Annotated in this window: 100 protein-coding genes, 2 tRNA genes and 5 pseudogenes (1 of these 107 cut by a window edge); 59 read left to right on the forward strand and 48 right to left on the reverse strand. The window is 73.8% G+C overall.

All coding sequences use genetic code 11. The features are described from left to right. Nucleotides 1–164: 164 nt before the first annotated feature. Nucleotides 165–1,544 (reverse strand): ABC transporter substrate-binding protein, encoded by a 1,380-nt coding sequence (locus tag IE225_RS24770; protein ID WP_190059818.1) that lies wholly within the window; start codon nt 1,542–1,544, stop codon nt 165–167. A gap of 117 nt (nt 1,545–1,661) precedes the next feature. Here IE225_RS24770 and IE225_RS24775 point away from each other — a divergent pair, with 117 nt between their 5' ends. Next, nucleotides 1,662–2,162, forward strand: coding sequence for an SCO4402 family protein (locus tag IE225_RS24775; protein ID WP_190059819.1), 501 nt, complete (start codon nt 1,662–1,664; stop codon nt 2,160–2,162). 175 nt (nt 2,163–2,337) lie between these two features. After that, entirely contained in the window at nt 2,338–3,219 is an 882-nt protein-coding gene (purU, locus tag IE225_RS24780) for a formyltetrahydrofolate deformylase (RefSeq protein ID WP_190059820.1), read from the forward strand. Between the two features lie 91 nt (nt 3,220–3,310). Here purU and IE225_RS24785 read toward each other — a convergent pair whose 3' ends face one another. Together IE225_RS24785 and IE225_RS24790 are read right to left on the reverse strand one after the other, a co-directional pair. After that, the gene (locus IE225_RS24785; protein WP_190059821.1) at nt 3,311–4,549 is read right to left on the reverse strand and encodes a zf-HC2 domain-containing protein; all 1,239 of its coding nucleotides are present in this window, start codon (nt 4,547–4,549) and stop codon (nt 3,311–3,313) included. Continuing rightward, a complete protein-coding gene (locus IE225_RS24790; protein WP_190059822.1) occupies nt 4,546–5,127 on the reverse strand; it encodes a sigma-70 family RNA polymerase sigma factor in 582 nt (193 codons plus the stop codon). The genes IE225_RS24785 and IE225_RS24790 overlap by 4 nt, the downstream gene beginning before the upstream one ends. Nucleotides 5,128–5,522: 395 nt before the next feature. Here IE225_RS24790 and IE225_RS24795 point away from each other — a divergent pair, with 395 nt between their 5' ends. The 4 genes and pseudogenes from IE225_RS24795 to IE225_RS33455 form a co-directional block, all read left to right on the forward strand. After that, a complete protein-coding gene (locus IE225_RS24795) occupies nt 5,523–5,897 on the forward strand; it encodes an STAS domain-containing protein (RefSeq protein ID WP_190059823.1) in 375 nt (124 codons plus the stop codon). A 186-nt stretch (nt 5,898–6,083) separates the two neighbouring features. Beyond that, a complete protein-coding gene (locus IE225_RS24800) occupies nt 6,084–6,596 on the forward strand; it encodes an EF-hand domain-containing protein (RefSeq protein WP_190059824.1) in 513 nt (170 codons plus the stop codon). A gap of 779 nt (nt 6,597–7,375) precedes the next feature. Beyond that, nucleotides 7,376–7,840: an ATP-binding protein gene (locus IE225_RS24805; RefSeq protein ID WP_190059904.1), complete on the forward strand. Its 465-nt coding sequence runs from the start codon at nt 7,376–7,378 to the stop codon at nt 7,838–7,840. A 452-nt stretch (nt 7,841–8,292) separates the two neighbouring features. Continuing rightward, nucleotides 8,293–9,450 (forward strand): annotated as a pseudogene (locus IE225_RS33455) (MFS transporter); the annotation flags it as partial. Nucleotides 9,451–9,513: 63 nt separating this feature from the next. Here the strand turns inward: IE225_RS33455 and IE225_RS24810 are convergent. Further along, nucleotides 9,514–10,554, reverse strand: a complete 1,041-nt coding sequence (locus IE225_RS24810) for a GlxA family transcriptional regulator (RefSeq protein ID WP_190059825.1) — start codon at nt 10,552–10,554, stop codon at nt 9,514–9,516. Nucleotides 10,555–10,625: 71 nt separating this feature from the next. On the opposite strand from IE225_RS24810, the gene IE225_RS24815 reads away from it, so the two are divergent. Continuing rightward, a complete protein-coding gene (locus tag IE225_RS24815; RefSeq protein ID WP_373303270.1) occupies nt 10,626–11,996 on the forward strand; it encodes an MFS transporter in 1,371 nt (456 codons plus the stop codon). A gap of 24 nt (nt 11,997–12,020) precedes the next feature. On the opposite strand, the gene IE225_RS24820 is transcribed toward IE225_RS24815, so the two are convergent. Then, nucleotides 12,021–13,271, reverse strand: a complete 1,251-nt coding sequence (locus IE225_RS24820) for a flavin-containing monooxygenase (RefSeq protein WP_190059826.1) — start codon at nt 13,269–13,271, stop codon at nt 12,021–12,023. Between the two features lie 784 nt (nt 13,272–14,055). Here IE225_RS24820 and IE225_RS24825 point away from each other — a divergent pair. Both IE225_RS24825 and IE225_RS24830 read left to right on the forward strand, forming a co-directional pair. Further along, on the forward strand, nt 14,056–14,664 hold the full coding sequence (locus IE225_RS24825; protein WP_190059827.1) for a GNAT family N-acetyltransferase: 609 nt from the start codon (nt 14,056–14,058) through the stop codon (nt 14,662–14,664). Further along, nucleotides 14,661–15,650, forward strand: coding sequence for a GNAT family N-acetyltransferase (locus IE225_RS24830; RefSeq protein WP_229880005.1), 990 nt, complete (start codon nt 14,661–14,663; stop codon nt 15,648–15,650). The genes IE225_RS24825 and IE225_RS24830 overlap by 4 nt, the downstream gene beginning before the upstream one ends. An 88-nt stretch (nt 15,651–15,738) precedes the next feature. On the opposite strand, the gene IE225_RS24835 is transcribed toward IE225_RS24830, so the two are convergent. Next, the gene (locus tag IE225_RS24835) at nt 15,739–16,413 is read right to left on the reverse strand and encodes a pyridoxine/pyridoxamine 5'-phosphate oxidase (RefSeq protein ID WP_190059828.1); all 675 of its coding nucleotides are present in this window, start codon (nt 16,411–16,413) and stop codon (nt 15,739–15,741) included. A 255-nt stretch (nt 16,414–16,668) separates the two neighbouring features. Continuing rightward, entirely contained in the window at nt 16,669–17,304 is a 636-nt protein-coding gene (locus tag IE225_RS24840; RefSeq protein WP_190059907.1) for a TetR family transcriptional regulator, read from the reverse strand. A gap of 144 nt (nt 17,305–17,448) precedes the next feature. Here IE225_RS24840 and kbpA point away from each other — a divergent pair, with 144 nt between their 5' ends. The 3 genes from kbpA (at nt 17,449) to IE225_RS24855 (ending at nt 21,820) form a co-directional block, all read left to right on the forward strand. Beyond that, nucleotides 17,449–18,342 (forward strand): AfsK-binding protein KbpA, encoded by an 894-nt coding sequence (kbpA, locus tag IE225_RS24845; RefSeq protein WP_190059829.1) that lies wholly within the window; start codon nt 17,449–17,451, stop codon nt 18,340–18,342. Nucleotides 18,343–18,554: 212 nt separating this feature from the next. After that, nucleotides 18,555–21,011, forward strand: a complete 2,457-nt coding sequence (afsK, locus tag IE225_RS24850) for a protein serine/threonine kinase AfsK (protein WP_190059830.1) — start codon at nt 18,555–18,557, stop codon at nt 21,009–21,011. 212 nt (nt 21,012–21,223) lie between these two features. Continuing rightward, nucleotides 21,224–21,820, forward strand: coding sequence for a hypothetical protein (locus IE225_RS24855; RefSeq protein WP_190059831.1), 597 nt, complete (start codon nt 21,224–21,226; stop codon nt 21,818–21,820). A gap of 170 nt (nt 21,821–21,990) precedes the next feature. Here IE225_RS24855 and IE225_RS24860 read toward each other — a convergent pair whose 3' ends face one another. From IE225_RS24860 to IE225_RS24870, 3 genes are all read right to left on the reverse strand, one after another. Next, nucleotides 21,991–22,263, reverse strand: coding sequence for a hypothetical protein (locus IE225_RS24860; RefSeq protein ID WP_190059832.1), 273 nt, complete (start codon nt 22,261–22,263; stop codon nt 21,991–21,993). Between the two features lie 239 nt (nt 22,264–22,502). Beyond that, complete coding sequence (afsR, locus tag IE225_RS24865; protein WP_190059833.1) at nt 22,503–25,496, reverse strand: SARP-family global regulator AfsR; 2,994 nt, start codon at nt 25,494–25,496, stop codon at nt 22,503–22,505. 368 nt (nt 25,497–25,864) lie between these two features. Next, nucleotides 25,865–27,391: a CehA/McbA family metallohydrolase gene (locus tag IE225_RS24870; RefSeq protein ID WP_190059834.1), complete on the reverse strand. Its 1,527-nt coding sequence runs from the start codon at nt 27,389–27,391 to the stop codon at nt 25,865–25,867. A 321-nt stretch (nt 27,392–27,712) separates the two neighbouring features. Here IE225_RS24870 and IE225_RS24875 point away from each other — a divergent pair, with 321 nt between their 5' ends. Continuing rightward, nucleotides 27,713–30,301, forward strand: a complete 2,589-nt coding sequence (locus tag IE225_RS24875) for a bifunctional FO biosynthesis protein CofGH (protein ID WP_190059835.1) — start codon at nt 27,713–27,715, stop codon at nt 30,299–30,301. A gap of 108 nt (nt 30,302–30,409) precedes the next feature. After that, entirely contained in the window at nt 30,410–30,979 is a 570-nt protein-coding gene (locus tag IE225_RS24880) for a hypothetical protein (RefSeq protein WP_190059836.1), read from the forward strand. On the opposite strand, the gene IE225_RS24885 is transcribed toward IE225_RS24880, so the two are convergent. From IE225_RS24885 to IE225_RS24900, 4 genes are all read right to left on the reverse strand, one after another. After that, nucleotides 30,972–31,514: a DUF2165 domain-containing protein gene (locus IE225_RS24885; RefSeq protein ID WP_190059837.1), complete on the reverse strand. Its 543-nt coding sequence runs from the start codon at nt 31,512–31,514 to the stop codon at nt 30,972–30,974. The two genes, IE225_RS24880 and IE225_RS24885, sit on opposite strands and share 8 nt — an antisense overlap. 108 nt (nt 31,515–31,622) lie before the next feature. Continuing rightward, nucleotides 31,623–32,096: a carboxymuconolactone decarboxylase family protein gene (locus tag IE225_RS24890; RefSeq protein ID WP_190059838.1), complete on the reverse strand. Its 474-nt coding sequence runs from the start codon at nt 32,094–32,096 to the stop codon at nt 31,623–31,625. Between the two features lie 195 nt (nt 32,097–32,291). Continuing rightward, a complete protein-coding gene (locus IE225_RS24895; RefSeq protein ID WP_373303271.1) occupies nt 32,292–32,489 on the reverse strand; it encodes a DUF397 domain-containing protein in 198 nt (65 codons plus the stop codon). Continuing rightward, nucleotides 32,477–33,289: a helix-turn-helix domain-containing protein gene (locus IE225_RS24900; protein WP_190059839.1), complete on the reverse strand. Its 813-nt coding sequence runs from the start codon at nt 33,287–33,289 to the stop codon at nt 32,477–32,479. The genes IE225_RS24895 and IE225_RS24900 overlap by 13 nt, the downstream gene beginning before the upstream one ends. Before the next feature lie 450 nt (nt 33,290–33,739). On the opposite strand from IE225_RS24900, the gene IE225_RS24905 reads away from it, so the two are divergent. Then, nucleotides 33,740–34,870 carry an ADP-ribosylglycohydrolase family protein gene (locus IE225_RS24905; RefSeq protein WP_190059840.1) on the forward strand — a complete coding sequence of 377 codons (1,131 nt, stop codon included), beginning with the start codon at nt 33,740–33,742 and terminating at the stop codon, nt 34,868–34,870. 521 nt (nt 34,871–35,391) lie between these two features. Here IE225_RS24905 and IE225_RS24910 read toward each other — a convergent pair. The 3 genes from IE225_RS24910 to IE225_RS24920 all read right to left on the reverse strand — a co-directional run bounded on the left by IE225_RS24910 (nt 35,392) and on the right by IE225_RS24920 (nt 37,889). After that, a complete protein-coding gene (locus tag IE225_RS24910; protein WP_190059841.1) occupies nt 35,392–35,580 on the reverse strand; it encodes a DUF397 domain-containing protein in 189 nt (62 codons plus the stop codon). A gap of 227 nt (nt 35,581–35,807) precedes the next feature. Continuing rightward, nucleotides 35,808–36,677, reverse strand: coding sequence for a helix-turn-helix domain-containing protein (locus IE225_RS24915; RefSeq protein WP_190059842.1), 870 nt, complete (start codon nt 36,675–36,677; stop codon nt 35,808–35,810). Between the two features lie 450 nt (nt 36,678–37,127). Further along, nucleotides 37,128–37,889 carry a GOLPH3/VPS74 family protein gene (locus IE225_RS24920; RefSeq protein ID WP_190059843.1) on the reverse strand — a complete coding sequence of 254 codons (762 nt, stop codon included), beginning with the start codon at nt 37,887–37,889 and terminating at the stop codon, nt 37,128–37,130. A gap of 263 nt (nt 37,890–38,152) precedes the next feature. Here IE225_RS24920 and IE225_RS24925 point away from each other — a divergent pair, with 263 nt between their 5' ends. Then, nucleotides 38,153–40,924, forward strand: a complete 2,772-nt coding sequence (locus tag IE225_RS24925; protein ID WP_229880007.1) for a D-alanyl-D-alanine carboxypeptidase — start codon at nt 38,153–38,155, stop codon at nt 40,922–40,924. A gap of 312 nt (nt 40,925–41,236) precedes the next feature. Continuing rightward, on the forward strand, nt 41,237–43,282 hold the full coding sequence (locus tag IE225_RS24930; protein WP_190059845.1) for a DUF8823 domain-containing protein: 2,046 nt from the start codon (nt 41,237–41,239) through the stop codon (nt 43,280–43,282). Between the two features lie 242 nt (nt 43,283–43,524). On the opposite strand, the gene IE225_RS24935 is transcribed toward IE225_RS24930, so the two are convergent. Continuing rightward, nucleotides 43,525–44,034, reverse strand: a complete 510-nt coding sequence (locus IE225_RS24935) for a glutathione peroxidase (protein ID WP_229880009.1) — start codon at nt 44,032–44,034, stop codon at nt 43,525–43,527. After that, nucleotides 44,031–45,230, reverse strand: a complete 1,200-nt coding sequence (locus IE225_RS24940; protein WP_190059846.1) for an ArsR/SmtB family transcription factor — start codon at nt 45,228–45,230, stop codon at nt 44,031–44,033. The genes IE225_RS24935 and IE225_RS24940 overlap by 4 nt, the downstream gene beginning before the upstream one ends. A gap of 122 nt (nt 45,231–45,352) precedes the next feature. Here IE225_RS24940 and IE225_RS24945 point away from each other — a divergent pair, with 122 nt between their 5' ends. The 3 genes from IE225_RS24945 (at nt 45,353) to IE225_RS24955 (ending at nt 48,333) form a co-directional block, all read left to right on the forward strand. Further along, entirely contained in the window at nt 45,353–46,597 is a 1,245-nt protein-coding gene (locus IE225_RS24945) for an MFS transporter (protein WP_190059847.1), read from the forward strand. Nucleotides 46,598–46,774: 177 nt separating this feature from the next. Continuing rightward, nucleotides 46,775–47,581: an NshR/TsnR family 23S rRNA methyltransferase gene (nshR, locus tag IE225_RS24950; RefSeq protein WP_190059848.1), complete on the forward strand. Its 807-nt coding sequence runs from the start codon at nt 46,775–46,777 to the stop codon at nt 47,579–47,581. A 347-nt stretch (nt 47,582–47,928) separates the two neighbouring features. Next, nucleotides 47,929–48,333 (forward strand): VOC family protein, encoded by a 405-nt coding sequence (locus IE225_RS24955; protein ID WP_190059849.1) that lies wholly within the window; start codon nt 47,929–47,931, stop codon nt 48,331–48,333. A gap of 101 nt (nt 48,334–48,434) precedes the next feature. Here IE225_RS24955 and IE225_RS24960 read toward each other — a convergent pair whose 3' ends face one another. Beyond that, on the reverse strand, nt 48,435–48,698 hold the full coding sequence (locus tag IE225_RS24960; RefSeq protein WP_190059850.1) for a hypothetical protein: 264 nt from the start codon (nt 48,696–48,698) through the stop codon (nt 48,435–48,437). A 255-nt stretch (nt 48,699–48,953) separates the two neighbouring features. Between IE225_RS24960 and IE225_RS24965 the strand changes: the two genes are divergently transcribed. The 6 genes from IE225_RS24965 (at nt 48,954) to IE225_RS24990 (ending at nt 52,779) form a co-directional block, all read left to right on the forward strand. Further along, entirely contained in the window at nt 48,954–49,199 is a 246-nt protein-coding gene (locus IE225_RS24965; protein ID WP_190059851.1) for a hypothetical protein, read from the forward strand. A gap of 247 nt (nt 49,200–49,446) precedes the next feature. After that, nucleotides 49,447–49,632 (forward strand): PIN domain-containing protein, encoded by a 186-nt coding sequence (locus IE225_RS33460; protein WP_229880010.1) that lies wholly within the window; start codon nt 49,447–49,449, stop codon nt 49,630–49,632. A 499-nt stretch (nt 49,633–50,131) separates the two neighbouring features. Beyond that, nucleotides 50,132–51,361: a helix-turn-helix domain-containing protein gene (locus tag IE225_RS24975; RefSeq protein ID WP_190059852.1), complete on the forward strand. Its 1,230-nt coding sequence runs from the start codon at nt 50,132–50,134 to the stop codon at nt 51,359–51,361. Between the two features lie 100 nt (nt 51,362–51,461). Then, the gene (locus IE225_RS24980; RefSeq protein WP_190059853.1) at nt 51,462–51,692 is read left to right on the forward strand and encodes a hypothetical protein; all 231 of its coding nucleotides are present in this window, start codon (nt 51,462–51,464) and stop codon (nt 51,690–51,692) included. Continuing rightward, entirely contained in the window at nt 51,689–52,024 is a 336-nt protein-coding gene (locus tag IE225_RS24985; RefSeq protein ID WP_229880011.1) for a DUF6415 family natural product biosynthesis protein, read from the forward strand. The genes IE225_RS24980 and IE225_RS24985 overlap by 4 nt, the downstream gene beginning before the upstream one ends. Further along, nucleotides 52,021–52,779: a hypothetical protein gene (locus IE225_RS24990; protein ID WP_190059854.1), complete on the forward strand. Its 759-nt coding sequence runs from the start codon at nt 52,021–52,023 to the stop codon at nt 52,777–52,779. Before IE225_RS24985 ends, IE225_RS24990 begins: the two co-directional genes overlap by 4 nt. Nucleotides 52,780–53,321: 542 nt before the next feature. Here IE225_RS24990 and IE225_RS24995 read toward each other — a convergent pair. From IE225_RS24995 to IE225_RS33470, 4 genes and pseudogenes are all read right to left on the reverse strand, one after another. Beyond that, a tRNA-Arg gene (locus IE225_RS24995) sits at nt 53,322–53,394 on the reverse strand. A 197-nt stretch (nt 53,395–53,591) separates the two neighbouring features. Further along, a pseudogene (locus IE225_RS34140) lies at nt 53,592–53,792 on the reverse strand (hypothetical protein); the annotation flags it as partial. Between the two features lie 284 nt (nt 53,793–54,076). Beyond that, nucleotides 54,077–55,462, reverse strand: a complete 1,386-nt coding sequence (locus tag IE225_RS25000) for a M6 family metalloprotease domain-containing protein (RefSeq protein ID WP_229880012.1) — start codon at nt 55,460–55,462, stop codon at nt 54,077–54,079. Then, on the reverse strand, nt 55,459–55,617 hold the full coding sequence (locus IE225_RS33470) for a hypothetical protein (RefSeq protein ID WP_229880023.1): 159 nt from the start codon (nt 55,615–55,617) through the stop codon (nt 55,459–55,461). The genes IE225_RS25000 and IE225_RS33470 overlap by 4 nt, the downstream gene beginning before the upstream one ends. Nucleotides 55,618–56,075: 458 nt before the next feature. Here IE225_RS33470 and IE225_RS25005 point away from each other — a divergent pair, with 458 nt between their 5' ends. Further along, entirely contained in the window at nt 56,076–56,729 is a 654-nt protein-coding gene (locus IE225_RS25005) for a TetR/AcrR family transcriptional regulator (RefSeq protein ID WP_190059856.1), read from the forward strand. Nucleotides 56,730–56,990: 261 nt separating this feature from the next. Continuing rightward, nucleotides 56,991–58,520 (forward strand): MFS transporter, encoded by a 1,530-nt coding sequence (locus IE225_RS25010; RefSeq protein ID WP_190059857.1) that lies wholly within the window; start codon nt 56,991–56,993, stop codon nt 58,518–58,520. 136 nt (nt 58,521–58,656) lie between these two features. Here the strand turns inward: IE225_RS25010 and IE225_RS25015 are convergent, their stop codons facing one another. Continuing rightward, nucleotides 58,657–59,160 carry a MarR family winged helix-turn-helix transcriptional regulator gene (locus IE225_RS25015; RefSeq protein ID WP_190059858.1) on the reverse strand — a complete coding sequence of 168 codons (504 nt, stop codon included), beginning with the start codon at nt 59,158–59,160 and terminating at the stop codon, nt 58,657–58,659. A gap of 111 nt (nt 59,161–59,271) precedes the next feature. Here IE225_RS25015 and IE225_RS25020 point away from each other — a divergent pair, with 111 nt between their 5' ends. Continuing rightward, nucleotides 59,272–60,081, forward strand: coding sequence for a dioxygenase family protein (locus IE225_RS25020; RefSeq protein ID WP_190059859.1), 810 nt, complete (start codon nt 59,272–59,274; stop codon nt 60,079–60,081). Nucleotides 60,082–60,582: 501 nt separating this feature from the next. Further along, nucleotides 60,583–61,581: a sigma-70 family RNA polymerase sigma factor gene (locus IE225_RS25025; protein WP_190059860.1), complete on the forward strand. Its 999-nt coding sequence runs from the start codon at nt 60,583–60,585 to the stop codon at nt 61,579–61,581. 787 nt (nt 61,582–62,368) lie between these two features. Here IE225_RS25025 and IE225_RS25030 read toward each other — a convergent pair. After that, nucleotides 62,369–63,349 carry a helix-turn-helix transcriptional regulator gene (locus tag IE225_RS25030; RefSeq protein ID WP_190059861.1) on the reverse strand — a complete coding sequence of 327 codons (981 nt, stop codon included), beginning with the start codon at nt 63,347–63,349 and terminating at the stop codon, nt 62,369–62,371. Nucleotides 63,350–63,411: 62 nt separating this feature from the next. Here IE225_RS25030 and IE225_RS25035 point away from each other — a divergent pair, with 62 nt between their 5' ends. From IE225_RS25035 to IE225_RS34145, 4 genes and pseudogenes are all read left to right on the forward strand, one after another. Continuing rightward, a complete protein-coding gene (locus IE225_RS25035; RefSeq protein WP_229880013.1) occupies nt 63,412–65,079 on the forward strand; it encodes an MFS transporter in 1,668 nt (555 codons plus the stop codon). A 414-nt stretch (nt 65,080–65,493) separates the two neighbouring features. Then, nucleotides 65,494–66,255, forward strand: coding sequence for a DeoR/GlpR family DNA-binding transcription regulator (locus IE225_RS25040; RefSeq protein WP_190059862.1), 762 nt, complete (start codon nt 65,494–65,496; stop codon nt 66,253–66,255). Then, on the forward strand, nt 66,252–67,199 hold the full coding sequence (pfkB, locus tag IE225_RS25045) for a 1-phosphofructokinase (RefSeq protein ID WP_190059863.1): 948 nt from the start codon (nt 66,252–66,254) through the stop codon (nt 67,197–67,199). The genes IE225_RS25040 and pfkB overlap by 4 nt, the downstream gene beginning before the upstream one ends. A 313-nt stretch (nt 67,200–67,512) precedes the next feature. Then, nucleotides 67,513–67,872, forward strand: a pseudogene (locus IE225_RS34145) (PTS sugar transporter subunit IIA); the annotation flags it as partial. A gap of 195 nt (nt 67,873–68,067) precedes the next feature. Here the strand turns inward: IE225_RS34145 and IE225_RS34150 are convergent. Beyond that, nucleotides 68,068–68,277: pseudogene (locus tag IE225_RS34150) on the reverse strand (pentapeptide repeat-containing protein); the annotation flags it as partial. An 18-nt stretch (nt 68,278–68,295) separates the two neighbouring features. Between IE225_RS34150 and IE225_RS34155 the strand changes: the two are divergent. After that, a pseudogene (locus IE225_RS34155) lies at nt 68,296–69,732 on the forward strand (PTS fructose transporter subunit IIC); the annotation flags it as partial. Nucleotides 69,733–69,966: 234 nt separating this feature from the next. Here IE225_RS34155 and IE225_RS25055 read toward each other — a convergent pair. The 3 genes from IE225_RS25055 to IE225_RS25065 form a co-directional block, all read right to left on the reverse strand. Continuing rightward, nucleotides 69,967–70,713: a DUF6227 family protein gene (locus IE225_RS25055; RefSeq protein WP_190059865.1), complete on the reverse strand. Its 747-nt coding sequence runs from the start codon at nt 70,711–70,713 to the stop codon at nt 69,967–69,969. A gap of 157 nt (nt 70,714–70,870) precedes the next feature. Next, nucleotides 70,871–72,091: a L,D-transpeptidase gene (locus IE225_RS25060; RefSeq protein ID WP_190059866.1), complete on the reverse strand. Its 1,221-nt coding sequence runs from the start codon at nt 72,089–72,091 to the stop codon at nt 70,871–70,873. Between the two features lie 215 nt (nt 72,092–72,306). After that, the gene (locus IE225_RS25065) at nt 72,307–73,335 is read right to left on the reverse strand and encodes a P1 family peptidase (protein WP_190059867.1); all 1,029 of its coding nucleotides are present in this window, start codon (nt 73,333–73,335) and stop codon (nt 72,307–72,309) included. A 70-nt stretch (nt 73,336–73,405) separates the two neighbouring features. On the opposite strand from IE225_RS25065, the gene IE225_RS25070 reads away from it, so the two are divergent. Beyond that, nucleotides 73,406–73,594 (forward strand): hypothetical protein, encoded by a 189-nt coding sequence (locus tag IE225_RS25070; protein WP_190059868.1) that lies wholly within the window; start codon nt 73,406–73,408, stop codon nt 73,592–73,594. A 19-nt stretch (nt 73,595–73,613) separates the two neighbouring features. Here IE225_RS25070 and mscL read toward each other — a convergent pair whose 3' ends face one another. The 6 genes from mscL to IE225_RS25100 all read right to left on the reverse strand — a co-directional run bounded on the left by mscL (nt 73,614) and on the right by IE225_RS25100 (nt 79,735). Beyond that, nucleotides 73,614–74,072, reverse strand: a complete 459-nt coding sequence (gene mscL / locus IE225_RS25075; RefSeq protein ID WP_190059869.1) for a large conductance mechanosensitive channel protein MscL — start codon at nt 74,070–74,072, stop codon at nt 73,614–73,616. A 164-nt stretch (nt 74,073–74,236) separates the two neighbouring features. Next, complete coding sequence (locus IE225_RS25080) at nt 74,237–74,779, reverse strand: hypothetical protein (RefSeq protein WP_190059870.1); 543 nt, start codon at nt 74,777–74,779, stop codon at nt 74,237–74,239. Between the two features lie 460 nt (nt 74,780–75,239). Continuing rightward, nucleotides 75,240–76,091 carry an S-methyl-5'-thioadenosine phosphorylase gene (locus IE225_RS25085; RefSeq protein ID WP_190059871.1) on the reverse strand — a complete coding sequence of 284 codons (852 nt, stop codon included), beginning with the start codon at nt 76,089–76,091 and terminating at the stop codon, nt 75,240–75,242. Nucleotides 76,092–76,168: 77 nt separating this feature from the next. Beyond that, nucleotides 76,169–76,450 (reverse strand): FmdB family zinc ribbon protein, encoded by a 282-nt coding sequence (locus IE225_RS25090; RefSeq protein WP_190059872.1) that lies wholly within the window; start codon nt 76,448–76,450, stop codon nt 76,169–76,171. Between the two features lie 90 nt (nt 76,451–76,540). After that, entirely contained in the window at nt 76,541–77,809 is a 1,269-nt protein-coding gene (locus IE225_RS25095; protein ID WP_190059912.1) for an MFS transporter, read from the reverse strand. Nucleotides 77,810–78,229: 420 nt separating this feature from the next. Next, the gene (locus tag IE225_RS25100; RefSeq protein ID WP_190059913.1) at nt 78,230–79,735 is read right to left on the reverse strand and encodes a potassium/proton antiporter; all 1,506 of its coding nucleotides are present in this window, start codon (nt 79,733–79,735) and stop codon (nt 78,230–78,232) included. Nucleotides 79,736–80,261: 526 nt separating this feature from the next. On the opposite strand from IE225_RS25100, the gene IE225_RS25105 reads away from it, so the two are divergent. After that, on the forward strand, nt 80,262–83,144 hold the full coding sequence (locus IE225_RS25105) for a penicillin acylase family protein (protein ID WP_190059873.1): 2,883 nt from the start codon (nt 80,262–80,264) through the stop codon (nt 83,142–83,144). Nucleotides 83,145–83,393: 249 nt separating this feature from the next. Here the strand turns inward: IE225_RS25105 and IE225_RS25110 are convergent, their stop codons facing one another. After that, on the reverse strand, nt 83,394–84,017 hold the full coding sequence (locus tag IE225_RS25110; RefSeq protein ID WP_229880014.1) for a 5-formyltetrahydrofolate cyclo-ligase: 624 nt from the start codon (nt 84,015–84,017) through the stop codon (nt 83,394–83,396). A 114-nt stretch (nt 84,018–84,131) separates the two neighbouring features. Here IE225_RS25110 and galU point away from each other — a divergent pair, with 114 nt between their 5' ends. From galU to IE225_RS25145, 7 genes are all read left to right on the forward strand, one after another. Further along, nucleotides 84,132–85,043 carry a UTP--glucose-1-phosphate uridylyltransferase GalU gene (gene galU, locus IE225_RS25115; RefSeq protein WP_190059875.1) on the forward strand — a complete coding sequence of 304 codons (912 nt, stop codon included), beginning with the start codon at nt 84,132–84,134 and terminating at the stop codon, nt 85,041–85,043. Beyond that, on the forward strand, nt 85,040–86,362 hold the full coding sequence (gene glp / locus IE225_RS25120) for a molybdotransferase-like divisome protein Glp (protein WP_190059876.1): 1,323 nt from the start codon (nt 85,040–85,042) through the stop codon (nt 86,360–86,362). Before galU ends, glp begins: the two co-directional genes overlap by 4 nt. 109 nt (nt 86,363–86,471) lie before the next feature. Next, nucleotides 86,472–87,011, forward strand: coding sequence for a cyclic pyranopterin monophosphate synthase MoaC (moaC, locus tag IE225_RS25125; RefSeq protein WP_190059877.1), 540 nt, complete (start codon nt 86,472–86,474; stop codon nt 87,009–87,011). After that, a complete protein-coding gene (locus tag IE225_RS25130; protein WP_229880016.1) occupies nt 87,008–87,526 on the forward strand; it encodes a MogA/MoaB family molybdenum cofactor biosynthesis protein in 519 nt (172 codons plus the stop codon). Before moaC ends, IE225_RS25130 begins: the two co-directional genes overlap by 4 nt. Before the next feature lie 26 nt (nt 87,527–87,552). Further along, complete coding sequence (locus IE225_RS25135) at nt 87,553–88,230, forward strand: GNAT family N-acetyltransferase (RefSeq protein WP_229880017.1); 678 nt, start codon at nt 87,553–87,555, stop codon at nt 88,228–88,230. A 170-nt stretch (nt 88,231–88,400) separates the two neighbouring features. Beyond that, nucleotides 88,401–89,660 carry a divisome protein SepX/GlpR gene (gene sepX / locus IE225_RS25140; protein WP_190059878.1) on the forward strand — a complete coding sequence of 420 codons (1,260 nt, stop codon included), beginning with the start codon at nt 88,401–88,403 and terminating at the stop codon, nt 89,658–89,660. A gap of 95 nt (nt 89,661–89,755) precedes the next feature. Beyond that, a tRNA-Ala gene (locus IE225_RS25145) sits at nt 89,756–89,829 on the forward strand. A 449-nt stretch (nt 89,830–90,278) separates the two neighbouring features. Here the strand turns inward: IE225_RS25145 and IE225_RS25150 are convergent. Continuing rightward, nucleotides 90,279–90,755 (reverse strand): GNAT family N-acetyltransferase, encoded by a 477-nt coding sequence (locus IE225_RS25150; protein WP_190059879.1) that lies wholly within the window; start codon nt 90,753–90,755, stop codon nt 90,279–90,281. 66 nt (nt 90,756–90,821) lie between these two features. Between IE225_RS25150 and IE225_RS25155 the strand changes: the two genes are divergently transcribed. Beyond that, complete coding sequence (locus IE225_RS25155; protein WP_190059880.1) at nt 90,822–91,625, forward strand: exodeoxyribonuclease III; 804 nt, start codon at nt 90,822–90,824, stop codon at nt 91,623–91,625. Nucleotides 91,626–91,734: 109 nt separating this feature from the next. Here IE225_RS25155 and IE225_RS25160 read toward each other — a convergent pair whose 3' ends face one another. Continuing rightward, complete coding sequence (locus IE225_RS25160; RefSeq protein WP_190059915.1) at nt 91,735–92,385, reverse strand: MerR family transcriptional regulator; 651 nt, start codon at nt 92,383–92,385, stop codon at nt 91,735–91,737. A gap of 203 nt (nt 92,386–92,588) precedes the next feature. On the opposite strand from IE225_RS25160, the gene IE225_RS25165 reads away from it, so the two are divergent. The 4 genes from IE225_RS25165 to IE225_RS25180 all read left to right on the forward strand — a co-directional run bounded on the left by IE225_RS25165 (nt 92,589) and on the right by IE225_RS25180 (nt 96,222). Next, nucleotides 92,589–94,115 carry a flavin-containing monooxygenase gene (locus tag IE225_RS25165; protein ID WP_190059881.1) on the forward strand — a complete coding sequence of 509 codons (1,527 nt, stop codon included), beginning with the start codon at nt 92,589–92,591 and terminating at the stop codon, nt 94,113–94,115. Continuing rightward, a complete protein-coding gene (locus tag IE225_RS25170; protein ID WP_190059882.1) occupies nt 94,112–95,062 on the forward strand; it encodes an alpha/beta fold hydrolase in 951 nt (316 codons plus the stop codon). The genes IE225_RS25165 and IE225_RS25170 overlap by 4 nt, the downstream gene beginning before the upstream one ends. A 17-nt stretch (nt 95,063–95,079) precedes the next feature. After that, nucleotides 95,080–95,964 (forward strand): SDR family oxidoreductase, encoded by an 885-nt coding sequence (locus IE225_RS25175; RefSeq protein WP_190059916.1) that lies wholly within the window; start codon nt 95,080–95,082, stop codon nt 95,962–95,964. Nucleotides 95,965–96,048: 84 nt separating this feature from the next. After that, nucleotides 96,049–96,222, forward strand: coding sequence for a hypothetical protein (locus tag IE225_RS25180; protein ID WP_190059883.1), 174 nt, complete (start codon nt 96,049–96,051; stop codon nt 96,220–96,222). A 54-nt stretch (nt 96,223–96,276) separates the two neighbouring features. On the opposite strand, the gene IE225_RS25185 is transcribed toward IE225_RS25180, so the two are convergent. Further along, nucleotides 96,277–99,537, reverse strand: coding sequence for a S41 family peptidase (locus tag IE225_RS25185; protein ID WP_190059884.1), 3,261 nt, complete (start codon nt 99,535–99,537; stop codon nt 96,277–96,279). A gap of 182 nt (nt 99,538–99,719) precedes the next feature. Between IE225_RS25185 and IE225_RS25190 the strand changes: the two genes are divergently transcribed. Beyond that, entirely contained in the window at nt 99,720–100,319 is a 600-nt protein-coding gene (locus IE225_RS25190; RefSeq protein WP_190059885.1) for a TetR/AcrR family transcriptional regulator, read from the forward strand. 139 nt (nt 100,320–100,458) lie between these two features. After that, nucleotides 100,459–102,666, forward strand: coding sequence for an MMPL family transporter (locus IE225_RS25195; RefSeq protein WP_190059886.1), 2,208 nt, complete (start codon nt 100,459–100,461; stop codon nt 102,664–102,666). Between the two features lie 144 nt (nt 102,667–102,810). On the opposite strand, the gene IE225_RS25200 is transcribed toward IE225_RS25195, so the two are convergent. Next, nucleotides 102,811–103,233, reverse strand: a complete 423-nt coding sequence (locus tag IE225_RS25200) for an ATP-binding protein (protein ID WP_190059887.1) — start codon at nt 103,231–103,233, stop codon at nt 102,811–102,813. Nucleotides 103,234–103,383: 150 nt separating this feature from the next. Between IE225_RS25200 and IE225_RS25205 the strand changes: the two genes are divergently transcribed. The 6 genes from IE225_RS25205 (at nt 103,384) to IE225_RS25230 (ending at nt 106,554) form a co-directional block, all read left to right on the forward strand. Then, a complete protein-coding gene (locus IE225_RS25205; RefSeq protein ID WP_190059888.1) occupies nt 103,384–104,241 on the forward strand; it encodes a helix-turn-helix domain-containing protein in 858 nt (285 codons plus the stop codon). After that, nucleotides 104,238–104,420, forward strand: coding sequence for a DUF397 domain-containing protein (locus IE225_RS25210; protein ID WP_190059889.1), 183 nt, complete (start codon nt 104,238–104,240; stop codon nt 104,418–104,420). The genes IE225_RS25205 and IE225_RS25210 overlap by 4 nt, the downstream gene beginning before the upstream one ends. Before the next feature lie 92 nt (nt 104,421–104,512). Beyond that, on the forward strand, nt 104,513–104,695 hold the full coding sequence (locus tag IE225_RS25215; protein ID WP_190059890.1) for a DUF397 domain-containing protein: 183 nt from the start codon (nt 104,513–104,515) through the stop codon (nt 104,693–104,695). Nucleotides 104,696–104,740: 45 nt separating this feature from the next. Continuing rightward, nucleotides 104,741–105,313, forward strand: a complete 573-nt coding sequence (locus tag IE225_RS25220; RefSeq protein WP_190059891.1) for a YbaK/EbsC family protein — start codon at nt 104,741–104,743, stop codon at nt 105,311–105,313. Continuing rightward, on the forward strand, nt 105,310–106,155 hold the full coding sequence (locus tag IE225_RS25225; RefSeq protein ID WP_190059892.1) for an EamA family transporter: 846 nt from the start codon (nt 105,310–105,312) through the stop codon (nt 106,153–106,155). The genes IE225_RS25220 and IE225_RS25225 overlap by 4 nt, the downstream gene beginning before the upstream one ends. 111 nt (nt 106,156–106,266) lie before the next feature. After that, the gene (locus IE225_RS25230) at nt 106,267–106,554 is read left to right on the forward strand and encodes a hypothetical protein (RefSeq protein ID WP_190059893.1); all 288 of its coding nucleotides are present in this window, start codon (nt 106,267–106,269) and stop codon (nt 106,552–106,554) included. Nucleotides 106,555–106,574: 20 nt separating this feature from the next. Here IE225_RS25230 and IE225_RS25235 read toward each other — a convergent pair whose 3' ends face one another. Together IE225_RS25235 and IE225_RS25240 are read right to left on the reverse strand one after the other, a co-directional pair. Continuing rightward, nucleotides 106,575–107,633, reverse strand: coding sequence for a CU044_5270 family protein (locus tag IE225_RS25235; RefSeq protein ID WP_229880018.1), 1,059 nt, complete (start codon nt 107,631–107,633; stop codon nt 106,575–106,577). Continuing rightward, nucleotides 107,630–108,247, reverse strand: a complete 618-nt coding sequence (locus IE225_RS25240) for an RNA polymerase sigma factor (RefSeq protein WP_190059918.1) — start codon at nt 108,245–108,247, stop codon at nt 107,630–107,632. Before IE225_RS25240 ends, IE225_RS25235 begins: the two co-directional genes overlap by 4 nt. 175 nt (nt 108,248–108,422) lie before the next feature. Between IE225_RS25240 and IE225_RS25245 the strand changes: the two genes are divergently transcribed. Further along, the gene (locus tag IE225_RS25245; RefSeq protein WP_190059894.1) at nt 108,423–108,698 is read left to right on the forward strand and encodes a DUF1876 domain-containing protein; all 276 of its coding nucleotides are present in this window, start codon (nt 108,423–108,425) and stop codon (nt 108,696–108,698) included. A gap of 272 nt (nt 108,699–108,970) precedes the next feature. Here IE225_RS25245 and IE225_RS25250 read toward each other — a convergent pair whose 3' ends face one another. From IE225_RS25250 to IE225_RS25265, 4 genes are all read right to left on the reverse strand, one after another. Next, nucleotides 108,971–110,134 (reverse strand): serine hydrolase domain-containing protein, encoded by a 1,164-nt coding sequence (locus tag IE225_RS25250; protein ID WP_190059895.1) that lies wholly within the window; start codon nt 110,132–110,134, stop codon nt 108,971–108,973. A 128-nt stretch (nt 110,135–110,262) separates the two neighbouring features. Then, a complete protein-coding gene (locus IE225_RS25255) occupies nt 110,263–111,126 on the reverse strand; it encodes an energy-coupling factor ABC transporter ATP-binding protein (RefSeq protein WP_373303272.1) in 864 nt (287 codons plus the stop codon). Further along, a complete protein-coding gene (gene cbiQ / locus IE225_RS25260; protein ID WP_190059896.1) occupies nt 111,114–111,875 on the reverse strand; it encodes a cobalt ECF transporter T component CbiQ in 762 nt (253 codons plus the stop codon). The genes IE225_RS25255 and cbiQ overlap by 13 nt, the downstream gene beginning before the upstream one ends. 1 nt (nt 111,876) lies before the next feature. Beyond that, the gene (locus tag IE225_RS25265) at nt 111,877–112,953 is read right to left on the reverse strand and encodes an energy-coupling factor ABC transporter permease (RefSeq protein WP_190059897.1); all 1,077 of its coding nucleotides are present in this window, start codon (nt 112,951–112,953) and stop codon (nt 111,877–111,879) included. Between the two features lie 202 nt (nt 112,954–113,155). Between IE225_RS25265 and IE225_RS25270 the strand changes: the two genes are divergently transcribed. Then, nucleotides 113,156–113,527: an SsgA family sporulation/cell division regulator gene (locus IE225_RS25270; protein ID WP_190059898.1), complete on the forward strand. Its 372-nt coding sequence runs from the start codon at nt 113,156–113,158 to the stop codon at nt 113,525–113,527. 267 nt (nt 113,528–113,794) lie between these two features. Here IE225_RS25270 and IE225_RS25275 read toward each other — a convergent pair whose 3' ends face one another. Then, nucleotides 113,795–114,613: the final stretch of a penicillin-binding transpeptidase domain-containing protein gene (locus tag IE225_RS25275; RefSeq protein WP_190059899.1), read on the reverse strand. Its footprint extends 861 nt past the window's final position; 819 of the gene's 1,680 nt are visible here — the last part of the coding sequence; the start codon falls outside the window, past its right edge; its stop codon occupies nt 113,795–113,797.

Raw genomic sequence — 114,613 nt, forward strand, 5'->3', positions numbered from 1 at the left:
TGTGACCGCGGTCCGTGCGGCCCGGTTGTGACCGCGACCCGGTTGTGACCGCGGTCCGTGCGGCCCAGCTGTGACTGCGGCCCGGTTGTGACCGCGGTCCGTGCGCCGCGCCCGGGACGGTTCCCGGCGCGGCGCACGGCGGCGCACGGGGGCGGCGCGGGCGGTCACGGCAGGTCGGCGTCCTGCAGCGTCTGCGTCACGTCGACGAAGCCCCGGCGGGCCGCCACGAGCTGCCCGCCCCGCACCACCTGGAGGGTGACGTCGGTGTTGACCAGGCGGGGGAAGCCGGCGGCCGACAGCGCGTCCTCGAAGCGCCACTGGAGGGTGGGGGTGAGGCCGCCGGTGGTGACCTTCAGGCCGTCGTCGAGGGTGCGCCGGACGGTGTCCGCGCTCACCTCGCCGTCGCCGATCCTCTCCAGGACGGTCCTGAGGACGGTGTAGGCGATCCATGTGGTCTGCACGCCGGCGTCCGCCGGGTCGATGCGGTTGTCACTGAACGCCTCCTCGCTGATCACCTTCTTCAGGGTGTCCCAGCGCGGGTCGCTCGACGCCGGGTACCAGCCGGTGATGTAGGCGCCCTCGTAGGGGCCCGACGCGCCGCCGGAGGCGTTGATCACCGTCTGGTCGACGCTGCCGAGGTCGGTGGCGGTGCGCACCGCCGGGTAGTCCTCGCGGACGCGCCGGAAGGAGTCCATGAAGGTGTCGGTGCGGTCGCCCAGCGCGGGGATCACGCAGCCCTTCTTCCCCGGGTTCGCGGTGGCCTGCCGCAGCGCCTGCTCGGCCTGCGCGGAGTACTCGGTGGCGTCGTCGGCCGCGAGCAGGTCCTGCGCAAAGGGGTGCCCGCCGGCCTCCAGGCCCGAGTCGAGCAGCCCCGGAAGCTGGTCGCCGGCGATGCTGTCGGGCCGTACCAGCGACACCGGCCCGCAGGATCCCGCCAGTTCCTTGCCGAGGCCGGCCAGCAGCACCGGCTGGCCGCCGTTGACCGGGTAGGACAGCACGCTGGTGAACTCGTCCTCGGTGGCGCCGTAGCCGCCGATGTAGGGGATGCCGGCGCCCTCCAGCGGCGGGAAGAAGGAGTCGCCGAACTGGCTGTAGGAGCCGACGACGGCGACGACGTTCTCCTTCACCGCGCGCCGGGCGCACTTGGCGGCGGCGACGCTGTCGTTGTGCTCGTTGCAGGTGAGCACCCGCAGCCGGCGGCCGTGGATGCCGCCGTGGCGGTTGATCCAGCGGACGTAGGCCCGTGCGAGGGCCGGCATGCCGGGCTTGTTGGTCGACCTGGTGTTCTCCGGGGCCCAGGTCATGACGGTGATCGGGTCATCCCCGGAACCCCCCGTGGTACCGGGGACGACCCCGCACCCGGCGAGGAGCGACGCACACGCCGCCACCACCGAGGCGGACCGGGCGGCGGCTCTGACGGCCCTGACGGCCCTGACGGCCCTGACGGCCCTGACGGCCCTGACGGCCCTGACGGCCCTGGCGGGCCTGGTGGGCCGGAGAAAGGCGCGGAGGACGGTGGTGGGGGTGCGTCGCCTGCCAGTCATGTACACGCACGATTCCGTCACATCCCTAACCTCCGCGTGACCCAAGGTCAACCGCCGGTGACGCAGAGGTGAATTGCGGGGGGCGGTGGGGCGCGGGAAGGACGGATCGTACGATCGGTGACCGTGCAAGCTCCGGAGAACTCTTCCCGTCGCGGCCGCCGCTCCTCCACCATGGGCGGCATGCCACTCAACGACATGCCGTGGTGGCGCTGGCGCAGCCATGTGCGCTCCGCGCTGCACATGCTCTCCGACCCGGTCTTCCAGCGCGACGTGTGGCTCGCGGGCGTGGAGGGGTACGGCGACGTCACCGACGCCGTGTACCGGCTGGTGGAGGACACCTGGCTGGACCACTGGTCCGCGGAGAAGTACGTCGGCACGATCTTCCGCGACTCGCAGGAGGCCGCGCTCGTCGACACCGCCGTGCTGCGGGTGCTGCGCATCATGCACCAGGTCGGGCCGGACGCCCCGGTCGCCGCCTACCTGGACCACCCGGGGTGGCCGGAGGCGGTGCGGGCGGCGCGCGACGCGCACGTGCGGATGGCGGTGAGCGACGGCGAGGACCCGGACACCCCGCCGAAGTCGCTGGAGGTGCTGCGGATCCTCACCCGGTCCGCGTGACGGACGGGTGGCCCGCGTGACGGACGGGTGGCCCACGTGACGGACGGGCGGTCCGGGCGGCGCGGCGGGGGCGCGGGGGACGGACGGTCCGCATGACGGATGGTCCGCGTGACGGGCGGTCCGCGTGACGGACAGGCCGCCGACCGGTTGCGCGGGATGTGCGACCCTGTCGTGCATGAACGAGCAGTCCACCCGAGCCGCGGCCGAGGCCGACCAGTACGTCCTCACCCTCTCCTGCCCCGACAAGCAGGGCATCGTGCACGCCGTGTCCAGCTATCTGTTCATGACCGGCTGCAACATCGAGGACAGCCAGCAGTTCGGCGACCACGACACGGGACTGTTCTTCATGCGGGTCCACTTCTCGGCCGAGGCGCCGGTGGCCCTGGAGAAGCTGCGCGCCAGCTTCGCCGCGATCGGCGACTCCTTCCACATGGACTGGCAGATCCACCGCGCCGACGAGAAGATGCGCGTCCTGATCATGGTGAGCAGGTTCGGGCACTGCCTGAACGACCTGCTCTTCCGGGCCCGTATCGGCGCGCTGCCGGTGGAGATCGCCGCCGTGGTGTCCAACCACACCGACTTCGCCGAGCTCGTGGCCTCCTACAACATCCCCTTCCACCACATCCCGGTGACGAAGGACACCAAGCCCGAGGCCGAGGCGCGGCTGCTGGAGATCGTGCGCGAGGAGGAGGTCGAACTCGTCGTCCTCGCCCGCTACATGCAGGTCCTCTCCGACGACCTGTGCAAGCAGCTCGCCGGGCGGATCATCAACATCCACCACTCCTTCCTGCCGAGCTTCAAGGGCGCCAAGCCCTACCACCAGGCCCACGCGCGCGGCGTCAAGCTCATCGGTGCCACCGCGCACTACGTCACCGCCGACCTCGACGAGGGCCCGATCATCGAGCAGGAGGTCGAGCGCGTCGGGCACGACGTCACCCCCGAGGGGCTGGTCGCCGTCGGGCGCGACGTGGAGTGCCAGGCGTTGGCGCGGGCGGTGAAGTGGCACGCGGAACGCCGCATCCTGCTGAACGGGCGGCGGACGGTGGTGTTCGCCTGAGGCCCGTCCCGCCCCGCTCGCCCGGGCGGGGCTGCCGCCTGCCACTGCCGGCCGGTCCGACCGGCCCGACCGGGCCGGTGGTGCCGGTGCCTCACATCCGGCTCAGCGACGCCGTCGCGTACAGCACGTCGCGGATCGCCTCGCGGTCGCCGAGCTGACCCGCGGCCGCCTCCTCCGGCGGCACGTGGCCGGCCGCCAGCCGGCAGAACTCCACCCCGTCCAGCGCCACATGGGCGACCTCGTGCTCGGCGGAGCCCACCGCGCCGGGCGAGTCCAGCGGGATCAGCCACTCGCCGCCGCCGGAGCCCTCGATCTCCAGCCGCAGGCTGCGCCCGGGCCCGCCCGCGGCCACCAGGTGCCGCGCGGTGGCCGGCGGCGCGGCGAGCCCGGCCCGGCGGCGCGCCGCGAGCACGCGGGGCAGCATCCGCGCGGCCAGGTCGATCAGGTGGTGCAGGTGGCGCCCGGCGGGCGGGTCGTAGGGGTAGTCCACGGCGTCCGCGATGTCCTCGGCGTGCACCCAGCACTCGAAGGCGCGGTCCAGCAGCGCGTCGCGCAGCGGGAGTTCGACGCCGCCGTAGGACACGGGCAGGGCGTCCGAGGAGCCGCCGGTGAAGGACACCGTGCGCACGACGGCGTGGCTCTGCTCCCGCCAGGGCCCGCGCACGGCCCGGGTGGGCGGCCGGCGCGCCGCCCGCCAGTACGCCTCGGTCCGCTCCGCCGGCGGCGCCACGCCCGGTGCCGCGTCGCCGAGAACCTGGGCGAGCGGGTCGCCGAGCCCGAGGGCGATACCGACCAGCCCGTCGACCGCGAGCAGGTGGGCGATGACGCCGGCGACGGTGGTGCGCAGGCCGGCGGTGGTGCCGGCGTCGAACCAGCGCAGCCGCACCGGCGCATGCCACTCGGCGTCGCCGAAGTCCTGCAGCAGCGCGTCCAGGCGCGCGGTCTCGGTGTCGTACGGCGCCGCCCACTCCGGGACCGGGACGCGCGCCGGCCGCCGCTGCAGGGCGCTCTCCAGGACGCGGGTGCGCAGGCCCGGGTCGAGGTCCAGGCTCTCCGGGGGATGCAGCAGGCCGACGGCGTCGCGCAGCCGCAGCGCCTCCTGGGCGCACGGCCCGCAGCCGCCGAGGTGCTCCTCGACGGCCGCCGTCTCCTGCGGGGAACAGGCGGCCAGCGCCCAGGCGCCCAGCAGGGAGCGCAGCACGTCGTGCTCAAGGGCGGGCGGCGCCGGTGCGAGCGCCGGCGGCGGATGCCCGCCCTCCTGCGGGGACGTGCCCGGCGCAGGAGTGCCGCCGTCCCCGTCCCGCCCGTCGAGGCGGTCCGCCGGAGTCATGCCGCACCCCCGTTCCCGGGCGGCGCCCCGGGGGTGCCGGTGTCGTGGGCGGTGGCCAGGAGCTGCAGGCCCAGGCGGAGCCGGCGGCGGGCCTCGTCCTCGGTGACGCCGAGGTCGGCGGCGGTCCGGCGGTAGTCGCGGCGCTGGAAGTAGGCCCGTTCCAGGGCGGCGCGCAGCGGGGCGGGCATGGAGTGGACGATGTAGTCGGCGCGGGCGGCGACGGAGGCGCGCCGCACCCTGCGTTCCAGCTCCTCGGTGCCGCCGCTGCCGGTGACGGCCAGCGCGGCGGTCTCGGTGGCGCGCAGCCGCTGCACGGCGATCCGGTGGGTCAGGCCGGCGATCCAGGAGCGCAGCGGCTGCTGTTCGGGGTCGTAGGTCTCAGGGTGTTCCCAGACGTGCACGAAGACGTCCCGGGTGACGCGGTCGGCGGCGTCCTCGTCGCCGAGGACGCGGTGGGCCAGGCCGTGCACGAGGGACGCGAACCGGTCGTAGAGCTCGCCGAGGGCTGCGGCCTCGCCGCGGGCGAGCCGTTGCTGCATCCTGTGGTCCCAGCGGGGCGGTGCGTCCCTGGTCGGCATACGGCCCCTCACCCCCTGTCGCCCCGTGCGTCGCTCCCGGTCCCTGTCCGGCGTCCAGCGTGTGTCCACCGCGCCCTCGAATGTAGTCGGCACGTCCGGCGGCGCACGCCCCCTTGTGCCGATGTGCGCCCCCGGTGACGCCGCAGGTGGTAGGGGGGCGCACGGTCACTGCCCGCACTCGCGCCCCGGCCATCCTCCCGCGTAACGACCGTACTTGATCGAAAAGGATTGAATATGACTGAAACAATTCTCTGGTCGATCGGCGGCGGTTTGGTGAATCCCGTTTCAGGGAACGGCCGGTGGGCAGCAGCCGCCCAGAGAAACGTAGGAACTGCTTCCGTTTCCCGGCGGTTCAGGTGGTTCCGGAGCATCCGGCGAACGGGAGGGGCGGACCCGTGGCGTTCCAAGTGACCGAGGGCGAACAGGGCGGCTGGGCCGTTCTCCGGGTGGCGGGCGAGCTCGATCTCGTGACCTCGCCGGTCTTGCGCCAGCGCATCCACGACGTGGTGGCCGAGGGGCGCCACCGGCTCGTCCTGGACCTGTCCGGGGTCTTCTTCTGCGACTCCAGCGGCGTCGGCGTGCTCGTCGCCGCCCGCCGCCTGATCCGCTCCTGCCGGGGCCGGCTGCGGATCGTGCTGCCCGCCGGGGGAGTCGTCGACGGCTCGCACGTCAACCGGGTGCTGGGCGCGCTCGGCGTGCGGCGCCTGTTCGACGTGTACGCGGACCTGCCGTCGGCCGTGGCGGACGACGCGGAGCCGATGACGGCGTAGGGCCGCCCTCGTCCACCCCGGCGCACTGCAACGCCGGTGTACCGGAATGCCCGCGGTCGCGGCACAACCGGCGCCTTCCCGCTGCCTCGCGGCCGCCGCCGACGTACGCTCCCTGCCGGAACCACCCCCGAACCACCCCCGAACCACCCCGAACCACCCCCGACACGAGGTAAGGCGGCCAGAGAGATGGTCAGCAGCGAGTACGAGCGCGGGATCGCCGCCCGGTTCGCCTCCTTCGACCAGGACGGCAACGGCTGGATCGACCGGGAGGACTTCAGCGCGGCGGCCAAGTCCCTGCTCGCGGAGTTCGGCACGGCGGCCCGCTCCGACAAGGGCCAGGCGCTGTACGCCGGCGCGGAGGCGTTCTGGCAGGGCATGGCGGGGATGGCGGACCGGGACGGCGACCAGCGCGTCACCCGCGAGGAGTTCGTGGGCGGCGCGGTCAAGCGGCTGCGCGACAACCCCGACCGGTTCGCCGAGATCGCCCGCCCCTTCGTGCACGCCGCCCTGGCCGTCGCGGACCCCGACGGGGACGGCCGCATCGCCGTCGCCGACCTCGCGCGCGCCCTGCGCGTGCTCGGCGTGCCCGAGGACACGGCCCGCGCCGCGGCGGCCGCGCTCGACGCCGACGGGGACGGCGAGGTCGGCGAGGCGGAGGTCCTGCCGGCGTTCGCCCGCTACTTCACGGTGCCCGAGTGACCCGTGTCCCCGGCACCCGCGCGCCCGTGTCACTGTGACACGTTTCCAGGCCACGGCCCGGCACCCGCGTGCGCTCGTGCCGGGGACGTGCCCGCGGCCGGACGGGCGCCGTCCGCGGTCGGCCGGGCGTGCGCGGGTGCCGGGGCGTGCCCGTGCCGGGGCGCGCCGCCGGGCGGGCGTTCCCGTCGCCGCCGGGCGCGGCGTGGCCGAACCGGCACCGACAGTAAGGGACTTCTCGCGCGCCGGTCGCCGGCATCGGCGCCCCGATGGGCCGCGGGCCTGCGGCGTCGTCCGGCACGCGCGCCCGAATGTCGCGGAACGTGGCATTCCGTGGTTACGGAGCGTCGCGATACCGGGTTGTGTCCTTGTGGCGACCCGTCACAGCACGGAGTCGGCGGTTCACTCCGGTACCTTGGGGGCGATGCGAGTGGTTCCGAGCATGAGCCGTCCCAGCGCCGCGCCCGCCGCGACGTCGGAACCGGCGGTGCGCGCCGCTGCTCGCGGGGTCGGACGGCCGACGGGGGCCGTCCTGTTCGACTCCCTGCCACGAGCGTCGCACAGTATGCCGCACAGGTACTCCTTCGCGCGGGAATATGCCCGAAGCGCTTGTTGTGGTGACGGTGCGTCAACCATGCTGTGCCGCAAGGGATTCACGTTCCGTGACCCGTGCGTTGGCCGTTGTTCCGGCCAGGCAGGAAATGGCTACGATCGTGGCCCTCGTGTGGCGCGAGGCTGTGTGTCCGCCGGTTCGGATGGTGTGAGCGGTGCAGGTGCTTCAAGTGCAGCTGGAGATCCGGCCCGACCCCGCAGAGGTGGGGCGAGCCCGGAGGTGGGCCCGCACGCGGCTCGCCGGATCGGGGATAGGAGCCGATGAGCCGCTGGCCGAGACGCTGATCCTGCTCGTCTCCGAACTCGTCACCAACGCCGTCGTGCACACCGGCCACCCGGCCGTGCTGCGGCTGTCGCTGCCGCTCGCGACGACCGGCGAGGCCACCGTGCGCATCGAGGTGGCCGACGCCAGCAGCCGCGCCCCGGTGCCCCGCTGCGTGGACGGCGACGCCACCGGCGGGCGGGGCCTGGCCCTCGTCGACGGGCTCGCCGACCGGTGGGGCTGGAGCCGCGAGGACACCGGCAAGAGCATCTGGTGCGAACTGGACCGCTGCACCTCCTCCCCGAACGCCGCCTCGACGGCCTGCGGGGGCGGCGTGGCCGCCTTCCAGGGCTTCGCGTACGAGGCGGTCTAACGGCCCGGCGGTCTGGCGGCCGTTCGCGCGGTCCGGCGTTGTCCGCGCGGTCCGGTCGGCCGTCCGTGAGATCCGATGGCCGTCCGCGACGTCCGATGGCCGGCCGTGCGCCGGGGTGTGCCCCTGCATGCACCCGCCTGGAAGGGGGTGTAAGTAACAAAAGTCCGATCCGGTGTTGACGCCCCGTGTCCGTTTGATCACTCTTGTGGGCAGCGATTCGCCGCGAGGGGACGGCGAGGGCCCGCTGACGGGGAGCCCTCGGCGAGTGTGAGTCGTGACGCGCCGCCGGCCGGGGGTCCCGACGCCGCCACCCGGGAACCCGGCCGGCGGCGCGCGCAACGGCCGCTTCCTCCACAGGCTGTGGACAATGTGCGGGAGGAACCGCCCCGGGTTTTCCACAGGTTCGGGACATCCGTCGCCGCGATGTCGGCGCCGGCCTCTACGGTCGACGCATGACCTACCGCGATGTCGCCACCAAGCAGGTGCTGACCTGGTGCTTCGTGGCCGTCGGCGCCCGTGCGCCGGTGGCCGCGGCCCCGCTGGCCCTGGTGTTCCTGGTCCGGGAGCGCCCCGGTGGTTACTCCCTGGCCGCGGTCCTCGCCGCCGCCTACGTGATCGGTGAGATCGCCGGCGCCCCGGTGCTGGGCGTGCGGCTGCGCCCGGACCGGGCCCGTCCCCGGATGGCCGCGGGCCTCGCGGCCGGAGCCGCCGGTTTCACGGGCCTGGGCGCGCTGCCCGGCGCCCACCCGGTGGTCCTGGCCGCGTGCGCCTTCCTCGCCGGGGCGGCCCCCTCCGCCGTACCCGGCGGGTTGCGCGCCCTGCTGACCAGCCTGGTCCCGCGGCGTGCCACGGCGCAGGCCCTGTCCACCGAGTCGGTGCTCACCTCCGCGATATGGGCCGTCGCGCCGGCCGCCGTCACTGGCCTGGCACTCGGTCTCGCTCCCGGCGCGCCCCTGCTGCTGGCGGCCGCGCTGATGGCGGCGTCGGCCGCCGGTCTGTGGCTGCTGCCCGCCGGCTGGGACCGGCCGGACGGCGACCGCGGCGGCACCTCGGTGCCGCGCCTGCTGGCCGGCGCCTGGCCGGTGTACGTGACGGGGGCGGCGAGCCTGTCCCTGCTGGCCCTGGCCGAGCTGGTGCTGCCCGCCCTGCTGGAGTGGCGCGGCACCGGTGTCGGCTGGTCCGGCCCCCTGCTGGCCGGGATGTCGGCCGGATCGGGGGTGGGCGCGTTCCTGTGCGGGCTGCGCACCTGGCCGGGGCGGCTGCACACCCGTGGTGCGGTACTCATGGCCGCCATGTCGGCCTGCGTGACGCTGGTCGCCCTGGTGCCGGCCGCGGCGGGCGTCGCGGCGGCGCTCGTGGCCGCGGGCATGCTGCAGGGCGCCGTGATGCTCACCCGCAACCTCGCCCTGCGGGAGGCCCTGCCGCCGGGTGACCTGGCCGCCGGCTACTCGGTGATGTACGCCGCCGTCGGCGTCGGCTACGCCGCCACCGGCTCCCTCGCCGGCGCCCTGCTGGAGGTCGCCACCCCGTCGGTGGCGATCCTGGCCGGTGTGGCCCTCACGCTGGCCCTGACCGTCCTCGGCTGGTGGGGCGAGGCAGGGCGCACCCGCCGCGCGGCGGTCGCAGCACCGGCCGAGGCGAACCAGATTGGCGACCTATCAAGTGATGGATCGTCAACTACCTTGCCAGAAACCGGTGGTGGCTTGGTCGCCGGACCGGACGTCGCCTCCTGTGCGGCGGAAGGTGCGCCGATACGCGGTGGGGGTGACGCCGAGGACGTTCTGCAGGTGCTGCCGCATCGACTGGGCCGTGCCGAAACCCGCGTCGCGTGCGATCCGGTCGACGGACAGGTCGGTGGACTCCAGCAGGTGCCGTGCCCGCTCCACCCGCTGCTGGGTGAGCCACTGGCCGGGGCTCATGCCGACCTCCTCGCGGAAGCGCCGGGTGAAGGTGCGCACCGACATCGACTCCTGCGCGGCCATGTCGCGCAGCCGGATCGGCTCGTGCAGCCGGCCCAGCGCCCAGGCGCGGGCGGTGCGCGTGGTGGCGAGCTGCGGGTCGGGCACGGGACGGTCGATGTACTGCGCCTGCCCGCCGTCGCGGTGGGGCGGCACGACGGTACGGCGGGCCACCTCGTTGGCGACCGCGGCCCCGTGGTCGCGGCGGACCATGTGCAGGCACAGGTCGATGCCGGCCGCCACGCCCGCGGAGGTCAGCACGTCCCCGTCGTCGACGAACAGGACGTTGGCGTCGACCTTGACCCGCGGGAACATGCGCTGCAGGCGCTCGGCCTCGGCCCAGTGCGTGGTGGCGGGCCGGCCGTCCAGGAGACCGGCGGCGGCCAGCACGAACACGCCGGTGCAGATGGAGGCGAGCCGGGTGCCGGGGCGGATGCGGGCCAGCGCGGCGGCCAGCTCGTCGGTCAGCACGCCCGTGCGGTGCACGGGACCGAGGTCGTGCGACGCCGGGACGACCACCGTGTCGGCGGTGGCCAGGACCTCGGGGCCGTGGTCGACGAGCACGGCGAAGTCGGCGTCGGTGCGCACCGGGCCGGGTGGGCGCACGGAGCACGTGACGACCTCGTACAGGGGCCGCCCCCGCGCGTCCCGGGCGCGGCCGAAGATGCGGTGGGGGATGCCGAGTTCAAAGGGGAGCAGGCCGTCCAGGGTGAGGACGACGACGCGGTGCGGCCGGGCGGCGGGCTGACGGGCCATGGCCCGATCCTAGCGAACGCTGTCCTTCGGGCCACTCGAAGAAAGCACGCCGGTGCCGCAGGCTCGGGGACGTGACGCAGACGACCGACACCGCAGCAACAGCAGGAGCGCGGGCAGGAGCAGCCCGAGACCTCCGGCCCGCCCGCCGTCCCCGCGTGCACTGGGCGTGGTTCGCCGCCGCCGTCACGTTCGTGACGATCACCGGCGCGGCCGCGTTCCGGTCGCTGCCGGGCCTCCTGATCGACCCGCTGCACCAGGAGTTCGGCTGGTCGCGCGGCACGATCGGCGCGGCGGTCTCCGTCAACCTGGCGCTGTACGGGCTGACGGCGCCGTTCGCGGCGGCGCTGATGGACCGGTTCGGCATCCGCCGCGTGGTGGCGGCCGCGCTGACCGTGATCGCGCTGGGCTCGGGCCTGACGGTGTGGATGACGCGGGCCTGGCAGCTGTGGCTGTGCTGGGGCCTGCTGGTGGGCCTGGGCACCGGCTCGATGGCGCTGGCGTTCGCCGCGACGGTCACCAACCGCTGGTTCGTCCGGCGCCGTGGCCTGGTCAGCGGCATCCTCACCGCCGCCTCCGCCTCCGGCCAGCTGATCTTCCTGCCGGTCCTGTCCTGGACGGTCGAGCACCACGGCTGGCGCCCGGCCGCCGTCACGGTGGCCCTCGCCGCCCTCGCGGTCGTCCCGCTGGTCTGGCTGCTGCTGCGCGACCACCCGGCCGACGTGGGCCTGAAGCCGTACGGCGCCGAGGAGTTCGTCCCGAAGCCGCAGCCGGTCCCGGGCGCCGCCCGCCGCAGCCTGGCCGTGCTGGCCTCCGCCGCGCTCCCCCGCTCCCGGTCTCGCGCGGGCGGGGGGACCTCCGCCGGCCCGTTCTGGTTGCTGGCCGGCACGTTCGCGATCTGCGGCGCCTCCACCAACGGCCTGATCCAGACCCACTTCGTGCCCGCCGCCCACGACCACGGCATGCCCGTCACCGCCGCCGCCTCCCTGCTCGCGGTGATCGGGGTGTTCGACGTGGCCGGGACGGTGGCCTCCGGCTGGTTCACCGACCGCTTCGAACCGCGCCGCCTGCTCGCCGTCTACTACGCCCTGCGCGGCGTCTCGCTGCTCTTCCTGCCCCTGCTGCTGGCGTCGGCCGTCCACCCGCCGATGATCTTCTTCATCGTCTTCTACGGCCTCGACTGGGTCGCCACCGTCCCGCCCACCCTCGCCCTGTGCCGCGAGCACTACGGCGAGGACAGCGCCATCGTCTTCGGCTGGGTGCTCGCCTCCCACCAGGTCGGCGCCGCCCTCGTCGCCTACCTCGGCGGTCTGGCCCGCGACGTCTTCGGCAGCTACGACACCGTCTGGTACGCCTCCGGCGCCCTGTGTGCGGCGGCGGCCCTGATGGCCCTGGTGATCCGGCGGCGGCCGGCGGCGCTCACGGAGGGGGCCGCCGCCGCGTGACGCCGGGCGCGGGCGCGGCCCGGCTCACACCACGAGCCGCGACACGTTCAGCTCCCGGCTGTCCGCCACCGCCCGGGCGATCCGCCGGGCGTCGCGCGCCAGTTCCCGCAGCATGCCGCTGATGGGGTTGGTGAAGCCGGTGAAGTACAGCCCGGGCGCGTTGTGGGGGCTGCGGCCGCCGTGGACGACGGGGCGGCCGCGGGGGTCGAGGACGCCGAGGTGGCCGACGAGGGGTTCCAGGCCGGGGGCGTAGCCGGTGGCGGCGATGACGGCGTCCGGTTCCAGGCGGGTGCCGTCGGCGAGGACGACCTTGCGGTCCTCGAAGCGTTCCACCGCGGCCACGATCTCGACGCGGCCGCCGCGCACGGCGTCGATCAGGCCGACGTCCTGGACGGGGATCGCCCCCTGCCGGACCCGGGAGTACAGGCCGGTGTCCGGGCGGGGCAGGCCGTGCGCCGAGAGGTCGGGCACGGAGAGCCGGGCCAGCGGCCGGGCCAGCCGGTCCACCAGGGGCACCGGCAGGCGCCGTACCAGGACGCCCGTGTACTGGGCGGCCCAGCCGGCGGTGGAGCGGCGCACGATGTGCGGGACGGTGCGCACCGCGAGCCGCACCCGCGAGGCCCCGCCCTCCACGAGGTCGACGGCGATCTCGGCGCCGGTGTTGCCGATGCCGACGACGAGGACGTCGCGGCCGGCGTAGGGGCGGGCGTTGCGGTAGGCGGAGGCGTGCAGCAGCTCGCCGGGGTAGGTGTCGCGGCCGGGCCAGTCGGGCAGGCGGGGGGTGTGGTTGTGGCCGGTGGCGACGACGACCGCGCCGCCGGTCAGCCGCCGGCCGCCGGTGGCGTGCAGCAGCCAGCCGGTGCCGTCCGGGGCCGGATCGATGCGGGAGACCTCGACGCCGGTGACGATCTCCAGGGCGTGGTGCTCGGCGTACTTCTCCAGGTAGCGCACCAGGTCGTCGCGGGCGACCCAGCGGCCGAAGCGGCGCGGGATGGGCAGCCCGGGCAGGTGGGACAGGCGCCGGGTGGTGTGCAGGTGCAGCCGGTCGTAGTGGCCGCGCCAGGACGCGCCGATCCGGTCGGACCGCTCCAGGACGACGGCGCGGACGCCCCGCGCGCGCAGCGCGTACGCGGCGGCCAGACCGCCCGGGCCGCCGCCGACGACGTACACGGGGCGGTCCGCGGAGGCGGCGGGCGCGGTGGGTGTGGTGGGTGCGGCGGGCGTGGCGGGTGCGGCGGGGTGTGCGGAGACGGGGGACCCTTGGGAGTCGGCCATGAGCGCGAGCGTAACCACGTCACCGCTTGATGGGTCTCGGTCAAGACGGAAATCGATTGCGGATCGGTCACGGAACGGGACGGCGACCGGAGCGGGGCCGCGAGGCGCGGGGCCGCGTCCGGCACAGGACGGCGACCGGAGCCGGCCGGGACTGCCGTGGAAGCCGGGGCCGCTCGGGACCGGGGCCGCTCGGGACCGGGGCCGCTCGGGACCGGGGCCGCTCGGGACCGGGGCCGCTCGGGACCGGGGCCGCCCGGAGCCGGGACCACCGCGGATGGCCGCGACGCAGGACCCGGTGTGAGACCCGGCGTCGCAGAGCAGGCGGGAGCGGACGGGGCGGATGGGGACGGGCGAAGGCGGCGGGTGTGACGGCCGGTCACCTCGGCGATCCGGGCGACGAGGCCGCCGGGACCGGTGCGGGCGCCGTGGCCCGCGCCCGGTGGTGGAGGCGCTCCGCGCGGGCGCACGGGAACGGGGCGGCAGGACACGAGGGCGGGGCGGCAGGGCACGAGGGCGGCGGGACGGCGTTCCGCCCTGTGGTGCGGGGGAGCAAGGTGGGGGAATCCGCAGGCCGGGAGCGGTGGCTCCGCCCGGCCGGGTACGCAACCCGCCTCACCTGGAGGCTTCGTGGGCGCCCGCCTCGAAGGAGGTCGCCACGGCCCTCGTACCGGAACGCGCAGGGCTTGATCCCCTGCCCCACGCCGTGGGACACGACCGCGGGTGGGAGGAGACGGGCCGAAACGGGTGGGGCCACCGTGCCGCACGGCGGTGTTTGAATGACGGAATGACCACCGACCTGTCCACGCGCGAGCCTCTCTCTCTGGCCTGCATACGCGGCGACGGCCTGTGCCTGCTGCCCTGGGACCCGGAGTCGGACGCCGACGCCGAGGCGTGGCTGCGGGGCCACGGCGACCCGGAGTTCCGCCGCTGGAACACGCCGGTGCTGAGGGTGAGCGACCTCGACACCGCCCGCGCCTCGCTGCGCGCCCGGACGGAGCAGGCGGCGCAGGGCACGGCCGCCGCGTTCCGGATCACCGACGCCGAGAGCGGGGCCGTCCTCGGGCACATCGGCGTCAACGACATCGACCCCTTCCTGAAGGTCGCCCGCGTCGGCTACTGGGTGCTCCCGGAGGCCCGGGGCCGCCGGGTCGCCACCCGCGCCCTCGGCGCCGTGGCCCGCTGGTCCTTCACCGAGCTCGGCCTGCACCGCCTGGAGCTCGGGCACGCCGTCGGCCACGAGGCCTCCTGCCGGGTCGCCGAGCGCTGCGGCTTCCGCTACGAGGGCACGATGCGCGGGGCGATGTTCGAGGCCGGCCGCCACGACGCCTTCCGCGACGCCCACCTGCACGCGCGGATCGCCACCGACGCCGAGCCCGGGGACGGGGCCCGGTGACCGCCCCGACGGGACACGGCTGGCGGTTCAGCCGGGACGTGCGCGCCCTGCCGCCCGCGGCCGACGCCTTCCTGCGGTCGCGGCCGGCCCGGCACACCGTGCAGCTCGCGGCGCTGGAGGAGGGACGCGGCCGCACGGACCCGGACGCCGGGGCCTACGTCGCCTGGTACGCCGGGGACGACGGCGCCGTGCACGCCACCGCCCTGCGCACCTCCCCCTGGCCGCTCGACCTCACCGCGGTCGGCCCCGAGGCGGCCGACGCGCTCGCCGGGCTGCTCGCCGACGAGGGCGCGGCCGTCCCCGGCGTCGGCGCGCCGGCGGCCACCGCCGCGGCCTTCGCCGCCGCCTGGCAGCGCCGCACCGGGGCGGCCGCCCGGCTCACCGTGCGGCAGCGGCTGTACCGGCTGGAGGCCCTGCGCCCGCCCCGCCCCGCGCCGCCCGGACGGGCCCGGCCCGCGCAGGCCGGCGACGCGGAACTGGTGGCGCGGTGGGGCGCGGAGTTCGCCGCGGAGACGAGCGCGGAGAGCGCCACGAAGAGCGCCACGGAGACCGGCACGGAGACCGGCACGGAGACCGGCACGGAGACCGCAGTGGAAACCGGCACAGAGACCGATACAGAGGCCGCTGTGGAAACCGCCGAGGAGACCGCCGAGGCCGCGCAGGAGCGGGTGCGCCGGGCCCGGCGGCAGATCGAGCGCGGCCACGTCACCCTCTGGCAGACCCCGGACGGCACCCCGGCCGCCATGGCCTCCCTGTCCGCGAAGGCCGCCGGCCAGGTCCGGGTGCGGGGCGTGTACACCCCGCCGCCCCTGCGCCGCCGTGGTTACGCCGGCGCCGTCACCGCCGCGGTGAGCCGCGCCGCGCTGGAGGCGGGGGCCGAGGAGGTCGTCCTCTTCGCCGACCTCGCCAACCCGACCACCAACGCGCTGTACCAGCGGATCGGCTACCGGCCCGTGGACGACTTCGCGGTGTACGAGTTCCGGTGACCTCGGGGTGCGGGTCGCCGCGCCGCCCGGAGTGCGGGGACCCGCGCCGCCCGAGAGCCGCACCGCCCGGTGTCCGCGCGCCGGCGCGTCACGGCCACAGCAGTCCCTTCTCCCACTCCCGGCCCGCCTCCCCGGTCCGCCGGTACACCAGCCGCACGTGCCGCCGCTGCGGCTCCCCCTGGAAGAACTCCACCTCCTCGGGCCGCAGGTGGTACAGGGTCCAGGTCGGGACGGGCGCGTCCGGGTCGCGGCGGGCCTGCTCCCAGGCCCGCTCGGAGGCCCGGACGAGGTCGTCGAGACGGGCGAGGTCCTCGCTCTGACGGCCGGTGAGGGCGGCGGCGAGGGCGCCGGTGGAACGGGCGTGCAGGTCGGCCTGGGACTCCTGTGACGGGGCCTGGACGACCGGGCCGCGCAGCCGGACCTGGCGGCCCAGCACCGGCCAGTAGAAGGCGAGGGCGGCGTACGGGCGGGCGGCGAGGTGGCGGCCCTTGCGGCTGGTGCGGTGCGTGGCGAAGGACCAGCCGTGCGCGTCGGCGCCGTGCAGCATCACGATCCGCACGTCCGGCAGGCCGTCCGCGTCGGCGGTGGCCAGGGACACGGTGTGCGGCTCCGGCTGCCCGGCCGCCACGGCCGCGGCGAACCACTCCGCGAACAGGGGCAGCGGTTCGGCGGGCGCGGTGGCCGGGTCGAAGGGTGCGAGGCGGGTGACCTCGGGGTCCCACACCCGCAGGGAGCGCAGCAGTTCGTGCAGATCCGTCGGCATGGCTCGATTGTCGGTCGTCGTTCGCTGGTGGTCGTTCGCCGGGGCATCCGTGGCCGTGGCCGTAAAGGCGGCAGGCGGTGGTCCACGCGGGTGGACCACCGCCTGCGAGACAGGACGTGGGTCGGGAAAGACCCGGAGTGACGGGACGGAGGGGAGGGACAGGACAAGAGAGGAAAAGGTCTCCGGGAAGGGGCCGGAGAACCGCGAGGACCGCGAGGACCGCGAGGACCGCGAGGACCGCGAGGACCGCGAGGACTACTTCGTAGGCTTCCGGCCGGTGACGCCCAGGTGCACCAACAGGGCGATGTTCGGCTTGAGTTGGTCCTTCTTGACGCCCCAGGCCGTGAACGCCTTCTGGTGTGAGGCGACCGAGGTGAGCATGGTGACGAGTGCGCCGGCGATCGCCGCCGGGTTGACGTCCTTGTCCACGCGTCCCTTGGCCTGAAGCTGGGAGATCGCCTCCGTCAGGGAGCCGGTCACCGCGTTCAGGATCTTTATGCGGATCTTGTTGAAGCGCTTGTCGCCCTCGGCGGCCCCCAGGTCGACCACGCGCAGGATCGCGTCGTGCCTGCGCCAGAAGTCCAGGAAGCCGTCGACCAGGTCCTGCGCCGTCTGCCAGCCGGAGCGCCCCGCCCAGCTGCGGCCCTCCAGCAGCTCGGCCAACTCGGCGCCCTCGGCGGCCATGTGCTCGGCGATCTCCAGGACGGCCCCTTCGACGTCCGGGAAGTACTGGTAGAACGTCGCGGGCGACGTTCCGGCCTTCCGGGCGACATCGATGACCTTGACGTCCCGGTAGGGGGAGGAGCTGAGCATCTCGCTGAGGCAGTCGAGCAGCTTCTGCCGGGTCGCCTGCCCACGTCGGCCGGCCACTCGGCCGTCGACGGTACGCACTTGTCCTGTCATGCCGTCAGCTTACCGAGGGGTGATCGGATCGCGATTCGGCCGACTGCAAATGGGGTGGTGGCCGGAAAGAGAGGGTCGGTGGCGCGCCGCCGCTGGTCTGCGGGTTGCGTGAGACCTGGTTACTTTGACGACATGGCCGAAAACAGGGCATCCGCGGATACGGAGGGCGCCTACCCGGAGGGCGTCCCGTGCTGGGTGGACGCGCAGCTCCCCGACGTGGCGGCGGGCAGGCGGTTCTATGCAGGACTCTTCGGGTGGTCCTTCTTGGACCGGCCCGGGAAGGGACCCGGGGAAGGACCTGGGGAGAGACCCGCGGGGAGCCCCGGGGACGAAGGGCGGACACCTGGGGAGACGCCGGGGCAGCCCCCCGGGGAGACGCCCGGGCAGACGCCCGGGGAGACGCCGGCGCTCGGAACGGGCGGCCCGGTCCTGGCGTACCTGGACGGCGCCCCCGTGGCCGCCCTCACGCACAAGGCGGACGGCCGCCTGCCCACCGTCTGGACGGTGTACTTCGCCACCCCGGACGCCGAGGCGCTGCTGGGCCGCATCCGGGCGGCCGGCGGGCAGACCGTCGCCCCCGCGACGCCGGTCGGCGCCCCCGGCGCCGCCGCCCTCGGTACCGCCGCCCTCGCCGCCGACCCCGAGGGTGCCGTCTTCGGCCTGTGGCAGCCCGGCACCCACCCCGGCTTCGGCCGCCGCCACCGGCCGGGCACGTTCGGCTGGGCCGAGCTGTACGCGCGGGACACCGAGGCCGCCAACGCCTTCTACGCCGGCCTGTTCCACGACGCCCTGTTCGGCCCGGGTGCCGAACCCGACTTCGGCCGGGCCGCGCTCACCGAGGTCTTCCCCGCCGAGATGCCGCCGCACTTCCTCGTCCACTTCCGGGTCGCCGACGTGGCGGCGGCCCTCGCCGGCGTCACCCGGCTCGGTGGCCGGGTGCGCGTCGCGCCGTTCGAGGCGTCGTACGGCACCGTGGCCGTCGTCTCCGACGACCAGGGGGCGTGGTTCGGGCTGCTGCAACGCTGATTCCGGCCGCCCGCAGGCCGCCCGCGGGGCCGCCCACCGGCGGTTTCGGCGGGGTTTACAGCGAGACATCCCATTCGTCGCCTGGTTCGCAACCAGTGCCCGGGCCAGGAAGAATCGGGGTGCGTGCCGCCACGGTGATGCCGTGGTGAGACGCTGCACGGGGTCGCTTACACATGTGGGTGACGCGGCTCGTACGGGGAGGTGGCAGGCAAGTGGTGGATCAGCTGACGCAGCACGATCCGCGGCGGATCGGGCCGTTCGAGGTCCTGGGGCGGCTCGGGGCCGGCGGCATGGGGCTGGTCTATCTGGCACGTTCGGCGTCCGGCCGGCGCGTGGCGATCAAGACCGTGCGCGCGGAGCTCGCCGAGGACCAGCTGTTCCGGGTCCGCTTCACGCGGGAGGTGGAGGCGGCCCGCGCCGTCTCCGGCTTCTACACCGCGGCGGTCGTGGACGCCGACCCGCGGGCCGCCGTGCCGTGGCTGGCCACCGCCTACGTGCCCGCGCCCTCCCTCGAGGAGATAGTGAACGAGTGCGGGCCCCTGCCGGTGCAGGCGGTGCGCTGGCTCGCGGCCGGCGTCGCCGAGGCCCTGCAGTCCATCCACGGGGCCGGCCTCGTCCACCGGGACCTGAAGCCGTCCAACGTCCTCGTCGTCGAGGACGGGCCCCGGGTGATCGACTTCGGCATCGCCTCCGGGGTGTCGAACACCCGGCTGACGATGACGAACGTCGCCGTCGGTACGCCCGCCTACATGTCGCCCGAGCAGGCCAAGGACTCCCGCAGCGTGACCGGCGCCAGCGACGTGTTCTCGCTCGGCTCCACCCTGGTCTTCGCCGCCACCGGCCACCCGCCCTTCCACGGCGCCAACCCGGTCGAGACGGTGTTCATGCTGCTGCGCGAGGGCCCCGACCTGGAGGGCCTGCCGGACGAGCTGCGCCCGCTCATCGAGTCCTGCATGCAGATGGACCCCGCGGCCCGCCCCACCCCGGCCGACCTGCAGGCCCAGCTCGCCCCGCACCTGTTCGGCTCCGGCTCCGACGACAGCGGTACGGCCTCGGCGTGGCTGCCGGAGAAGGCGGTGAGCCTCATCGAGGCGCGCCGCGGCGGCCGCCCGCCGGCCAAGACGTCCCCCGCCGCCGCCCCGCCCGGCCCCGGCCACAGCGGCGGCGGGGCCGCGTTCCCCGCCGCGCCCCCGGTGCCGTCCGTGCCGCCCCCGCCGGCCCACGACCCGGCCGTCCCCGCCCGTCCCGCCGTGCCCTCGGTGGCCGCCGTGCCGGCCCCGCCCGGGCCCGCGGCCCCCGACACCGGCCCGGTCCGCCTGGCCGGTGCCAAGGTGCCCATCGGGCCCGGCCCGCGCGTCGCCGACGTGCGCGCGGCCGCCGCCGCGGCCGCCCCGCCGGAGGCGGTCCTGGTCGCGTCCTGGTCCCCGCTCCGCCCCGGCGTCAACGGCGCGGACCCCGCGCCCACCGCGCCCACCGCGCCCACCGCGCCCACCGCGCCCACCGCGCCCACCGCGCAGCCGCCCCTGCCGCAGGAGCCCCCGGCCACCTGGCGGCCCTGGCGCTTCCGCATGTCGAACGACGTGTGGGGCACCCCGGTCGTCGCCGACGACCTGGTCTACGTCACCTCCTTCGAGGTGCACGCCCTGGACGTGGCCACCGGGCGCCGCCGTTTCAAGACGCGGGACGTGGCCTGGTCGATGGCGGTCGCCGACGGCCGGGTCCACGCCTCCGACGGGCCCACCCTGTTCGCGCTGGACGCCCGCGAGGGCACCGACCTGTGGCGGCTGGGGACCGACGGCTGGGTGTACTCGCTCAGGGCGGAGCACGGCACCGTCCTCACCGGCACCCGCGGCGGCGGCGCGCAGGCGTGGGACGCCGCCACCGGCCGCAAGCTGTGGGAGATCACCGGCAACCAGACCGACTTCGAGACCCCCGAGGCCGGACCCGCCCTGCACGACGGCACCGCCTACGTCTGGCAGGACGCCCGGCTGCGCGCCCTGCAGGCCCGCACCGGCGAGGAGCGCTGGTCGTACCCGATCGGCGACGCGGCCTCCTGCGGCGGCGTCCCGGTCCGCCTCACCCACGCGTCCGACGGCTGCGTGTACGTCTCGGCCGGCACCCGCGTCCTCGCCCTCGACATCGCCACCGGCCGGGTCCGCTGGCACTTCGAGGCGCCGGCCGTCTTCCTCTGCCCGCCCGCCTTCGTGCCGGGCCCGGCGGTCACCGGCGGCGGCGTGTACCTCGCCGACTACCTGGGCACCGTCTACGCCCTGGACGCCGCCGACGGCCGCGACCGCTGGCGCATCGCCACCGAGGCGCGCGCCTCCATCGAGCCCGTCCTGGTCGCCGCCGGCCACGTCCACGTCGGCAGCGGCAAGGGCCTGTACACCCTGGACGCGGTCACCGGCACGCCCAAGTGGCGCTTCCAGGCGGGCGGCGACGTCGTCGGCGCTCCCGCCGTCGCCGAGGGCCGCATCCACTTCGGCTCCACCGACCACCTGCTGTACACCCTCAAGGCCGACGACGGACGGCTGCGCTGGAAGCTCGCCACCGGCGGCGAGATCACCGGCTCCCCGGTGGTGCGGGACGGCGTGGTGTACGCGTGCAGCAAGGACCGGTGCGTGTACGCGCTGGACGCGGAGAAGGGCACGGAGTCGCGCTCCGCGTGACCGGCGCCCGGGGCCGGCCGGCCCGTCGGGGCGGAACCGGTGACGGCCGTCGTACCGAGTGTCACGGAAGGGCTGCGGACGGCGGCCGTCGTCCCGGGCGCGCGGTCACCGCCGTCACAGCGGTCACTGCGCTCACTCCAGACGCTACGCCTGCTCCGCGCCGGCCGCCATTCGGTGACATGATCGCGACAGTGGTGATCTAGAGTGGCGGCATGCAGTCACGGGGGCGCGTACTCAGGTTCACGGCCGTTTCGACACTGGTGGTCCTCACCCTGACCGGTTTCTCGACCGGACGGCACGGCCACCACTCCGGCGGCGGAGGCGGTGGCGGCGGGTGCAGCAGCTCGCACCAGGACCACGACACGTCCTCGTCGACGTCCGGCGGCGACATCTCCAAGGACGACGACAACGACGGCTACGGCGGCTCGGGTTCGTACCGCGACTCGTACGACGACTCCTACGACGACTCGTACGACGACTCCTACGACGACGGCAGCGGCGGGGACACCGACTACGACTCCACCGAACCCGCCCAACAGGACGCCACGGCGGAGCTGGTGAGCTGCGCGACGGAGCGGCGGCCGTACGCCACCGTCGACGTCACCAACCCCAATGACAGCGACGGCCGTTTCGTCGTCACCGTCACCTTCCAGGACGCCGGCGGCGACGCGATCGTCTCCCGGGCGGAGCGGGTCGACGTGTCCGCGCACAAGACGGTGCGGACCCGGGTGGACCTCGGCTCCCAGGAGGAGCGGGCCGGCGCGGTCGCCCACTGCAACCTCGACCCGGCCGCCCCGGCGGATTCCTGACGAACCGTCACCGATTGTCCGGCGGATTCCTGACACTCCGTCACCTACTGCCCGGCGGCGCGGCCTTGCGCGCTCACCGGGCGCGAGGGACCGCGCACCGCGCGGGACATGCCACGGCCGCGGCGGCTCCCCTCCGCGCCGCCGCGGCCGTTCCCCCTCGTGAGGAAGGTTCAGTTCGGCTCGGACGTGATGTGGGTGTTGTCCGGGGTGACCGTGCCGTCGTCCTCCGCGCCCGTGGCGTGCGTGGCGTGCGTGTTGAGCGGCGTCACCGTGGAGCCCGCGGAGGCGTCCGTGATGTGCGTGTTGAGCGGCGTCACCGTCGAACCGGCGGAGGCGTCCGTGATGTGGGTGTTGAGCGGCGTCACCGTCGAACCGGCGGACGCGTCCGTGATGTGGGTGTTGTCCGGCCTGACGACCGGCTCGTCCTTGCTGGTGTCGCTCATGCTGCTGCCTTCCTCGCAGAGATCCCCGTGTGGCCCCGGCGGTGTTCCCGTGCCGGGAAGGACCCGTCCGGCCACTCCCCCGAAGGTGGCCGGACGGGCCGCTCGAGCCGTCACTGTAGAGCGTGGGTGTGACAGCCCACCGGCGGTCCGCCCACCCCCGATGCGGCGGACCGGCGAGCCGGTGAGAAGGAGACTGCCCGACCGCGATAAACGAACGATGAACGTCCCGGCGGACGCGTTCAGGCCGCCGCGGCCGGCGCCAGCAGCGCCCGCACCTCGTCGGCCTCGGGCGACCCCAGGCCCTCGTAGATCTCCAGCGCCTCCCGCCAGCAGACCTGGGCCCGGCCGGACTGGCCAAGGCCGTTCAGCGCCTTGCCGAGCACGGTGAGGACGTTGCCGCGCCGCCACGCGCCGCCGATCCCGCGCAGCAGCGACAGCGCCAGCTCGGCGTTGCCGGCCGCCTGGGCAGGGCGCTGGGCGAGCAGGTCCACCTCGGCCAGCCGGAACAGGGCCATGCCCTCCCAGAGCCGCTGGCGGCTGGTCCGGAAGACCTGCAGGGCGTCCCGGAGCCGGGCGGCGGCGGCGTCCAGCCGGCCGGTCTTGCCGAGCGCCATGCCGAGCGCGTAGTGGCCGTTCGCGGCCTTCAGCGAGTGCCCGAGCCGCTCGTACATCTCCGTGCCCTGCCGGGCGAGGTGGACGGCGCTCTCGGCCCGCTCGGTCTCCAGGTGCAGCCGGGAGAGGTTGCACAGGGCCGCCGCGGCCCCGGAGAGGTCGCCGCAGGCGCGGAAGTCGCGGATGGCCCGCTCCAGGTACTGCTCCGCCTCGGCGTAGCGGCTCTGGTAGAAGGCGAAGGCGCCGAGGATGTTCGCCGCCCAGCAGCAGGGCAGCGCGTCGCCCGCGGCCTCCGACAGCTCCAGGGCCCGCCGGGCCTCCTGGTCCGCCTGGACGAACTGCCCGGACCAGTGGCGGGCGTTGGCCAGGACGAGGATGGCCCGGCCCTCCGCCCGGACGTCCGCCGCGGCGCGGGCGGCGTCGCGCAGCGCCGCGGCCGCCGCCTCGTACTCCTTGGCGTTGGCCCCCGACTCGGCCAGGTCGACCGCGGCCCACAGCAGGTCCACGGCGCGCCGCAGCGTGTCCGGCCCCGACGACTGGCGCACGCAGGCCAGCAGCGGCACGGCCTCGGAGTACAGCCAGTCCCGGGCCGCCTGCCGGTCGGGGAAGACCAGCCCGCGGGTGCGGGTGGGTTCCAGGTGGTCGACCAGGCGGTCGCCGGGCCGTTCGATCGCGTATCCCTCGGCCGCCGTCGCCAGGTAGAAGTCCAGCAGCCGCGACATCGCCTCCGCCCGCTCGCTCGGCGGCTGCTCGTCGCGTTCCGCGCAGGCGCGCGCGTAGAGGCGGACGAGGTCGTGGTAGCGGTAGCGGCCGGGGGCGGCCGACTCCAGCAGGGAGGCGTCGACCAGGGACTCCAGCAGCTCCTCCGCCTCCTCCACCGGCAGGTCCAGGACCGCCGCCGCGGCGGCGAGGGAGATGTCCGGGCCGTCCGCCAGGCCGAGCAGCCGGAAGGCGCGGGCCTGGGCCGGTTCGAGCTGGCCGTAGCCGAGTTCGAAGGTGGCCTTGACGGCGAGGTCGCCAGCCCGCAGCTCGTCCAGGCGGCGGCGTTCGTCGGCGAGCTTGGCGGCCAGCACGGAGACGGTCCAGGTGCGCCGGGCGGCGAGCCGCGAGGCCGCGATGCGGATGGCCAGCGGCAGAAAGCCGCAGGCCGCCACCACGTCCAGGGCGGCCTCGCGCTCCGCGGCCACCCGTTCCTCGCCGACGATTTTGGTGAACAGCGCCAGCGCCTCGTCCGGCGCCATCACGTCCAGGTCGACGAGGTGGGCCCCGGCCAGGTCCACCATCCGCACCCGGGAGGTGACCAGGGCCGCGCAGCCCTCCGTGCCGGGCAGCAGCGGCCTGACCTGGGCCGCGTCGCGCGCGTTGTCCAGCAGCACCAGGACCCGGCGGCCGTCCAGCAGCGAGCGGTACAGCGCCGCCCGCTCCTCCAGCGTGTCGGGGATCGCGGAGTCCGCCGCGCCCAGCGCGCGCAGGAAGGAGCCGAGCACCGTCTCCGGTTCGGCGGCCCGCTGCCCGGCGCCCTGCAGGTCGACGTACAACTGGCCGTCGGGGAAGGCGGATCGCGCTTGGTGGGCCACGTGCACCGCGAGCGTCGTCTTGCCCACGCCGCCGATGCCGGCCACCGCGGAGACGGCCATCACCCGGCCCCCGGGCGAGGTGAGGATCTCGCCGAGCTCACGCACGAAGGCGGCGCGGCCGGTGAAGTCGGGCACGGTGGCGGGCAGTTGCGCGGGGCGTACGCGGACCGCGGCGGTGTCGGGCGCCGGTGCCGGGGGCTCGGCGAGGTCCGGGTCGGCCTGGAGGATGCGCTGCTGGAGGTCGGTCAGTCCGGGGCGCGGGTCGACGCCGAGCTCGTCGGCGAGCAGGCGCCGCGTGTCGGCGTACACGGCCAGCGCCTCCGCCTGCCGCCCGCTGCGGTACAGCGCCAGCATCAGCAGCTCGCGCAGGCGTTCGCGCAGCGGGTGCGCGGCGGTGAGGGCGGTCAGCTCGGAGACGGCCTCGGTGTGGCGGCCCTGCTCCAGGTCCAGCTCCAGGCGGGACTCCAGCAGGCCCAGGCGCCACTCCTCCAGGCGGACGCGCTGGGCCTCGGCGTACGGGCCGGGCACGCCGGCCAGCGACTCGCCGTCCCATAGGTCCAGTGCCCGCCGCAGCAGCTCGCGGGCCCGGCCCGGGTCGCCGGCGGCCCGCGCCTTCTCCGCGTCCGCCGCCAGGTCCTGCGCCGCCGTCAGGTCGAGGGCGCCCTCGCCCAGGCCGCGGAGCGCGTAGCCGCCGGACTCGCTGACCAGCACGCCCGCGCCCAGCACCTTCCGCAGCCGGGAGGCGTACGTCCGTATTGCCGCGAGCGCCTGCGACGGCGGCTCCTGGCCCCACAGCGCGTCGATCAGCTCGGCGGCGGTGGCCGTGCGGCCCTCGCGCAGCAACAGGGCGGCCAGCAGCGCCCGTTGCTGCGGCGAACCGGTGTTCAGCGGCTCCTCGCCCCGCCAGGCCCGCACGGGCCCGAGCACACCGAACCGCAGCCCCGGCGCCCCGGGGACCGGCGCCCCGGAAACCGGCGCCTGCGCCACCTCCCCGGAGCCGGCCCCGGGACGTCTCCGCTCCGGCACCCGCGGTACCCCGTCCATCGCCGTCCCCCTAGACAGACCCACCAACCACGTCAGTTTGCCCTGTACGTGCCGGAGCCGTCAGCCGTGGGGGACGGCGATCACAAGCCCGCGCACGGGAGTTCACACGCCTCTCACACACTCTCCGCACCGCTCCTCACCACCCCTCACCGTCCCTCACCCCTCCGCACCGTTCCGCGCGGTTTCCGGCAGAAGCGGACAACCGGCCGACCGGCGTCCCCATGACCGGACGCGCGGGCACGGGGCCGGGAGGCGGGGCGGGACCGTGCGGACGTCGCGCCGGTCGCCGGACGTGCGGGCACGGGGCCGGGGGACGGCGCCGCCGCGCGTGCGGGCGTACGACGGCCGGCCCGCCTCCGGCCGCCCCGTCAACTCCCCAGGAAGATCGGGTTGGTGAACGCCGTCGGCGCTCCCGGCAGCGTGCCCGCCGTCGTCTCGTGCCGGACCTCGGCGCGGACGTAGGCGGCGTACGCCGGGGTGGTGCGCCACTCCACGGTGCCCGCCCCGGAGGCGGGCAGCGGGCCGTCGGTCAGCAGCACGCCCTGGTCGGTGACGAGGCGGACGGTGCAGTGCGGGGCGCCGGTCACCTCCAGCCGTACGGTGACCGGGGCGTCGGGGGCCACCCGGAGCCGTTCGCCGATCCCGGCGTGTTCGCCGCGGCCGCCGGTGGCGGTGAAGGACAGGCCGACGTCCTTCGACTCGGCGACGTAGCAGCGGCCCGCGCGGATGCCCTCCTGGACGGCCTGGCGGGTCAGGTCGTCGGCGAGGACGACGGTCTGCGGCAGGCCGACCACGTCGGGGTCGCGGTGGGCGTCGCTGTTGCCGACGGCCGGGAGCCAGTCCCGGCCCTCCCGGACGGACGCCACCAGCATGGTGTCCCACGCGGCGAGCGCCACCTCGTCGTCGGGCGTGCAGGGGCCGTTCCACACCTCCACCGCGTCGGCCTCCCCGAAGCCGAACTTCCAGCCGCAGCCGATGCAGGTGGCGTGCGGGTGGGCCGGCACCACCAGGCCGTCGGCGCGGCGGATGTGCCGGGCGAAGCGGCCGAAGCGGTGGTCGCGTGCCCGGTAGCGCCAGTCGACGAAGGTGCCCGGGTCGGTGCCCAGCGCCAGCACGTGGCCGTTGCGGGTGGTGACCTCCTCGCCGAGCAGTACCAGCAGGTCGTCGCCGGCCACGTCGGCCCAGTGGGCGTGCGCGGCGTGCGTGTTGTGCTCGGAGGTGTTGACGAAGTCCAGCCCGGCCGCCCGCGCCGGCGCCCCGATCTCGGCCGGGATGCGGCGGCCGTCGGAGTACCAGGAGTGCAGGTGGCAGTCGCCCCGGTACCAGGCCCGCCCCCGCCCCCGGGCCCGCTCCGGCGGGTACACCGGCCGCGGCGTCCGCCCCGCCGCGCCGAAGGTGAGGGTCACGGTGATCTCGTACGACAGCCCCTGCGGCGCCACCGTGTACGGGCCCAGCGCGATGTGCCAGGTGCCCGGCCGCACCGGTCCCGGGAGGTAGCCCGGCGTCGCGTCGTCGGCGCGCACGAAGAACTCCGAGCGCGCCCCGCCCGACCAGCCCCGGAAGCCCGCCCCGCCGAGTCCGGTGCCGCGCTCGTCGAACAGGCCGATGTCGAGGGCGTTGCCGGGGGTGCCGGCCGGCACGGGCGGCCTGCCGTAGGTGTAGGAGACCCGTAACTCCCTTACTTCGGCGGGGACTTCGACCGGGACGTACACGAAGTCCGGTGCGCCCGGGGGCAGCGTGCCGCGGATCGTGCGGGTCTCCTGTGCGCCGTCCGCGGCCCGGGCGCCGCCCGCGAAGGTCACGCCGCCCACCGTGAGCGCGGCGGCGGTGCCCGTCACGAACAGGGCGCGTCTGGCGGGGCCGGCACCGGCCGCGTGCCGGCTGTCCTGGCACATGCTGCCGCTCCCGTGTGTCGGTGGCATGACAGTGCCGGCCGGGCCGATCCTCCCGGCCGGCCGTGAACCGCGACGGGGAAACCGTGAACTGCGTGGGAAAAGAAGGCGAAACCCACCGGGCACGCCACCGGGCGCACCGCCGAGAGCGCTACTGAACGCACCGCCGGGCGCACCGCCGAGAGCACTGCTGGACGCACCACCGGGCGTGCCGCCGAGCGCACCACCGGACACACCACCGAGCGCCCCCCCGGACGCACCCCCGCCCGCCCGCCCGGCCGTTCGTTCCGTCCCTCCTGATCACCCCGCTCGTATGCTCGAAGGATGACGACTTCCGCGACCTCCGGAACCGGCCGCCCCACCGAGAACTCCATGCGTCGCGCCCTGAAACGCGCCCGGGACGGCGTCGCCCTCGATGTCACCGAGGCGGCGGTGCTCCTCCAGGCCCGCGGCACGGACCTCGACGACCTCACCGCCACCGCCGCCCGGGTGCGGGACGCGGGTCTCGAAGCCGCCGGCCGCCCCGGCGTCATCACCTACTCCAAGAGCGTCTTCATCCCGCTGACCCGGCTGTGCCGGGACAGGTGCCACTACTGCACCTTCGCCACCGTGCCCGGCAGGCTGCGCCGCGCCGGGCACGGGATGTTCCTGTCCCCGGACGAGGTGCTGGACATCGCCCGCAAGGGTGCGGCCCTCGGCTGCAAGGAAGCCCTCATCACCCTCGGCGACAAGCCCGAGGACCGCTGGCCCGAGGCGCGCGAGTGGCTCGACGCGCACGGCTACGACGACACGATCGCCTATGTCCGCGCCGTCTCCATCCGCATCCTGGAGGAGACCGGGCTCCTGCCGCACCTCAACCCGGGCGTGCTGACCTGGACGGACTTCCAGCGCCTGAAGCCCGTGGCGCCGAGCATGGGCATGATGCTGGAGACGACGGCGACCCGGCTGTGGTCGGAGCCGGGCGGCCCGCATTACGGTTCCCCGGACAAGGAGCCCGCCGTCCGCCTGCGCGTCCTGCAGGACGCGGGCCGCTCCTCGGTGCCGTTCACCAGCGGCCTGCTCATCGGCATCGGCGAGACCTACGAGGAGCGCGCGGAGTCGCTGTTCGCGCTGCGCCGCGTCGCCCGCGCCTACCACGGCATCCAGGAGCTGATCATCCAGAACTTCCGCGCCAAGCCGGACACGGCCATGCGCGGCATGCCCGACGCCGAGCTGGACGACCTGGTCGCCACGGTCGCGGTGGCCCGCCTCGTCATGGGCCCGAGCGCCTGCCTGCAGGCCCCGCCGAACCTGGTCGACGCCGAGTACGAGCGCCTGATCGGCGCCGGCATCGACGACTGGGGCGGGGTCTCCCCGCTCACCATCGACCACGTCAACCCCGAACGGCCCTGGCCGCGGATCGAGGAGCTGCGCGAGCGCTCCGCGGCGGCCGGCTTCCAACTGCGGGAACGTCTCTGCGTCTACCCCGAGTTCGTCCGCCGCGGCGAGCCGTGGCTGGACCCGCGCCTGCTGCCGCACGTGCGGGCGCTGGCGGACCCGGCCACCGGCCTGGCCCGCGAGGACGTCCTGCCGCGCGGGCTGCCGTGGCAGGAGCCGGAGGAGGTCTTCACCGCCTCCGGCCGCACCGACCTGCACGCCTCGATCGACACCGAGGGCCGCAGCGGCGACCGCCGCGCGGACTTCGACGAGGTCTACGGCGACTGGGACGCCCTGCGCGAGGCCGCCGCGCCCGGCATGGCGCCGGAGCGCATCGACACGGACGTACGGGCCGCCCTGCGCACGGCGGCGGACGACCCGACGCGCCTGACCGACGAGGAGGCCCTCGCGCTGCTGCACGCCGACGGCCCGGCGCTGGACGCGCTGTGCCGGATCGCGGACGACGTGCGCGCCTCGGCGGTCGGCGACGACGTGACGTACATCGTCACCCGCAACATCAACTTCACCAACGTCTGCTACACCGGCTGCCGTTTCTGCGCCTTCGCCCAGCGCCGCACCGACGCCGACGCCTACACGCTCTCCCTGGAGCAGATCGCCGAACGCGCGGCGCAGGCGTGGGACGTCGGCGCGGTGGAGGTGTGCATGCAGGGCGGCATCCACCCCGACCTGCCCGGCACCGCGTACTTCGACATCGCGCGCGCGGTCAAGGAACGCGTCCCCGGCATGCACGTGCACGCCTTCTCACCGATGGAGGTGGTCAACGGCGCCACCCGCACCGGCCTGTCCGTCCGCGAGTGGCTGACGGCCGCGAAGGAGGCCGGCCTGGACACCATCCCGGGCACGGCGGCGGAGATCCTCGACGACGAGGTCCGCTGGGTGCTCACCAAGGGCAAGCTGCCCACCGCCACCTGGATCGAGGTGATCACCACGGCGCACGAGCTGGGCATCCGGTCCAGCTCCACCATGATGTACGGGCACGTGGACCAGCCGCGCCACTGGCTCGGCCACCTGCGCACGCTCGCGCGCATCCAGCAGCGCACGGGTGGTTTCACGGAGTTCGTGACGCTGCCGTTCGTGCACACCAACGCGCCGGTGTACCTGGCGGGCATCGCCCGGCCGGGCCCGTCGATGCGGGACAACCGCGCGGTCACGGCGATGGCCCGGCTGCTGCTGCACCCGTGGATCCCCAACATCCAGACGAGCTGGGTGAAACTGGGCACGGAGGGTGCGGCGGAGATGCTCCGCTCCGGCGCCAACGACCTGGGCGGCACGCTCATGGAGGAGACGATCTCGCGGATGGCGGGCTCGTCGTACGGCTCCTACAAGTCGATCCGGGACCTGGTGGCGGTCGCGGAGGCGGCCGGCCGCCCGGCCAAACCCCGCACCACGCTCTACGGCGAGGTCCCCGAGGAGCGGCGGCGAGTGGCGGAGGCGTCGGACGGGCACCTGCCGGAACTGCTGCCGGTGCTGGACTGACGACCGGCGCCGGACCGACGACCGGCGCCACCGAAAGCACCAGTACGATGATCCGACCCTTGGTGGAGCGAACCGTCCAGGGGCCGAGGAACTGTAGGTACTGAGGAGATGCGAGCCGTGCCTGCCCGACGGATACCCTCGTGGGCCTGGGTGACCGGTCTGACCGCCGGAGCGGTCGCGGCCGTCGGGTTCCTGGCGGTCGAGGCGAGCCACGGCGCGCATCCCCGGGCCGTGCCCCGCGCCGCCGCCCCGGCACCGGCCCGCCCCTCGGCCGAGCCCAGCCCGCCGGCGCCGCCCGCCGTGCCGGCCGCCTCCGGCACCGGCCGCCGCATCGTGTACTCCCTCGGCGCCCACCGCGTCTGGCTCGTCGACGCCTCCGACACCGCCCGCCGCACCTTCACGGTGTGGCCGGGCAGCGTCAGCCCCGACCCGGGCACGTACGCGGTCTCCCGGCGCCTGGACGCCACCACGGGCTCCGACGGCGTCCGGATCGAGCACATCCTGTACTTCACCGCGAAGTCCGGCGTCTACATCGCCTTCTCCAACGCCGTCGACGGCGCCTCGCCCCCGCCCGCCGCCCCGGGCACGCGGACGGGCGGCATCCGCCTGCACAAGGCGGACGGGACGGCCCTGTGGACGTTCGGGACGGCCGGGACGCGGGTGGTGGTGGTCAGGTAGCGTCGGCCTCGCCCGGCCGCCCCGACGGCAGGTGGTTGACGATCAGCACGACCCCGCTCATCAGGAACACCCGGGTCGCCGCCTCCAGCCCGTTCCAGCTCTTGGACTGCCACATCGCGAACCACTCCCCGCCGATCCCGATGAACCCGGCCCCGAAGAGCAGCATCAGCATCAGCAGCCCGTACGTCGACCACCGCCGCCCCCGCCGGTGGTCGCGCCGCGCCCAGAACCACGTCGCCGCCATCAGCAGCAGCGCGGCGACGGTCTCCCAGACGATGATCAGGACGTAGGCGGCGTCCTGCAGCGCGGTGCTGGTGACGGCCCGCCACATCAGGTCGTCGTCCTGGAACGTGGTGTCCATCGCCAGCACGTGCCGGACGAACTGCTGGTTGGTCCCGAAGTCCGTGATGTTCCCGAACGCGACGAGCGCGATGTAGAGGGCCATGGTGGCCGTGAGGGCGGTCGCGGTGAGCGGGAAGGCTCTCGACGAGGCCGAGGAGGCCGGGGCTGCTGAGGTCTTCGTGGTGGTCGACATGGGGGTTAGTTTCCCCAGGCCGGCCGACGGCCCCGTCGGCATTCGGCCAGAACGCACCGTGCCGCGGGCGGCCGGCCTCGCGGACCGCTCGAACGGTCAGCCGAACGGTCAGCCGAACTGGCCGGGCCGGTAGCCGCCGGCCGGCTGCTGGGTGATCACGTTCATGCGGTTGTAGGCGTTGATCAGGGCGATCAGACCCACCAGGGCGGTGAGCTGCTCCTCGTCGTAGTGCTTGACCGCGTTCGCCCACACCTCGTCCGGGACGCCGCCGGCCGCGTCGGCGATGCGGGTGCCCTGCTCCGTCAGCTCCAGGGCGGCGCGCTCGGCCTCGGTGAACACCGTGGCCTCCCGCCAGGCCGCGACCAGATGGAGCCGCACCGAGCTCTCCCCGGCCGCCGCGGCGTCCTTGGTGTGCATGTCGGTGCAGAAGCCGCAGCCGTTGATCTGGCTGGCCCGGATCTTCACCAGCTCCTGCGTCGCGGCCGGCAGGGACGAATCCGAGACGACCTTGCCGGCCGCGTTGAAGGCCTGGACGAGCTTCTGCGCGACGGGATTGCCGAACACGTTGAGACGGGCTTCCATCGGGGTCTCCCTTGCTGCGTCACCGGCGCTGTCGGTGTCACCGGTGCCATCGGTTACACAGCACTGACGAAACGGCCCGGCGGAATGTGACAGACCACGGCGCCGGATCGATGTGACCTGCGTCTCACCCGGCCGGGGCGGCGTGGCCCACGTCGGCACGGCCCGGGACGCCCTCCGGGCCCGCTACCGGTCCCGCTATGCGGAATAGACCCCTACGAACGCCGCCCACGAGCGGTCCGTGAACGTGAGCCGCGCGCCGTCCTTGTCCTTGGAGTCGCGGACGTGGACGGTGGTGCGGGCGGGGGTGGGGGATATGGCGACCTCGACGCAATCGGGGCCGTCGTTGCCGCTGTGGCTGCTCTTGAACCAGTCCAGGTCTGTCATGTCTGCCATTCCAGTGCCTTCTCGATGAGGGTCAGTGATTCCTGGGGCGTGAGGGCCTGCGCCCGGATCGTTCCATAGCGCATCTCCAGGATCTGAACGTCTCGCGGATCGCTGATCACCCGGTCGTGCAGTTGGCCCTCCGAATGCCCCAGAGTCTTCCCGTCCCGGAGCCTCAACAGGCGGAACGAACCCATCACGCCCGCATGGTCCTCCCGGTCCGTCGGCATGACCTGGATCTCCACATGCCGCAACTTGCCGATTTCCAGCAGGTGTTCGAGCTGTTGCCGCAGGACCCTTCGGTCGCCGAACGGTCGCCGCAGCGTCACCTCTTCCAGTACGAAAGTGATCAGCGCTCGCGGCACGCGCTCGAAGACGGCCTTGCGCGCCATGCGGGCGGCGACGTAACGGTCGATCTCCTCCTCCGTGTAAGCCGGTCGCCGCATCTCGTACAACGCCCGTGCGTACTCCGGCGTCTGGAGCAGGCCGTGGATCTGGAGGCTTGCGTACGCCCCGAGTTCGACCGCCTCCTCCTCCAGCTTCGCCAGATCCCGCACCTTCTTCGGATACCGGGCCTTCTCCACGTCCTCCTTCATCGCGGAGAGTTTCCCGCCCGCTCCGAGCACCTCGTCGGCCTTGTCCAGGAAGTCCGACTGCGGGATTCTCCGCGCCCGCTCCACGCAGGAGACCATCTCCTCGCTGTACCCGATCTCCGCCCCGAGTTCCGCCTGCGTCAGCCCGGCGGCCTCCCGCCACAGCTTGATCTGCCGCCCGACCGCCCTGAGTACGGCCAGCGCCTCCTCGTCCTCCACGCCTCCCCCTTTTCGACGTACGAGCCGTACGACCCCGCCGAACACCCGGACGATCACGCTCCGTACCGAGGCCGTTGCCGCTCAGCGTAGGAACAGGTGGCTGCGCCGGGTGGCGCGAGCCGGAAAGACCTCGCCAAGTCACCCTCCCCACCCACCACTTCGCGGTTCAGTCGTCCGGAACTCGAAGAGATGTCCGAGGGGAGGCCGGGATCGCCGCCGTCCTGCGGGAGCTGGAGGAACGCGGGTACCTCGTACCGGGGAGCGTCTTCCACCGGACCGAGCCGTGACGGAGTCGAACCCCGACCCGGGCGCCGATCCGTTACGGCTGATACCTGACCAGGCATGACCGCCCGATGCCTACCGACCGTCCGGATCGGACCTCAACGGACCGCACCCGTTCGATTACAGTGCTGGACGTCGTACGGGCGGACGGTGCCTGAGGAGGTCTCGATGGGTGCGACGTCGGGTGCCGTCTGGGGGCGCGCGGAGCAGCAGGACTTCCGGAGCCGGGTGCGGGGGACGCTGCTGGGGGTGGCCGTCGGGGACGCGCTCGGGGCACCCGTGGACGGGCTGGGGCTGGAGGAGATACGGCAGGCGTGCGGGGCCGACGGGGTCGTGGACCTGCTGCCCGCCTACGGGCGGCGCGGTGCCGTCACCCACCACACGCAGCTCACCCTCTTCTCCGTGGACGGGCTGATACGCGCCCAGGTGCGGCGGGACACCGGCGTCTGGCATCCGCCGACCGACCTGCACCGGGCGTACCTGCGGTGGGCGGCGACACAGCGGGACTGGGGGCCGGACGAGCGGCGCAAGGACGACGGGTGGCTGGCGCGGGAGGAGTGGCTGTACGCGCGGCGGGACCCGACGCGGGCGCTGCTCGTGGGCTTCGGGGACGCGACCATGGGGACGCTCGACGCGCCCCGCAACCCGGCGGAGCGGGGGCCGGAGGCGGCGGCGCGGTCGGCGCCGTTCGGGCTGCTCGTCGGGTGGGAGCCGCAGCTCGTCGTCCAGCTCGCCGTCGAGTGCGCCGCGCAGAGCCACGGGCACCCGGCCGCCTGCCTCGCGGCGGGGGCGTACGCCGCCGTTGTGCACGCGCTCGCCCGGGGAAGCGGACTGGAGGACGCCGTACGGTACGCCCTGGGGCTGCTCGCCGTGCGGCCGGGGCACCAGCCGGTGACCGTCGCGCTGGAGCAGGCGCTGGGCGCGGTGCGGCAGGGGCCGCCCACCGCCGAGCGGGTGGAGGAGCTGGTCGCGGACGGGACCGCGGAGGGGACGGTGGCGGCCGCCGTGTACTGCGCCCTCGTCGCGGAGGACGTACGGCAGGGACTGCGGCTCGCCGTCAACCACAGCGGCCCCTCGGCCGCCGCGGGCGCGCTCGCCGGCGGGCTGCTCGGGGCGCTGTACGGCGAGACGGCCCTCCCGCCGGCCTGGCTGGCCGAGCTGGAGGGCCGTCCCACGCTGCTGGTGCTGGCGGACGACTTCGCGATGGAGATGACCCAGGGGCCCGCGCTGCACGGCCCGGCCGGGTCGTCGCCGGGGTGGCTGGCGCGCTATCCGCGGGGCGGCGCCTGCTGCTCCTGACGGCGGCCGGGACCGGGCCGAGTCGGGTCGGAACCGTGAACCGGGACCGGAGCGGGCCGGGATCAGTCGGTCACGGGCGCGCCGGCCGGCGCCACCGGCACCGCCACCGCCGCCGCGTCGCCGTCGGTGTTGACCTTCCCGATGACCAGCAGGCGTTCCGGAGTGCGAAGGGAAGTGTGAGAGCCGGTAAGGATATTCGGCCGCTTGTCTTCCGTTCTTCTCCATGAACATGATCGATGGCTGGAAAGGTTCGGCCGTCGGTCGGTCCGGGCGCGTGCGGGGAGGCACGGTTCGCGGGACCGGGAGGGGCGGGGGCGCGAGTGAGGACTCGGATGAAGGCGCGGGGGGAGGCGGTGGGCGCCGGGGGAGGGCAGTGCCGAGCCCCCTCGGCAAGGACGGCGACTGGTCGAGAGGGCTCTGACGGTGATTCGGTATGTGCGGTTGTCGGTCGGCGGGTGCCGCCGCTCGTACGGAGCGACCGCGGGTGCGCGGGGACGGAGTCGGCCGCGCGTCGGGGCCGACTACTTGACCGACGCCACGAAGGCGTTCCACGCGGTGGGCGGGAAGGCCAGGGTCGGACCGGCGGGGACCTTGGAGTCCCGGACGGCCAGCGCCGACGGGACGGGGGACTTGACCTCGACGCACGCGCCGTTGCCCTGGGAGTAGGACGACTTGACCCACGTGTCCGTGGCGCCCTGCTTGATTGCCATGTTCGCTCCGGTAGCCAGTTGCTGAAGTGCTGAATTGCTGAATTGCTGAACGCCGAGATGCTTTTGCGTCGGCGTTGTTGCCGTGATGGCGTGATCGACGCTACTCGCCACTCTCGGCGTCCGGAGCGACTATTCACCCGACCGGATGGCATATTCCGGGTGGGTCTTCCCAGCAAGGCGCATAATGGTGTATCTTCCGCCGTTTGTGCGGCTGTCGGCGCCGGTCCTCACCCCGCGGGCTCGTCCGCGTAGTCCTTCGCCACCCGCGCCAGGAACTCCCGCGTCTGGTCGGCGCCCAGCGCCTGGGCGCGCAGGTGCTCGTACATCACGCTGTACTTCTGCACGTCGTGCGGCTTCTCCAGGTACAGGTCGCTGGTGACGCCCTCGATGTAGACGACGCTGGAGTCGGCCGCGTCGGGGAACTCCAGGATCGCGTACTGCCCGCTGACCCCCGGGTGCGCGCCCATCGAGAACGGCAGCAACTGCACGGTGACGTGCGGGAGTTGCGACATCTCCAGCAGGTGCGCAAGCTGCTCGATCATGATCTGCCGGCTGCCGACCTCACGGCGCACCGCCGCCTCGTCGATCACCGCCCACAGCCGCAGGGGGTTGTCGCTGGTGGTGATGCGTTCCTGCCGGCGCATGCGCACCTGCACCCGCTTCTCGATCTCGGCCTGCGGCGCCTCCGGCAGGGCACCGGTGATGAGTGCCTCGGCGTAGGTGCGGGTCTGCAGCAGCCCCGGCACGACCTGCGGGTCGTACACGCGCAGGCTCGCCGCGTCCGTCTCCAGGCCGATGTAGACGCTGTACGGCACGTCTTTGAAGGCGTGCCACCAGCCCTGCTGCCGCGAGTCCTTCGCCATCTGCATCAGCGACTCGACGACCCGCTGGTCCTCGACCTCGTAGACGTTGCACAGGTCGCGCACGTCGCGCTGACTGATGCTGCGCCGGCCGTTCTCCAACCGGCTGATCTTCGACTGCGACACCAGCAGCCGCTCCGCCACCTGCTCCGCCGTCATGCCCTTGGCCTCACGGAGCCTGCGCAGCTCCTGGCCCAGCCGGCGTCGCCTGACGGTGGGGTTGACATTGGACGCCACGGAACGTGCACCTCCGGCTGCGTGCCTCGACTTGCCACTATGCGTATCTGCTGCTGAGCAGACTGCCACCAAGGTGCTTCCCGCCGCTGGAAAACAGCGGATGTGCGGCTGTCGCGCGCCGCTCCGGGCCGCCGGGCCGCCGGGCCGCCGGGCCGCCGGGCCGACGGGGCGCCGGGCCGACGGGCCGACGGGGCGCCGGGACCGGCTCGCGGATCGCGGGTGGACCCGGCCGCGCGCACGCCGAGCGGGGTGAAGAGGGCGTACGACCTCTTCACCCCGCTCGGACCAGCGGCTCCCGGTACCGGGTCTGGGCGCGCGGCGCCGCCGTAGGGCGGCACGCGTCGCGCTCGTGTCGCGCTCGTGCCGTGCCGTCTCCGCCCGCTGCCCCGCTCCTGTGGCTCCTGCTGCTCCTGCTGCCCCTGCCGCTCGGCGGCGGGACGCGGTCGCTGCTCAGCGGTGGGCTGCGGCGCGCGCGGCCACGGGGCCGCGGCGCGGCTGCAGCGGAACGCCGCCGGCGTTGCCCGCCGCGGACCTGGCTCCGGCGGCGGCCGGGCGGCCGGCCGGGGCGGGGGCACGGCGCGGCTGGGCCGCCACGCCGTTCTGGACGTCCATCACGGCGTGCGCCACCAGGCCGCCCATGGGGTCGTGCCTGATGAGGTCCCGCAGCCGGGAACGGGACGAGCGTCCCTCGTTGCCCGGATACAGGTGCTTGCCGAGGCCGACCGCGTGCGCCAGGGCGGCGAGCGCCGCGGTCCGCGGGTCCGGCGGCACGCCGGTGCGGATCGCGGAATCCAGCCGGGCCCTGATCTCCCGGCTGATGGCGGTGTCCGTCGCCTGGTAGCGCGTGGTCGGAAGGACCCCGCACATCTGGCTCTCCACGGCCTGCACCATGCCGCACCTCTCCAGGTGCGACAGGTACGTCTGGCGGAGCCCGAGGCGGGGTCCGCCGATCCAGTGGACCGCGCGCACCGGGGCGCCGCGCCGGCGCAGCAGCTCCAGCGCGTGGTCCAGCGTCGGATCTCCTGTCGGCCGTGGCACGACCACGGCGATACGATCCCCGTCTGGGGCTATCCGTCCGGCCAGCGCCAGCTCGACCAGCTGCGCTCCGGCCAGACCGAGGTCGAGCGACTGCGGCTGCGCAGTGGTACCCGTGGCCGGGTCCAGTGCCAGCAGCAGAAGCTCCTCCGGAAGTGTTCTGCGGCTCCTGCCCATCCATGCCTCCCCGCGTGGATGAATGACAGGGTGACCCCTCTCACATTGGTCTGTCGAGGGTGCGTGACCGGTTCGTGAGGGAACCGGCAGGTATGTCGTTCTCGTCTACCGACTGGGTTCCGCTTGAGTTAGGCCCGCACACAGGACACTGGTACATGGTTCCGGCAGCGGTACGGATCATCGTCCGGGCCCGGATTCACTTGGATTCAACGGTTGGTCGGCTAGCCGCACGCCGGAGCGTGCGGCGCGAGGAGGAGGCATCGGTGGCGGGCGAGTCCCCCGACAGGGCCAGGCAGCGCGAGTCGTCGGCACGAACGACGTCGGGGAGTGCGGGTCCGGTTCCCGAGGCAGGCGGCGAGCCCCGCGAGAGCCGCGACCCCCGGCTCGCGGTGGCGCGGGAGTCCGGGACGGCGGCGTCCGGCACGTCCGGGGCCCGCGGCGGTGCGGACACCGCGACGCGGGTGCTCACGGTGCCGGCGCGGAAGACCGCAAAAACGGCTTCCCGGGAGGAGCCCGAGGAGGCTTCCGGGGAGGAGTCCGGGGAGGCTTCGGGCGAGGCTTCCGAGGAGTCTCCCGGCGAGACTCCCGACGAGGCTCCCGAGGGAGCTTCGTCGGACGGCTCCGAAGGGGCCTCGGACGACACGGGCGACACGGGCGACACGGACGTCTCGGGGGCGTCCGAGCGTGCGTCGGCCGGCCGTGACGGCGTCCGGGAGACCCGGGAGACCCAGGAGGCCCGGAAGGCCGAGGACGGGCTGGGGGGCCCGGAGGCGGCCGAGGAGGCGGACGGGGACGTCCGTGACGCCGAGGAGGCCGAGGAAGCCCCACAGGGGGCCCAGAAGGCCCAGGAGAGCGCCCGTACGGCCGGCAAGGGGTCCTCCGGCCCCGAGAGGGCCAAGGATTCCACGGACGCCGAGGACGCGAAGGGCGCCGAGGACGCGAAGGGCGCCGAGGAGGTGGAGGAAGCCGAGGACGCCGAGGACGCCGTCGAGACCGACGAGCCCACGGACACCCCGAAGCCGGAAGCGGCGAAGCCCGAGGCACCGAAGTCCGATGCGCCGAAGACCGGCGCCCCGAAGCCCGGCGACCGTCCCGCCGTCGACCAGCCCACCACCATGCTCAAGCTGGGCGGCGCGTCCAAGCCTGCCGTCGACCAGCCGACGACGATGCTGAAGCTGGGCGGCAACACCGGGCGCGGGCCCGCCGCGAAGGACGCCGCCGCGAAGGACGCGACTGCGAAGGACGCGACTGCGAAGGACGCGACTGCAAAGGACGCGCCGGCGAAGGACGTGCCGACGAAGGGCGAGGCCCCCAAGGGCGCCGTGAAGCCCGGCACCCGCCCGGACGCCGAGCCCGAGCCGAAGCCGGGCACCGAGCCGACGTCCAAGTCGGACACCAAGCCGACGCCCGAGCCGGACGCGAAGGACCCGCAGGACGCGAAGGGCGCGAAGGACGCGAAGGGTGCGAAGGACCCGAAGCCCGGCTCCGAGTCCGACGCCGAGCGCACCAGCAAGTTCGTCGCGCTGAAGTCGCTGGACGACCCGGAGGTCCGCAAGCCGCGCACCCCCGCCGCGCCCCCGGCCGCCTCCGCCCCCCCATCCACCGCCGCTTCCGCCTCCGCCTCCGCGGGAACGGCGGCGCCCGGGCGTTCCCGGCCCGACGACGCCACCCGTCCCGTCCCGCAGGTCCCCGCGGACGCGACGAGGCCCGTCCCACAGGTCGGCCCGGAGCGGACGACGCAGCAGCCGCTGCCGCCGAAGCCGCCGCTGGACCTGCTGGCGGAGCTGACGAACACCCCGCCGCCCCCGCCGACCCCGCTGCGCACGCTGCTGCGCCGCATCAAGATCTGGTCGCCGCTGGTGGTGCTGCTGGCGATCGTGTTCGTGATCGTGCAGGCGGTGCGCCCGCTGCCGGCGCCGGGCCTGACGCTGACCGCGAGCGACTCGTACCAGTTCAAGGGCAGCAAGGTCTCCCTGCCGTGGTCCGACGAGGGCCAGGGCTGGATGGACGTCCAGGGCATCGGCACGATGGACCACTTCGGCAAGCAGACCCCGGTGCCGATCGGCTCGGTCGCCAAGTCCATGACGGCGTACATCATCCTCAAGGACCACCCGTTGAAGCCGGGTGAGGAAGGCCCGAAGATCACGGTCGACGCGAAGGCGGAGAAGGAGGGCGGATACGACAAGTACAACGAGTCCACCCTCAACACCGTCAAGAAGGGCGACCTGATCACCGAGAAGCAGGCCCTGGCGGCCGTCATGATCCCGTCTGCCAACAACATCGCGCGGCTGCTCGCGCGCTGGGACGCGGGCTCGGAGGCGGCGTTCGTGAAGAAGATGAACGCCACCGCCAAGCGGCTGGGCATGACGAACACCACCTACACCGACCCCTCCGGCCTGACGGAGACCACCGTCTCCACCGCCGAGGACCAGGTGAAGCTCGGCAACGAGCTGGTGAAGATCCCGGCGCTCATGGACATCACCAAGTTGCCCAACTGGAAGGACCCCTCCGGTCACACCTGGACGAACTACAACCGCCTCGTCCCCTTCAACGGCGCCATCGGCATCAAGACCGGCACCACCACCAAGGCCGGCGGCAACCTGCTTTTCGCCGCCACCAAGGAGGTCGGCGGCGAGACGGTCACCGTCGTCGGCGCCGTGCTCGGCCAGCACAAGGGGCCGTCGATCCTTGACACGGTCAACAACGTCAGCAAGACCGCGATGCTCGCCGCGCAGGACGCCCTGACCTCGGAGAAGATCGTCAAGAAGGGCACCGTCGTCGGCTACGTCGACGACCGGCTCGGCGGGCGGACGCCGGTCGTCGTCACCAAGGACGTCACGGCGGTCGGCTGGTCGGGCCTGAAGGTGAAGCTGTCGTTCGACGCCGGTGACGTGCCGCACTCCGCCAAGGCCGGCGCGCGGGTGGGCACGCTCACCGTCGGCGACGGCTCCGGCGGCGCGGTCGAGGTCCCGGTGGCCCTGCAGCAGGACCTGTCCGAGCCGGGCTTCACGGCCAGGCTCACCCGCATCGCCTGACGCGACCGCAGCGCCTGACGCGACCGCGCCGACCGCGCCGACCGCACCGGCACCGGCCGCACCGGCACCGGCCGCACTGGCCGCGTCGGCCGTCACGCGGGCCCGCCGTATCGCCCGGCCCCGCGTACGCCCCGTCGCGGGAGCCCACCGGGGCCCACCCCGGAGGTTCCCCGGCGGGGCGCGTGCTAGCGTCACGAAACGGGGCAGGTCGCCGTGTGCGGGGGACGCGCCGGCCGTCCGCGCGGGGCCGACCGGAAAACCGGCAGGCGACCCGGCGGAGAACAGAAGACGGGACACGGGGAGTGCCTTCAGGTGGCCACAGCGGAGCCGACACGCGCCGACAACGCCGATCCGGGCCCGGGAACCGGCCCGCGAATACGGCCGTCCGGGCTGCCCAAGCCGTCCCGGCCACCCGCGCCGCCGCCGGTGTCGCCGCCGGCGTCGGTGTCCTCGCCGTCCTCGCCGTCGGCGGCGTCCTCGGCACCGTCCCGCCGGTCCGCGCACGCCGATGACGCCCCGCCCCACGGCCCCGCTGATGCACTCCGGCATCCCGCCGATGCGCCCGGCGGCCTCACCGATGCGCCCCGCCGCGCCGCCGCCGGCACGGTCCGTCCCACCGTCCGTCCCACCCCGCGGCGCGCCGTCCTCGCCCTGCGCGCGCGCATGCTGCGCCATCCGGTGCTGTCCGTCACCGTCGCCGCCGCCCTCCTCCACCTCGCCTGGTTCTTCACGCTCGCGAACAGCGGGGGTGACCTGGCGGCGCAGGACGCGTGGGCGGAGTTCGTCGGCCGGCACCCCGACTCGGCGTACAACCTCGCCTGGTACGGCGGCATGCACCCGGTGTCCTACAGCGTGGTGTCGCCGTATCTGATGTCGGTCCTGGGCGTCCGCACCACCATGATGATCGCCGGGACGGCCTCGGCGGGCCTGCTGACGCTGGTCCTGATGCGCAGCAGGGCGGTGCGCAACCCGCTGTGGGCGGCGCTGGCGGGCCTGTTCGGGCTGATCTGCAACGCGCTGTCGGGCCGGGTGACGTTCGGCCTGGGCACGATGTTCGCGCTGGGCGCGGTGGCGGCGGTGTTCTGCTGGCCGCACCGGTGGCGGTACAAGCGGTGGGCGAAGGCGCTGTGCGCGGCGCTGCTGGCGGCGCTGGCGACGATGGCGTCGCCGGTGGCGGGGCTGTTCACCGGCCTGGTGGCGGTGGCGCTGTTCCTGCAGCGGCGGCGGCCGGGCGCGTGGGCGCTGGGCCTCGCGCCGACCGCGGTGGTGGCGCTGTCGGCGTGGCTGTTCCCGTTCTCCGGCACGCAGCCGATGACGTTCGCCTCCGTGATCCTGCCGCTGCTGTACGCGGTCCTCGTGTGCGTCCTGGTGCCGCGCGACTGGCGGACGGTCCGGCTCACCTCCGGGGTCTACGGCCTGTCCGTGGTGCTGGTGTGGCTGATCAGCTCCCAGATCGGCTCGAACATCACGCGGCTGGCGATGCTGTTCGCCGGAGTGGTGCTGGTGGCGGCGCTGCCGTTCCTGGCGCCGCGCTCGCGCCGGTGGTACCTGTGCGTGCTGGCCTGCACCGGCTTCGTCGTCTGGATCGGCGTGAAGTCGGTCGACGACATCGTGCGCACCGCGCCGGCCGCGTCCTGGTCGCGCGAGCTGGCGCCGCTCGTCAACCAGTTGCAGAAGGCCGACGCCGACAAGGGCCGCGTCGAGGTGGTCCCGGCCCGCTCCCACCGCGAGGCGTCCGCCCTGGCCCCGTACGTCAACCTCGCGCGGGGCTGGAACCGCCAGGCCGACATGGAACGCAACCCGCTCTTCTACGACGACACCCTCAACTCCGCGAACTACCACGAGTGGCTCAAGCGGTGGGCCGTCCACTTCGTCGTCCTGCCCAAGGGCGAACCCGACGGCGACGGCGGCGTGCGCGAACGCGCCCTCGTGCAGCGCGGCCTGCCCTACCTCCAGCAGATCTGGGGCGACGCCAACTGGCAGCTCTTCCGCGTCACCGACCCCACCCCGCTGGCCGACCCGCCCGCCACCGTGGACCGCGCCGAGCAGGGCGAACTCGTCATCGAGGTCAAGCAGCCCGGCCGCGTCCTGATCCGCGTCCCCTACTCCCCGTGGCTGGGCCTCGTCGACGCCCAGGGCAAGAGCGTCGAACCCCCGCGGGAGACCGAGGCGTCCAAGCACCGCCCCGACGGCGCCCCGAAGTCCTACGTCAACCCCAACGGCTGCCTCATGGAAACCCCCGAGGACGCCAAGGGCGACAAGTGGACGACGCTCCTGGCGCCCCGCGCGGGCACGTACCGCCTGGCCGCGCCGTACCGCCTGCCGCGCGGCACACCGTGCCCGGACGAGCTGAAGTGAACCGAGGCGAGGAAGAAACGGGAGGGAAGGGGGAGAAGGGGGAGGGGCGGGCCCCGGCGACGCCGACTCGCCCCTGACCCGCACGCCGGGGGCCGGCATCCCCGGGCCCGCACGGCCGTCCGCCCCGAGCCCGCCCCGGCCCTCACTCGGCGGCGAAGACGCCCGCCCCTGCCCAGGAACAGGAGCAGGGGCGGGGCGGGGGCAGAGACAGGTCCGCCCGGTCGAGCCGCCGCCGTGCCGCGCTACCCGAGCGCCTTCTCGACGGCCGCCACCAGCTCCGGCGCCTCCGGGTCGGTCTGCGGGGAGAAGCGGGCGACGACCGCGCCGTCCCGGCCGATGAGGAACTTCTCGAAGTTCCAGCGGATGTCGCCGCTGTGCCCCTCGGCGTCGGCGAAGCCGGTCAGGCGCTCGTACAGCGGGTGCCGGCCCTCCCCGTTCACCTCGATCTTCTCGGTCATCGGGAAGGTCACGCCGTACGTCGCCGAGCAGAACTCGGCGATCTCCTCGGCGCTGCCCGGCTCCTGCCCGAGGAACTGGTTGCACGGTACGCCCAGCACGGTGAACCCGCGCTGCGCGTACCGCTCGTGCAGCCGCTCCAGCCCGGCGTACTGCGGGGTCAGCCCGCACCGGGAGGCGACGTTCACGACGAGGACGACCTTGCCCGCGTACTGCTTCAGATCGGCCGGACCGCCCCGCAGGGCGCCGATCTCGACGTCGAGGGGGGAGGCGGCGTTGGTGTCAGCTGTGGTCATGGGCGGATGCTAGCCCCCGTCGTATCCGCCCCGCCGGGTGCGCCCCGGCCGGCCTGCCCCGCCGCACCCGCTCCGCCGGGTCCGCCTCGGCCGGCCTGCCCCGCCGCACCCGCTCCGCCGGGTTCGCCCCGGCCGGCCTGCCCCGCCGCACCCGCTCCGCCGGGTTCGCCCCGGTCGGCCTGCCCCGCCGCACCCGCTCCGCCGGGTTCGCCCCGGTCGGCCTGCCCCGCCGTACCCGCCCCGACCAGCACGTCCCCGGCCGCCGTCCGCGCGTACAGCACCGCGCGCCCCGCCCGGCGCCGCGTCACGAGCCCCGCCTCGCGCAGTACCTTCAGGTGCCGTCCGACCGAGCCGAGGGACTGGCCGGTGACGGCGGTGAGCTGGGTGGTGGTCAGCGGGGAGCCGAGCAGGACCAGGAGCGCGGCCCGGTTGCGGCCGAGGAGGGGACCGAGACCGCGGTCGGCACGGGCGCCGCCGGGGTCGGCGAGGACGCCCGCGCACGGGTAGACGAGGGCGTAGCGGCTCCCGGCGGGGTCCCAGGACACCCAGCCGTGCCGCTGCGGGGTGACCGGCACCAGGACGAGTTCGGCGCCGGAGACCTCGCGCGGCGGATACTCCTGCAGGTTGACCTGGAAGCGGTTGCCGCCCAGCCAGCGCGTCCCCGGCCGCAGGGTGCCCAGCACCGCGGCCCAGCCCTCGCGGCCCACCTGCGTGGTCCGGGCCAGCACGTCGGCCTCCAGCACGTGCCGCCGGCGCGGCCAGTACGGCCGTACGGCCCGCGTCCAGACGTACTCCAGCAGCCCGGCCGCCCGCTCGGCCAGGTCGGTGCGGTCACGCAGCGCGGCGGGCAGCGGGCCGGTGAGGGAGAGCCGCAGGTGGGCGCGGACGTCGGCGGGCGCCGCGGACCGCACCTGGGCGAGCGCCTCCTCGAACGTCTCGCCGTCGCGCGGGGTGGGGGTGAGGAAGTCGGCGATCCACTCCCGCCCCAGCCCGGCCCCGACGAGCAGCGCGGTGACGGGATCGGCCGCGAGACGGGCGCGGTAGGCGGGCAGGTGCGCCGCCAGCCAGGCCCGTTCCCCGGGGTGCGCGGCGACCCCGGCGTGCAGCAGCTTCAGGCACGCGAAGGTCTCGGCGTACGGGGAGAGCACGAACCGGCTGCCCGCGAGGGTGTCGGCGTTGACCTGCCACCAGCCCAACTCCCCGTCCCCCCTTCGCTTGTGCCGCTCCCAGGATCACCGGTCCCACGGCTTCGGGGCCGCCTTTCGCGCCTGCGCGAAACCTTAACGGCCCCGGTCCGCCCCGCCGCAGACTCCGCGGCATGCGCAGCTACCAGGACCTGTTCCGCACCCCCGAGTTCACCCCGCTGTTCCTGTCCGGCGCGGCCCACACGGCCGCGCAGACGGTGAGCGGACTGGCGCTGGGCACACTCGTGTACCGGGCCACCGACTCGCCGCTGCTGTCCGCGCTGAGCATGTTCGGCCCGTCGCTCGCCCAGGTGGCCGGCGCGGCCACCCTGCTGTCGGCGGCGGACCGGCTCCCGCCGCGGGCGGCCCTGACGGGCGTCGCGCTTGCCTTCGCGGCCGGCACGGCCGTACTGGCGCTGCCCGCCCTGCCCGTCGGCGGCGTCTTTGCCGTCGTCCTGCTGCTGGGCCTGGCGGCCTCGCTCGGCGGAGGTGTGCGCTGGGGCCTGCTGACGGAGATCCTGCCCCGGGACGGCCACCTGCTCGGCCGCTCCCTCTTCAACATCGTGAACGGCCTGACGCAGGTGGCCGGTTACGCCACCGGCGCCGCTCTCGTCGCGGCCCTGACCCCGCGCCCCGCGCTGCTGGTCTCCACCGCCCTGTACCTGCTGGCCGGCGCCGGCACCCGCCTGGGCCTCACGGCCCGCCCGCCCCGCGTCACCGGCCGCCCCTCCCCGCGCGCGACCTGGCGCACCAACGCCCTGCTGTGGTCCTCCCGCCCCCGCCGCCTGCTCTACCTCGCCCTCTGGCTCCCCAACGGCCTGGTCGTCGGCTGCGAATCCCTGTACGTCTCCTACGCCCCCGACGCGGCCGGCACCCTGTTCGCCTGCGCGGCCCTCGGCATGTTCACCGGCGACGTCACCGTCGGCCGCCTCCTGCCGCCGGCCCTCAGGCGCCGCCTGCCCGTTCCGCTCCTGCTGCTCCTCGCCGCCCCCTACCTCGGCTTCTTCCTCCGCCCGCCGCTGCCCGCGGCCGCCGCCCTCGTCGCCGTGGCGTCGGTCGGCTTCGGGGCGAGCCTGCTGCAGCAGGAGCACCTGATGGCCCTGGTCCCCGACGAACTCGGCGGCCACGCCCTGGGGTTGCACTCCTCCGGCATGCTCACGGCGCAGGGGCTGAGCGCGGCGGCGGCGGGCACGCTCGCCCAACTCACCTCCCCCGCTTGGGCGATGACGGCGATGGCGGCCGCGTCGGTGGCGACGACCGGGTGCCTGGCCCGGGGGCTGCGGGCCGGCCGTGCCGCTTTGCCCGCGGCAGCGGAGGCGGCACCGGGTGCGGCGGCCGCCGCGGGCCTCGCAGGCCCCGTCGGACCCGCCGGCGACTGACGTCCGACGACCGACACCTGACCGACTGCTGCCTGACCGGTGTCACACCGGCACCTCACCGATGTCCTACCGATGTCCCACCGGCGCCCCGACCGCGCGAAGGCCGCGCGAAGGCCGCGCGAAGGCCGCGCGAAGACCGCGCGAAGACCGCGATATTGCGCGTGCTAAAGTTCCGTCATGACCAGCCTTGACGTCATCACCGGGAAATCCGATCCCGCCGTACAGCGAATCATCGACGTCACGAAGCATTCTCGTTCTGTCATCAAAACGGCGCTGATCGAAGACCCGGAGCCCCTTCTGCAGTGCATTCGCGCAGGGCTGGACTTCCTCGAGGTCTACGGCATCGACACGGTTCCTTTTCCGCAGGACCTCCTCGCCGCCTGTGAACAGCGAGGAATTCCCGTGCGTCTGATCGAGTCCTCGATCGTCAACCAGATCTTCAAGACCGACAAAAGGCCCAAGGCGTTCGGCATCGCCCGCGTTCCCAGGCCGTGCCGCCTGACCGACCTGGACCGCTCCACGGGCGACGTCGTCGTCCTGGACGGCGTGAAGATCGTCGGCAACATCGGCGCGATCGTCCGGACGTCCTTCGCCCTCGGCGCCGCCGGCATCGTCCTCGTCGACAGTGACCTGACCAGCATCGCCGACCGGCGCCTGGTGCGCGCGAGCCGCGGCTACGTCTTCTCGCTGCCCATCGTCCTCGCCTCCCGCGCCGAGGCCACGGCCTATTTCCGCGAAAGCGGCCTGCGCCTCGTCGCGTTCGACGCCCACGGTGATCTCTCCGTCCGCGACCTGCACACCGCCGACGAACGCCTCGCCCTCCTCTTCGGCAGCGAGAAAACCGGCACCTCCAGCGACTTCGAGGGCATCTCCACCAGCACGGTCGCCATCCCCATCAATCCCGCCGCCGAATCCCTCAACGTCTCCGTGTCCGCCGGAATCGCCCTCCACGAGCGGGCGCACCGGAATCTCGGGAATTCCTGAATTCCACAGCCGGCGGCGCACGGAAACGGCGCCGCCGGCTTTTCCGTTCCCGGACCGCCACGTCCGCCGACTTCTGCCTCACCGCCGACCGGGCCACCACCGTACGCCGCATCCACACCAGCCCGACCGACCGACGACGCGAGCAGCCACACCCCCGTCCGCTCCACCGCGGAGGCCGGCCTCACCCTCGACCGGCTCGGCTCCTTCGGCTCCTTCCGCTCCGGTGCTCCGGCTGTGAGACGGCCGGGAAGAGACCGGTCGCGTCCGCTTCGGCGCGATCCCGCCCTGGTCGGGCGGAGTCGGCCGTTCCGCCGATGACGGGCCCGGCGCGGGAATACGATCACCGCATGGACGCCCTGTATCCCCGGCTGCTCGTCGAGGACTTCGACACCGCGGCCCGTTTCTGGACCGAAGCGCTCCGCGACCTGCTGGGCATCGAACCCGTCAAGGTGGTGCCCGCCGTCGGCTACGCCAACTGGGACCTGGACGGCGAAGCCGTCCTCGTGCTGTACGCGCGCAAGGCCATCGCCCAGGTCATCGGCACCGGAGACCTGCCGTCGGCCGCGCCCGCCCAGGACGCCGCGATGCTCGTCCTGCGCGTCGACGACGTCGACGACGCGGCGCGCCGCCTGAGCGGACACGGCGCGTCGGTCCTCGCCGAGCCGCAGGACCGCCCCGAGTGGGGCCCCGGCCTGCGCACCGCGCACCTCAGGACGCCGGACGGCACGCTGGTGGAACTGCAGTCCTACTAGGCCCACCGGAGCCCGTCCAAAGGTCTGATCTCCGATCACGGAGACGCCCCGTCGCCCAGTGCCGTCGTCGAACGCGGCGGACTCCGCAACGCCCGACGCCGCTACTGCTGGGCCACGAGACCGGCGACGACCAGCGCGGTGAGCACGGTGACCGCCGCGAAGGGCACCATGACCGACCGCGCGCGGTCCAGCCACCGGGGCGGCGGTGCCGGGCAACCGCTCCTGCGCGCAGATCCCGCACACGCGCCGCCGCCGCGGACCGGCAGCGCGCGGCTCCAGGGACGGCCGCCGTCGTCGCGGAGTCCGCCGGCGCCGCCCGGCCCGGCGGAGACCGAGGCGGCCCTCTCTTCCTCCCACGTCGTCATGTCGCATTCAACGACCGGTCCGGATACGGGGTTATCCGCCCGCCGGACGCGGTGATGCAGCCGTTACCCGACCGTGAGAAAACCGCGCCCCACCGACCACCGCCTCGGCGCCGCCCACGGCGACACGGTGGAGTCGCGTTCGACGACGGCACTGGGCCCCAAATGAGCTGACCCGAAAGCTGTGAGCGGGCGGGCGTGAACCGTAGCCTGGGATCAACAGCGCTACGCCACCTGATCAGTACGGAGGGGATGCCGATGACCACAGTCGGCGGTGTGCCCCACCCGCCGTCCCGGTCGCCGTATCCGTTGCGGACCATCCGTGACATCCGGGAGTCTCTGCCCGAGGATCAGCGTCGGCACTTCGACGCGGAGCTCGCCGACACGGAGATCGAGGCGCTGCCCCAGATGCTCCACCGCTGGGTGACGCTGAGCAACGACGGCTTCGAGGAGTTTCTGCTCTCCGCTCCCTTCGAGGGTCTGGAGTTCGGCGCTCGCTCCTAACGATGAGCAGACGGCCGCCGAGTGATCCACCTGCTCGACACCAATGTCGTCGCCGAACTCACCACCCGGGCGGAACCAGATCCGCGCGTCATGGCCTGGTTCCGATCCACGGCCAGGCCCAACCGCTTCCTGAGCGTGATAACCGTCGCTGAGATCGGGGCAGGGTAGCCGCCACCCCGGTCCCGTACGACAGGCCCGCTATGCCCGAGCTCTTGCTGCGATACGGCAGGAATACAGCGGCCGCATCGTGTCGATCGGCGAACCGGAAGCGGCCGCCTACCTCACGGTCCACAAGACTCTCAAGGCTGCCGGCACCAGCATCGACCCACCGGATGCACTGATCGCCGCCACCGCCCTGGCCAACGGCTGGACGGTAGCCACCCGCACCATCAAGCACATGGCCCGAACCGGGGCTCTGGTGGTCAATCCATAGGAGCAGCACTTGTAGGTTGAGGGGCTCCTCACATGCATGTTCTCGAAGCCGGAGGCCCTGCCACCCGAGTGGGCGGCAGGGCCTCCGGCCTGCTTTTTCTCTGTGTCCCCGGCAGTGTGCCCCCGGCAGGATTCGAACCTGCGACACCCGCTTTTAGGAGGACCGCAGGGGCCGTCGGGCCCGAGCGGCCCGCCGGGGCCGGCAGGCAAGGACGGCGCCGACGGCAAGGACGGCCGCGACGGGCAGACGTGCCCGGACGGGTACAGCCCGCAGGCTCCCTCGTGGGATCCTGACGCGCTCGTCTGCCGCCGCGACGGCGCCCCGCCGCCGGAGTCCCCGACGCCGAGCATGCTCGCGCTGCCCGCAGAGCGGCGCCGCAGCGCATGACACTGCGCCCCTGTCTGGCCTCACGGCCGGGCAGGGGCGCTCTCGTGCGTTCTGCGCCCGTTGACGCCGCCCGTACTCTGGCCATACAGCATCGCCTTACAAGGGAGCGCGCATGGACGAGCTCAGCGTAGGTGAACGAATCCGCGTGCTGCGGGAGTCTCGCGGACTGAGTAGAGCAGCGCTCGCGCAGATGTGCGGCCGCGGCGTCGACTGGCTCAAGAAGATCGAAAGCGGCGAGCGTGAACTGCGCTCCTACAATCTACTCGTGCGGCTCGGCGCCGCGCTGCAGGTGTCGGACCTGTCCGTCATCACCGGCTGCCATGACGGTGCCGCTCATCCGGTGCCCACCGGCCGGCTCACCCATCCTGGCCTGCCTGCGGTGTGGGCCGCCGTCATGAACCGGCCGCTGTCCCTGACCGCACCGTCGACGGGCCCGGTCGATCCGGCTGTGCTGCAGGGCCGTGTCGACCAGTCATGGCGGCTGTGGCATACCTCGGCGCACAACCGCAGCGAGGTCACGGCGCTGCTGCCGGACTTGATCCGGGACGGCGAGGCGGCGGTGCGCGCCCTCGACGGCGCTGAGCGGCGTGCTGCCCTGGTCGCCCTGTCGGATATCTACCGGCTCACCGGGCAGGCGACGGCGTACGTCGCCCCGGCCGAACTCGCGTGGGTCGTCGCCGACCGTGCGCTGACGGCTGCTCAAGAGGCGGACCGGCCCGACGCGATCGCTGCGGCCGCGTGGAACATGGGCAACATCCTGCGGGAGACGAGTTACCCCGACGAGGCGCTGCGGATCGTCACCGAGGCGTCCGAGGTGATCCGCCCGCACCTCGACGATGCCCCCGACGACTGGCGGGGCGTGTACGGAGCGCTGCAGCTGCACGCCGCCGTGACCGTCGCCCGCGACGGCCGCGAGGGCGACGCGTGGCGGTACTGGGACAAGGGCGACCAGGTCGCGAAGAGTCTGCCCGCCTCGTACGTGCACCCGAGCACCGTGTTCGGCCGCGCCAATGTCGACTTTCACGCCGTGAGCGTGGCGACCGACCTGCGCAAGGCGCAGCGGGCGATCGGGCTCGCCGACGACATCGACCCTGACGTGATGCCCTCGCGTGAGCGGCGGGCGCGGCTGTGGGTCGAGGTCGCCCGCGGGCACCTGCAGCGGGGTGATCGCACGGCGGCGCTGCACGTGATGAAGATGGCGTACGACATTGGCGCCGAGACTGTCGCGTACACGCCGTCGGCTCGGTCTGTGGCGGCGGATCTGTGGCGGCACGCGCCGCGGGCGATGCGGCCGGAGGCGAGCGGGCTCGCCGAGGCGATCGGCGTGCCGACCGCAGTGTGATCTAAGGGGACAGCCTGGGACAGGGGGACACTCTGTCCCCGTTACCGGCCGGTAGTCGCTCTACGGTGCGTGCCCTACCGACTACCGACCGGGGGTCCTGATGAGCCGTACCCGCTTACACACGTCGCTGCGCCCAGGCGAGACGCCCGTATGCGACCGCAGCACAGGAGAGATCCGCGTCCCGATCGCCCTGTACGACCTCGACACGCACCAGGGCGACACCTCGCTCGTCATGTCCCGGCGCGAGGCTGAGGCGCTGTTCGCCTCGCTCCGTGCCGCACTCGTTCCCGTGCCCGAGCAGCGGACGATGCGCCCGGAGGCGGTCCGGTGACGACCGTACCTCGCGAAGTCGACGCAGCGGCGATCGAGCAGATGATCCGCGAGGCGTTCGACGCCTCCCGCCGCCTGCCGTCCTACCCCGAACTCGTCACGCTCAACGAGCAGTTGCGCGCCGAGATCAACCGGCTCATGCCGATCGTGCGGGACGCCGCCGGCCGCGCCACGCCCCGATCCCGCGAGTGGTACGCCGCGATGCAGGCGATCGAGCACGCCGAGTACGAGCTGCGACAGCCGCTTGGGACCGGCCCGCTCGGTGGGTCGATGCACGTCGCCGAGCTCGCTCGCCGCGTCGTCGATCTGCGCGAAGCGGGGGGTGTGCAGTGAGAGTGTGCACGATCTGCGAGACGCCGATCCGGCCCAACCAGCCGTACCGCAGGCACGCGGCCGACGCCTACACGCACAACACGTGCCGGAGGCCGCCGACGACCGTGCCGTACATCGCGACGTGGTCGGGCGAGAAAGCCGCTCCCGACCCGGTCGTCGTGTACCGCATGCCCGCCGGAGACACGTTCCGCAGGGGAAAGCCCGGCATCACCTGCATGCCCGTCGGCATCCGCTACTCGGGCGAGGCGTTATCCGACCGCGACGAGCACGGCGTGCTGTGGCTGCCCGACGTCGACAACCCCGGCACTGGCCGCCTCCTGTACGGCAATGTCCACCCCGGCCGGCAGCGCCGCGCCATGACGGAGCTGCTGTGCCAGGTGTGCGGCGGCCCAGCCGACCGCGACAGCCGCGGTGTGCTGTGGCTGGTCGAGGACGGACGCGGAGACTGGTCCGGGTGGCCGAAGGACCTGATGACGACGCACCCGCCGATCTGCCTGAAGTGCGTGCGCGCCGCGCGTGAGCAGTGTCCACACCTGTGGAAAGGAAGCGCGCTGGTGCGCGTCGGCCGATCAGTGGTGTGCGGCGTGTGGGGGCGCCGGTACACCGCCGGCCGCCTCGGGCCGTTGGTTGTCGAGTCGACGGTCGTGCCGTTCGAGTCGCCGCTGATCCATTGGACGGTCGCCTCACAGCTCGTGCGGGCGCTGTACGCCTGCACGGTCGTGAGCGTCGACGAGGAACTGGCGGCGCTCACCTAGACGGCGTGCCCGGCGGTCGACGTTCCCCCGGCGTCCCGCCGAGCACGCCCCCGCTGCCGACCGCCCGCCGATCCCGGTCGGCAGCGGGCAGGGCGGCCGACCCCGCTCCCCCGTCGGGGCGGCCGCCCGTCAACGCACCAGCTCGGAGAGCGGCACACCGATCGCGTCGGCGAGCCCGCCGCCCCCTTTCCCGTGCCTGACTGATTCTTGACGCAAAGCTGCCCTTTGAGACGACGCCGATCCGTCTACGTTGATACATACGCGAGGCCCCCGTCGGCGACTGCGGCTGGAGCCTCGGCCCGTGGCTCCAGCCTCCCCGCTGGGGTCCCACAGGTTGATGCGAGCGCGCGTCCGGCGCGCGTGGGGAGCCGCGCCAGCCCTCGCGCAGATTACTGCGATCAGATACATGAACGATGCCACTGCTCCCAGCGGGTAAATCTTCGTGGGGATGTGGACTCCTTGTGGACTCCTGACGTGATGAAGGCCCCCCGTTCGATTTGAACGAGGGGCCGAAACCGCCTCTGACCTGCTGTCCAGGTCGGTGCCCCCGGCAGGATTCGAACCTGCGACACCCGCTTTAGGAGAGCGGTGCTCTATCCCCTGAGCTACGAAGGCGTGATCGGCGTGGGCGCCGGTGTGGCCGGTGGGCCACAGGCGTCAGGTTACCGGATTGTGCGGCGAGGCGGAGGGAGGGTCAGGTGACGGGGACGTGGGTGAAGCGGGAGGCGGTGTGGAGGTCGCCTTCGATGCGGGCGGCGGTCTGCTTCAGGCGGGGGAGGAGGCCGTCGATGCAGGCGGTGCGGGTGTGGCGGCAGGCTCAGCGTCCCGCCCGCCTCCGTCAGTTGCCGCAGCACCGCGATCCCGCGCAGCAGCGGCGTCACCGCCTCCGCCGGCACCTCCTCCCCGGTCGGCGGCACGGCGGGTACGTCGCCCGCGGCGGTCGGCGGCGCGGTTGTGCCGGTGCCCGGTGCCCGGTGCCGATGGCAGGCCCCCGTCGGCGCCCCCGCTGGCATCCCCGTCGGCGCCCCGATCACCGTCGTGGGCCTCCGTCGGGGGCTTCGGGGGCTTCGGGGGCATCGCGGGCATCGGGTTCTCGGTTCTTCAGTGCGTTCAGTGCGTCCAGTGCGGCAGTGTGTCCGATATGGCGGGGTGTCCGATGCGGCAGTGTCCGATGCGGCGGGGCGTCCGGTGCGGTGGGTCTCGGACGCCATTTCCGTGCTGACCGGCACGGTGTGCCTGCCGGGGGGGACGGGCCTGCCTACGGTAATCCTCGCGCCCGCCTCGGTCCCCGTCCGCCTCAGCCTCTGCCCGTATCGGTGTCCCGTGTCACCCGCACCCGGTACACCGGTGCGCCCGATGTCCGCGCCACCCCCGACGCCCCCGGCGGCTTTCTCGATCCCGGCGATCCCGACGCCTCCGTCCTCCCCGCCCCCGACACCCCCGTCGCTTCGATCGCCGAAACCTTCGGCTCCGGCGATTGCGTTGCCCCGCCCCCCGTCATCGCCCCCGTGACCGTGATGCGGATTCCGTGTTGCGGGTCGTGGAACGACTCGCCGGGGCGGAAGGCGGCGTCGGAGAGTTCGGCGTGGACGTTGGGGCTGTGGGTGCAGCCGCCGGTGTCGCGGTGGGCGTCGAAGACGGTGACCGGGCCGTGGCCGGTGTCCACGTCGGCGTCGATGCGGTAGATCAGCACGCCGGGGCGGCAGACGGCCTCGTCGTTGCCGGCGCGGGTGCGCACCTCGACGGCGTAGGCGGTGTGCCGGTCCACGGGGACGACGACGAGCTTGGGGCCGCCCGCGAGCGCCAGTGGGGTCAGCTCGTAGTCGGCGGTGCCCCGGGTCGCCGCGCAGCTCACCTGGGTCCCGTCGATCCAGCCCAGCTTGAACTTGTGCCAGCCGAGCAGGTCGTTGTTGGCCCCCCAGTCCTCGCTCATGATGTCCCAGTGGCCGACCGCGCCGCCGCCGTCGGCGGTGTACAGGTCGGGCAGGCCGAAGGCGTGGCCGTTCTCGTGGGGCAGGACGCGGTAGCCGGTGCGGCCGTAGGAGCCGGAGCCGTCGTCCTGGCGGGAGTAGACGAAGGAGGCGTTGGCGACGGGGACGCCGTCGGCGACGGGGGCGTCGAGGTTGCCGGCGAAGGTCACGGACAGCACGGTGTCCAGGGCGGAGGGGCCCGCGTTGGGGGTCACCAGCACGTTGAGCAGGTCGTAGGCGCGGAAGTCGACCTTGGGATCGGCGGCGGCCACGATGTCCTGGACCAGGGTGCGGTAGCCGGGGTCGAAGGGGGCGCCGCGCTCTATGCCGTACTCCTTGAACGGCTTCGGCATGCGCAGCCAGGTGGGTATCGGGGCCTCGGCGCGGTAGTCGAGGCGGCCGTAGGAGCTGGTGCGGTACCAGGCGCGGGTCTGCGGCAAGAACTCCGCGAAGCGGTCGGGGGCGCTGCCCCGGCCGGGCGCGTCGGGGAAGTCGACCATGAGGGTGAGGGCGCGGACGGTGCCGGTGGAGTGGGCGTAGCCGCGGACGGTGGGTATCCCCTCGGACATCTGCACGGCGGGGTCGCCGTGCAGCAGGCAGGCGTCGAGGGCGGCGGCTCGGGCCGGCGCGACGGGGCCCGGGGCCGTGGTGGAGTCCTGCGGGGGGCGTGCGGTGCCGGCGGAGGTGCTGACGGCGAGGGTCACGGCGGTCACGGCGGCCAGGGCGGCCGTCCGGTAGGGGCGTATGCGGCGGGGGAGCGCATGGCCGGGGAGTGGGTGGCCGGGGAGCGCAGGGTGGGGGAGTGGGTGGCGGGGGAGGGCGTGACCGGGGAGCGCGTGGTGGGGGCGTGCACGGCGCGGGCGTGCACGGCGCGGGCGTATACGGCGCGGGCGTATCCGGCGCTGCGTCGGCTGCATGCACGGACCCTTCGCTCCACGGCAGCCGCCGGTCCCTCGGCTGCACCCTTGCGCTCACCTTCGGCCGACGGAGTGGTGGGCGCCCGTTGGAGGAGCCCGGTCGGGGGACGTCCGGATGAAGGGGGCATCGGGGGTGTGACGTAGGTCACGCAAGAAGGGGGCGAGGGAGGGAAATAAGTGGGGACCGTTTCCCCGTTTGGTCATGCGTAGACGCGAAACGGGGACCCTCTCCCCGGATCGCACCGGATCGCACCGGATCGCACGGCAGCGCATCGGCCGCACACCGAGCGGGGCACCACGTCCCGCCCGCCCGCGGTCGGCGGGCGGCCGGGCGATCGGACCACCGGACGTCCACTGAACGACCACCGGACGTCCACCGCGACCAGAACGACCCACCCAGGAGTACGCCGTGCAGACCGCCACCCCCGTATCGCGCAAGGCGACCCGGCCGCGTGCCGACGCCCTGCGCAACCGGGAGCGGATCGTCGCCGCCGCCCGGGAGATGTTCGTCGAGAACGGCCCCGACGTGCCGTTCGACGAGATCGCCCGCCGCGCCGGCGTCGGCAACGCCACGGTGTACCGCAACTTTCCCGACCGGGACGCCCTGATCCGCGAGGTGGTCTGCTGCGTCATGGACCGCACCGCGCGGGCGGCCGAGCGGGCGCTCGCCGAGGGCGCCGAGAGCGGTGACGCGTTCGCGGCGCTGGAGCGCTTCGCGCACGCCGCCGCCGACGAGCGGATCAGCGCGCTGTGCCCGATGCTCGCCGGCGCCTTCGACCACCACCACCCCGACCTGCTGGCCGCGCGCGGCCGGGTCGAGCACCTCGTGGCCGAGATCATGGAACGGGCCAAGGCGGCCGGGCAGTTGCGGCCCGACGTGGGCGTCGGCGACCTGCTGATGGTCGTGGCGCAGCTCGGCCGGCCGCCGGCCGGCGCGGTCTGCGTCAGCCTCGACCGCTTCGTCCACCGGCACCTGCAGCTCTACCTGGACGGGTTGCGGGCCCCGGCCCGCTCCACCCTCCCGGGCACCACCCTGACGATGGAGGATCTGCGTCAGTCCTGACCGATTAGTTCAGCGCACGACACCAGTCTCCCCTGCGAGCAGTACCTGGCAGCACCCAGAAGCATCCAGTAGTACCCGGCAGTACCTGGCAGTACCCGGCGGCTTCTGTCGGCCTCCGGCCGGCCGTCACCGTCGACGGGTCCGCCTCTTCGCCTTTCCGACTTCTTCCGTCCGTCTTCCGTCTCCCTTTCGTCTCTTTCCACCTCTCTTTCACGCTTTTTCGTTCTTCTTCCGTCACGAAGTTCCGAAGTGGGTACCTCCATGTCCGAAACAGCCGTCAAGGCTCCCGGCGTCCCGGACGCCAACCGCTGGAAGGCGCTCGGCTTCATCGCGCTCGCCCAGCTGATGGTCGTCCTCGACGCGACCATCGTGAACATCGCTCTGCCCTCCGCCCAGCAGGACCTGGGCATATCCGACGGCAACCGCCAGTGGGTGGTCACCGCCTACGCCCTGGCTTTCGGCGGCCTGCTGCTCTTCGGCGGGCGCATCGCCGACCTGTGGGGCCGCAAGCGCGCCTTCGTCACCGGCCTGGCCGGCTTCGCCGCGGCCTCCGCGCTCGGCGGCGCGGCCACGACCGGCGCGATGATGTTCGGCGCCCGAGCCCTGCAGGGCGCCTTCGGTGCGATGCTCGCGCCCGCCGCGCTCTCCCTGCTCGCCGTGATGTTCACGGACGCCAAGGAGCGCGCCAAGGCGTTCGGCATCTACGGCGCCATCGCGGGCGGCGGCGGAGCCGTCGGCCTGATCCTCGGCGGCTTCCTCACCGAGTACCTGAACTGGCGCTGGACGTTCTTCGTCAACATCCCGTTCGCCGTCCTCGCCGCGGCCGGCGCGTACTTCGTCATCCGCGAGCCGCAGGGCACCCGCAACCGCTCCCCGCTCGACGTCCCGGGCGTGGTGCTGTCCACCCTCGGCCTGGTGGCGCTGGTCTACGGCTTCACGCGCGCCGAGTCCGACGGCTGGGGCGATTCCGTGACGGTTGCGATGTTCATCGCCTCGGCCGTGCTGCTGGCCGCCTTCGTGCTCGTCGAGTCCAAGGTCAGGGCTCCGCTGCTGCCGCTGCGCGTCGTGACCGACCGCAACCGCGGCGGCGTCTACCTCTCGCTGGGTCTGGCGATCATCGCCATGTTCGGCCTGTTCCTCTTCCTCACCTACTACCTGCAGGTCGTGAAGGGGTACTCGCCGGTCAAGACCGGCTTCGCCTTCCTGCCCATGGTCGCCGGCATGATCACCGGCTCCACGCAGATCGGCGCCCGCCTGATGACCCGCGTCCCGGCGCGGCTGCTGATGGCCCCCGGCTTCCTGCTCGCCGCGGGCGGCATGCTGGTGCTGACCCAGATGGAGATCGACTCCTCGTACGCCGGTCTGATGCTGCCGGCGATCCTGATGCTCGGCCTCGGCATGGGCACCGCGTTCATGCCGGCGATGTCCCTGGCCACGCACGGCGTGCAGCCGCGGGACGCCGGTGTCGCCTCGGCCATGGTCAACACCTCGCAGCAGGTGGGCGGGGCGATCGGCACGGCCCTGCTGAACACGATCGCCGCCTCGGCGACGACCTCGTACATCAAGGACCACATCGCCACCGCGGCCGGCAGGCCGCAGCAGCAGCTGGTCCAGCTGCAGGGCATGGTGCACGGCTACAGCAACGCCATCTGGTTCGCCGTCGGCATCCTCGTCCTGGCCGCGCTCATCGCCGTCACCCTGGTCAACGCCGGCCGGCCGGGTACGACGGCCGTGGCCGGCTCCGGTGACGAGGTGGAGGAGGAGGTGGCGGTGCCGGTGGTCGCCCACTAGGCATCCTCGGGGCACCCGCCGGGCGACCCGGCACCCGGGCACCCCGGCACCCGGGCACCCCGGCATCCGGGCGCCCTGGCGTCCGGGCACCCCAGCATCCGGGCACCCCGGCGTCCGGGTGCCCGGCGGGGCGGTGTCAGCGCAGCCAGGGCAGGTCCGCGCCCGCTTCCTTCGGCTGGAGTCCCTCGGCGACGATCTGCATGATCTCGCCGAGGGATTTCTGCTGTTCCGGGGTGAGCCGGTCGAACAGCGCCTGCCGTACGGCGGCCACGTGGCCCGGCGCGGCCTGCCGCAGCACCTCCAGGCCCGCGTCGGTCAGCACCGCGAACTGGCCGCGCTTGTCGGACGGGCAGTTCTCGCGGCGCACCCAGCCGTTCTTCTCCAGGCGGGCGATCGCGTGGGAGAGGCGGGAACGGGTGATCTTGGCCTGCCTGGCCAGTTCGGTCATGCGCATCCGGCGCCGGGGCGTCTCGGAGAGCACGACCAGCAGCCCGTAGTAGAGGTGCGGCATGCCCGCGTCCCGCTGCAACTGGCGGTCGAGGTGGTCGTCCAGGAGCCGGGTGGCGTCCAGGAAGGAGCGCCACACGACCTGTTCCTCGTCGGTGAGCCAGCGGGGTTCTTCTGCGGGTGCCCTGTTCATGTCTCCACTGTACGACCCCTCTGCTTGAAAGTTAAACAACGTAGGCGTAGGCTGGCGAACCAGAAGCTTGAGGATTCAAGCAACCTGGAACGAGCCGGAAGGGGTCGCCCGATGTCCGCCGCCACCCGCAGCCCCCAGGGGCGGATGCCCGCCCTCTACCTCAGCCACGGCGCCCCGCCGCTCGCGGACGACCCCGTCTGGCCCGGCGAACTCGCCGCCTGGGCCGCCGCCCTGCCCCGCCCCAAGGCGATCCTGATGCTCTCCGCCCACTGGGAGGACGCCCCGCTGGCCCTCGGGGCCACCGAGACCGTTCCCCTCGTCTACGACTTCTGGGGCTTCCCCGAGCACTACTACCGGGTCCGCTACGAGGCCCCGGGCGCCCCGGAGCTCGCCGCGTCGGTCCGCAAGCTGCTGCGCGCCCCCGGCCTGCCCGTCCAGGACGTTCCCGACCGCGGCCTCGACCACGGCGCCTACGTCCCCCTGGCCGAGATGTACCCGGCGGCCGACATCCCCGTCCTGCAGATCTCCCTGCCCACCCTCGACCCGGTGCGGCTGCTGGAGATCGGGCGGAAGCTGGCGCCGCTGCGCGACGAGGGCGTACTGATCGTCGGCTCCGGCTTCTTCACCCACAACCTCGCCGCCCTGCGCCACCCGGGCGGCGGCGTGCCGAGCTGGTCCGCCGAGTTCGACGACTGGGGGCGCCGGGCGCTCCAGTCCCGTGACTGGGACGCCCTGCTCGCCTTCCTCGACAAGGCCCCGGCCGGCCGCTACGCCCACCCGCGCACCGAGCACTTCGCCCCGCTCTTCGTCGTCATGGGCGCGGCCGAGGCGGGCGGCGAGCTGGACGGGCCGGACTCCGTGCGGTCGGTGATCGAGGGGTTCTGGATGGGGCTGGCGAAGCGGTCGGTGCAGTTCGGGTGACGGCGGCGACGGTGGCCGGGACGGGAACGAGGGCGGGTACGGAAACGGGAACGGGTGCGGATACGGATGCGGGAACGGAGGCGGGGTGCTCCGGTGAACGGCCGGGGGCTCGCCTGTGCTCGTCGGCGTTTTCCGTCGTGCGGGGAAACCCTCGGCGGCTCCCGTTCGTCTTCCGGGTGGGAGCGGAGCATCCGGCGTAAGTAAGTGTGACGGCTGTCTCATCCGGCGCCCGGATCCCGGAGCCCGGCGATCCCGGGAACGCTCTTCACTCCTGGCCTGACCTGCGTCTCTGTGGTTCGCGGCGACACCGCGTGCCCGTGAGTGGCGGCACAGGGTACTGCATGATCGGAAAAACCGGGGGGCGGGTTGGGAATTCTGTCCGGATTCCAGTCGTTGTTTCCCTTGGATGCGGGGCACCCGACCGGGGACCACACGAGTCCGAAGAGAGTGCCAAGCGTCCCAAGGACCGCCCGCTGACCCACCATCGCAGAGGGAGCACGCATGGCAACCCGTGCCGTCGCACGCCGAGAGCCCGCCCTGGGCGAGGCCGTCGACGCGACCAGCAGTGTTCGCGCCCGTGGCGGCGAGATCGCCGAGCGCGATCTGGTCGGCATGTACCTCGACGAGATCGCGCGTACACCGCTGCTCGACGCCGCCAAGGAGGTCGAGCTGTCCCAGATCATCGAGGCGGGTGTGTTCGCACGGCAGATCCTCGACGGCTACGAGGAGACCAGGACGGACGCCACCCGCGAGGAGCTGGAGGCCCTGGTCGCCGAGGGGGAGCGCGCCAAGGACATCTTCATCCGCTCCAACCTCCGGCTGGTCGTCGCCGTCGCCCGCCGCTACCCGCGCAGCGGCCTGCCCCTGCTGGACCTGATCCAGGAGGGCAACGCCGGCCTGGTGCGCGCGGTGGAGAAGTTCGACTACCGCAAGGGCTTCAAGTTCTCCACGTACGCCACGTGGTGGATCCGCCAGGCCATCACCCGCTCCATAGCCGACCAGTCCCGCACCATCCGGCTGCCGGTCCACCTGGTGGAGGAGCTGGGCCGCATCCGCCGTGTGCAGCGCGAGTTCAACCGCGAGCACGGCCGCGAGCCGGAGCCCGCGGAGATCGCCGCCGAGCTCAACACCACGGCCGAGCGCATCACCGACGTCCTCGACTGGGCCCGCGACCCAGTCTCGCTGAACATGTCGGTGGACGACGAGGGCGAGACCCAGTTCGGCGACCTCCTGGAGGACACCTCGGCGGTCTCCCCCGAGCAGTCGGTGCTCACGCTGCTGCGCAGCGAGGAACTCGACGACCTCATCGGCCGCCTCGACCAGCGCACCGCGTCCATCATCCGGATGCGGTACGGCATCGAGGACGGCCGCGAGCGCACCCTCACCGAGGTCGGCAAGGAGCACGGCCTGACCCGCGAGCGCATCCGGCAGATAGAGAAGCACGCGCTGCTGGAGCTGAAGAAGCTGGCCCGCGACACCGGGTTCGACGCGGCGGCGTGAGCCGCCCGGCCGGCCTCGACGCCCGTACCCGGTCGGCCTCGACGCCCGTGCCCGGCCGACCCGGTCTGCCTGTCGTGCCCGGTCGGCTTCCATAGCCGTGCCTGCCGGACTCGACGCTTGTGCCCGCTGATCTCGGCGCCTGGGCCCGCTGGTCTCGACGTCCGGGCCCGGCCTGCCGGGCGGGCGGGGCCGTCCCCGGACGAGGGGTGCGCGGCGCCGCGGGGCACCCGGGAGGAGCGTAAGCGGTTGCGGGCGCGCGAGCGGCCGTGGGCGCGTGCGCCGGGTGGCCGAAGGCCGCGCAAACATGGCTCTGGAACGTCGCTTCAAGCGGGCGGGCCAGGGGAACAAACCTTCCGGGCCCGGGAGTTCGCACCACGCAGGCCCGTGACGACAGGACCGCGTCACACCGTCACACAGGGCCGGAGACGGGTTCGTTCCGTGGGCCTCGTAGAGCGCTCCGACCTCATCTCAAGCCATGTCCCGACGCACCACCCCCCCGGCGCCGGGACTTCCTCCGAGCCGGGCTCCGGCGCCTCTCCCCCCAGGCGCCGAAGCCCGGCTCCTTGTGCGCCCGGCCCACCTGCCCTTCCGGAGACGCCTGTTCCGGAGGCGCCTGTTCCGGAGACATCCGTTCCGCAGGTGCCCCGCCCCGAGTGCGCCTGCCCCGAAGGGCCCGTTCCGGAGGTGCCCGTCCGGAAGCCCGGGAGCGCCCGAACTCCGCCCTCCGCGACGTCTGCTGACGTCCCCTCACCGCTCCCACTCCTCCTGACCTTCCCGCCCTTCCTCCTCACCCATCCTCGCCGCAGCCGCCCGCCGCCCGGCACAGCCGGGTGCCCAGGCGCCTTGCGTACGCGGCGAGTTCGTCGGGTTCGTGGACCGTGAAGTCGTGGCCCAGCAGCGCCAGCCGCACCGCGAGCCAGTCCACCGAGCCGTCGTAGGAGCCGCGCAGCCGGCACGAGCCGTCGTCCAGCGGCTCGGGGGTGCCGAGCCAGGCCGGCAGGCGGGCGGCGACGGTGTCGGCGGGGGCGGCGAACGTGATGGAGAAGGCGTACGTCTCCTGCTGCCGCCGGATCGACCGCCGGAGGTACTCCGCGGCGCTGCCCGTGGGGGGTTCGCGCGGGGTGAAGCGGGCGCCGGTGGCGAACGGGTCGCCGATCCGGTCGACGCGGAAGGTGCGCCAGTCGGCGCGGTCGAGGTCGTAGGCGACCAGGTACCAGCGGCGGCCGGTGGACACCAGCCGGTGCGGTTCGGTCAGGCGGCGGGTCTCGGCGCCGTCGCCGGCGCGGTAGGCGAAGCGCAGCCGTTCCCGGCCCGTGACCGCCGACGCGATGACGGTGAGCGTCTCCGGTGCGATGGTGGGGCCGTCGCCGCTGGTCAGCGGGGTCGTCGCGGCCTGGAGCGCGGCGACGCGGTGGCGCAGGCGGCCGGGCAGCACCTGCTCCAGCTTGGCCAGGGCCCGCACCGACGCCTCCTCCACGCCCTCGACGGCGTGCCCGGCCCCGGCCCGCAGCCCGACCGCGATGGCCACCGCCTCCTCGTCGTCCAGCACCAGCGGCGGCATCGCCTTGCCCGCCACCAGGCGGTAGCCGCCGTCGGCGCCCATGGTCGCCTGCACCGGATAGCCGAGCTCGCGCAGCCGGTCGATGTCCCTCCGGACGGTCCGGCGGGAGACCCCAAGACGCTCGGCGAGTTCGCCGCCCGGCCAGGCGCGGGGCGTCTGGAGGAGGGAGAGCAGCTGCAGGAGCCGGGCCGGGGTGTCCGTCGTCATGCCTACGAGAATGCCGTGGAAGTAGGACATGATCTGACCTATTCGGCTTCTAGCGTCGGGGCATGACCTCCAGCCGGACACAGACCACGCCCGAGTCGATGGCCCCCCAGGCCCCGCAGGCCCCACAGATCCCGCAGGCCCCATGGCAGAAACAGACGCAGACGCAGACGCGGAGGCAGGGGCAGACGCAGGCACGGACGCAGGCCCCGCCGAGTCCGCCCCCGCACCCCGGAACCGCACCGGCACCGGCATCCGCACCCGCGCCCGCGCCCGTCTCCGACCGCCGCCGCTGGTTCGCCCTGGCGATCGTCATGACCGCGGCCTTCATGGACCTCGTCGACGTCACGATCGTCAACATCGCGATCCCGTCCATCCAGCGGGACGCCGGCGCCTCCTTCGGCCAGATCCAGTGGATCACCGCCGGTTACGCGCTCGCCTTCGCCGCCGGGCTGATCACCGGGGGGCGCCTCGGCGACATCCACGGGCGCAAACGGATGTTCCTGCTCGGCATCGGCGGCTTCACGCTCGCCTCCGCGCTGTGCGGCCTCGCCGCGAACCCGGAGATGCTGGTGGCCTCCCGCATCCTGCAGGGCGCGACGGCGGCGATGATGGTGCCGCAGGTGCTGTCGATCGTGCACGCCACCTTCCCGCCCCACGAACGCGGCCGTGTCTTCGGCCTGTTCGGCGCGATCGTCGGCCTGGGCGCGGTCTCCGGCCCGCTGCTGGGAGCGCTGCTGACGGAGGGGAACCTGTTCGGTCTGGAGTGGCGCCCGATCTTCCTGATCAACCTCCCGGTCGGTGTCGCCGCCCTCCTCCTCGGCAGCCGCTTCATCACCGAGTCGAAGGCGCCGCAGGCCCTGAAGCTGGACCTGGTGGGCGTCGGACTGGTGACGCTGGGACTGGTGATGCTGCTGTATCCGCTGACGCGCGGGCGGGAACTGGGCTGGCCGCTGTGGGGCTACGGCCTGATGGGCGGCGCGGTCGTCGTCTTCGCGGCGCTGGTGGCGTACGAGCGGCGCAAGGCGGCCAGGGACGGCTCGCCGCTGATCGAACTGTCGCTGTTCCGGATCAGGAGCTTCGCCGCGGGCATCGCCGTGCAGACCGTCTTCGGCGTGGCGCTGGGCGTCTTCTTCCTGGTCTGGACGCTGTACCTGCAGATCGGCCTGGGCTGGAGCCCGCTGCGCGCCGGCCTGACGGGCGTCCCCTTCTCCCTCGCGGTCTCCACGGCGGCCGGGCTGTCCGTGCAGAAACTGGTGCCCCGCTTCGGCCGGGGCGTGCTGCGGGCGGGCGCGCTGGTGATGGCGGCGGGCATCCTCCTCTACATCGGGCTGGCGCACCACTACGGCCTCGGCATCGAGCCCTGGCAGATGACGCCGCCGCTGGTGGTGACCGGCGCCGGCATGGGGCTGATCGTCGCCCCGCTGACCGACGCGATCCTGTCCGGGGTGCCGCGCGAGCACGCCGGGTCGGCGTCCGGCCTGATCAACACCGTGCAGCAGATGGGCAACGCGCTCGGCCTGGGCCTGGTGTCGGTGGTGTTCTTCGGCGTCGTCGACGACCGGCTCGCCCCGGACCGGATCGGCCCGGCCTTCGTGCACGGCTTCGAGCATGCGCTGGGATGGGTGGCCGGGGTGATGGGCGTCATCTTCCTGCTGATGTCCGCGCTGCCGCGCCGGGCGGCGACCGGAGCGGCGGGGACGGAGGCGGCGGCCGCGGCGCACGAGGGCTGACGCGCCCGTACGGCTCCGTACGACCCCGTACAACGGAGGGGGTCCGGCAGACGGTGGCCGGGCCCCCTCCGCCGTGCGCCCGAGCGGCATCCCCGTTGCACGCCGTTGCACGCCGTCGTACGCCCGAGCAGCCGCTTCGCCGTGCGCTTGAGCGGCCGCTTCGCCGTGTCCCGGGTGGTTCCTCCACCGCGTGTCCGGGCAACCCGTGCGAGACCCGGGGCGGGGCGGCCGGCCGCACCTGGGAAATCAGCCGGCGCCCGGGAAACCGACCGCCCCCGGGAAACCGGGCACAACCGGAAGTCCGACTGTGCCTACTTGCCACCCGTTCTCGCCCGAACCTGTTTACTTTCCGGAAAACCGGGCGTAGCCTCACGGGGAAACCACACGTTCGGGCACGGCCGGAGGCAAACGGACATGTACGCACCGGAGCGTCAGCAGGAGATCCTGCGTCTCGCCCGGGACAGCGGCCGGGTGGACGTGGTGTCGCTGGCGGAGGAGTTCCAGGTGACGGCGGAGACCATCCGCCGCGACCTGAGGGCCCTGGACCGGGCGGGACTGGTCCGCCGGGTGCACGGCGGCGCCATCCCGGCCGGGCGCCTCGACTTCGAACCGGACCTCGCCGAGCGCGAGTCCACGGCCGCCGACGAGAAGGACCGCATCGCCAAGGCGGCCCTGGCGGAACTGCCGACCGAGGGCACGGTGATCCTCGACGCCGGCACCACCGTCGCCCGCCTGGCCGCCGCCCTCCCGCTGGAGGCCCGGCTGACCGTCGTCACGCACAGCCTGCCCATCGCGGCCCGCCTCGCCGACCACCCCGGCATCCAGCTCCACCTCGTCGGGGGGCGCGTGCGGCACCGTACGCGCGCCGCCGTGGACGCCTGGGCGCTGCGGGCGTACGGCGAGATCCGCGCCGACGTCGTGTTCGTCGCCGCCAACGGCTTCTCCCCGGAGCACGGCCTGACCACCCCCGACCTCGCCGAGGCCGCGGTCAAACGGGCCGCGCTGGCCGCCGCCCGCCGTGTGGTGCTGCTCGCCGACTCCACCAAGCACGGCCAGGAGCACTTCGCCCGCTTCGGCGCCCTGGACGACGTGGACCTGCTGATCACCGACACCGGGCTCGGCCCCGACGACGCCGCCGCCATCGAGCGCGGCGGCACGGAAGTAGTGCGCGCATGATCCTCACCGTCACCCCCAACCCGTCCCTCGACCGCACCTACGAGGTGCCCGCGCTGGAGCGCGGCGAGGTCGTCCGGGCCACCGGCGAACGCATGGACCCCGGCGGCAAGGGCGTCAACGTCTCCCGGGCCGTGGCCGCCGCCGGGCGGCGCACGGTCGCCGTGCTGCCGCTGGGCGGGGCGCCGGGCGCGCTCGTCGCCGACCTGCTCGCCGCGCAGGGCATCGAGGTCGCGCCGGTTCCGGTCGCCGGGGACACCCGCTCCAACATCGCCCTCGCCGAGGCCGACGGCGTCCTGACGAAGATCAACGCGCCGGGGCCGGAGCTGTCCGCGGCCGAGCAGGAACTGCTGCTGGAGACCGTGCGCGAGCAGTCCCGCGACGCCGACTGGATCGCCTGCTGCGGCAGCCTGCCGCGCGGCCTCGCGCCCTCCTGGTACGCCGACCTGGTCGCCCGGGCGCACGCCGCCGGCGCGCGCATCGCGCTGGACACCTCCGGGCCCGCGCTGCTGCGGGCGCTGCGCGAGCGGCCCGACGTGGTGAAGCCGAACGCCGAGGAGCTCGCGGAGGCCGTGGGGCGCCCGCTGGCCACGGTGGGCGACGCGGTCAAGGCGGCCGAGGAGCTGCGCGGGCTGGGCGCGGGCGCCGTGCTCGCCTCGCTCGGGGCCGACGGGCAACTGCTCGTGGACGGCGCCGGCACCTGGTTCGGCAGCGCCCGCGTCGACACCGTGCGCAGCAACGTCGGCGCCGGCGACGCCTCGCTCGCCGGGTTCCTGATCGCCGGCGGCAGCGGACCGGAGGCCCTCGCCTCCGCCGTCGCGCACGGCGCCGCCGCCGTCCGGCTGCCCGGCAGCGTGATGCCCACGCCCGCCGACCTCGACCCCGCCGCGGTGACCGTCACGGCGGACGTGCCGGTGGACCGTGCGCTGAAGGAGCCGGTGACATGACGTACGCCAGGCCGGTGCGTGTCCGTCCCCCGCACGCTCCGTTCCCCTGCTCCGGCTGCTCCGGCTGCTCCGGCTGCTCCGGCTGCTCCGGATGCTCCGGATGCTCCGGACCGGCCCGCGAGCGGCGGGACGCACCGTTACTCGCCGCCACCGACGGGCGGCGGGGCCGTCCGAGCCGCCCCGCCGCCCCGGGGAGGCGGGGTTTCCCCGCCCCCGCCTCCCCTCCCGTCGCCCCCCACAGCACCCCCGTCCCCACTCCCGCCCACCCCACTCCACGGGCGATACGCGTGCGAAGGAGCCCGCGATGAGCGACATGATCACCGCGGATCTGGTCGACCTCGACCTGTCCGCCGACACCAAGGAGGCTGCGGCGCGCGCCCTCGCCGAGCGCATGGTGGCCCTGGGCCGGGTGACCGACCTGGACGGCTTCCTCGCCGACGTGGCCGCCCGCGAGGCGCAGATGCCGACCGGCCTCGACGGCGGCATCGGCATCCCGCACTGCCGCAGCACGCACGTCACCGAGCCGACGCTCGCCTTCGGGCGCAGCACCCGCGGCATCGACTTCGGCGCCGCCGACGGCCCCGCCGACCTGGTCTTCCTGATCGCCGCGCCGGCCGGCGCCGACGACGCGCACCTGACGATCCTGTCGTCGCTGGCGCGCAAGCTGATGGACGCCGAGTTCACCTCCGCGCTGCGCTCGGTGGCCGACCCGGCGACCGCGGCGGCGCTGATCCGCGGCGAGGAGCCGCCCGCCGCCCCCGCCGGCGGCACCCAGGACACCGTGGCGGCGGCGGAAGCGGCCTCTTCCGCCGCCGCCACGGGCACCACGGACACGGGCACCACGGAGACGGGCGCCACGGAGAGGGGCGCGACGGCCACGGGCGCCGCGGAGAGGGGCGCCGCGGAGAGGGGCGCCGCGGAGAGGGGCGCCGCGGAGAGGGGCGCCGCGGAGAGGGGCGCCGCGGAGAGGGGCGCCGCGGAGACGGGCGCCACGGAGACGGGCGCCACGGAGACGAGGACCGCCGAACGGCCGTTCCGCATCGTCGCCGTCACCTCCTGCCCGACCGGCATCGCCCACACCTACATGGCCGCCGAGTCGCTGGAGAACGCCGGGCGCGAGGCGGGCGTCGAGGTCGTCGTCGAGACGCAGGGCTCAGCCGGCTTCACCCGGCTCGACCCGGCGGTGATCGAGAACGCGGACGGCGTGATCTTCGCCCACGACGTGCCCGTACGGGAGAAGGACCGCTTCGCCGGGAAGCCGACCGTCGACACCGGCGTCAAGGCGGCCATCAACCGCCCCGCCGAGCTGATCGCCGAGGTGCGGGAGAAGGCCGCGCGCGGCGAGGTCACGGCGCCCGCCTCCGGCGCCGGCACGCCGGTCGAACGCGCCGGCGAGTCCGGCGAGGGCTACGGCACCAGGCTGCGCAAATGGCTCATGAGCGGTGTCAGCTACATGGTGCCATTCGTCGCCGCGGGCGGCCTGCTCATCGCCCTCGGCTTCGCCATCGGAGGCTACAAGATCAACAAGGCGCCGTCGGTGACGGACCACTTCCTGTGGACCCAGCCCGACAGCTGGGCGGCGCTGCTGTTCCAGATCGGCGTCGTCTCCTTCGGATTCCTCGTCCCGGTCCTGGCCGGCTACATCGCCTACGGCATGGCCGACCGGCCCGGCCTCGTGCCCGGCTTCGTCGGCGGCTCGATCGCCCTGACCATCAACGCCGGCTTCCTCGGCGGCCTGGTGGCCGGTCTGCTCGCCGGCGGCGTGGTCATGGCGATCCAGAAGGTGCGCATCCCGGCGGCGCTGCGCGGCATCATGCCGGTGGTGGTGATCCCGCTGATCTCCTCGGCGGTCGTCGGATTCCTGATGTTCGTGGTCGTCGGCAAGCCCATCGCCTCCGCGCAGAAGGGCATGACCGACTGGCTCAACGGGCTGACCGGCACCAACGCCGTCCTGCTGGGCGCCCTGCTCGGCCTGATGATGTGCTTCGACCTCGGCGGCCCGGTCAACAAGGTCGCCTACACCTTCGCCACCGCCGGCATCGCGGTCTCCAGCCCGAGCGACTCCGCGATGAAGATCATGGCCGCGGTGATGGCGGCCGGCATGGTCCCGCCGCTGGCGATGGCGCTGGCCACCACCGTGCGCGGCCGGCTGTTCACCCGGACCGAGCGCGAGAACGGCAAGGCCGCCTGGGTCCTGGGCGCCTCCTTCATCTCCGAGGGAGCCATCCCGTTCGCCGCGGCCGACCCGCTGCGCGTCATCCCCTCCTCCATGGTGGGCGGCGCCGTCACCGGCGCCCTGTCCATGGCGTTCGGCGCCACCCTGCGGGCCCCGCACGGCGGCGTCTTCGTCGTCCCGCTGATCGGCAACCCGCTGCTGTACCTGGTCGCCATCGCGGCCGGGGTCTGCGTCACCACCGCGCTGGTCGTCACCCTCAAGAGCCTGCGCGGGCAGGCCCCGGGCGGCGCGGCCGCGGAGTCGGCCGGGCAGGCGCCGGCGGCCTCGGCGGGGCGGAAGGAGCCGGTGGCGGCGTAACCGCACACGGCGGGCGCGGCACGGCCGCGCGAGGGATCGCGGTGGCACGGTCGCGCGGAGGGACCGCGGTCCGGGGTTTCGGTCCCGGACCGCGGCGTTCCCGGTCGGTGCCGTTGTGTGCGGGGGCGCGTGATCGTGTGCTCGCGGGGCCGTGTGGCCGTGTGGTCGCGTGGCCGTGTGGCTGCGTGGTCGCGTCGGCGGGTCCGGCGAGGACTACGGCGGCTCCGGCGAGGGTTACGGCACCTGCGCCGCCCGGCGCTCCATCGCGTCGCGGGCCGCGTTCTCCGAGACGTACACCTCGCACATGTGCCGCCCGTCGGGGGTCGCGGTGTGCTCCACCTCCCACAGGGAGAGCTCCCGGCCGTCGCCGAGCAGGAAGGCGTGCTCGTACAGGGCGAAGCACACCCCGGAGCGGCCGATGCGGCAGGGGCGGCCGAAGGCCTGCGTGATCTGGTGCGCGCACGCCGTCCGCAGCAGGGCGGCCAGGTCCGCGCCCGGCCGGTCGGGGTTCTCCGCCCGGCGCAGCAGCCGGCGCGCGTGGTCGGCGGAGTCGTCCGGCACGTAGACGTGGCGCGCGGTGGGCACCGGCGACAGCTGCACCGTCACCGGCAGCTCGAACTCCGGCGCGTCCGGGGGTAACGGAAGCCGCACGGTCGCGGCGCGCAGCTCCTCCTCGTCGACGTACACCTCGTGCTGCGGCTCGCCGCCGGGCGCGGTGTTGTGCACCAGCTCCCAGAGCGTCAGCGTCGAGCCGTCGGCGAGCAGCCAGGTGTGCCGGTACGTCTCCCGGTGCAGGCCCGCGCTGTGGTGCGCGGAGTGCAGCGAACCGTCGTACGCCAGCGCGCAGTCGAGCAGCCGTATCGTCTCGTCGGGCAGCTCGAAGGAGTTCAGGGCGCGGCTCAGGAGTCGCTCGAGGTACTCCTCCGGAGACTCGGGCGACTCGCGTGGTTCGTACGCTGCCGTCTCGTACGGAACGCTCAAGGCATCTCCCGGCGTCGCTGCATGTCACCTTGTGGGTGCATACCGTAGCCCCTCGGTCGGACATCGTGTCCGGGAACCGAGAAAACGTACGCCCGGAAAACGGCCGGGCCGCGCGGGATGTTCCCGCACGGCCCGACGGATCGTCAGAAACCGCTGCTCACACGGCACTTCCGGCGATCCACTGGCTCCAGGACATGTTCCAGCCGTTGAGGCCGTTGTCCGGCGCGACCGTCTTGTCCGGGGAGTTCTTGACGATCACCACGTCCCCGACGAGGGAGTTGTCGTAGAACCACTTGGCGGAGGTGTCGCCCTGCGCGCCCCGCACGTCCTGCAGACCGACGCAGCCGTGGCTGGTGCCGGCGCGGCCGAAGGGTGGATTGCCCTTGTTGTACCAGTAGTTGCCGTGGATGAAGGTGCCCGAGGTGGTCAGGCGCATCGCGTGCGGCACGTCCGGGATGTCGTACTCGCCGCCCAGCCCGACCGTCTGGCTGTTCATGCGGGTCTGCACGAACTTCTCCGAGATCACCATCTGGCCGTTGTACGTGGTGTGCTGCGGGCTGCCGGAGGAGATGGGGACCGTCCGGAGCGTTGTGCCGTCCCGCACCACCGTCATGGTCTGCGTGCCGACGTCCACCGTGGAGACCTGAGAGCGGCCGACGGTGAACGTCACCCTCTTCTTCTGCACGCCGTAGACGCCGTTCGCCCCCTCGACCCCGTCGAGGTCGATGTCCACGGTGACCTTGGAACCGGCCTTCCAGTACTGCTGCGGCCGGAAGTCCAGCCGCTGCGCCCCGAACCAGTGGCCGACCACCTTCTGCCCGCTGGTCGAGTTCACCGTGATGTGCGACTGCACGGCCTTCTTGTCGGTGATCGCCTTGTCGAACGTGAACGACACCGGCATCCCCACGCCCACCGTCGTGCCGTTGTCCGGCGTGTAGGTCCCGATGAAGCTGTGCGCCGAGGAGACCGTGGTGAAGAGGGAGTTGGCGGCGGCCGTGCGGCCCTGCGCGTCCTTCGCGGTCGCCGATATCCGGTACTTCGTGCCGCGCTCCAGCCGCCGCGTGGGCCGCCAGCTCCTGCCGTCCGCGGAGAGCGTGCCCGGGACGGCCCGTCCCGTCCCCGCCACCGTCATCTTCACGCCGGTCAGCCTGCCGCCGCTGACCGTGACCCCGGTCTTGTTGATCGACGCCGACGTCGAGCCGTCCTTGGCCGAGATCGCGATCCGCGCCGTGGACGTCCTGACGCCGGAGTTCTTGCCGTCCCGGCCGTTGCCGTCGGCGTTGGCGTTGCCGCCGCAGGCGGTGAGGGTGAGGGCGCCGACCATCAGGGCGGCACAGGCCCCCAGTGCGCGCCGCGCTGTTGTGTCCGGCGTTGTCACGGGCTGCTCCCAGTTCCAGTGATGTGCGTGATCCGCTCCAGTGCGTGGGGAAAGAGGCGTCCACCCGCGCCGGGGGTTCCCGCCGTACGCCCTGAACGCCGTCACGTGACACAACCGGGACAATTGCACGACGGACGTGACGTGGCGGACGGGGGGAGAGGGGAGGCGCCGGCCGTCCGGTGGCCGGCGGCCGGTGCCCGGGCCGGCGCCGGCCGTTACGGGCGGCCGTACAGCTCCTCGTACGCCGGCCACGCCCCGCCCGGCCCGTTCACCGGCTCGGCGGCGCGCACGGCCCGCACGATGGCGCGCGTCACCAGGTCGGCGCCGGCCGCGAGGAGCTCGTTCAGGGCCAGGGGGTTGCCGGGGTCGAGTGGCCGGGGGCCGGTGGCCAGCGCGAACACCGTGTCGCCGTCGTTGAGCAGGTGCACCGGGCGCACGGCCCGCGCGATGCCGTCGTGTGCCGTGCCGGCCAGCTTCTGCGCCTGTGTCCTGGTCAGCTCGGCGTCGGTGGCGACGACCGCCAGCGTGGTGTTCATCGGGGGCGGTGCCTGACCGGCGGCGGTCTCGGCGAGCCACCGCCGGGCGCGCTCGTGCACCTCGGCGTCCGGAACGGCGAGACGCCCCTGGAACACCTCCCCGTACAGCACCCCCGTGTCCGGGTCCAGCACCGATCCGGCCGCGTTGACCACCACCAGCGCCGCCACGGTGATCCCCGAGCCGAGCACCGTGCTCGCCGTGCCGACCCCGCCCTTCACCTGCCCGGCCACCGCACCCGTACCGGCACCCACGCACCCCTGCGGCACCGGCGCCCCCGGCGCACTCGCCGCGGCGGCCTCCACCGCGGCCCGCCCGGTCGCCGCGTCCGGCCGGGCCCGGAAGTCACCGCCCCGGCCCAGGTCGAACACGCAGGCCGCCGGCACCACCGGCACGACGTGCGCCGGGTCCGCGCCCACCCGCACTCCGCGCCCGCGCTCCTCCAGCCAGGCCATCACCCCCGAGGCCGCGTCCAGCCCGTACGCGCTCCCGCCGGTCAGCACGACCGCGTCCACCCGCTGCACCAGGTTGCGCGGATCCAGCGCGTCGGTCTCCTTCGTCCCCGGCCCGCCGCCGCGCACGTCCACCGCGGCCACCGCCCCGCCCTCGGGCGCGAGCACGACCGTCGTACCGGTGAGCCATCCGCCGCCGGCCCGCGTCGCATGGCCCACCCGCACGCCGGGCACGTCGGTCAGAGCGTCCACTGTCATGGCGCCAGTGTGACGTGGTCCCGCGCCGGCTCCCCACCCCCGGTCCGGCCCGCGACCGTACCCTGGAGGCATGACCTCCGCCCCCGCCCCCGAGCCGCGCGACGAGCCGCGCGGCGTGAAGAACCCGCTCGTCTTCGACGACCCGCTGGACCAGCAGTCCTCGGACGACACCGACCGGGGGTGGGGCGAGCGGGCCGACGGGGACGGCGCCGGTGATCTGAGGCGCTTCCTGGACGAGAAGCCGCCCCACCACCTGTGAGACCGACGGGACCGGCGGGCTACCGCTGGGCGGGGCCGGAGCCGCGCTGGGCGACCAGCGCGTCGCGTATCTCCTTGAGCACCTCCAGCTCGGTCATCTCCGCGACCTCCTTCGTGCCCTCCCGGGCCGCCTTGCGGGCCGCCACCCGGGCCAGGTACTTCGACATGGGCAGGACCATCAGGAAGTAGACCACCGCGCCGGTGATCAGGAAGTTCAGCGTGGCGCCGAGGACCGATCCCCACAGGATGCGGATGCCCCGGTCGCCCTTGCAGGAGGCGCTCAGGCAGGAACTGTAGTTGTCGAGGCTCGTGGTGCCGATCGCGCCGACCAGCGGGTTGATCACACCCTTCACCACCGAGTTGACGATGTTGGTGAAGGCCGCGCCGATGACCACCGCGACCGCCAGATCGACGACGTTCCCGCGCATCAGGAAGGCCTTGAAGCCCTGCCAGACGCCCGGTTCCCTCTTCGCGCTCACCTCGAAGGCTCCCCTCGCACAGACGGATCGCGGAACAAAACGCTCCGCAACCTACGCCACGGCGGGGCGGCCCTGTCCAACGGCCCTCCTGCACCGAGAAGTCCGTCTCCACCGAGAAGTCCGACCGGGCGGTGCGGGAAGCGCGCGGACATGCCCGGCCGGGGTCACCACAGGGTCACCGCCAGCCGTGCCGTGGCGCTCGCGCCGGCCAGGCGCGCGGCGGTGGCGCGCGGCACCGACAGGGCGACCAGCGCCCCGCCGCCGGCGGTGCCGGACGTGTCGCCCAGGGATTCCGGGGGCCGGGCGACCCGCGCCCCGCGGGCGATCACCCGGGCCTCGCCACCCGTCGCCGGGTCCTCGGCGGCGATGACGTCGACCCGGTCACCGGGCCGCAGCAGCCGCACCGTGGCCGCGTCGGCGATGCGCACCGGCGCCGTCACCAGCCGGGCGGCGCGGTGCCCCGGCGGCCGCCCGGCCACCGGATGCCCGCGGGCCGCCGCGTTCGGATGCGGCGGCGCGGTGCCCCGCGGCCCGGCCGCCACGAGCGCGGCCGCGGTCACCGCGAGCCCGGCCGCCACGGCCCGCCGCCGGCTCCGCACCAGCCGGTGCAGCCCGTACCGCGCGCCGCGCACCCGCACGGGCGCGAAGTGCGGCACCTCGCAGCGCGCGGGGACGTCCGCGCCGGCCGCGGGCGCGGACACGGGCACGACCGCGGGAGACGACGGGGCCGGGGCGGCCGGGGCGGCCGGGGAGGCCGGGGAGGGCGGGGACGAGAAAGAGGACGAAGAGGAGGACGTAGGGGAGGACGAGGGGGAGGAGGGGGACGGCGGGAAGGGGGAGAGCGGAGAGAGCGGGGAGAGCGGGGAGAGCGGGGAGAGCGGGGAGAACGGGGGGAGCGGGGAGAACGGCGAAGACAGGGACACGAGGACCACCACCCGTGACGAGGGACCGGCTTGCGATCTCCACGATGACGCCTCGCGCCCGCGCCCGCTCGAGTCGGTGCACTACCGGCTGGTTGTGGACAACTCCCCCACCCGAACGAGCCGTTCCGCACACGGGAGCGCCCCCGGCAGCCCCACCGCCACCCCCGGCCATCTCACCGCCACCCCTGCCACCCCCGGAGCCCCCCCCGGGCCGCCCCCGCCATCCCGCCACCCCCGACGCCGCCTACGGCAGCGCAAACCCCGGATCCATCCCCCCGAGCGCGTTCGCGCACAGGCAGTCCCGGTCCTCGTTCGCCGGCAGCGCGGCCACCGCGTCGAACAGCACGCCGCGCAGCCGGTCGACGTTGGTCGCGAAGACCCGCAGGACCTCCTCGTGCGAGACGCCCTCGCCGGTCTCGGCGCCGGCGTCGAGGTCGGTGACGAGCGTCAGGGAGGTGTAGCAGAGCTCCAGTTCGCGGGCGAGGGCCGCCTCGGGGTGGCCGGTCATGCCCACCACCGACCAGCCCTGTGCCCGGTGCCAGAGGGATTCGGCCCGGGTGGAGAAGCGGGGCCCCTCGACGACGACCAGCGTGCCGCCGTCGACCGGCTCCCAGTCCCGGCCGCGGGCCGCCTTCAGCGCCGCCGCGCGGCCTGTGGGGCAGTACGGGTCGGCCAGGGAGACGTGCACCACGTTCGGCACCGTGCCGTCGGGCAGGGGCAGCCCGTCGAAGTAGGTCGAGGGCCGGGACTTGGTGCGGTCGACGAGCTGGTCGGGCACGAGCAGGGTGCCGGGGCCGTACTCGGGCCGCAGGCCGCCCACCGCGCACGGGCCGAGGACCTGGCGCACGCCGACGGACCGCAACGCCCACAGGTTGGCCCGGTAGTTGATGCGGTGCGGCGGCAGGTGGTGGCCGCGTCCGTGCCGGGGCAGGAAGGCGACGCGCCGGCCGGCGACCTCGCCGAGGAAGAGGGAGTCGCTGGGGGCTCCGTAGGGCGTGTCGACGTGGACCTCGGTCACGTCGTCGAGGAAGGAGTAGAAGCCGGAGCCGCCGATGACCCCGATCTCCGCGCTGACACCGTTCTCTGCGTTCGCCATGTCCTGCACAGTAGCCGCCCCGCAGGACGCCGAAGACCCTGCCGTCGCGACGACGGCAGGGCCGAAGCGGTGCAGGGTCAGGCGGCGGTGCTGGCGGTGCTGGACGACGACGACTTCGCGTCGGACGAGGACGACGAGGACGACGAGGAAGAGGAGGAGCCCGACGTGGAGCTGCTGGAGGAGCTGCGGCTGTCGGTGCGGTAGAAGCCGGAGCCCTTGAAGACAATGCCGACCGCCGAGAACACCTTCTTCAGGCGGCCCTTGCAGCTCGGGCACTCCGTCAGGGCGTCGTCGGTGAACTTCTGCACCGCCTCGAGGCCCTCGCCGCATTCGGTGCACTGGTACTGGTAGGTGGGCACTGTCTTCCTCCTGGCACTCTCACCTTGTGAGTGCTGGCACTCTCGCTCTGGGAGTGCTAACGACGCTCCATAGTGACGCATTCCCGGCCGTCAGTCCACTGCGGCCGCTTCGCGGTGACCGACGCCACGCGCGACGGCACGGCCGCGGGGCCGTGCGGCCAGGCGGGAGCGCAGGGCCACCAGGACGGCCAGGGCGAGCACCGTGCCGGCCATCGGCACCAGGAACCCGGCGCCGTCCCCCAGGCGGTCCTCCAGCTGCCCGGCGACCGTGACGGCGGCCGCCTGGCCGAACGCGACGGCGCCGGTCATCCAGGTGAACGCCTCCGTGCGGGCGCCGGCCGGGACCAGGGTCTCGACCAGCGTGTAGCCGGTGATCAGGGAGGGCGCGATGCAGGCGCCGGTCAGCAGGCCCAGGCCGCCGAGGACGGGCACCGAGTGCGCGGTCCACAGGGTGGAGGCGACCAGCGCGAGGGCGGTGTACGCCAGGACCAGGCGGCGCCGCGGGGAGGTCCGCCAGGCGACGGCGCCGCAGACCAGCCCGGAGAGCATGTTGCCGGCGGCGAAGACGCCGTACAGGACGCCGTTGAGGCCGGGGTGGCCGATGGACTCGCTGAACGCGGCGAGGGAGACCTGCATGCCGCCGAAGACCGAGCCGATGCCGAGGAAGACGGCGACCAGCACCCGCACCCCCGGCACGCGCAGCGCCGAGGCGTGCCGCACGCGCGCGTGCCCGCCGTCCCGGGAGACCGGCGGCTGGGTGCTGCGGCCGGCGGCGAACAGCAGGCCGCCCAGCAGGGTCAGCGTGGCCTCCGCGACCAGGCCCGCGGCGGGGTCCACGGCGGTGCACAGGGCGGTGGCCAGCAGCGGGCCGAGGACGAAGGTCAGCTCGTCGGTGACCGACTCGAAGGCCGCCGCGGTGGTCATCAGGGGCGAGTCCTTGAGTTTCACGCCCCAGCGGGCGCGCACCATGGGGCCGATCTGCGGCACCGAGGCGCCGGTCGGCACGGCGGCCGCGAACAGCGCCCACAGGGGCGCGTGGGCGAGCGCCAGCGCCGTCAGCGCCAGGGCGGCCAGGGCGTGCACCAGGACGCCCGGGACCAGGACGGCGCGCTGGCCGTGGCGGTCGGCGAGACGGCCGCTGTACGGCGCGAACAGCGCCATGGAGACGCCGGTGACGGCCGCGGCGGCGCCGGCCGCGCCGTAGGAGCCGGTGGTGTGCCGCACGAGCAGCACGATGGACAGGGTGAGCATCGCGAACGGCTGGCGGGCCGCGAAGCCCGGCAGCAGGAACGTCCAGGCGCCGCGGGTGCGCAGCAGCCGGCCGTATCCGGGGCGAAGGGAGGGGTCCGTCGAGTTCATCGCCGGTTCTGCGGTGACCGTGTTCTCCACGGTCCGTGCCTTTCTGCCGCCTGGTAGCGGGCCCCGTGCGGTGCGTGGCGGCGGGGCGCGCCGAGAGCTGTCCTCGTGCGCGGAACTGCGGTAGATACCGGCGCCCGCGGAAAGGGGCAGCCGGCCGCCATACGGTCGCGCCAGCTCTGCGTCAGGCAGAGTCGGTTCGAACAGGTGCGCCCTCATTGTACAGAGCGGGCCGCCTCCGGGCCTGTGAAAAGCAGCACCATCGCCCGGCCCACCTGCGATTCCCGGACGCGCGGGGCGTACGGGGCAACGTCCGCACGGGGCGTACGGAGCGGCGTACGAAGCAACGCACGGAGCGACGTGCGAAGCGGCGTGCGAAGCGGCGTGCGAAGCGGCGTGTGAAGAGATGCCCCGGCGCGTCTCTCAGCGCCCGTTCTCCTCCCCGCCCGTCCCCAGCCATCCCGCCAGCTTGCCGCCGCGGCTGACCGCCCGCAGGCGGCGTTCGGCGGCCTCGCGGACGGGGTCGGTGGCGACGACGAGGAGTTCGTCGCCACGGCGCAGGACGGTCGTCGGGAGCGGCACGAAGGACCTGCCGTCGCGCACGACGAGGGTGACCGCGGCCCCGGCCGGCAGCCGCAGCTCGTTGATCTCGACGCCGTGCATGCGGGAGTTCGCCGGGATCGTCACGGACAGCAGGTGGCCGCGCAGCCGCTCCAGGGGGGCGGACTCGATGCCGAGGTCGGCGGTCTCCGGGCCCTCGCCGAGCCGCAGGGCGCGGGCGAGCCAGGGCAGGGTCGGCCCCTGGACGAGGGTGTAGACGGCGACCAGGACGAAGACGATGTTGAAGATGCGCCGGCTGGCCTCCACCCCGTTCACCATGGGGATGGTCGCCAGGATGATGGGCACGGCGCCGCGCAGCCCGGCCCAGGACATGAGGATCTGCTGCCGCCGGGGCACCCGGAACGGCGTGAGGCTGGCCACCACGCTCAGCGGTCGCGCCACCACGGTCAGCACCAGGCCGATGACGAGGGCGGGCCACACGTCGTCGCCCAGTTCGTGCGGGGTGACGAGCAGACCGAGCAGGACGAACATGCCGATCTGCGCGAGCCAGCCGAGGCCCTCGGCGAAGCCGCGGGTGGCCGGCCAGTGCGGCAGCCCGGCGTTGCCCAGCGCCATGGACGCGAGGTAGACCGCGAGGAAGCCGCTGCCGTGGGCCAGGGCGCCGGCCGCGTAGGCGGCGACCGCGATGGCCAGGACGGCGATCGGGTACAGGCCGGAGGCGGGCAGCGCCACGCGCCTGAGGCCCCACGAGCCCAGCCAGCCCACCGCGAGGCCGAGGGCGGCGCCGATGGCCAGCTCCAGCGCGATCTCGCCCAGTAGCACGTACCAGTGCGCGACGGGGCCGGCGGTGGAGAAGGCGACGACGAGGATGACGACGGGGGCGTCGTTGAAGCCGGACTCGGCCTCCAGGGTGCCCGTCACGCGTGCGGGCAACGGGATCCGGCGCAGCACCGAGAACACGGCCGCCGCGTCCGTGGAGGACACCACCGCGCCGATGATGAGCGCCTGCCGCCATTCCAGCCCGACCAGGTAGTGCGCGCCCGCCGCCGTGACCCCGACGCTCACCGCGACGCCGGCCAGGGCCAGTGCGGAGGCGGCCGGCAGGACGGGCCGGATGTCCCGCCACTTCGTGCCCAGGCCGCCCTCGGCCAGGATGACGACCAGGGCCGCGTACCCGAAGATCTGGGTCAGCGCGGCGTCGTCGAAGTGGATGCCGCCGACGCCGTCCTGGCCCATGAGGATGCCGATGGCCAGGTAGACGAGCAGGCTGGGCAGTCCGCTGCGCGAGGAGATCCGGACCGCTGCGACGGCGACGAGCAGGACGAGCGAGCAGACGAGCAGGAGCTGGTTGAGCTGGTGGACAGTCAGCGGCCGTTCCCTTCCCTAGGTCTCGTGAGGTCTCGTGAGGTCTCGCAGGGCTTCCGAGGCCCGGAAGTCCGCGGAGCCGGGGTCCGGTGAGCGGCCGGCCCCGGCTCCGCGCCCCTCGATCGCCGCGCCGCCCCGATCACCCCGCCACGCCGCGAGGCGACCGCGCCGTACCGACGCCCGCCCGGTCCCTCGGCGCCGGAGTCCGGCCGGGGCGTCCGGCGCCGGCGCCCGGGCCCGGCACCCCGCACGGGAGTCCGCGTACGCCTCATCCACGTCATTCACGTCCATCAGGCACGAAACCGTGACACTTCGCACCCGGAGGCCCGGACCACACCAGGATACTTCGTTACCGTACCTAACTCTTGACGATTTCTTGACGCTCGGACGGCAAGATCGAACGCGCGCGCGTGCCGGTTCCCGACTCCGCGTCAAGGGGCGCCCGGCCCTGCGCCTAAGGTTGCTCCTGCGTTCAGACGCAACAGCACAGCCCGTTCTGCCCCTCGCGTATAGGACAGCAAGGACAGCGATGCCCCCCAACACCACCGCCTCCACGGGCCAGCAGCCCGGCAAGTCCGGCAGGAAGAAGGGACGCAAGGCCCGGCTGATCGTGCTGGTGCTGGTGCTCGCCATCGTCGGAGGCATCGCCTACGGGGCGTACTGGTCCATCAGCACCGTCCGCGCGTCCTTCCCGCAGACCAAGGGTTCGGTCACGCTCCAGGGTCTGTCGGGGCCGGTCGACGTCCGGCGCGACGCCTACGGCGTCCCGCAGATCTACGCCTCCTCCGACACGGACCTGTTCATGGCGCAGGGCTACGTCCAGGCGCAGGACCGGTTCTACGAGATGGACGTGCGCCGGCACATGACGGCCGGGCGCCTGTCGGAGATGTTCGGCCGGAGCCAGGTCGACAACGACGAGTTCCTGCGCACCCTCGGCTGGGACCGGGTCGCCAGGCGGGAGTACGACACCAAGTTGTCGGCGAGCACCAGGAAGTACCTCCAGGCTTACACCAAGGGAGTCAACGCCTACCTGCAGGGCAAGGACGGCGAGGACATCTCCCTGGAGTACGCGGCCCTGGGCCTGACCAACGACTACAAGCCCGAGAAGTGGACCCCGGTCGACTCCGTCGCGTGGCTGAAGGCCATGGCCTGGGACCTGCGCGGCAACATGCAGGACGAGATCGACCGCGCCTTGATGACCAGCCGCCTGGGCCCCCAGCAGATCGCCGACCTGTACCCGCGGTACCCCTACGGCCGCCACCGGGCGATCGTCCAGGAGGGCCAGTACAGCGAACTCGCCGGAGCGTTCCGGCAGTCGGGCGGCGGCACGTCGGCGGGCACGACCACCGGTTCGACCGGCACCACCGGTTCGACCGGCACCACCGGCACCGCCGGCTCGACCGGTTCCGCGGGCACCACCGGGACGGCCGGCACGGGCGCCGCCACGGGCACGGGCACGGCCGGCGCGAGCGGGACCTCCTCCGCCTCGGCCGGCTCGTCCGGCTCGGCCCTCCAGAGCCAGCTCGCGGGCCTGTACAAGGTCCTGGACGACGTGCCGGCCGCCGTCGGCGTGAACGGCAACGGCATCGGCTCCAACTCCTGGGTGGTGTCCGGCAAGTACACGATCACCGGCAAGCCGCTGCTGGCCAACGACCCGCACCTGGCGCCGTCCCTGCCGTCGGTCTGGTATCAGATGGGCCTGCACTGCCGGGCCCTGTCCGGCACCTGCCACTACGACGTCACCGGCTACACCTTCGCCGGCATGCCCGGCGTGGTCATCGGCCACAACCGGGACATCGCCTGGGGCATGACCAACTCCGGCGTCGACGTCACCGACCTGTACCTGGAGAAGCTGACCGGCGACGGCTACCAGTACAACGGCAAGGTGGTCCCCTTCGACACCCGCGAGGAGACCATCAGGATCGCCGGCGGCGGCTCCAAGAAGATCGTGGTGCGGCAGACCCAGGACGGCATGCCCCTGCTGTCGGACCGCAGCAAGGAGCTGGTGAAGGTCGGCCGGAAGGCCACCGTCGACGCCGCGGCCCCGGACCGCGGCGACGGCTACGGCGTCGCCCTGCGCTGGACCGCCCTGGAACCCGGCACCACCATGGACGCCGTCTTCGCCATGGACCGGGCGGCGAACTGGAGCGACTTCCGCAAGGCGGCCGCCCTGTTCGACGTGCCGTCGCAGAACCTGGTCTACGCCGACACCGACGGCAACATCGGCTACACCCTGCCGGGGAGGATCCCCACGCGGGCGAAGGGCGACGACGGTTCGGTCCCGGCGCCGGGCTGGGACCCCAAGTACCGCTGGACCGGCTACATCGGGCAGGACGAGCTGCCCTACGAGTACAACCCCGAGCGCGGCTTCATCGTCACCGCCAACCAGGCCGTGATCGACCGGGACAAGTACCCGTACACGCTCACCACGGACTGGGGATACGGCACCCGCAGCCAGCGGATAACCGACCTGATCGAGTCGAAGATCAAGGACGGCGGCAAGATCTCCACCGACGACATGCGCCAGATGCAGCTGGACAACAGCAGCGAGATCGCCAAGCTGCTGGTGCCCAAGCTGCTGAAGATCGACGTCAAGGACAAGGACGTCCGGCAGGCGCAGAAGCTGCTGGAGGGCTGGGACTACACCCAGGACGCCGACTCGGCGGCGGCCGCCTACTTCAACGCGGTCTGGCGCAACATCCTCAAGCTCGCCTTCGGCAACAAGCTGCCCAAGGAGCTGCGGGTCAAGGGCCAGTGCCTGTGGGTGGAGCCGGCCGACACCACCGGCCCGGTGGACGACACCCAGAAGGTGCGCGAGTGCGGCGAGCGCGACGCCGACCAGGCGCAGCCGGACGGCGGCGACCGCTGGTTCGAGGTTGTGCGCACCCTCGTGGACCAGCCGCGGAGCGCCTGGTGGACCACGCCCGCCGTGGGCACCCGCGGCGGCGCGGACCACAACCGCGACGACCTGTTCAAGCGCGCCATGGTCGACGCCCGCTGGGAGCTGACCGCCAAGCTCGGCAAGGACATCGACACCTGGAGCTGGGGCCGGCTGCACCGCCTGTTCCTGAAGAACCAGACCCTGGGCACCTCGGGTCCGGACCCGCTGCGGCGCGTTCTGAACCGCGGCCCCTGGAAGCTCGGCGGCGGCGAGGCGGCGGTGGACGCCACCGGCTGGAACGCGGCCGGCGGCTACGGCGTCGTGTGGGTGCCGTCGATGCGGATGGTGGTCAACCTCGCCGACTTCGACAAGTCGAAGTGGATCAACCTCACCGGCGCCTCCGGCCACGCCTTCAGCGCCCACTACACCGACCAGACCGGTAAGTGGGCCAAGGGCGAGCTGCTGCCGTGGTCGTACTCGTCGAAGGCGGTCGACAAGGCCACCAGCGACACTCTGGTGCTCAAGCCGTGAGGCGCTGAGCGCACCGGGCGCACTGGATATACCGGGGCGCACCGGGTGCACCGGGTGCACTGGATGCACCGAGGTGCACCGGGGCGCGCCAGGCGCACGCCCCGCGGACCGGCCCGCCACGCGACGCACGCGTGGCGGGCCGGTCCGCTTCCCCCTGTCACGCGGGCGCTTCACCCCGCCGGCGAGCGCGAGAAGTCCCGGCAGGCCGCTTCCCCCGTCACACGGGCGCTTCGAAGCCCCCGTCACGCGTCACGCGGGCGCTTCGAAGCGGCGCACCCCGGACGGCGTCACCACCGCGTGCACCGGCCGGTCGTGCGGCTCGGCCGGCACGCGCGCGACGACCTCGGTGTCGTACAGGAGCACCACCAGCGCCGGGCGTGCGCCCGCGCGCTCCAGGCGCGCCAGGACCCGGTCGTAGGAGCCTCCGCCGCGGCCCAGGCGCATCCCGCGCGCATCGACCGCGAGCCCCGGCAGCAGCACCGCGTCGGCGCCCGTCACGGCGTCCGCCCCGAGCCGCTCGCCGGACGGCTCCAGCAGCTCCATCCGTCCGGCGTGCCGCACGCGCGCGAGGGAACCGGGCCCCTCGTACACGCCCCAGTCGAGGTCGTTGTCGGGCAGCAGGGCGGGCAGCAGGACGCGCACGCCCCGCGCGCGCAGCGCGTCCAGCAGCGGGGGCGTGCCCGGCTCACTGCCCACGGAGACGTACGCCGCCACCGTGCGCGCCCGCGCCAACTCGGGCAGCTCCAGGGCGTGCCGGGCCAGCGCGGCCGCCGCCTCGCGCACGTCATCGGCCGTCAACCTGTTCCTCACCGCGAGGAATTCCCGTCGCAACCTGCGCTTGTCAGGCTCGGCTGCACCACTCGTGTGACTCAACGTCGCTTCCGCGTCCTTTCCGTGCCCTTTCTGCACCCTGCGCAATGCGCCCATATGAGAGCCAAGCAACCGGAGCCTCAGATTCCCCTCCAAGGCACCGGATAAGGTGGCGGCATGACACAGTCGCACCCCAGGATCACCAAGGCTGTCATTCCCGCAGCCGGCCTCGGCACCAGGTTCCTGCCGGCCACCAAGGCCACGCCCAAGGAGATGCTGCCGGTCGTCGACAAGCCGGCGATCCAGTACGTGGTCGAGGAGGCAGTCTCCGCGGGCCTCGACGACGTCCTCATGGTCACGGGCCGCAACAAGCGCCCCCTGGAGGACCACTTCGACCGCAACTACGAGCTGGAGTCCGCCCTGGAGAAGAAGGGCGACGCCGAACGGCTCGCCAAGGTCCAGGAGTCCAGCGACCTCGCGACCATCCACTACGTGCGCCAGGGCGACCCCAAGGGCCTGGGCCACGCGGTGCTGTGCGCCGCCCCGCACGTGGGCGACGAACCGTTCGCCGTGCTCCTCGGCGACGACCTGATCGACCCGCGCGACCCGCTGCTGCAGCGGATGATCGAGGTGCAGGAGCAGCGCGGCGGCAGCGTCGTGGCGCTGCTGGAGGTCGCGCCGGAGCAGATCCACCTCTACGGGTGCGCCGCGATCGAGCCCACCGAGGACGGCGACGTGGTCAAGGTGACCGGCCTGGTGGAGAAGCCGGACCCGGCGGACGCGCCGTCCAGCTACGCCATCATCGGCCGGTACGTCCTGGACCCGCACATCTTCGGCATCCTGCGCACCACCGAGCCGGGCCGCGGCGGCGAGATCCAGCTCACCGACGCCCTGCAGCAGCTCGCCCAGGACGAGAAGATCGGCGGCCCGGTGCACGGCGTGGTCTTCAAGGGCCGCCGCTACGACACCGGCGACCGCGGCGACTACCTGCGTGCCATTGTCAGACTCGCGTGCGAACGTGAGGACCTGGGCCCCGACTTCCGGGCCTGGCTTCGCAGGTTCGTCGCCGAGGAGATGCAAGGACAGTGACCAGCGCCGCGCCCCGCACGACCGGCCCCGACCACCTGTGGTCGGTGGAGGAGCACCTGGAGGACATCCTCGCCACCGTCCGCCCCCTGGAGCCCCTCGAGCTCAACCTGCTGGACGCCCAGGGCTGCGTGCTGGTCGAGGACGTCACCGTCCCGGTGTCCCTGCCGCCGTTCGACAACAGCTCCATGGACGGCTACGCGGTGCGGGTCGCGGACGTCGCGGGCGCGAGCGAGGAGTTCCCGGCCGTCCTGGAGGTCGTCGGGGACGTCGCCGCGGGCGCGGCCGAGCCGCTGCGCGTCGGCCCCGGGCAGGCCGCCCGCATCATGACCGGCGCGCCGCTGCCGCCGGGCGCCGAGACCGTCGTCCCCGTGGAGTGGACCGACGGCGGGCTCGGCCAGGGACCGGTCGGCGGCATGCGGGCGCACAGCGCGGCCCCCGAGGCCGCCTTCGGGCACGTGCGCGTGTACCGGCCGGCCGAGGCGCGCGCCCACGTGCGGGAGCGGGGCAGCGACGTCCGCGCCGGCGAGCGCGCCCTGACCGCCGGCACTGTCCTGGGCCCGCCGCAGATCGCCCTGCTCGCCGCGATCGGCCGCGGCACCGTCCGGGTGCGGCCCCGCCCGCGCGTGGTGGTGCTCTCCACCGGCAGCGAACTCGTCCAGCCCGACGAGGAACTGGGCCCCGGCCGGATCTACGACTCCAACAGCTTCGCCCTCACCGCGGCCGCCCGCGACGCCGGCGCCATCGCCTACCGCGTGGGCGCCGTCGCCGACGACGCCGAGACGCTGCGCTCCACCGTCGAGGACCAACTGGTGCGCGCCGATCTGCTGGTGACCAGCGGCGGCGTGAGCGTGGGGGCGTACGACGTCGTCAAGGAGGCGCTGTCCCACGTCGGCGACGAGGAGGCGGCGGGCAGCGGGGTGGAGTTCCGCAGGCTCGCCATGCAGCCCGGCAAGCCCCAGGGCTTCGGCACGATCGGCCCCGACCACGTCCCGCTGCTCGCGCTGCCGGGCAACCCGGTGTCGGCGTACGTCTCCTTCGAGCTGTTCGTGCGCCCCGCGATCCGCACCCTGATGGGCCTGACGGACGTCCACCGCCCGCGCACGCGCGCGCGGCTGGCGGCCGAGCGGGCGATCGGCTCGCCCAAGGGACGCCGGCAGTTCCTGCGCGGCCGGTACGCCGACGGGGAGGTCACCCCGGTCGGCGGCGCCGGCTCCCACCTGGTGGCCGCCCTCGCCCGGGCGGACGCGCTGATCGTCGTGCCCGAGGACACCGAGTCCGTGGAGCCCGGCACCGAGGTCGAGGTCGTCCTGCTCGGCTGACCGACGGGGGTCGGCTCCGCTCCCGGGCGGGCCGGGGCGGTACCGTGTCGCGCACACACGGCCCGCGCGCCGCACCGCGCAGGGCCCGGACCGAAAGCGGCACACGAGCATGAGTACGCAGGACCGAGCCACGCAGGGCCCCGCCGCGCAGGATCCCGCCGCGCAGGATCCCGCCGCGCGGCAGCGGCTCACCCACCTCGACGAGGCGGGCGCCGCCCGCATGGTCGACGTGTCCGGCAAGGACGTCACCGCGCGCACCGCCCGCGCCCGCGGCCGCGTCCTCGTCTCGCCCCGCGTGGTGGAACTGCTGCGCGGCGAGGGCGTCCCCAAGGGCGACGCGCTGGCGGTCGCGCGGATCGCGGGCATCATGGGGGCCAAGCGCACCCCGGACCTGGTCCCGCTGTGCCACCCGCTGTCGCTGTCGGGTGTGACACTGGATCTGTCGGTCGCGGACGACGCCGTGGAGATCGAGGCCACGGTGCGGACGACGGACCGCACGGGCGTCGAGATGGAGGCGCTCACCGCGGTCGCCGTCGCCGCCCTCACCGTGGTCGACATGGTCAAGGCGGTGGACAAGGGAGCGGTCATCACGGACGTGCGGGTGGAGGAGAAGACGGGCGGCACGTCGGGCGACTGGAGCCGGACGTGAGCGGCAGACCGTACCGGGCGCTGGTGGTCACGGCCTCCCACCGGGCCGCCGCGGGTGTCTACGAGGACCGGGGCGGCCCGCTGATCGCCGACGGCCTGGCGGGCCTGGGCTTTACGGTGGACGGGCCGCGGGTGGTCCCCGACGGGGAGCCCGTGGAGGCCGCGCTGCGCGCCGCCGTCGCGGACGGGTACGACGTCGTCGTCACCACCGGCGGCACCGGCGTCTCGCCGACCGACCGCACGCCGGAGGCGACCCGCCGGGTGATCGACTACGAGGTGCCGGGCATCGCGGAGGCCATACGCGCGTTCGGTGTGCGGAAGGTGCCGACCGCGGCGCTCTCCCGGGGAGTGGCCGGAGTGGCGAAAGGGACACTGATCGTCAATCTGCCGGGTTCCACCGGCGGGGTGAAGGACGGCCTGGCCGTCCTGGAGCCCCTGCTGGTGCACGCGGTGGACCAGATCCGCGGCGGCGACCACCCCGGGTCGGCCGGCGCCGGGACGGGGGGTGCGCGCTGAACCGCCCCGCCTGGCCCGTCGAACTGGTGGACGGCGACATCGTCCTCCGGCCCATAAAGCTGCGCGACCAGAAGGCCTGGCGCGAGGTCAACCGGCGCAACCGGGACTGGCTGCGCCCCTGGGAGGCGACGATCCCGCCGCCCACGCCGAGCGGCCCGGTCGCGCAGCGGCCCACCTACCGGCAGATGGTCCGCCACCTGCGCGCGGAGGCCAACGCCGGCCGGATGCTGCCGTTCGTCATCGAGTACCAGGGGCGGCTGGTCGGGCAGTTGACGGTCGCCGGGATCACCTGGGGCTCGATGTGCTCGGGGCACATCGGTTACTGGGTGGACGAGGCGGTGGCCGGCCGCGGGGTGATGCCGACGGCCGTGGCCCTCGTCGTGGACCACTGCTTCCGGACCGTGGGACTGCACCGGATCGAGGTCTGCATTCGCCCGGAGAACGGGCCGAGCCGCCGCGTGGTGGAGAAACTCGGATTCCGCGAGGAGGGCCTCAGGCCCCGCTATCTCCATATCGACGGAGCCTGGCGCGACCACCTCGTCTACGCGCTCACCGCGGAGGAGGTGCCCGACGGGCTGCTGCAGCGCTGGCACCGCTACCGCGCCCGCACCTCGGGGGACGCACCGGGGCACCCGTCCCGGGCACCCGGGGACACCCAGGATGCCTCGGAAACCTCACCCCATTCGGGGCGACCACGGAATTGAAAATATGTTCGAAATTGGCCGGCTCGTGACCGCCTCGGACGCGGAATTCGCACGGGCTGTACCGCGCTGATCACGCCGGTCACAAAAAAAGTTCGAAATATCAGCCAGATCGTGCGACACACCGGCCCAATTGGCTGATGGCCCCGCGCCGATCCCTCTACGGTGAGAGCGTGAGCAGCAGCGGCCTCATCTACGCAGTCATCGTCGGGGCCTGGGCCGCCTACTTGGTGCCGATGTGGCTCCGTAGGCAGGACGAGCTGAACGAGGCCCGTCCGACGGAGCGCTTCAGCACCGCCATCCGGCTGCTGTCCGGACGGGCGGCCATGGAGCGCCGGTACGCCAGGGACCTGCGCGCCCGATCCGCCCCGGAGGAGGCCGGCGCGCCGGCCGGCGCCGACGAGCCGGACGCCGTCACCGAGTCGGTGGACGTCCGGGCCTTCGCCATGCCCCCGACCCCCCGGCCGCAGGCCCGGCCGGCCCGCGAGGCCGCCGCCCGGCCGGCCCGGGACCACGTGCACGAGCCGATGCCCGCGGCCGACACCGTGCCCATGGCCGACCCGCTCCACACGCCCGCCTCCGACGCGGAGTCCGGCGCGGAGTCCGGCGCCGCGGCGGCGCGCGGGCGCGTGCCCGCCGCGCGGCGGGCCCCCTCCGCGCAGGCGGCCGCGGCGCGCGCCCGGCGCTCCAAGGTCCTCGCCCGCCGCCGGCGCACCACCGTCCTGCTCTTCCTCGCCTTCACGCTCGGCTCGGTCGTCGCGGCCGTCGGCGGCCTGGCCTTCCTCTGGGCGCCCGGCATCCCCGCCGTGCTGCTCAGCGCGTACATCGTCTACCTGCGCGCCCAGGAGCGCCGCCGCTTCGCCTACCGCATGGACCGCCGCCACGCCGAGGCCGCCGCCCAGCGGCTGCGCGAGCACGAGCGGGACCGCCGCCCGCAGCGGCGCGCGACCCTGGACGCGCACGCCGAGGTGGACGCCGAGGTGCCGGAGGAGGGCCCGGAGCCCGAGCCGGCCCAGCCGGACCCCGGCCTGTCCGCGCTCGCCGCCGACCGGCGCGCCCTGGTCGAGCAGACCGACCACGCCGAGTGGGTCGACCAGCAGCGCGAACGCCGCCGCCGGCCCGGCCACGGCGACAGCTGGGACCCCGTCCCGGTGCCGCTGCCCACCTACGTCACCGCCCCGGTGGCCCCCCGCGCCACCTCCGACGTCGATCTCGGCGCCCCGGACGCCTGGAGCTCCGCCCGCTCCAGCGCCGCCGTCCCCGACCAGGAGGCCCACCCCGCGCAGGAACCCCCGGCCGACGAGGAGCGCCCCGGCGACGTTCGCGGCGACTCCCGCCGCGCCGCCTCCGCCCGCCGCGCCCGGGAGCGGGGCCGCACCCCGCTCTTCGACCAGTACGAGGACGGGGAACGGCCGCGCGCGGCCAACGAGTAGCCCGCCGTCCCCCCTCCCGCGGCCCCCGCCGCTGACCAGCCGGGAACGGATTTCCAAGCACCCGGCCGGGGATGCTAAAGTTTCACTCGTTGCAAGGGCCTGTGGCGCAGTCCGGTAGCGCACCTCGTTCGCATCGAGGGGGCCAGGGGTTCAAATCCCCTCAGGTCCACGCAGCTTGGAGCCCCCGGCGGTGATCACCGCCGGGGGCTCTTTCGTGCCGTGCGGCGCCGAAGTGCGGCGTCCGTGTTCGGGCCTGCCGCCCGGGGCACCCGGGGCACCCGCCGAGCCTGCGCGGGGTCCGGCGGCGGTGCCTGTGATGCCTGCCATATGGCTGGCTCCGGCGGCCCGCCCGTGACCCGGCCGCCCTGGTCGCGCCGTTCGCCCGGCGGACCCGGCGGCGGCCGTTCCGTACGCGGTGAAGAACCCGCTCCCGTTCGGCGGCTTCCGGGCTGCCGCGACATTCCCGGACCGTGTCGGGGAGCGTGGGCGGGCCGGAGGCGGTGGCGCCGGACGGCACGTCAACAGCGGCGTCAGTAGTGGGTGGTCGGTGATGTGGGTGGCCAATGGTGCGACCGGGGCCGGGAGGGATCGTCGTCCGTGCCCGCCCGGCCCCGGGGCTCACAGGCGCTTCGCGTAGCAGAGGCTTTCCTCGTGGAAGCGGTAGTAGCCGAACTTGGCGCACGGCTCGTAGCCGCTGGAGGTGTACAGGGCGACGGCCTCGGGCTGCTTGGTGCCGGTCTCCAGGATCATGCGGGTGCGGCCGGCGGCGCGGGCGTCGGCCTCCAGGGCGGCCAGGATACGGCGGGCTATGCCGCGGCCGCGCATCTGCTCGACGACGTACATGCGCTTCAGTTCGGCGTCGCCGTCCTCGTGGCCCTCGTCGCTCTTGTCCTGGCGGCGCCAGCCGCCGCTGGCCACGGGCCTGCCGAGCTCGTCGTAGGCGATGAGGTACAGGCCGTTCGGCGGCTCGAAGTCCTCGGGGGCGAGCGGGGTGGCGTCGCCGCCGTCGCCGTAGCGGACGTGGTACTCGGCCTGGACCTCGTCGTTGAGCTTGACGGCGTCGGGGTGGTCGAAGGGGACCGGGCGTATGTCCATGTGGGGAACCGTATATCAATGCGACTGGTGGGCGGGCTGCCACCAGTGTGCCGGTAGGGTGCCCTGGTGCTGACTGTGACCTCCGCCAACGTGAACGGGCTGCGTGCCGCGGTCCGCAAGGGCTTCGTGGAGTGGTTCGCCGGTGCCTCCGCCGACGTGCTGTGCCTGCAGGAGGTGCGGGCCGAGCCGCAGCAACTGCCCGAGTCCGTCCGCACCCCGGACGGCTGGCACGTCGTGCACGCGCCGGCCGCCGCCAAGGGGCGCGCCGGCGTCTCCCTGTACACCCGGCGCGCGCCCGAACGCGTCCAGGTCGGCTTCGGCTCCGCCGAGTTCGACGACAGCGGGCGCTACGTCGAGGTCGACCTGCCCGGCGTCACGGTCGCCAGCCTCTACCTGCCCTCCGGCGAGGTCGGCACCCCGCGGCAGGACGAGAAGATCCGTTTCATGGACGCCTTCCTCGCCTACCTCAAGGACCTGCGCGAACGCGCCGCCGCCGACGGCCGCGAAGTGCTGGTCTGCGGCGACTGGAACATCGCCCACCGCGAGTGCGACCTGCGGAACTGGCGCGCCAACCAGAAGAACTCCGGCTTCCTGCCCGAGGAGCGCGCCTGGCTCGGCCGCGTCCTGGACCCGGCGGACGGCGGCTACGTCGACGTCGTGCGGGCCCTGCACCCGGACGTGGAGGGACCGTACACGTGGTGGTCGTACCGTGGGCGGGCCTTCGACAACGACGCGGGGTGGCGGATCGACCTCGCCGTGGCGACGCCCGGACTCGCGGCGCGGGCCGTCGAGGCGGTGGTGGAGCGGGCGGCGAGCCACGCGGAGCGCTGGTCGGACCACGCCCCGGTGACCGTGGTCTTCGACGGCTGATGACTGACGGCTGATGACTGGCGGCTGGCGGCCGATGACTGACGGCTGATGGCTGACGGCGGCGGCCGGCGATGCCTCGGCGCCGGCGGTCCCGCTCCTCCCGCCCCTCCTACTTCTCCCGCCCCTCCTGTTCCTCCCGCTCCTCCTGCTCCCGCATCCGCCGGTCCAGCGCGAGGGACAGTTCCGCCTCCACCACGCTGCGCGCCAGCGGGCGCAGGCGGTCGAGGTCCCGGGGGGAGGCGTGGGTGAGGACGAGGTCGGTGAAGAGGGCGGCGAGGGCGTCGGCGTGTGCGCGGACGCGGGCGCCGGCCTCCAGGACGGCGGAGAGCGGTATGCCCTCGCGGACCAGGGCGGCGGAGACGTCGAGGAGCCGGCGGCTGACGTGGACGATCTCGGTGCCGTCGGTGCCGAGGTAGCCGAGGTCGAGGGCGGCGGCGAGGTTCTCGGGGGTGGCCTGGTCGCCGAAGACGTCGGCCAGGGCCTCGGGGGTGAGGCGGACCGGGGTCTCCTCGGTGGGGCCGCCGACGCCGAGGAGGTCGGCGACGTCGCGGCCGTGGTCGAAGGCCTCGGCGAGTTCGGCGATGCCGTTGAGGGTGTGGCCGCGCTCCAGCAGCGCGGAGATGGTGCGCAGGCGGGCGAGGTGGCTGTCGTCGTACCAGGCGATGCGGCCCTCGCGGCGGGGCGGGTGGAGCAGTTTGCGCTCGCGGTAGAAGCGCAGGGTGCGCACGGTGATGCCGGCCTCCTTGGCCAGTTCCTCCATGCGGTACTCGCGTCTGCCGGACGCGTGTGCCGTCGGCTCCGCCACGCCTTCCGCCTTCTCCGCCACGCCTCGACCCTATGTCGTACCGCCGGTAACTTTCCCGGCGGGCCCCCTACCCATCGGTACGCTCCTGCTCTACTCTCCCCATCGTGCCAGTGTTCACTGGCACGGTTGCGTGGAGTCGTGTGGCAGGGAGGCGGCCGATGGGCGAGCAGCACGGGAAGGTGCGGCACGAGCACGTACGGGTGGCGGTGATCGGGTCCGGGTTCGGCGGGCTCGGCGCGGCCGTACGGCTGCGCCGCGAGGGGATCACCGACTTCGTCGTCCTGGAGCGGGCCGGCAGCGTCGGCGGCACCTGGCGCGACAACAGCTACCCGGGATGCGCCTGCGACGTGCCGTCCCACCTCTACTCGTTCTCCTTCGCGCCCAACCCCGAGTGGCCGCGCACCTTCTCCGGCCAGCGGCACATCCGCGCCTACCTGGAGCACGTCACCGACGTCTTCGGGATCCGCCCCCACCTGCGCTTCCACCACGAGGTGACGCGCATGGCGTGGGACGCGGCCGGGCTGCGCTGGGAGATCGAGACCACCGCGGGCAGCCTCACCGCCGACGTCGTGGTCTCCGCCACCGGACCGCTGTCCGACCCGAAGATCCCCGACATCCCGGGGCTGTCCTCCTTCCCCGGCAAGGTCTTCCACTCGGCCCGCTGGGACCACGACTACGACCTCACCGGCAAGCGCGTCGCCATGGTCGGCACCGGCGCCTCCGCCATCCAGATCGTGCCGTCCATCGCGCCGAAGGCCGGCCGCCTCACCCTCTTCCAGCGCACCCCGCCGTGGGTGCTGCCGCGCGTCGACCGGGCGATCACCCCCGCCGAGCGCGCCCTGCACCGGGCGCTGCCGGTCACCGCCAAGCTGCGCCGCGCCGTGCTGTGGGGCATCCGGGAGGTGCAGGTGCAGGCGTTCACCAAGCATCCCGACGAACTCGGGCTCGTCGAGCGGCTGGCCAAGCGGCACCTGGCCCGCGCCGTCAAGGATCCGGCGCTGCGCGCCAGGCTCACCCCCGACTACCGCATCGGCTGCAAGCGCATCCTGCTCTCCAGCGACTACTATCCGGCGCTCACCCGGCCCAACGTCGACGTGGTCGCCGGCGGCCTGGCCGAGGTGCGCGGCTCCACGCTCGTCGCCGCCGACGGCACCGAGGCCGAGGCCGACGCGATCATCTTCGGCACCGGCTTCCACGTCACCGACCTGCCGATCGCCGAACGGGTCGTCGGCGCCGACGGCCGCACCCTGGCCGAGCACTGGAAGGACGGCATGCGGGCGCTGCGCGGCGCCAGCGCGGCCGGCTTCCCCAACTGGATGACGATCATCGGGCCCAACACGGGCCTGGGGAACTCCTCGATGATCCTGATGATCGAGTCCCAGCTGAACTACCTGGCCGACTACCTGCGCCACCTGGACGCCCTGGGCGGCCGCGTCGCCCTCGACGCCCGCCCCGCCGCCGTCGACGCCTGGAACCGCCGGGTGCAGGAGCGGATGCGGCGCACGGTGTGGAACACCGGCGGCTGCACGAGCTGGTACCTGGACGCGAGCGGCCGCAACACCACCATCTGGCCGGGTACGACGACGGAGTTCCGCCGCGCCACCCGCCACGTCGACCTCGCCGAGTACGAGATCCTGCGGGCGCCCGCCCCGCACACCGCCGACCGCGTGGAGGTGGGCGCGTGAGCCGGACGGCCTTCGTCACCTCGGGCCCCTACGCCCCGCCCGAGCCGGTCCGTGTCCTGACCGTCCGCTCCGCCGACGGCGCCCGGCTGCACGCCGAGGTGCACGGCCCCGAGCAGGCGCCACCGGTCGTCCTGGTGCACGGCTGGACCTGCTCGACCGCGTTCTGGGCGGCGCAGATCCGCGACCTGGCCGCCGACCACCGGGTCATCGCCTACGACCAGCGCGGCCACGGCCGCAGCCCGGCCGCCCCGACCTGCTCCACCGAGGCGCTCGCCGACGACCTGGAGGCCGTGCTCGCCGCCACCCTCGCGCCCGGCGAGCGGGCGGTGGTCGCCGGGCACTCGATGGGCGGCATGACGGTGATGGCGGCCGCGGAGCGGCCCGGGTTCCGGCGGCACGCGGCGGCCGTGCTGCTGTGCAGCACCGGCTCCTCGCGCCTGGTCGCCGAGTCCACGGTCGTTCCCCTGCGGCCCGGGCGGCTGCGCACCTGGCTGACCGGGCACATCCTGGGCGCCCGGCTGCCGTTGGGGCCGGTCACGCCGTGGGCGATGCGGCTGCTGAAGTACGGCACGATGGGCTCCGCCTCGACGCCGGCCATGGTGGAGGCGTGCGCGCGGATCGTGCACGGCTGCCCCACCCGGGTGCGGCACGCCTGGTCGCGGGTGCTGCACACGCTCGATCTCGACCACGGCGTACGGCAGTTGAGGGTGCCGACGGCGGTTCTGGTGGGCTCCGCCGACCGGCTCACCCCGCCGGTGCAGGCGCGGGCGCTGTGCGCCGCGCTGCCGAACTGCGTGGACTTCACCGAGCTGCCCGGGGTGGGTCATATGACGCCGGTGGAGGCGCCGGAGCGGGTGACCGGGAAGATCCGCGAGCTGGCCGCCGCCCACCTGGGCGGCCCGCAGGCCGAGCCGCAGGCCGCGCCGCAGGTCAAGGAGGGGGCGTGAACAGGCCCGTATCGGACGTGAACAGGCCCGTACTGGAGGGGAAGGTCGCCGTCGTCACCGGGGCGGCGCGCGGGGTCGGGGAACTGCTCGCCCGCAAGCTGTCCGCGCGCGGCGCGCGGGTGGCGCTGGTCGGGCTGGAGCCGGACCGGCTGAAGGAGGTGTCGGGGCGGCTGCACGGCGACAGCGACCACTGGTGCGCCGACGTCACCGACCACGAGGCGATGACCCGGGTGGCCGCCGAAGTGCGCGAGCGCTTCGGCCGCGTGGACGTCGCGGTCGCCAACGCCGGTGTCGCCACCGGCGGTCCGTTCGCCGACTCCGACCCGGTCGCGTGGCGCCGGGTGATCGAGGTCAACCTCGTCGGATCGGCCGTCACCGCCCGCGCCTTCCTGCCCGCGCTCACCGAGAGCCGCGGCTACCTGCTGCAGATCGCCTCCCTCGCCGCGATCACCCCGGCGCCGATGATGACCGCGTACTGCGCGTCCAAGTCCGGTGTGGAGGCGTTCGCGCACAGCCTGCGCGCCGAGGTCGCGCACCGGGGCGTCGGGGTGGGGGTGGCGTACCTGTCGTGGACCGACACGGACATGGTGCGCGGCGCCGATCAGGAGGACGTCATGCGGGAGTTGCGGCAGCGGCTGCCGTGGCCGTCCAACAAGACGTATCCGCTCGGCCCGGCGGTGGACCGGATCGTCGCCGGGATCGAGCGCCGGTCCGCCCACGTGTACGGGCAGTGGTGGCTGCGCGGCATGCAGGGCGTGCGCGGCTGGCTGCCGGGGCTCATAGCGACCGCGGGACAGCGGGAGATGCGGCGGTTCGCGCCCCGGCTGGCCGGGATGCGCACCGGCCTGGTGGGGGCGGGCGGCGCCGCCGACGAACAGCACCGGGCCACGCAGCGTGACTGATCGACATGCGGTGAGTCACCGCCCGTGTGAATCTGGTCGAGGCCCCGCAGGGGGCCTTCCCCACCCATACGGGAGTGAACACGCATGAGCATGAAGGACCAGTTCCAGAGCAAGTCCGAGGAGATGAAGCGCCGCGCCCGGGAGAAGCTGGGCGAGCCCGGGGAGCCGGCGCGCCGGCGCGACCGGCACCCCGACGAGGAGGCCGAGCGGCGCCGCGAGGACAGGGACGACCGCTTCGACCTCGAAGAGGAGATGTGACCGGGCTCGTCCTGGACGGCAACGGGTGCCCCTTTCTCGAGGGGCACCCGTTGCTCACGTCCGCGGCGGCAGCTTCGGCCGCGCCAGGTCCGGTACGCCGGTGTAGTCCGGTGGGGTCGCCGCCGGCTGCTTCTCCAGCAGCTCCAGCGCGAGCCGTACGGCGTCGTCGAGCTGGGCGTAGCGGCCCTCGGCCCAGTCCAGCGGGGTGCGCAGGGCCGGCACGTCGGGTTCGACGCCGTGGTTCTCCACCGACCAGCCGTACTCCTCGAACCAGGCCGCGTTCATCGGCACCGTGATCACCGTGCCGTCGCCCAGCCGGTGCCGCCCGGTCATGCCGACGACCCCGCCCCAGGTGCGCTGCCCGACGACCGGCCCCAGCTTCAGCAGCTTGAACGCCGCCGTGATCATGTCGCCGTCGGAGGAGGTCGCCTCGTCGGCGAGGGCGACCACGGGACCGCGCGGCGCGTGGGAGGTGTACGACACCGGCTGGGCGCCCCGCGTGAGGTCCCAGCCGAGGATGGTCCGCGTCAGCTTCTCGATGACGAGTTCGCTGATGTGGCCGCCGGCGTTGCCGCGCACGTCCACGATGAGCGCGGGCCGGGACACCTCCCGGCGCAGGTCGCGGTTGAACTGGGCCCAGCCCGAGCCGCCCATGTCCGGGATGTGCAGGTAGCCGCACCGCCCGTCGCTCAACTCCCGCACCACGGCGCGGCGTTTGGCGACCCAGTCCTGGTAGCGCAGGGGGCGTTCGTCGATGAGCGGGACGACGGCGACCCGGCGCGCGGGCCCCTCCCCGTCGCCCGGTGCGAAGGTGAGTTCCACCGTGGTGCCGCCGGAGCCGGCCAGCAGCGGGTACGGTCCGGTGACCGGGTCGACGGGGCGGCCGTCGACGTGGGTGAGGACGGCGCCCTCGCGGATGCCGGTGCCGGCCAGCGGGGAGCGGGCGCGGGAGTCGGAGGAGTCGCCGGGCAGGATCCGCTTGACCGTCCAACGGCCGTCCCGGCACACGAAGTTGGCGCCGAGGAGGCCCTGCCAGCGCTGGTAGGGCCGGGGGCCCTCGCCGCTGCGGGCGGCGGTGACGTAGGCGTGCGAGGTGCCCAGCTCGCCGAGGACCTCGCGCAGCAGGTCGGCGAACTCGTCCGGGGAGGCGACCCGTTCGACCAGCGGCCGGTACTGGGCGAGCACCCCGTCCCAGTCGATGCCGCACATCCCCGGCTCCCAGAAGTAGGCGCGGATCAGCCGGCCCGCCTCCGCGTAGGCCTGCCGCCACTCGGCGGCCGGGTCGACGACGTGCAGGATGCGCCGCAGGTCGATCCAGACCGTCGAGTCGCTGTCGCCGGCCTCGGTGGCGGGCACCGCGCGCAGCTCGCCCTCGTCGACGACGACCAGCCGGGTGCCGTCGCCGCTGACCGCGAACCAGTCCAGGTGGGCGACGAGTTCGGACTTCTTCGCCTTGGCGAGGTGGAAGTGCTCCAGTGTGGGCCGCTCGCTCGGGTCGTCCGGGTTGGCGAACGTCTCGCCCAGCGCCCCGGAGATCGGCCACCGCAGCCACACCAGCCCGCCGCCCGCGACCGGCGTGAGCGCCGAGTACTTGGAGGCGGCGACCGGGAACGGCGTCACCCGGCCGGCCAGCCCCGCCACCTCCACGGTGACCGCGGCGCCCTCCCCGGCCTCCTCCTCGTCCACCGGGTCCAGGCCGCCGGCGGCGGGCCGCCCCTCGGGGTTGAGGGCGAACGGCGAGGGGGTCGCCGACGACAGCGGGACCAGGTAGGGGCGGCAGCCCAGCGGGAAGGACAGGTCGCCGGTGTGCACGTCGTACACCGGGTCGAAGCCGCGCCAGGACAGGAAGGCGAGGTAGCGGCCGTCGCGGGTGAAGACGGGGTTCTCGTCCTCGAACCGGCCGTCGGTGACGTCGACGACCGATCCGTCCTTTATCCGGGCGAGTTTGATCTGCCGCAGCGACCGCCCGATGAACGGGTGCGACCAGGCCAGCCACGCCCCGTCCGGGGAGAACGCCAGGTCCCGCACGGGCCCGTTGTCCGACCGGACGAGCTCGGTGACCCCGCCGTCGCCGTCGCCGTCCCCGCTGTTCTCGCGCACGTCGACCAGCAGCAGCCGCCCGTCGTGCGCGGCGACGGCCAGCCGCTCGCCCTGCGGATCGGCGGCCAGCTCCAGCACCCGCCCCAGCCTGCCGGAGGCCAGCCGGCGGGGCTCGCGCGCGCCGGTCGCGCGGGGCAGGTGGGCGACCTCGATCGCGTCGTCGCCGTCGGCGTCGGTGACGTAGGCGACCCGGCCGGTCTCGCCGAGCATCTCCGGCAGCCGCACCCGCACGCCGGGCGTGTCGGCGAGGGTGCGGGCGGGCCCGTCGCGGTGGGTGAGCCAGTACAGGCTGCCGCGTACGACGACCGCGCTGGCCCGGCCCGTCTCGTCCACGGAGATGCCGCCCACGTGCTGCGCGGCGGGCACCTGGTAGGGCCGCCGCCCGGCCCGCGGCCCCTCCAGCCGTACGTCGAGCCGGCGCGGCTCGGCGCCGGGGGAGAGGTCGTCGACGATCCACAGCTCGCCCGCGCACTGGTACACCACCCGCGTGCCGTCACTGGCGGCGTGCCGGGCGTAGAAGGCGTCGTGGTCGGTGTGCCGGCGCAGGTCGGAGCCGTCGGGGGCGCAGGAGTAGAGGTTGCCGACGCCCTCGTGGTCGGAGAGGAAGGCGATGCGGCCGCCGACGAACATCGGCGCCTCCAGGTGGCCGCCGAGGTCGGCCAGCAGCCGTGTGCCGTGCAGCCACAGCCGGCCCGTGGCGCCGCCGCGGTAGCGCTTCCAGGCGGCCGGCTCGTGCGGCGGGGTGCCGGTCAGCAGCAGCGTGCGGCGCTCCCCGCCGACGTCGGCGACCTGGATGTCGGAGACCGGGCCCCAGGGCAGTGTGCGGCCGGGGTCGCCGTCGAGGGACACCTTGTAGGCCCAGGAGTAGTACGAGAAGGGCTGGCCGTGGGAGGCGACGGCGAGGATGTGGCTCTCGCCGTGCTCGTCGGGCGGGGTCCAGCCGCACACGCGGGTGTCCGCGCTGCTCCAGTACGTCAGTTGCCGGCCCGGTCCGCCGTCGACCGGCACCAGGTGGATCTCCGGGACCAGGCTGCGCCAGCTCGTGTAGGCGATGTGCCGGCCGTCGGGGGAGAAGCGGGGGTGGCCGGCCTTGGTGCGGTCGACGGTGAGCCGCCAGGCGCGGGCCGAGCCGTCGAGCGGGGCCAGCCAGAGATCGTCCTCGGCCACGAAGCACAACCGGTCGCCGCTCAGGTGCGGCAGGCGCAGATAGCTCACCTCCCCCATGCTTCGCCCCGGGGCGGGGCGCGGGCAAGTCGGCAGGAACGGTTCTTCGGGGGCGCGGAGTGGTGGAACCGGCGTGACGGAGGACACGTACGAAACCGTTTCGTTTCCTTGACGGGTGCGGTACCTTCGTCTCGTACGAAACCGTGTCGTTCCCGGGCGGGAGGGTGAGGGAAATGGCGGACACCGCGACGGCGCGGCGCAGCCGGATCACCCCCGAGCGCGAGGCCGAGCTGTACGAGGCCGTGCTCGACCTGCTCCGGGAGGTCGGCTACGACGCCCTCACCATGGACGCCGTGGCCGCCCGCACGCGGTCCAGCAAGGCCACCCTCTACCGCCAGTGGGGCGGCAAGGCCGAGCTGGTCGTGAAGGCCGTCCGGCACACCAAGTCCGGTGAGACCGACGAGGTCGACACCGGGTCGCTCCGCGGCGACCTGCACGCCCTCGTCACCCGCGAGGACGACTGCGTCATGGAGCGGAACTCCGCGCTGATGCGGGGCCTGGCCATGGCGATGCACCACAACGAGGACCTGCTGCGCACCTTCCGGGAGCAGCTCATCGAACCGGAGATGGCCGGCATCCGCCGGGTCATCCGGCGGGCCGTCGACCGGGGCGAGGTCCGGCCGGACTGCCCGGCCCTGGAGTTCGTGGTGCACATGTTCGTCGGCGGCTTCGCCACCCGGGCGCTGATCGAGAACCAGCCGCCCACCCGGGCCTTCCTCACCTCGTACATCGACGCCGTGATCCTCCCCGCCCTCGGCGTCCGCGTCCCCTGACCCCCTCCCCATCCCCGTCAGACCCACCTACCTGACGCCACCTCCCCCATTGCCTTGAGGGCATGGGCGGTGCCCCCATCGTCGTCGGGCTGACCACCCCTGCCCGGAAAACTCACGACCTGAACGGGAGTACGCCGTCGTGGCCACCTTCCTCTACAAACTCGGCCGATTCGCCTTCCGGCGACGGCACGTCGTCGCCCTGCTGTGGGTGGCGCTGCTGACCCTCGCGGGCCTCGGCGCCGCCCACGCGCCCTCCGCGGGCTCCGGTGCCTTCTCCATCCCCGGCACCGAGGCGCAGCGCGCCTTCGACCTGCTGGACGAGCGCTTCCCCGGCCTGAGCGCCGACGGCGCGACCGCCCGGGTCGTCTTCCGGGCACCCGCCGGCGAGAAGATCACCGGCGCCGGCGCCAAGGCGGCCGTCGAGCGGACGGTGAAGGAGCTGGCCGGCGGCCCCGAGGTCGCGAGCGTCGCCGACCCCTACGCCGCCCGCACCGTCAGCCGCACCGGCACGACCGCCTACGCGCAGGTCAGGTACAAGGTCCCGGCGATGGAACTGAAGGACGCCACGCGCGAGCACCTCAAGGACACCGTGCGGGACGCGCGCAAGGCCGGGCTGACCGTCGAGATCGGCGGCGACGCGCTCAACGCCCTGCCGGAGACCGGCGCCACCGAGGTCGTCGGCATCGCCGTGGCCGCCGTCGTCCTCGTCGTCACCTTCGGCTCGCTGCTCGCGGCCGGACTGCCGCTGCTCACCGCGCTCGTCGGCGTCGGCATCGGCGTCTCCTCGATCACCGCGCTCGCCAAGCCGCTCGACCTGGGCTCCAACACCTCGACGCTGGCCATGATGATCGGCCTGGCGGTCGGCATCGACTACGCCCTGTTCATCGTCTCCCGCTACCGCGCCGAACTCGCCGAGGGCCGCGCACGCGAGGAGGCGGCCGGCCGGGCCGTCGGCACGGCCGGCTCCGCGGTGGTCTTCGCCGGCCTCACGGTCGTCATCGCCCTCGTCGGCCTGTCCGTCGTGAACATCCCGATCCTGACGAAGATGGGCGTCGCGGCGGCGGGCACGGTCGCCCTCGCCGTCCTGATCGCCCTCACCATGATCCCGGCGCTGCTCGGCTACGCGGGCCGCCGGATCCACCCGGCGGGCGAGAAGAGCAGGCTGCTGGGCGGCGGCCGTCCCCGCAGGCACCCGGACCGCCCCAACCTGGGCACCCGCTGGGCGAGCCTCGTCGTCCGCCGCCCGCTCGCCGTCCTCCTCCTCGGCGTCGTCGGCCTCGGCGCCGCCGCGATCCCGGCGGCCTCCCTGCAACTCGGCATGGGCGACGACGGCTCCAAACCGGCCTCCACCACCCAGCGCCGCGCCTACGACCTCGTCGCCGACGGCTTCGGCCCCGGCTTCAACGGCCCCCTCATGATCGTCGTCGACGCCAAGGGCGCCGACGACCCCAAGGGCGCGGTCACCAAGGTGACGGAGAAGGTCAAAAGCCTGAAGGACGTCGCCGCCGTCACCCCGGCGACGTACGACAAGGCGGCCGACACGGCGATCGTCACGGTCGTCCCCGCCTCCAAGCCGTCCTCCACGGCCACCGAGGACCTCGTCCACGCCATCCGCGGCACCGGCCGGGACATCACGGCCGACACACACGCCCGCGTACTGGTCACCGGCGGCACGGCCCTCAACGTCGACATGTCGCAGAAGCTGAACGACGCGCTGGTCCCGTACCTGGTGCTGGTGGTGGGCCTGGCCTTCCTCCTGCTGATCGTCGTCTTCCGCTCGGTCCTGGTCCCGCTCAAGGCGGCCCTCGGCTTCCTGCTGAGCGTCACGGCGGCGCTGGGCGCGGTGGTCGCCGTCTTCCAGTGGGGCTGGCTGTCCGGCCTGCTCGGCGTCGAGGAGACCGGCCCGATCATGTCCCTCATGCCGATCTTCATGATCGGCGTGGTCTTCGGCCTCGCCATGGACTACGAGGTGTTCCTGGTGACCCGCATGCGCGAGGCGCACGTCCACGGCGAGCGGCCCGGCCAGGCCGTCGTCACCGGCTTCCGGCACGGCGCCCGCGTCGTCACCGCCGCCGCGATCATCATGATCGCCGTCTTCGCCGGCTTCATCGGCTCCGACGAATCCATGATCAAGATGATGGGCTTCGGCCTCGCCGTCGCCGTCTTCTTCGACGCGTTCATCGTGCGCATGGCCCTGGTCCCGGCCGTCCTCGCCCTGCTGGGCAAGCGGGCCTGGTGGCTGCCGAAGTGGCTGGACCGCGTCCTGCCCGACGTCGACGTGGAGGGCGAGGGCCTGCGCACGGCCGCCGGGGAGACGCAGCCGGAACGGGAACCGGCGCGGGTGTGACGCGCCGGCCGCCGCCGCGGGACCGGCCGGTGGGGAGGCTTGCGGGAGCGGGCCGCATCCTCACCGGCTCCCCGGGACCGGCCGGTGACGCATCCGCGCGTCCGGCGCGCCGCCGATCCTGACAGATCCTGACAGCGGTCCGCTTCACGTATGCCGGCGTACGCCCACCTCCGCCCACACCGTCTTGCGCGGGCACGGACCGGGAACCACGCCCCACCGGTCGGCCAGCGCCTCGACGATCAGCAGCCCCCGGCCGGAATCGGCGTCCGGCGGCGCCTGGCCGGCGCGCGGCAGCCGGTCACCGCGCGTGTCGGTCACCTCGACGCGCAGGGTGCCGCCGACGACGTACAGCGTCAGCCGGAAGCACCGGCCCGGCACCCGGCCGTGGGTGACGGCGTTGGCCGCCAGTTCGGCGACGACCTGCGTCGCCCCGGCCGAGTGCAGCCCCCAGACGCGGAGTTGATCCTCGGCGAGCAGCCGCGCCAGGCGGGCACCCCGCGCCGTGGAGGACAGCAGAACACTGAAGTTGCGGACGGGGCGGGTGGGTTGCTTTTCAGGGGCAGCCATCTCGGGATTCACGTCACTCAGCGTGGCGGAAGCTGCTTACGTGGAGGAGTGATCGCGCCTGCACGTACGGTGACTGTCCTGGGTTTGTCCCGTGGTGTCCCGGCTGTCTCAGGCGTTGTGGGAGGTAGGGCAGCGCCATGGAGGTGGGGCATGAACGACTTCGTCAATGACGGTGTGGACGAGACCGGTTGGGACGTGGAGCCGGGGGACGAGATCGAGCCGGTCGTCCAGGCGATGGGGCGCCTGATCAAGGTCTGCCGGGAGTCGGCGGGCATGCGGGTGCCCGAACTGGCCGAGGTCATGGGCTACGGCGAGGACATGATCCGCAAGATCGAGCGCGGGACACGCATCCCCCGGCCGGAGTTCCTGGACAGGGCGGATCAGGTCCTGAACGCGCAAGGGCATCTGAGGGCATTCATGGAGGAGATGCGCAAGGCGCGGTATCCGAAGAAGGTACGGGAGCTGGCGGAGATGGAGGGGCGGGCGGTGGAGATGCTGCTGTACAGCAACCACAACATCCACGGCCTGTTGCAAACGCAGGAGTACATGGCTGCGCTGTACGAGGTACGGCAACCTCCGCTCCCCAAGGCCGTGGTGGAGCGCGAGGTCGCCGCCCGCGCGGCTCGGAAGTCGGTCTTCGACCGGGAACCCGCCCCCGTGCTTAGCTTTGTCCAGGAACAGGTGACCCTGGAGCGCCCGATCGGCGGGAGGATGGTGCTGCGGAGGCAACTCGAACATCTGCTGAAGGTGGGTGGGTTGCCGAACGTCTCACTCCAAGTCATGCCGACCGACCAGGAGGAGCACGCCGGAATGGACGGCCGTATCCAGGTGCTGAAGTTCGCCGACGGCACCGCGATCGGTCGTTCCGACGGTGCGTTCAACGGCCGGCCGGTCTCCAACCCAAGAGACCTCCGGCTCCTCGAACTGCGTTATGGGATGATCCGGGCGCAGGCTCTCACGCCGAGGGAGTCGCTGGCCTTCATCGAGCGAGCGCTGGGGAGACTATGAACACGCCGGAACTTCACTGGTTCAAGAGCAGCTACAGCGACAGCAACGAGCCCGGTGACTGCGTCGAGGTCGCCGCCACTCCCGCCACGGTCCACGTCCGTGATTCCAAGGCTCCCGCCGGGCCTCGTCTCGCCGTCTCTGCGGACGCTTGGGTGGAGTTCCTCGCTGGGGTGCGGTGAGGGTGGTGCCCGGGACGTAGGGCTGTTGCCGGTGCGCCGTGCGGTACGGCTTCCGCTGTCACTGAGAGAGCAGAGCGAGCGCTGGGAAGACTATGAGCATGTCGGAACTCCGCTGGTTCAAGAGCAGCTATAGCAGCAGCAGCGAGCCCGGTGACTGTGTTGAGGTCGCTGCCACTTCCGCCACCGTTCACGTCCGTGATTCCAAGGTTCCGGCCGGGCCTCGTCTCGCCGTCTCTGCGGACGCCTGGGCGGAGTTCCTCGCCGGGGTGAGGTGAGAAGCGGGTCGCCCGCGCCGTGCGGGGACCGCTACCGTGCGGTTCATGACGACTTCCGCCGCCACTGAGAGGTCCGAGAGGCCCGAGAGGCCCGAGAGGTCTGAGAGGACTGGGAGTTCCGAGAGGCCGAAGGAGCCAGGAGCCCATCCCCGGTTCGCCGAGGCACTGCGGGAAGCGGGGCTGGAGGACGTGCTGGCGCGGGTGCGCAAGTTTCCGGAGGCGACCCGGACCGCCGCCGAGGCCGCCGCCGCGATCGGGTGCGAGCTGAGCCAGATCTGCAAGTCGCTGGTGTTCGCGGCGGACGGCGTGCCCGTGCTGGTGCTGATGGACGGCGCCTCCCGCGTCGACGTGGAGCTGGTGCGCAGGGAGCTGGGCGCCCGGAAGGTCACCCGGGCCGACGCCGCCGTCGTACGGGAGGCCACGGGGTACGCCATCGGCGGCGTGCCGCCGTTCGGGCACCGGACGCGGACGCGGGTGCTGGCCGACCGGTCGCTGCTCGCGCACGACGTGGTGTGGGCGGCGGCCGGGACGCCGTACACCGTCTTCCCGATGGCGCCGGAGGAACTCGTCGCCCACGCCGGCGGCACCCTGGTGGACGTGCGCGAGCGCACCGCGTGACGCCGCTGGTCACCGCGGCGGTGCTGCTCGCCGCGGTCGCCCACGCGTCCTGGAACGCGCTCGCCCACCGCATCCCGGACAAGCCGGCCGGGTTCGCGCTGATCACGGGCGGCGGGCTGGCCATCGGGCTGGCGCTGGCGCCGTTCACGGGGCTGCCGGCGGCGGGCGCGTGGCCGTACCTGCTGCTGTCGGCGGGCATCCACGTCGTGTACTACGTGCTGCTGATGACGTCCTTCCGGCTGGGGGACTTCGGGCAGACCTATCCGATCGCGCGGGGCAGCGCGCCGCTGGTGGTGACCGCGCTGGCGGCCGTGTTCGCCCACGAGGTGCCCGACGCGTGGACGACGGCCGGCGTGCTGCTGTCCTGCGCGGGACTGACCGGGGTGGCCCTGTGGGGGCTGCGCGGGCGGCGGCCGGACTGGGCCGTGATCGGCGCCGCCCTGGCGACCGGGCTGTCGATCGCCGCGTACACCGTCGTCGACGGGCTCGGCGTGCGTGCCTCCGGCACCCCGCTGGGGTACATCGCCTGCCTGATGGCCGTGCAGGGCTCGGTGCTCCCGGCCTACGCCCTGCGCCGCTGGGGCCGGGAGAGCGTGGCGGTGCTGCGGCCGTACGCCGCCCTCGGCCTGCTCGGCGCCGCCCTGTCCGTCGCGGCCTACGGCCTGGTGCTGTGGGCGCAGACCCGGGCCGACCTCGCGCCGATCTCCGCCCTGCGCGAGTCGTCCATCCTCGTCGGCGCGGCCATCGGCGCCGTCTTCTTCAAGGAGCGCTTCGGCGCCCCGCGCATCGCGGCGGCCGGGCTGATGGTGGTCGGCATCGGGCTGATGCTGCACGCGGGCTGATGCTGCACGGTGCGGGCTGATGCCGTACGCGGGCCGACCGGCCGCGGCGGGCGGCTGCCGACGGGCGGGTGCCGGCGGCGGTTGTCAGTGGTGGCTGCGACCCTGCCCGGTATGGATGAGGTGGAGTTCTTGCGGGGCCGGGTCTACGGGGCCGACCCCGAGGATCCCGGCCCGCGCCCGGGGCGGGTGTACGCGGAGCTGGTCGGCGGACCGCTCGACGGTCTGCTCCTCGACGTCACCGGGCGGACGGAGGAGGAGCTGCGCGAGGGAGTGGCGCTGCCGACCGAGATAGGCCGGTTCGGCCCGGGCGGCCGGGCCCTGTACGCGCCCCGGGACGCGGCGTACCCGCCCCGGGGCGCGGTCGCGCGCCGCCTCGACTGGCGCGGTGACCTGCGCTGAGCCCGGCGGCCGCGGTGCCGCTACGCCGCTTCGCCGCCCCGCCTGTCCGCCGGCAGCTCGCCCACCGCGTCCACCACCGCCCGCTCCAGGACCGCGTCGGTGCCGAACAGGACGTCCGGGCGGCCGTCGCGGCCGGTGAAGTAGCTGCGGGAGCCGAGGAAGGCCAGCGTGGCGCGGTCGAAGATCCACTCGTTGCGGGTGGCGGAGACGCCGTCGTCGAGGGTGATGCCGACGCCGTGCCGGCCGGCGGCGTCCACGGTGTCGCGGGTGACAGTGACACCGGGGAGGCGGGCGGCGACGCGGTACAGGGCCGCGGCGGTGCGCGGCGGCACGAGCGTCCGGGCCAGCAGGTCGCCGATCGTCCCGAAGACGGCGTGGTCGACGCTCTCGCCCTCGATCGGCCGCACCTCGCCGCGCAGCAGGGCCAGCAGCTCGTCCGGGTCGGTGGGGAGCGCGGCCAGCCAGGCGTACGTCGGGCGGTGCACGCCCGGGGCCGACCTGCCGTAGTCCTCGATGGGCACCGTCCGGCCGGGCATCTGCGCGCCGGGGCCGGACTCGCGCAGCGCCCCCACGTGCTTCACCCGGCCCCGCTTCTGCAGCAGCCACACCTCCTGGGTGTGCCGGGGGGAGAGGTGCACCGGGCCGCCGAAGGCACCGGTGTTGCTGCGGACCAGGCTGCGGACGTAGACGTACTGGTCGTCGCGGACGGGGACGGCGTCCGTGCGGGCCGACACGGTGGCCGCCCGGTCCAGCCAGACCACGGCCGCCGCGTCCGCGTGCCGCGCGGAGGCCGCCGGGTGGTCGGCGCGGCCGGCACGACCGTCCGTGGCATCCGTGACGGCGGTGAACACCGTCGCCGTCACGGCCATCAGGCAGGCCGGGACGACGACCGCCGGGCGCAGCAGGCGGGGGGCGCGCACGGCGGGGGCCGGGGCCGCCTCGGCGTCGATGCGCCGCAGCAGCGCGTCCTTCAGGGCCCGGCGGCGCCGCGGCGGCAGGTCCCAGGCGCCGAGGTCCACGGGCGTGTCCGGGGTGTCGCAGGGAGTGCGGGGGGTGCGGGGGATGCGGGTGGTGTTCAACGGTGCTCCTCGGCCAGTCGCAGCGCCACCAGGACGGTGGCGGGGTCGGTTTCCCGCGTATGCGTGCGGGACGCGTGCCGCGCGTCCCGGTCCTCCTCCGCCAGCGCCCGCAGCCGGGCGCGCGCCCGGGACAGGCGGGAGCGGACCGTGCCGACCGGGACGCCCAGCGCCTCGGCCGCCTGCTGGGGGGTCAGCCCCTCGCCCACGCACAGCGCCAGCACCTCGCGGTCCGGGCGGCGCAGCCGGCGCAGCGCCGCGTGCACGCCGGCCAGCCGCCGGGCGTCGTCGGCGCGGGCGGCGGCCGTGTCGGCGACGTCGTCGGCCGGGGGCGGGGCGGGCCGCCGGGCGAGGAAGGCCAGGCGGCGGCGCAGGCCCCGGTTGGCGTTGTGCGCCTTGTGCGTGGCGATGCCCAGCAGCCAGGGCTTGACCGAACCGCCGTCCGCCGTCAGGCGCTCGCGGGTGCGCCAGGCCGCGAAGAAGGTCTCGGAGACCACCTCCTCGGCCGTGGACCAGTCGCCGGTCAGCCGCAGCGCGTGGCTGTAGACGGCGCGGACGTGCCGCTCGTACAGCTCGGCGAACGCGTCGCGGTCACCGGCGCGCAGCCGGCGGCGCAACGCCGCCTCACGGGTGGTGTCGTCATCCTTGTCGGGCCCGTCGGGCTCTTGTCGTTCCACACCCCTTGCCTCTCCGCACCCCGCACCGCGTTGCCATGGCCTGCGTCACACCGCAGGGGTGCGTCGCGGCGGGCCGAGGAGCACCCTGGAAGCAGGTGTTCCGGAGGTGACGGTCATGATGCACAACGCCGTGGGATGGCACGTCGAGATGGAGTTCATGGAGGACGAGGAGCAGACCCGGGCGGCCGCCCTGGTGCGGTTGCCCGACGGGAGTGAGATCCGGGGGCACGGGCGCGCCCACCGGCACCACTCCGACGCCAATCAGCCCCGTGTCGGCGAGGAGATCGCCGGGGCCCGCGCCCTGAACGAGATCGCCATGCATCTGCTGGACAAGGCGCACGCCGAGATCGACGGCGCGTCGGGGCGCACCTCGCACCCGATCAATGTGTGAGTCCCCGATCAACGTGTGAGTTCCGGGTCGGCGTGCGAGTCCCGGGTCGACGTGCGAGTCCCGGGTCGACGTAGGAACGGCCGGGCCGGCGGGTGAGCGGCCGGGGCGTCGTCGGCCCGGGCAGCCCGGCCGATCCTGCCGATCCGACCGATCCGGGCAGCTCAGGCAGCCCGGTCGGTCCTGGTGTGCCGGGCGACCCGGACGCTCCTACGGGCTTACGGGCTTACGGGCTTACGGGCTTACGGGCCTGCGGGCCTATGGTCCTACGGGCGTCAGCCCAGGCAGTCCCGCAGGGCCCGTACCAGGGCCTGCGCCCGCGGGTCGGCCGTGACGCTCGTGCGGAAGCCGTTGGTGACGTAGCCGAAGGCGACGCCGGTCTCGGGGTCGGCGAAGCCGAGGGCGCCGCCGCGGCCGGGGTGGCCGAAGGAGCCCGGGGTCAGCAGCGGGCAGGCGCCGCCGTTCAGCATGTAGCCCAGGCCGAAGCGGGTCGGCACGACCAGGATGCGGTCGGGGCCGGCGGAGCGCTCGGTGCGGGCCAGTTCCACCGTGTCGGGGGTGAACAGGCGGATGCCGCCGTCGACCTCGCCGATGAGAGCGGCGTAGAAGCGGGCCAGGCCGTCGGCGGTGGCGATGCCGTTGGAGCCGGGCAGGACGGCCGCGCGGTAGGCGGGGTCGTTCTCGTCGCAGGCCGGGGTGATCGCCTCGAAGGCGCGCCGGGTGAGCGAGGTGGGGTCGGCGTAGGCCTGGGCCACCGAGCGCTTCGGGCGGGCGCGCAGGCCGCCGGTCTCCGTCGCCGGGGGCGCGACCGGACCGACCCGGCCGACGCGGTGCGTCTCGCCGTCCGGCAGGCCCACCCACAGGTCGGCCCCCACCGGCGCGGTGATCTCCTCGGCCACCCAGGCGCCCAGCGAGCGGCCGGTGACCCGGCGGACCAGTCCGTCGGTGAGCCAGCTGTAGGTCTGCGCGTGGTAGCCGTGGTCGGTGCCCGGCTCCCACACCGGCGCCTGCGCGGCGATGGCCTCCGCGGCGAACTCGGGGTCGGCGGCCTGCGGCGGGGTGAGCGGGCGGTCCAGCACCGGCACGCCCGCGCGGTGCGCGAGCAGGTGCCACACCCGGGTGCGCTCCTTGCCGGCCGCCTTGTACTGCGGCCACCACGCGCCGACCGGCGCGTCCAGGTCCAGCTCGCCGCGCTGGTGGAGCAGCAGCAGGACGGCCGCGGCGACGCCCTTGGTCGCCGAGCGCACGATCTGCGCGGTGCCCCGCTCCCACGGCGCGGTCCCGTCGACGTCCTTCGTGCCGCCCCACAGGTCGACGACCCGGTGCCCGTCCCGGTAGACGGCGACGGCCGCGCCGCGCTCCCCGCGCAGTGCGAAGTTGCGTACGAACGCTTCCCGCACCGGTTCGAAGCCCGCGGCCACCGTGCCGTGCACGTTCACGCCCCACGTCCCTTCACTCGCCTGCGACAGTGCATGCAACAAGGGTCCATGACCTTCGATTCCTCGGCCACGTGGGAGTGTGTCGCGGATTACACGGACACCGCGGGATGTGCTGCGGATTATGCGAATTACACGAATTGCGCTGATTGTGCGGATCGGGGGGATTGCACGGCCACCGAGCGCGGATCGAAGCCGAACGGCAGTTCCAGCCGGTGCGCCCGCATCAGCTCCTCGTCGGCGAGGAGTTCGGCGGTCGGCCCGTCGGCGGCGATCACGCCCTCGCTCAGGACGAGGGAGCGCGGGCACAACTCCAGGGCGTAGGGCAGGTCGTGCGTGACCATGAGGACCGTCACGTCCAGCGAGCGCAGGATGTCGGCCAGTTCGCGGCGCGAGGCCGGGTCGAGGTTGGAGGACGGCTCGTCCAGGACGAGGATCTCCGGCTCCATGGCCAGCACGGTCGCCACGGCCACCCGGCGCCGCTGGCCGAAGGAGAGGTGGTGCGGCGGCCGGTCCTTGAACTCCCGCATGCCGACCCGCTCCAGCGCCCGGTCGACGCGCTCCTCCAACTCGGCGCCCCGCAGCCCGGCCGCGGCCGGCCCGAAGGCCACGTCCTCACGGACCGTCGGCATGAACAACTGGTCGTCGGGGTCCTGGAAGACGATGCCGACCCGGCGCCGGATCTCCGCCATGTTCCGCTTGTCCACCGGCAGTCCGGCCACCCGCACGGTGCCCGCGCCGGCGGTGAGGATGCCGTTGAGGTGCAGTACGAGGGTGGTCTTGCCGGCGCCGTTCGGGCCGAGCAGGGCGACGCGTTCGCCGCGCTCGATGCGGAAGTCGACGCCGAAGAGGGCCTGGTGGCCGTCCGGGTAGGCGAAGGCGAGGCCCGAGACCTCCAGCGAGGCGGCAGGCCCAGGAGCGGCCTCAGGAGCGGTCCCGGGAGCAGTCCCAGAAGTAGGCGCAGAAGCAGGCACAGGAGCGGTCACAGGATCCATCCCAGCAGGCAGACGGCGAGCGCGGACAGCGGCAGGGCGAGCGCGTACGACCACTGCGCCCGGGAGGCGGTCACCTCGTCGATGACCGGCAGGGAACCGGCGTAGCCGCGGCTGACCATGGCCAAATGGACGCGCTCGCCGCGTTCGTAGGAGCGGATGAACAGCGCGCCCGCGGACTTCGCCAGCACCCCCCAGTGCCGTACGCCCCGCGCCTCGAAGCCGCGTGAGGCGCGGGCGATGCGCATGCGCCGCATCTCGTCGGTGATGACGTCGCCGTAGCGGATCATGAAGCTCGCGATCTGCACGAGCAGCGGCGGGAGTTTCAGGCGCTGCAGGCCGAGCAGCAGCGCCCGCAGTTCCGTGGTCGCGGCGAGCAGCACGGAGGCGGCGACGCCCAGGGTGCCCTTGGCGAGCACGTTCCAGGCGCCCCACAGGCCGTTCACGCTCAGCGAGAGGCCGAGCACCTGCACCCGCTCGCCCTCGGCGACGAACGGCATGAGCACCGCGAAGGCGACGAACGGCACCTCGATCAGCAGGCGCCGCAGCAGGAAGCCGGCCGGGACGCGGGCGACGTACGCGACCGCGCCCAGCAGCGCCGCGTACAGCGGGTACGCCCATATCGCCTCCCGCGGGGTGGACACCACCACGACCACGAAGGCGAAGGCCGCCGCCAGTTTGGTGTGCGGCGGCAGCGCGTGCACGGGGGAGTGCCCGTGCCGATAGAGCCTGTGCGCGTGCCCTGCGCCCATGTCACACGCCCGTACCGGTGGTCGGCGCGGCCGTACCGGCCGGCGCGGTGTCGGCGGTACGGCGCCGGCGCACCGCCCAGAACACGCCGCTGCCCGCGGCGACGGTCGCCCCGACGCCGATCACGCCCGCCAGGCCGCCGGAGAGGCGGGCGTCGGCGATGTCCTTGACGCCGTAGCCGGCCAGCGGGGAGTCGGAGGCCGCGTGCTGCTTCTCGGTCTTGTCGATGCCCTGGTCGTGGGCGACCTTCTCCAGGCCGTCGGGGCTGGAGGAGGCGTAGAAGCTGACGAACCCGGCCAGCACCAGGGAGGTCACCAGGCCGGTGATCCACAGCCCGCGGTGCGAGCGGGCCGCGACGGGTGCGGCGGCGGGGGCGGGCGCGGCGGCGGGCGCGTCGACCAGTTCGCCGTTCACCCGCAGCTTCAGACGCCGCGTCAGGCCGCGGGCGCCGTGCACGAGATCGGGCCGTACGGCGATGACGGCGCCCACCGTGAGCGCGGTGATCGCGGCCTCGCCCAGGCCGATGAGCACGTGCACGCCGATCATCGCGGTGGCGACCTTGCCGATCGACACGTCGGTGGTGCCGCCGACCGCGTAGATCAGGGTGAACGCGCAGGCCGCGGCCGGGACCGAGAGGAGCGCGGCGGTGAAGGAGGCGATCGTGACCGAGCGGCGGGCGCGCGGCAGCACCCTCACCAGGACGCGGAAGACGGCGTAGGTGACGACCGTGGTGACGATCGCCATGTCGGTGATGTTCACGCCGAGCGCGGTCAGGCCGCCGTCGGCGAACAGGATCCCCTGCATCAGCAGCACCACCGACACGCACAGCACACCGGTGTACGGGCCGACGAGGATCGCGGCGAGCGCGCCGCCCAGCAGGTGCCCGCTGGTGCCCGCCGCCACGGGGAAGTTGAGCATCTGCACGGCGAAGATGAACGCGGCCACCAGACCGGCCAGCGGCGCCGTCCGCTCGTCCAGCTCACGCCGTGCGCCGCGCAGGCTCACGGCGATCGCGCCGGCCGCGACGAGCCCGGTCGCGGCGGAGGTCGGGGCGTTGATGAATCCGTCGGGTACGTGCACCGTTCGATGATACGGGCTTGTTGCGAACTCCTTGCAAGAGCGAGGAGGTCGTCATCTCGCCCGCATCTCCTCCGTGAGACATGCGCATCTCATCTGTGAGATATGTCGCTCCGGCGAGCGCGGTGCGAAAAATATGCGACATTGGGGAAGAAGCGGATGAACCGTTTTCGTACCGGCCACACGCAGTGCAAGGGGGCGTCCGATGCCGGCAGTCGAACAGTACGCGCGGGCCCGTGTCCTCACGGACGCGGACAGTGATCCTCGGGACGACCGTGCCTCCGTACGGATCACGCTCCGCTACGACCCCGAGACCGACCCGCGCTCCGTACGGCTCGGCCTGCCCGGCCGCCACGAGTGGACCCTCTCCCGGACGCTGCTGGAACAGGGCCTGCGCGCCCCCGCCGAGAGCGGAGACGTGCGGGTGTGGCCGTGCGGACGCGTACAGGCCGTCGTCGAACTCCACTCCCCGCAGGGCGTGTCGGTCGTCCAGCTCGACACCAAGGCGATCCTGCGGTTTCTGCGCCAGACCTATCTGGCGGCCCCGGCCGCGCAGCGGGTGCCGTCGTCCCGCTGACCGGGCCGGTCCGGCCGCCGCCCGGCTTCGGCGGCGCCTCTACGAGCGGCGGGTCGGCCCCCGCCCGGCTTCCGCAGCGCCGCCACGATCGGCGGGTCGGCCGCCGCCCGGCTTCTGCAGCGCCGCCACGATCGGCGGGTCGGCCCCCGCCCGGCTTCTGCAGCGCCCCCACGATCGGCGGGTCGGCCCCCGCCCGGATTCAGCAGCGCCGCCCCGAGCGACGGAATCAGTCGTCCGGCTTCAGCGGCGCCCCCACGATCGGCGGGATCAGCCGCTGCCCAGCTTCAGCAGCGCCGCCACGATCGGACCCGCCGTGTCGCCGCCGTGCCCGCCCGCCTGGACCACGCCGGCCGCCGCCAGGTCGCCCTTGTACGCGGTGAACCAGCCGTTGGGCTTCTTCTGCCCGTCGACCTCCGCCGAGCCGGTCTTGGCCCCGTAGTCCGGGCCGAGGCCCGCCATCGCCTCCGCGGCCGTGCCGTAGGCGGCGGTGTACCGCATCAGCTCCCGCACCTGTGCCAGCGTGGACGCCGACAGCTTGCGCGAGGCGGTGGCCAGTCTGCGGTGGTCGACGGACGGGGAGACCAGGTACGGCTGGTGGAACGTGCCCGCCTGCACGGTGGCCGCGACCGACGCCATGTTCAGCGGGTTCATCCGCACCCCGCCCTGGCCGATCAGCTCGGCCGCCTTCTGCGCCGCCGACTGCACCGGCACCGAGCCGTCGAAGGACGGTACGCCGACCGCCCAGTTGTTCAGGCCCAGCCCGAACACCTGCTGGGCCTGCCGGGTCAGGTCGTCGTTCTTCAGCTTCTTCGCCTGGCTGATGAAGGCGGTGTTGCAGGAGCGGGCGAAACTCGCCTTGAACGTGCCGTGCTTGATCTCGAAGTCGTCGTCGTTGTGGAACTTCCACCCGCCGTAGGTGTACGTCTTCGGGCACGGGTGCTGCTTGTCCGCGGAGGCCAGGCCCTTCTCGATGAGCAGCGACGAGGTGATGATCTTCATGGTGGAGCCCGGCGCGAGGGAGCCCTGCAGCGCGGTGTCGAAGCCGTGCGAGGAGTTCGCCACCGCGAGGATCTCGCCCGTGGACGG

This window comes from Streptomyces echinoruber (assembly GCF_014651135.1).
GTDB lineage: Bacteria > Actinomycetota > Actinomycetes > Streptomycetales > Streptomycetaceae > Streptomyces > Streptomyces echinoruber.

Coding starts and splice junctions, on each gene's coding strand:
- IE225_RS25210 (WP_190059889.1), top strand. CDS start 104,238: ATGAACACGCCGGAACTTCACTGGTTCAAGAGCAGCTACAGCGACAGC.
- IE225_RS24875 (WP_190059835.1), top strand. CDS start 27,713: ATGACGACTTCCGCGACCTCCGGAACCGGCCGCCCCACCGAGAACTCC.
- IE225_RS25085 (WP_190059871.1), bottom strand. CDS start 76,091: ATGGCGAACGCAGAGAACGGTGTCAGCGCGGAGATCGGGGTCATCGGC.
- IE225_RS25040 (WP_190059862.1), top strand. CDS start 65,494: ATGTACGCACCGGAGCGTCAGCAGGAGATCCTGCGTCTCGCCCGGGAC.
- IE225_RS25025 (WP_190059860.1), top strand. CDS start 60,583: ATGGCAACCCGTGCCGTCGCACGCCGAGAGCCCGCCCTGGGCGAGGCC.
- IE225_RS25015 (WP_190059858.1), bottom strand. CDS start 59,160: ATGAACAGGGCACCCGCAGAAGAACCCCGCTGGCTCACCGACGAGGAA.
- IE225_RS25190 (WP_190059885.1), top strand. CDS start 99,720: ATGGCGGACACCGCGACGGCGCGGCGCAGCCGGATCACCCCCGAGCGC.
- IE225_RS24935 (WP_229880009.1), bottom strand. CDS start 44,034: ATGACCACAGCTGACACCAACGCCGCCTCCCCCCTCGACGTCGAGATC.
- IE225_RS25150 (WP_190059879.1), bottom strand. CDS start 90,755: ATGGACATACGCCCGGTCCCCTTCGACCACCCCGACGCCGTCAAGCTC.
- IE225_RS25180 (WP_190059883.1), top strand. CDS start 96,049: ATGAGCATGAAGGACCAGTTCCAGAGCAAGTCCGAGGAGATGAAGCGC.
- IE225_RS24870 (WP_190059834.1), bottom strand. CDS start 27,391: ATGTGCCAGGACAGCCGGCACGCGGCCGGTGCCGGCCCCGCCAGACGC.
- IE225_RS24910 (WP_190059841.1), bottom strand. CDS start 35,580: ATGGCAATCAAGCAGGGCGCCACGGACACGTGGGTCAAGTCGTCCTAC.
- IE225_RS25020 (WP_190059859.1), top strand. CDS start 59,272: ATGTCCGCCGCCACCCGCAGCCCCCAGGGGCGGATGCCCGCCCTCTAC.
- IE225_RS24980 (WP_190059853.1), top strand. CDS start 51,462: ATGAGCCGTACCCGCTTACACACGTCGCTGCGCCCAGGCGAGACGCCC.
- IE225_RS25065 (WP_190059867.1), bottom strand. CDS start 73,335: ATGACAGTGGACGCTCTGACCGACGTGCCCGGCGTGCGGGTGGGCCAT.
- IE225_RS24880 (WP_190059836.1), top strand. CDS start 30,410: ATGCGAGCCGTGCCTGCCCGACGGATACCCTCGTGGGCCTGGGTGACC.
- IE225_RS25070 (WP_190059868.1), top strand. CDS start 73,406: ATGACCTCCGCCCCCGCCCCCGAGCCGCGCGACGAGCCGCGCGGCGTG.
- IE225_RS25230 (WP_190059893.1), top strand. CDS start 106,267: ATGGATGAGGTGGAGTTCTTGCGGGGCCGGGTCTACGGGGCCGACCCC.
- IE225_RS24905 (WP_190059840.1), top strand. CDS start 33,740: ATGGGTGCGACGTCGGGTGCCGTCTGGGGGCGCGCGGAGCAGCAGGAC.
- IE225_RS24960 (WP_190059850.1), bottom strand. CDS start 48,698: ATGACGACGTGGGAGGAAGAGAGGGCCGCCTCGGTCTCCGCCGGGCCG.
- IE225_RS25030 (WP_190059861.1), bottom strand. CDS start 63,349: ATGACGACGGACACCCCGGCCCGGCTCCTGCAGCTGCTCTCCCTCCTC.
- IE225_RS25255 (WP_373303272.1), bottom strand. CDS start 111,126: ATGGATCCTGTGACCGCTCCTGTGCCTGCTTCTGCGCCTACTTCTGGG.
- IE225_RS24965 (WP_190059851.1), top strand. CDS start 48,954: ATGACCACAGTCGGCGGTGTGCCCCACCCGCCGTCCCGGTCGCCGTAT.
- IE225_RS25160 (WP_190059915.1), bottom strand. CDS start 92,385: ATGGAGGAACTGGCCAAGGAGGCCGGCATCACCGTGCGCACCCTGCGC.
- nshR (WP_190059848.1), top strand. CDS start 46,775: ATGACCAGCCTTGACGTCATCACCGGGAAATCCGATCCCGCCGTACAG.
- moaC (WP_190059877.1), top strand. CDS start 86,472: ATGAGTACGCAGGACCGAGCCACGCAGGGCCCCGCCGCGCAGGATCCC.
- IE225_RS24785 (WP_190059821.1), bottom strand. CDS start 4,549: ATGACTCCGGCGGACCGCCTCGACGGGCGGGACGGGGACGGCGGCACT.
- IE225_RS24855 (WP_190059831.1), top strand. CDS start 21,224: ATGCAGTCACGGGGGCGCGTACTCAGGTTCACGGCCGTTTCGACACTG.
- galU (WP_190059875.1), top strand. CDS start 84,132: ATGACACAGTCGCACCCCAGGATCACCAAGGCTGTCATTCCCGCAGCC.
- IE225_RS24790 (WP_190059822.1), bottom strand. CDS start 5,127: ATGCCGACCAGGGACGCACCGCCCCGCTGGGACCACAGGATGCAGCAA.
- IE225_RS24810 (WP_190059825.1), bottom strand. CDS start 10,554: ATGGCCCGTCAGCCCGCCGCCCGGCCGCACCGCGTCGTCGTCCTCACC.
- IE225_RS25270 (WP_190059898.1), top strand. CDS start 113,156: ATGCCGGCAGTCGAACAGTACGCGCGGGCCCGTGTCCTCACGGACGCG.
- IE225_RS24885 (WP_190059837.1), bottom strand. CDS start 31,514: ATGTCGACCACCACGAAGACCTCAGCAGCCCCGGCCTCCTCGGCCTCG.
- IE225_RS25165 (WP_190059881.1), top strand. CDS start 92,589: ATGGGCGAGCAGCACGGGAAGGTGCGGCACGAGCACGTACGGGTGGCG.
- cbiQ (WP_190059896.1), bottom strand. CDS start 111,875: ATGGGCGCAGGGCACGCGCACAGGCTCTATCGGCACGGGCACTCCCCC.
- IE225_RS24800 (WP_190059824.1), top strand. CDS start 6,084: ATGGTCAGCAGCGAGTACGAGCGCGGGATCGCCGCCCGGTTCGCCTCC.
- IE225_RS24860 (WP_190059832.1), bottom strand. CDS start 22,263: ATGAGCGACACCAGCAAGGACGAGCCGGTCGTCAGGCCGGACAACACC.
- IE225_RS24945 (WP_190059847.1), top strand. CDS start 45,353: ATGCGCAGCTACCAGGACCTGTTCCGCACCCCCGAGTTCACCCCGCTG.
- pfkB (WP_190059863.1), top strand. CDS start 66,252: ATGATCCTCACCGTCACCCCCAACCCGTCCCTCGACCGCACCTACGAG.
- IE225_RS24975 (WP_190059852.1), top strand. CDS start 50,132: ATGGACGAGCTCAGCGTAGGTGAACGAATCCGCGTGCTGCGGGAGTCT.
- IE225_RS24825 (WP_190059827.1), top strand. CDS start 14,056: ATGACCACCGACCTGTCCACGCGCGAGCCTCTCTCTCTGGCCTGCATA.
- IE225_RS25010 (WP_190059857.1), top strand. CDS start 56,991: ATGTCCGAAACAGCCGTCAAGGCTCCCGGCGTCCCGGACGCCAACCGC.
- IE225_RS25245 (WP_190059894.1), top strand. CDS start 108,423: ATGATGCACAACGCCGTGGGATGGCACGTCGAGATGGAGTTCATGGAG.
- IE225_RS25095 (WP_190059912.1), bottom strand. CDS start 77,809: ATGAACTCGACGGACCCCTCCCTTCGCCCCGGATACGGCCGGCTGCTG.
- IE225_RS24835 (WP_190059828.1), bottom strand. CDS start 16,413: ATGCCGACGGATCTGCACGAACTGCTGCGCTCCCTGCGGGTGTGGGAC.
- IE225_RS25200 (WP_190059887.1), bottom strand. CDS start 103,233: ATGGCTGCCCCTGAAAAGCAACCCACCCGCCCCGTCCGCAACTTCAGT.
- IE225_RS25215 (WP_190059890.1), top strand. CDS start 104,513: ATGAGCATGTCGGAACTCCGCTGGTTCAAGAGCAGCTATAGCAGCAGC.
- afsR (WP_190059833.1), bottom strand. CDS start 25,496: ATGGACGGGGTACCGCGGGTGCCGGAGCGGAGACGTCCCGGGGCCGGC.
- purU (WP_190059820.1), top strand. CDS start 2,338: ATGAACGAGCAGTCCACCCGAGCCGCGGCCGAGGCCGACCAGTACGTC.
- IE225_RS24820 (WP_190059826.1), bottom strand. CDS start 13,271: ATGGCCGACTCCCAAGGGTCCCCCGTCTCCGCACACCCCGCCGCACCC.
- IE225_RS25205 (WP_190059888.1), top strand. CDS start 103,384: ATGAACGACTTCGTCAATGACGGTGTGGACGAGACCGGTTGGGACGTG.
- IE225_RS25220 (WP_190059891.1), top strand. CDS start 104,741: ATGACGACTTCCGCCGCCACTGAGAGGTCCGAGAGGCCCGAGAGGCCC.
- kbpA (WP_190059829.1), top strand. CDS start 17,449: ATGGCCGAAAACAGGGCATCCGCGGATACGGAGGGCGCCTACCCGGAG.
- IE225_RS24890 (WP_190059838.1), bottom strand. CDS start 32,096: ATGGAAGCCCGTCTCAACGTGTTCGGCAATCCCGTCGCGCAGAAGCTC.
- IE225_RS24920 (WP_190059843.1), bottom strand. CDS start 37,889: ATGGGCAGGAGCCGCAGAACACTTCCGGAGGAGCTTCTGCTGCTGGCA.
- IE225_RS25035 (WP_229880013.1), top strand. CDS start 63,412: ATGACCTCCAGCCGGACACAGACCACGCCCGAGTCGATGGCCCCCCAG.
- IE225_RS25105 (WP_190059873.1), top strand. CDS start 80,262: ATGCCCCCCAACACCACCGCCTCCACGGGCCAGCAGCCCGGCAAGTCC.
- IE225_RS24770 (WP_190059818.1), bottom strand. CDS start 1,544: ATGACTGGCAGGCGACGCACCCCCACCACCGTCCTCCGCGCCTTTCTC.
- IE225_RS24895 (WP_373303271.1), bottom strand. CDS start 32,489: ATGGCAGACATGACAGACCTGGACTGGTTCAAGAGCAGCCACAGCGGC.
- IE225_RS24955 (WP_190059849.1), top strand. CDS start 47,929: ATGGACGCCCTGTATCCCCGGCTGCTCGTCGAGGACTTCGACACCGCG.